The 114069-nt window shown below is 67.9% G+C and carries 104 protein-coding genes and 2 tRNA genes (2 of these 106 cut by a window edge); 54 read left to right on the forward strand and 52 right to left on the reverse strand.

What is annotated here, in order from left to right:
- From OXR60_RS00275 to recA, 4 genes are all read left to right on the forward strand, one after another.
- Positions 1-621: the 3' portion of an electron transfer flavoprotein-ubiquinone oxidoreductase gene (locus OXR60_RS00275; RefSeq protein WP_267392925.1), read on the forward strand. The gene continues 1032 nt to the left of window position 1, outside the view; 621 of the gene's 1653 nt are visible here — the last part of the coding sequence; its start codon lies beyond the left edge, outside the window; the stop codon is at positions 619-621.
- Positions 593-2236, forward strand: coding sequence for a tetratricopeptide repeat protein (locus OXR60_RS00280; RefSeq protein WP_267392926.1), 1644 nt, complete (start codon positions 593-595; stop codon positions 2234-2236). The genes OXR60_RS00275 and OXR60_RS00280 overlap by 29 nt, the downstream gene beginning before the upstream one ends.
- A complete protein-coding gene (locus tag OXR60_RS00285) occupies positions 2226-3050 on the forward strand; it encodes a 4-(cytidine 5'-diphospho)-2-C-methyl-D-erythritol kinase (protein ID WP_267392928.1) in 825 nt (274 codons plus the stop codon). Before OXR60_RS00280 ends, OXR60_RS00285 begins: the two co-directional genes overlap by 11 nt.
- 113 nt (positions 3051-3163) lie before the next feature.
- On the forward strand, positions 3164-4237 hold the full coding sequence (recA, locus tag OXR60_RS00290; RefSeq protein WP_276046377.1) for a recombinase RecA: 1074 nt from the start codon (positions 3164-3166) through the stop codon (positions 4235-4237).
- Between the two features lie 601 nt (positions 4238-4838).
- On the opposite strand, the gene OXR60_RS00295 is transcribed toward recA, so the two are convergent.
- Together OXR60_RS00295 and gntA are read right to left on the reverse strand one after the other, a co-directional pair.
- Complete coding sequence (locus OXR60_RS00295) at positions 4839-5435, reverse strand: urea carboxylase-associated family protein (protein WP_267392932.1); 597 nt, start codon at positions 5433-5435, stop codon at positions 4839-4841.
- A complete protein-coding gene (gene gntA / locus OXR60_RS00300; protein WP_267393570.1) occupies positions 5432-6115 on the reverse strand; it encodes a guanitoxin biosynthesis heme-dependent pre-guanitoxin N-hydroxylase GntA in 684 nt (227 codons plus the stop codon). Before gntA ends, OXR60_RS00295 begins: the two co-directional genes overlap by 4 nt.
- A gap of 161 nt (positions 6116-6276) precedes the next feature.
- On the opposite strand from gntA, the gene OXR60_RS00305 reads away from it, so the two are divergent.
- Entirely contained in the window at positions 6277-6900 is a 624-nt protein-coding gene (locus OXR60_RS00305) for a glutathione S-transferase (RefSeq protein WP_267392934.1), read from the forward strand.
- Between the two features lie 5 nt (positions 6901-6905).
- On the opposite strand, the gene OXR60_RS00310 is transcribed toward OXR60_RS00305, so the two are convergent.
- Positions 6906-8183 carry a dicarboxylate/amino acid:cation symporter gene (locus tag OXR60_RS00310; protein WP_267392937.1) on the reverse strand — a complete coding sequence of 426 codons (1278 nt, stop codon included), beginning with the start codon at positions 8181-8183 and terminating at the stop codon, positions 6906-6908.
- A gap of 72 nt (positions 8184-8255) precedes the next feature.
- On the opposite strand from OXR60_RS00310, the gene OXR60_RS00315 reads away from it, so the two are divergent.
- Together OXR60_RS00315 and alaS are read left to right on the forward strand one after the other, a co-directional pair.
- Positions 8256-9512, forward strand: coding sequence for a Xaa-Pro peptidase family protein (locus OXR60_RS00315; RefSeq protein ID WP_267392939.1), 1257 nt, complete (start codon positions 8256-8258; stop codon positions 9510-9512).
- Between the two features lie 188 nt (positions 9513-9700).
- Complete coding sequence (gene alaS, locus OXR60_RS00320; RefSeq protein ID WP_267392941.1) at positions 9701-12349, forward strand: alanine--tRNA ligase; 2649 nt, start codon at positions 9701-9703, stop codon at positions 12347-12349.
- Between the two features lie 198 nt (positions 12350-12547).
- On the opposite strand, the gene OXR60_RS00325 is transcribed toward alaS, so the two are convergent.
- The 5 genes from OXR60_RS00325 to yaaA form a co-directional block, all read right to left on the reverse strand.
- Positions 12548-13090, reverse strand: a complete 543-nt coding sequence (locus tag OXR60_RS00325) for a hypothetical protein (protein ID WP_267392943.1) — start codon at positions 13088-13090, stop codon at positions 12548-12550.
- Between the two features lie 99 nt (positions 13091-13189).
- The gene (locus tag OXR60_RS00330; protein WP_267392945.1) at positions 13190-13546 is read right to left on the reverse strand and encodes a DUF952 domain-containing protein; all 357 of its coding nucleotides are present in this window, start codon (positions 13544-13546) and stop codon (positions 13190-13192) included.
- Positions 13543-16302 carry a DNA gyrase subunit A gene (gene gyrA, locus OXR60_RS00335; RefSeq protein ID WP_267392947.1) on the reverse strand — a complete coding sequence of 920 codons (2760 nt, stop codon included), beginning with the start codon at positions 16300-16302 and terminating at the stop codon, positions 13543-13545. Before gyrA ends, OXR60_RS00330 begins: the two co-directional genes overlap by 4 nt.
- A 122-nt stretch (positions 16303-16424) precedes the next feature.
- Positions 16425-17120 carry an SDR family NAD(P)-dependent oxidoreductase gene (locus tag OXR60_RS00340; RefSeq protein ID WP_267392949.1) on the reverse strand — a complete coding sequence of 232 codons (696 nt, stop codon included), beginning with the start codon at positions 17118-17120 and terminating at the stop codon, positions 16425-16427.
- A complete protein-coding gene (gene yaaA / locus OXR60_RS00345; RefSeq protein WP_267392951.1) occupies positions 17117-17857 on the reverse strand; it encodes a peroxide stress protein YaaA in 741 nt (246 codons plus the stop codon). Before yaaA ends, OXR60_RS00340 begins: the two co-directional genes overlap by 4 nt.
- Before the next feature lie 171 nt (positions 17858-18028).
- On the opposite strand from yaaA, the gene OXR60_RS00350 reads away from it, so the two are divergent.
- Entirely contained in the window at positions 18029-19339 is a 1311-nt protein-coding gene (locus OXR60_RS00350) for a hypothetical protein (protein ID WP_267392953.1), read from the forward strand.
- A 132-nt stretch (positions 19340-19471) separates the two neighbouring features.
- Here the strand turns inward: OXR60_RS00350 and OXR60_RS00355 are convergent, their stop codons facing one another.
- On the reverse strand, positions 19472-19939 hold the full coding sequence (locus OXR60_RS00355) for an Lrp/AsnC family transcriptional regulator (RefSeq protein ID WP_267392955.1): 468 nt from the start codon (positions 19937-19939) through the stop codon (positions 19472-19474).
- A 185-nt stretch (positions 19940-20124) separates the two neighbouring features.
- Between OXR60_RS00355 and OXR60_RS00360 the strand changes: the two genes are divergently transcribed.
- The gene (locus OXR60_RS00360) at positions 20125-21900 is read left to right on the forward strand and encodes a histidine kinase dimerization/phospho-acceptor domain-containing protein (RefSeq protein ID WP_267392957.1); all 1776 of its coding nucleotides are present in this window, start codon (positions 20125-20127) and stop codon (positions 21898-21900) included.
- Positions 21901-21902: 2 nt separating this feature from the next.
- Complete coding sequence (locus OXR60_RS00365) at positions 21903-22907, forward strand: polysaccharide deacetylase family protein (RefSeq protein WP_346015412.1); 1005 nt, start codon at positions 21903-21905, stop codon at positions 22905-22907.
- Positions 22908-22928: 21 nt separating this feature from the next.
- Here OXR60_RS00365 and OXR60_RS00370 read toward each other — a convergent pair.
- Together OXR60_RS00370 and OXR60_RS00375 are read right to left on the reverse strand one after the other, a co-directional pair.
- Positions 22929-23005 (reverse strand) — tRNA-Pro (locus tag OXR60_RS00370).
- A gap of 423 nt (positions 23006-23428) precedes the next feature.
- Entirely contained in the window at positions 23429-23599 is a 171-nt protein-coding gene (locus tag OXR60_RS00375) for a Flp family type IVb pilin (protein WP_267392959.1), read from the reverse strand.
- Between the two features lie 226 nt (positions 23600-23825).
- On the opposite strand from OXR60_RS00375, the gene OXR60_RS00380 reads away from it, so the two are divergent.
- On the forward strand, positions 23826-24023 hold the full coding sequence (locus OXR60_RS00380; RefSeq protein WP_267392960.1) for a hypothetical protein: 198 nt from the start codon (positions 23826-23828) through the stop codon (positions 24021-24023).
- 30 nt (positions 24024-24053) lie between these two features.
- Here the strand turns inward: OXR60_RS00380 and OXR60_RS00385 are convergent.
- The 3 genes from OXR60_RS00385 to OXR60_RS00395 all read right to left on the reverse strand — a co-directional run bounded on the left by OXR60_RS00385 (position 24054) and on the right by OXR60_RS00395 (position 26073).
- Positions 24054-24129 (reverse strand) — tRNA-Ile (locus OXR60_RS00385).
- A gap of 151 nt (positions 24130-24280) precedes the next feature.
- Positions 24281-24544, reverse strand: coding sequence for a hypothetical protein (locus tag OXR60_RS00390; protein WP_267392961.1), 264 nt, complete (start codon positions 24542-24544; stop codon positions 24281-24283).
- 131 nt (positions 24545-24675) lie between these two features.
- Entirely contained in the window at positions 24676-26073 is a 1398-nt protein-coding gene (locus tag OXR60_RS00395) for a M20/M25/M40 family metallo-hydrolase (protein ID WP_267392962.1), read from the reverse strand.
- 156 nt (positions 26074-26229) lie between these two features.
- On the opposite strand from OXR60_RS00395, the gene ettA reads away from it, so the two are divergent.
- Entirely contained in the window at positions 26230-27909 is a 1680-nt protein-coding gene (ettA, locus tag OXR60_RS00400) for an energy-dependent translational throttle protein EttA (RefSeq protein WP_267392964.1), read from the forward strand.
- Between the two features lie 4 nt (positions 27910-27913).
- On the opposite strand, the gene OXR60_RS00405 is transcribed toward ettA, so the two are convergent.
- The 5 genes from OXR60_RS00405 to OXR60_RS00425 all read right to left on the reverse strand — a co-directional run bounded on the left by OXR60_RS00405 (position 27914) and on the right by OXR60_RS00425 (position 32430).
- Positions 27914-28615, reverse strand: a complete 702-nt coding sequence (locus tag OXR60_RS00405) for a DUF899 family protein (protein WP_267392966.1) — start codon at positions 28613-28615, stop codon at positions 27914-27916.
- 125 nt (positions 28616-28740) lie between these two features.
- Positions 28741-29553 carry an NYN domain-containing protein gene (locus OXR60_RS00410; RefSeq protein ID WP_267392968.1) on the reverse strand — a complete coding sequence of 271 codons (813 nt, stop codon included), beginning with the start codon at positions 29551-29553 and terminating at the stop codon, positions 28741-28743.
- Positions 29554-29591: 38 nt separating this feature from the next.
- Positions 29592-29840, reverse strand: a complete 249-nt coding sequence (locus OXR60_RS00415) for a hypothetical protein (RefSeq protein ID WP_267392969.1) — start codon at positions 29838-29840, stop codon at positions 29592-29594.
- A 49-nt stretch (positions 29841-29889) separates the two neighbouring features.
- Positions 29890-30372 (reverse strand): GreA/GreB family elongation factor, encoded by a 483-nt coding sequence (locus tag OXR60_RS00420; protein ID WP_267392970.1) that lies wholly within the window; start codon positions 30370-30372, stop codon positions 29890-29892.
- A gap of 63 nt (positions 30373-30435) precedes the next feature.
- Positions 30436-32430 (reverse strand): lytic transglycosylase domain-containing protein, encoded by a 1995-nt coding sequence (locus tag OXR60_RS00425; RefSeq protein WP_267392972.1) that lies wholly within the window; start codon positions 32428-32430, stop codon positions 30436-30438.
- Between the two features lie 79 nt (positions 32431-32509).
- Between OXR60_RS00425 and dapA the strand changes: the two genes are divergently transcribed.
- From dapA to OXR60_RS00480, 11 genes are all read left to right on the forward strand, one after another.
- On the forward strand, positions 32510-33394 hold the full coding sequence (dapA, locus tag OXR60_RS00430; protein WP_267392974.1) for a 4-hydroxy-tetrahydrodipicolinate synthase: 885 nt from the start codon (positions 32510-32512) through the stop codon (positions 33392-33394).
- Between the two features lie 81 nt (positions 33395-33475).
- The gene (gene smpB, locus OXR60_RS00435) at positions 33476-33958 is read left to right on the forward strand and encodes an SsrA-binding protein SmpB (protein WP_267392975.1); all 483 of its coding nucleotides are present in this window, start codon (positions 33476-33478) and stop codon (positions 33956-33958) included.
- On the forward strand, positions 33958-34533 hold the full coding sequence (locus OXR60_RS00440) for a DUF2062 domain-containing protein (protein WP_267392976.1): 576 nt from the start codon (positions 33958-33960) through the stop codon (positions 34531-34533). The genes smpB and OXR60_RS00440 overlap by 1 nt, the downstream gene beginning before the upstream one ends.
- Before the next feature lie 92 nt (positions 34534-34625).
- Positions 34626-36692, forward strand: a complete 2067-nt coding sequence (locus OXR60_RS00445) for a M13-type metalloendopeptidase (protein WP_267392977.1) — start codon at positions 34626-34628, stop codon at positions 36690-36692.
- Between the two features lie 63 nt (positions 36693-36755).
- Positions 36756-38765, forward strand: a complete 2010-nt coding sequence (locus OXR60_RS00450; protein WP_267392979.1) for a M13 family metallopeptidase — start codon at positions 36756-36758, stop codon at positions 38763-38765.
- Positions 38766-39165: 400 nt separating this feature from the next.
- Positions 39166-41547 carry a PAS domain-containing sensor histidine kinase gene (locus OXR60_RS00455; RefSeq protein ID WP_267392981.1) on the forward strand — a complete coding sequence of 794 codons (2382 nt, stop codon included), beginning with the start codon at positions 39166-39168 and terminating at the stop codon, positions 41545-41547.
- 81 nt (positions 41548-41628) lie between these two features.
- The gene (locus OXR60_RS00460) at positions 41629-41982 is read left to right on the forward strand and encodes a response regulator (protein ID WP_267392983.1); all 354 of its coding nucleotides are present in this window, start codon (positions 41629-41631) and stop codon (positions 41980-41982) included.
- Between the two features lie 176 nt (positions 41983-42158).
- Positions 42159-43877 (forward strand): dihydroxy-acid dehydratase, encoded by a 1719-nt coding sequence (ilvD, locus tag OXR60_RS00465; protein ID WP_267392985.1) that lies wholly within the window; start codon positions 42159-42161, stop codon positions 43875-43877.
- Positions 43878-43899: 22 nt separating this feature from the next.
- The gene (locus tag OXR60_RS00470; RefSeq protein ID WP_267392987.1) at positions 43900-44268 is read left to right on the forward strand and encodes a hypothetical protein; all 369 of its coding nucleotides are present in this window, start codon (positions 43900-43902) and stop codon (positions 44266-44268) included.
- Positions 44265-45632, forward strand: a complete 1368-nt coding sequence (locus OXR60_RS00475; protein ID WP_267392989.1) for an NAD(P)H-hydrate dehydratase — start codon at positions 44265-44267, stop codon at positions 45630-45632. The genes OXR60_RS00470 and OXR60_RS00475 overlap by 4 nt, the downstream gene beginning before the upstream one ends.
- Positions 45629-46807, forward strand: a complete 1179-nt coding sequence (locus tag OXR60_RS00480; protein WP_267392991.1) for a class I SAM-dependent RNA methyltransferase — start codon at positions 45629-45631, stop codon at positions 46805-46807. The genes OXR60_RS00475 and OXR60_RS00480 overlap by 4 nt, the downstream gene beginning before the upstream one ends.
- Before the next feature lie 30 nt (positions 46808-46837).
- Here OXR60_RS00480 and OXR60_RS00485 read toward each other — a convergent pair whose 3' ends face one another.
- Complete coding sequence (locus OXR60_RS00485; RefSeq protein WP_267392993.1) at positions 46838-47635, reverse strand: inositol monophosphatase family protein; 798 nt, start codon at positions 47633-47635, stop codon at positions 46838-46840.
- Positions 47635-48861 (reverse strand): bifunctional glutamate N-acetyltransferase/amino-acid acetyltransferase ArgJ, encoded by a 1227-nt coding sequence (gene argJ / locus OXR60_RS00490; protein ID WP_267392995.1) that lies wholly within the window; start codon positions 48859-48861, stop codon positions 47635-47637. Before argJ ends, OXR60_RS00485 begins: the two co-directional genes overlap by 1 nt.
- Positions 48862-48953: 92 nt before the next feature.
- Between argJ and OXR60_RS00495 the strand changes: the two genes are divergently transcribed.
- From OXR60_RS00495 to secA, 3 genes are all read left to right on the forward strand, one after another.
- Complete coding sequence (locus OXR60_RS00495) at positions 48954-49520, forward strand: energy transducer TonB (protein WP_267392997.1); 567 nt, start codon at positions 48954-48956, stop codon at positions 49518-49520.
- Positions 49521-49613: 93 nt separating this feature from the next.
- Positions 49614-49868 (forward strand): hypothetical protein, encoded by a 255-nt coding sequence (locus OXR60_RS00500; protein ID WP_267392998.1) that lies wholly within the window; start codon positions 49614-49616, stop codon positions 49866-49868.
- Positions 49869-49994: 126 nt separating this feature from the next.
- Positions 49995-52739, forward strand: a complete 2745-nt coding sequence (secA, locus tag OXR60_RS00505) for a preprotein translocase subunit SecA (protein WP_267393573.1) — start codon at positions 49995-49997, stop codon at positions 52737-52739.
- Positions 52740-52858: 119 nt separating this feature from the next.
- On the opposite strand, the gene OXR60_RS00510 is transcribed toward secA, so the two are convergent.
- From OXR60_RS00510 to OXR60_RS00540, 7 genes are all read right to left on the reverse strand, one after another.
- Positions 52859-53461, reverse strand: a complete 603-nt coding sequence (locus OXR60_RS00510) for a hypothetical protein (RefSeq protein ID WP_267392999.1) — start codon at positions 53459-53461, stop codon at positions 52859-52861.
- A 122-nt stretch (positions 53462-53583) separates the two neighbouring features.
- Positions 53584-55119 (reverse strand): MFS transporter, encoded by a 1536-nt coding sequence (locus tag OXR60_RS00515; RefSeq protein WP_267393000.1) that lies wholly within the window; start codon positions 55117-55119, stop codon positions 53584-53586.
- A gap of 168 nt (positions 55120-55287) precedes the next feature.
- Positions 55288-56589 carry an outer membrane protein transport protein gene (locus OXR60_RS00520; RefSeq protein ID WP_267393001.1) on the reverse strand — a complete coding sequence of 434 codons (1302 nt, stop codon included), beginning with the start codon at positions 56587-56589 and terminating at the stop codon, positions 55288-55290.
- 47 nt (positions 56590-56636) lie between these two features.
- Positions 56637-57056 (reverse strand): DUF2147 domain-containing protein, encoded by a 420-nt coding sequence (locus OXR60_RS00525; RefSeq protein ID WP_267393003.1) that lies wholly within the window; start codon positions 57054-57056, stop codon positions 56637-56639.
- A 205-nt stretch (positions 57057-57261) separates the two neighbouring features.
- Positions 57262-59070, reverse strand: coding sequence for an acyl-CoA dehydrogenase C-terminal domain-containing protein (locus OXR60_RS00530; protein WP_267393005.1), 1809 nt, complete (start codon positions 59068-59070; stop codon positions 57262-57264).
- A 118-nt stretch (positions 59071-59188) separates the two neighbouring features.
- Positions 59189-61546 (reverse strand): 3-hydroxyacyl-CoA dehydrogenase/enoyl-CoA hydratase family protein, encoded by a 2358-nt coding sequence (locus tag OXR60_RS00535; protein WP_267393007.1) that lies wholly within the window; start codon positions 61544-61546, stop codon positions 59189-59191.
- A 1-nt stretch (position 61547) separates the two neighbouring features.
- Positions 61548-62684 (reverse strand): thiolase family protein, encoded by a 1137-nt coding sequence (locus tag OXR60_RS00540; protein WP_267393009.1) that lies wholly within the window; start codon positions 62682-62684, stop codon positions 61548-61550.
- Between the two features lie 145 nt (positions 62685-62829).
- Here OXR60_RS00540 and OXR60_RS00545 point away from each other — a divergent pair, with 145 nt between their 5' ends.
- The 5 genes from OXR60_RS00545 to rmuC all read left to right on the forward strand — a co-directional run bounded on the left by OXR60_RS00545 (position 62830) and on the right by rmuC (position 67783).
- Positions 62830-64593, forward strand: coding sequence for a long-chain fatty acid--CoA ligase (locus OXR60_RS00545; RefSeq protein ID WP_267393011.1), 1764 nt, complete (start codon positions 62830-62832; stop codon positions 64591-64593).
- 23 nt (positions 64594-64616) lie between these two features.
- Entirely contained in the window at positions 64617-65030 is a 414-nt protein-coding gene (locus tag OXR60_RS00550; RefSeq protein ID WP_267393013.1) for a MerR family DNA-binding transcriptional regulator, read from the forward strand.
- Between the two features lie 164 nt (positions 65031-65194).
- Complete coding sequence (locus tag OXR60_RS00555; protein ID WP_267393015.1) at positions 65195-65368, forward strand: hypothetical protein; 174 nt, start codon at positions 65195-65197, stop codon at positions 65366-65368.
- Between the two features lie 165 nt (positions 65369-65533).
- The gene (gene def, locus OXR60_RS00560) at positions 65534-66058 is read left to right on the forward strand and encodes a peptide deformylase (RefSeq protein WP_267393017.1); all 525 of its coding nucleotides are present in this window, start codon (positions 65534-65536) and stop codon (positions 66056-66058) included.
- A gap of 282 nt (positions 66059-66340) precedes the next feature.
- Positions 66341-67783 (forward strand): DNA recombination protein RmuC, encoded by a 1443-nt coding sequence (gene rmuC / locus OXR60_RS00565; protein WP_267393019.1) that lies wholly within the window; start codon positions 66341-66343, stop codon positions 67781-67783.
- A 3-nt stretch (positions 67784-67786) separates the two neighbouring features.
- Here rmuC and OXR60_RS00570 read toward each other — a convergent pair whose 3' ends face one another.
- Genes OXR60_RS00570 through OXR60_RS00610 form a run of 9 tightly spaced genes read right to left on the reverse strand, consistent with a single transcriptional unit; the run spans position 67787 to position 74444 of the window.
- A complete protein-coding gene (locus tag OXR60_RS00570; RefSeq protein WP_267393021.1) occupies positions 67787-68590 on the reverse strand; it encodes an RNA methyltransferase in 804 nt (267 codons plus the stop codon).
- Between the two features lie 56 nt (positions 68591-68646).
- Positions 68647-68919 (reverse strand): HPr family phosphocarrier protein, encoded by a 273-nt coding sequence (locus OXR60_RS00575; RefSeq protein ID WP_267393022.1) that lies wholly within the window; start codon positions 68917-68919, stop codon positions 68647-68649.
- Entirely contained in the window at positions 68916-69323 is a 408-nt protein-coding gene (locus OXR60_RS00580; RefSeq protein ID WP_267393024.1) for a PTS sugar transporter subunit IIA, read from the reverse strand. The genes OXR60_RS00575 and OXR60_RS00580 overlap by 4 nt, the downstream gene beginning before the upstream one ends.
- A gap of 17 nt (positions 69324-69340) precedes the next feature.
- Positions 69341-70255 (reverse strand): RNase adapter RapZ, encoded by a 915-nt coding sequence (gene rapZ, locus OXR60_RS00585; RefSeq protein WP_267393026.1) that lies wholly within the window; start codon positions 70253-70255, stop codon positions 69341-69343.
- Positions 70252-70686, reverse strand: a complete 435-nt coding sequence (locus tag OXR60_RS00590; protein ID WP_267393027.1) for an HPr kinase/phosphatase C-terminal domain-containing protein — start codon at positions 70684-70686, stop codon at positions 70252-70254. Before OXR60_RS00590 ends, rapZ begins: the two co-directional genes overlap by 4 nt.
- Before the next feature lie 11 nt (positions 70687-70697).
- A complete protein-coding gene (locus tag OXR60_RS00595) occupies positions 70698-72278 on the reverse strand; it encodes a stimulus-sensing domain-containing protein (RefSeq protein WP_267393028.1) in 1581 nt (526 codons plus the stop codon).
- A complete protein-coding gene (locus OXR60_RS00600; RefSeq protein WP_267393029.1) occupies positions 72247-72951 on the reverse strand; it encodes a response regulator transcription factor in 705 nt (234 codons plus the stop codon). Before OXR60_RS00600 ends, OXR60_RS00595 begins: the two co-directional genes overlap by 32 nt.
- Positions 72952-73005: 54 nt before the next feature.
- Positions 73006-73476 (reverse strand): NfeD family protein, encoded by a 471-nt coding sequence (locus OXR60_RS00605; RefSeq protein ID WP_267393031.1) that lies wholly within the window; start codon positions 73474-73476, stop codon positions 73006-73008.
- Complete coding sequence (locus tag OXR60_RS00610; protein WP_267393033.1) at positions 73473-74444, reverse strand: SPFH domain-containing protein; 972 nt, start codon at positions 74442-74444, stop codon at positions 73473-73475. The genes OXR60_RS00605 and OXR60_RS00610 overlap by 4 nt, the downstream gene beginning before the upstream one ends.
- Before the next feature lie 158 nt (positions 74445-74602).
- Between OXR60_RS00610 and OXR60_RS00615 the strand changes: the two genes are divergently transcribed.
- The 4 genes from OXR60_RS00615 to OXR60_RS00630 all read left to right on the forward strand — a co-directional run bounded on the left by OXR60_RS00615 (position 74603) and on the right by OXR60_RS00630 (position 78673).
- Positions 74603-75367 (forward strand): hypothetical protein, encoded by a 765-nt coding sequence (locus tag OXR60_RS00615; RefSeq protein ID WP_267393035.1) that lies wholly within the window; start codon positions 74603-74605, stop codon positions 75365-75367.
- Between the two features lie 63 nt (positions 75368-75430).
- Positions 75431-76888 carry an IMP dehydrogenase gene (guaB, locus tag OXR60_RS00620; RefSeq protein ID WP_267393037.1) on the forward strand — a complete coding sequence of 486 codons (1458 nt, stop codon included), beginning with the start codon at positions 75431-75433 and terminating at the stop codon, positions 76886-76888.
- Positions 76889-76981: 93 nt separating this feature from the next.
- The gene (locus tag OXR60_RS00625) at positions 76982-78142 is read left to right on the forward strand and encodes an RsmB/NOP family class I SAM-dependent RNA methyltransferase (RefSeq protein WP_267393039.1); all 1161 of its coding nucleotides are present in this window, start codon (positions 76982-76984) and stop codon (positions 78140-78142) included.
- Between the two features lie 30 nt (positions 78143-78172).
- Positions 78173-78673, forward strand: a complete 501-nt coding sequence (locus tag OXR60_RS00630; protein WP_267393041.1) for a tetratricopeptide repeat protein — start codon at positions 78173-78175, stop codon at positions 78671-78673.
- Here OXR60_RS00630 and rsmA read toward each other — a convergent pair.
- From rsmA to lptD, 4 genes are all read right to left on the reverse strand, one after another.
- The gene (rsmA, locus tag OXR60_RS00635) at positions 78657-79508 is read right to left on the reverse strand and encodes a 16S rRNA (adenine(1518)-N(6)/adenine(1519)-N(6))-dimethyltransferase RsmA (RefSeq protein ID WP_267393043.1); all 852 of its coding nucleotides are present in this window, start codon (positions 79506-79508) and stop codon (positions 78657-78659) included. The genes OXR60_RS00630 and rsmA overlap by 17 nt on opposite strands.
- Positions 79505-80509, reverse strand: a complete 1005-nt coding sequence (gene pdxA, locus OXR60_RS00640) for a 4-hydroxythreonine-4-phosphate dehydrogenase PdxA (protein WP_267393045.1) — start codon at positions 80507-80509, stop codon at positions 79505-79507. The genes rsmA and pdxA overlap by 4 nt, the downstream gene beginning before the upstream one ends.
- 1 nt (position 80510) lies before the next feature.
- The gene (locus OXR60_RS00645) at positions 80511-81869 is read right to left on the reverse strand and encodes a peptidylprolyl isomerase (RefSeq protein ID WP_267393047.1); all 1359 of its coding nucleotides are present in this window, start codon (positions 81867-81869) and stop codon (positions 80511-80513) included.
- An 87-nt stretch (positions 81870-81956) separates the two neighbouring features.
- A complete protein-coding gene (lptD, locus tag OXR60_RS00650) occupies positions 81957-84236 on the reverse strand; it encodes an LPS assembly protein LptD (protein ID WP_267393574.1) in 2280 nt (759 codons plus the stop codon).
- Between the two features lie 230 nt (positions 84237-84466).
- Between lptD and OXR60_RS00655 the strand changes: the two genes are divergently transcribed.
- The 4 genes from OXR60_RS00655 to OXR60_RS00670 all read left to right on the forward strand — a co-directional run bounded on the left by OXR60_RS00655 (position 84467) and on the right by OXR60_RS00670 (position 87519).
- Entirely contained in the window at positions 84467-85936 is a 1470-nt protein-coding gene (locus tag OXR60_RS00655) for a leucyl aminopeptidase (RefSeq protein WP_267393049.1), read from the forward strand.
- Positions 85937-86004: 68 nt separating this feature from the next.
- A complete protein-coding gene (locus tag OXR60_RS00660) occupies positions 86005-86445 on the forward strand; it encodes a DNA polymerase III subunit chi (protein ID WP_267393051.1) in 441 nt (146 codons plus the stop codon).
- Positions 86446-86575: 130 nt separating this feature from the next.
- Positions 86576-86998 carry a nucleoside-diphosphate kinase gene (ndk, locus tag OXR60_RS00665; RefSeq protein ID WP_267393576.1) on the forward strand — a complete coding sequence of 141 codons (423 nt, stop codon included), beginning with the start codon at positions 86576-86578 and terminating at the stop codon, positions 86996-86998.
- Complete coding sequence (locus tag OXR60_RS00670) at positions 86998-87519, forward strand: GNAT family N-acetyltransferase (RefSeq protein ID WP_267393053.1); 522 nt, start codon at positions 86998-87000, stop codon at positions 87517-87519. Before ndk ends, OXR60_RS00670 begins: the two co-directional genes overlap by 1 nt.
- A 5-nt stretch (positions 87520-87524) precedes the next feature.
- On the opposite strand, the gene OXR60_RS00675 is transcribed toward OXR60_RS00670, so the two are convergent.
- From OXR60_RS00675 to purM, 4 genes are read right to left on the reverse strand one after another with little or no spacing between them, the layout of a single operon-like run.
- The gene (locus OXR60_RS00675) at positions 87525-88112 is read right to left on the reverse strand and encodes a hypothetical protein (protein WP_267393055.1); all 588 of its coding nucleotides are present in this window, start codon (positions 88110-88112) and stop codon (positions 87525-87527) included.
- A complete protein-coding gene (locus OXR60_RS00680) occupies positions 88109-88375 on the reverse strand; it encodes an MmcQ/YjbR family DNA-binding protein (RefSeq protein WP_267393057.1) in 267 nt (88 codons plus the stop codon). Before OXR60_RS00680 ends, OXR60_RS00675 begins: the two co-directional genes overlap by 4 nt.
- Positions 88372-88950 (reverse strand): phosphoribosylglycinamide formyltransferase, encoded by a 579-nt coding sequence (purN, locus tag OXR60_RS00685; RefSeq protein ID WP_267393059.1) that lies wholly within the window; start codon positions 88948-88950, stop codon positions 88372-88374. Before purN ends, OXR60_RS00680 begins: the two co-directional genes overlap by 4 nt.
- Positions 88943-90046 carry a phosphoribosylformylglycinamidine cyclo-ligase gene (gene purM / locus OXR60_RS00690; RefSeq protein WP_267393061.1) on the reverse strand — a complete coding sequence of 368 codons (1104 nt, stop codon included), beginning with the start codon at positions 90044-90046 and terminating at the stop codon, positions 88943-88945. Before purM ends, purN begins: the two co-directional genes overlap by 8 nt.
- A 63-nt stretch (positions 90047-90109) precedes the next feature.
- Between purM and OXR60_RS00695 the strand changes: the two genes are divergently transcribed.
- The 4 genes from OXR60_RS00695 to OXR60_RS00710 all read left to right on the forward strand — a co-directional run bounded on the left by OXR60_RS00695 (position 90110) and on the right by OXR60_RS00710 (position 95747).
- Entirely contained in the window at positions 90110-91357 is a 1248-nt protein-coding gene (locus OXR60_RS00695) for a heavy-metal-associated domain-containing protein (RefSeq protein ID WP_267393063.1), read from the forward strand.
- The gene (locus OXR60_RS00700; protein WP_267393065.1) at positions 91354-91989 is read left to right on the forward strand and encodes a chromosomal replication initiator DnaA; all 636 of its coding nucleotides are present in this window, start codon (positions 91354-91356) and stop codon (positions 91987-91989) included. Before OXR60_RS00695 ends, OXR60_RS00700 begins: the two co-directional genes overlap by 4 nt.
- Positions 91986-94151, forward strand: coding sequence for an RNA degradosome polyphosphate kinase (locus OXR60_RS00705; protein WP_267393067.1), 2166 nt, complete (start codon positions 91986-91988; stop codon positions 94149-94151). The genes OXR60_RS00700 and OXR60_RS00705 overlap by 4 nt, the downstream gene beginning before the upstream one ends.
- Positions 94152-94247: 96 nt before the next feature.
- The gene (locus OXR60_RS00710) at positions 94248-95747 is read left to right on the forward strand and encodes a Ppx/GppA family phosphatase (RefSeq protein WP_267393069.1); all 1500 of its coding nucleotides are present in this window, start codon (positions 94248-94250) and stop codon (positions 95745-95747) included.
- On the opposite strand, the gene OXR60_RS00715 is transcribed toward OXR60_RS00710, so the two are convergent.
- Positions 95734-96021, reverse strand: coding sequence for an I78 family peptidase inhibitor (locus OXR60_RS00715; protein WP_267393071.1), 288 nt, complete (start codon positions 96019-96021; stop codon positions 95734-95736). The genes OXR60_RS00710 and OXR60_RS00715 overlap by 14 nt on opposite strands.
- A complete protein-coding gene (gene rnd / locus OXR60_RS00720; RefSeq protein ID WP_267393578.1) occupies positions 96018-97193 on the reverse strand; it encodes a ribonuclease D in 1176 nt (391 codons plus the stop codon). The genes OXR60_RS00715 and rnd overlap by 4 nt, the downstream gene beginning before the upstream one ends.
- A 176-nt stretch (positions 97194-97369) precedes the next feature.
- On the opposite strand from rnd, the gene aspS reads away from it, so the two are divergent.
- Both aspS and OXR60_RS00730 read left to right on the forward strand, forming a co-directional pair.
- Positions 97370-99193: an aspartate--tRNA ligase gene (gene aspS / locus OXR60_RS00725; RefSeq protein WP_267393073.1), complete on the forward strand. Its 1824-nt coding sequence runs from the start codon at positions 97370-97372 to the stop codon at positions 99191-99193.
- Positions 99194-99360: 167 nt separating this feature from the next.
- Complete coding sequence (locus OXR60_RS00730; protein WP_267393075.1) at positions 99361-100137, forward strand: polyphosphate kinase; 777 nt, start codon at positions 99361-99363, stop codon at positions 100135-100137.
- A gap of 126 nt (positions 100138-100263) precedes the next feature.
- On the opposite strand, the gene OXR60_RS00735 is transcribed toward OXR60_RS00730, so the two are convergent.
- Positions 100264-100893, reverse strand: coding sequence for a carbonic anhydrase (locus OXR60_RS00735; RefSeq protein ID WP_267393077.1), 630 nt, complete (start codon positions 100891-100893; stop codon positions 100264-100266).
- 110 nt (positions 100894-101003) lie between these two features.
- Here OXR60_RS00735 and lipA point away from each other — a divergent pair, with 110 nt between their 5' ends.
- Together lipA and OXR60_RS00745 are read left to right on the forward strand one after the other, a co-directional pair.
- Positions 101004-101924: a lipoyl synthase gene (gene lipA, locus OXR60_RS00740; RefSeq protein WP_267393078.1), complete on the forward strand. Its 921-nt coding sequence runs from the start codon at positions 101004-101006 to the stop codon at positions 101922-101924.
- Positions 101917-102378 (forward strand): type II toxin-antitoxin system RatA family toxin, encoded by a 462-nt coding sequence (locus OXR60_RS00745; protein WP_267393080.1) that lies wholly within the window; start codon positions 101917-101919, stop codon positions 102376-102378. Before lipA ends, OXR60_RS00745 begins: the two co-directional genes overlap by 8 nt.
- Here the strand turns inward: OXR60_RS00745 and OXR60_RS00750 are convergent.
- The 3 genes from OXR60_RS00750 to OXR60_RS00760 are packed head-to-tail and all read right to left on the reverse strand — an operon-like array spanning position 102339 to position 104498.
- Positions 102339-102839 carry a CinA family protein gene (locus OXR60_RS00750; protein WP_267393082.1) on the reverse strand — a complete coding sequence of 167 codons (501 nt, stop codon included), beginning with the start codon at positions 102837-102839 and terminating at the stop codon, positions 102339-102341. The two genes, OXR60_RS00745 and OXR60_RS00750, sit on opposite strands and share 40 nt — an antisense overlap.
- Position 102840: 1 nt before the next feature.
- Positions 102841-103368 (reverse strand): hypothetical protein, encoded by a 528-nt coding sequence (locus OXR60_RS00755; protein WP_267393084.1) that lies wholly within the window; start codon positions 103366-103368, stop codon positions 102841-102843.
- Positions 103365-104498, reverse strand: coding sequence for a bifunctional 2-C-methyl-D-erythritol 4-phosphate cytidylyltransferase/2-C-methyl-D-erythritol 2,4-cyclodiphosphate synthase (locus OXR60_RS00760; RefSeq protein WP_267393086.1), 1134 nt, complete (start codon positions 104496-104498; stop codon positions 103365-103367). Before OXR60_RS00760 ends, OXR60_RS00755 begins: the two co-directional genes overlap by 4 nt.
- Before the next feature lie 108 nt (positions 104499-104606).
- Here OXR60_RS00760 and dusB point away from each other — a divergent pair, with 108 nt between their 5' ends.
- The 7 genes from dusB (at position 104607) to hflX (ending at position 113719) form a co-directional block, all read left to right on the forward strand.
- On the forward strand, positions 104607-105605 hold the full coding sequence (gene dusB / locus OXR60_RS00765) for a tRNA dihydrouridine synthase DusB (RefSeq protein WP_267393088.1): 999 nt from the start codon (positions 104607-104609) through the stop codon (positions 105603-105605).
- Between the two features lie 7 nt (positions 105606-105612).
- The gene (locus OXR60_RS00770; protein WP_267393090.1) at positions 105613-106689 is read left to right on the forward strand and encodes an ATP-binding protein; all 1077 of its coding nucleotides are present in this window, start codon (positions 105613-105615) and stop codon (positions 106687-106689) included.
- Entirely contained in the window at positions 106686-108128 is a 1443-nt protein-coding gene (gene ntrC / locus OXR60_RS00775; protein WP_267393092.1) for a nitrogen regulation protein NR(I), read from the forward strand. The genes OXR60_RS00770 and ntrC overlap by 4 nt, the downstream gene beginning before the upstream one ends.
- Positions 108129-108185: 57 nt before the next feature.
- Positions 108186-110411: an ATP-binding protein gene (locus tag OXR60_RS00780; protein ID WP_267393580.1), complete on the forward strand. Its 2226-nt coding sequence runs from the start codon at positions 108186-108188 to the stop codon at positions 110409-110411.
- A 4-nt stretch (positions 110412-110415) separates the two neighbouring features.
- Entirely contained in the window at positions 110416-111792 is a 1377-nt protein-coding gene (locus OXR60_RS00785; protein ID WP_267393094.1) for a sigma-54 dependent transcriptional regulator, read from the forward strand.
- A gap of 83 nt (positions 111793-111875) precedes the next feature.
- Positions 111876-112436: an RNA chaperone Hfq gene (gene hfq, locus OXR60_RS00790; RefSeq protein ID WP_267393096.1), complete on the forward strand. Its 561-nt coding sequence runs from the start codon at positions 111876-111878 to the stop codon at positions 112434-112436.
- A complete protein-coding gene (hflX, locus tag OXR60_RS00795) occupies positions 112433-113719 on the forward strand; it encodes a GTPase HflX (protein ID WP_267393098.1) in 1287 nt (428 codons plus the stop codon). The genes hfq and hflX overlap by 4 nt, the downstream gene beginning before the upstream one ends.
- A 196-nt stretch (positions 113720-113915) precedes the next feature.
- On the opposite strand, the gene OXR60_RS00800 is transcribed toward hflX, so the two are convergent.
- On the reverse strand, positions 113916-114069 hold the 3' end of the coding sequence (locus OXR60_RS00800; RefSeq protein ID WP_267393099.1) for an arylesterase. It continues 464 nt past the right edge of the window; the window shows 154 of its 618 coding nt (coding positions 465-618); its start codon lies beyond the right edge, outside the window; the stop codon is at positions 113916-113918.

Genomic DNA, 114069 nt, shown 5'->3' on the forward strand with positions numbered 1-114069 from the left:
AGCGGGATGCTGGCGGCCGAGGCGGCGGTGGAGGCGATCCTGTCGCAGCGGCAGAACGACGAGCTGGCGGCCTATCCCGCCGCGTTCGAGGCGAGCTGGGTGAAGCAGGAGCTGTCGATCGTCCGCAACGTCGTGCCGCTGGTCAAGAAGTTCGGTGACTTGGTCGGCTCAGGGCTCGCCGGCATCACCATGTGGCTCGAGCATTTCGGCCTCAAGATGCCGTTCACGATGAAGCATCACCCCGATCACGAGAGCCTGTGGCGCAAGGATCTCGCCACGCCGCCGGTCTATCCCAAGCCCGATGGCGTGCTCACCTTCGATCGCCTGTCGTCGGTGTTCCTGTCCAACACCAATCACGAGGAGGACCAGCCGGTCCATCTCACCCTCAAGGATCCGTCGATCCCGATCGCCTATGATCTGCCGATGTACGACGAGCCGGCGCAACGCTATTGCCCGGCCGGCGTTTACGAGGTGGTGGGGCAGGACACCGACGAGCCCCGGTTCGTGATCAACGCGCAGAACTGCGTCCACTGCAAGACGTGCGACATCAAGGATCCCACTCAGAACATCAACTGGGTGGTACCGGAGGGTGGTGGAGGCCCCAATTACCCCAACATGTAAGCTGGTCCTCCTCGCCACCGTGCTGAGCGTCGCGGCCACCCCGGTCGCCGCCGACCCGCCGGTTCCGGCGTCGGCAGGGCGCGACGGCGTTGTTGCCTATCTCAAGGCGCGCGCCGCCGAGGCCGATGGCGAGATCGACCGTGCCGCCGCCGGCTATGCGGTGGCGCTGGCCGCGGCGCCGGGCAATCTGCTGGTCGCCGACCGGGCCTATCGCCAAGGGATGGCGGCGGGGGATCTGCGGCTGGCGGCGCGGGCGGCCGGCACGCTGGCGGCGGGTGCCGAGGCGGCGCCGGACCTGCCGCTGCTCGGCCTTGCCGAAGCCGCCGCGCGCAACGACGTCGCCGGGGTGGACGCCGCCACCGCCGGGCTCGACAAGGGCGCGCTGCGGGTGCTGTCGCCATCGTTGCGCGGCTGGATCGCCTTGGTGCGCGGCGGCGATCCGCTGGCGCCGCTTGCTGCGGCAGGCAGGGACCCGATCGCCAGCCATGTCACCGCCGAGCAGCGCGGGCTGTTGCTGATCGCCCGCGGCGATATCACCGACGGCAGTGCCGCCGTGCTCGCGCAGGCCCGCGGTGCCGAGGGCTACGACCTGCGTGCCGCCGCGGCGCAGCTGCTGTTCGGGGTCGGCGATGCGGCCGAGGCACGCAGCCTGCTCACGGGCGACGACCCGGTGCTGGTGGCGATGCGCACGGGCAAGGGGGACGGCGCCAAGCCGACGCTTGGTTTCGCCGTGTCGCGCCTGTTCGCAGGCCTGGGCGCCGACCTGCTCGAACAGCGCGCCTCGTCGCTGGGGCTCGGCCTTGCCCGCGCGGCGCTGGTCGCCGACCCCGGCAATGATCGCGCGCGGCTGCTGCTCGGCCAGGCGCTCGCCCGCGACGGCGCCACGGCGGCGGCGCTGCGCGCACTGTCGGGGGTAGCTACGTCGAGCCCCTTTTATGCGCCGGCGGTGGCGGGGCGGATCATGATCCTGGTGAATGCGGGCCGCGATGCCGAGGCGCTCGATCTCGCCCGCACTCGCGCGACCGATCCCGGCGCCAGCGCCGACGATTGGCAGCGCTACGCCGATCGGCTGGTCGCGGCGCGCCGTTATGCCGAGGCGGCCCCCTGGTATCGTCGCGTCACCGACCAAGTCGAGCCGGGCGGACAATGGGCGGCATTCGTGCAATATGGCGGCGCGCTGGAACAGGCCGGCGACTGGCCCGGCGCCCGCGCCGCGCTCCGCCGCGCGGTGGTGCTCGGGCCGTCCCAGCCGCTCGCGCTCAATTACCTCGGTTATGCCTCGGCCACCCGCGGCGAGGACATGGCGGCGGCAACCGCGATGCTCGAGCGCGCCCATGCCCTGTTGCCGGACAATCTGGCGATCGTCGATTCGCTTGGCTGGGTCTACCATCTCGCCGGTGACGACGGCCGGGCGCTGCCGATGATCGAGCGGGCCGCGATCGGCGAACCGGCCGACCCCGAGATCGCCGAGCATCTCGGCGACCTTTATTGGACGCTGGGGCGCCGCTACGAGGCGCGCTATGCCTGGCGCGCCGCCGCGCTCACCGCCAATCCGGACGACCAACCCCGCCTCACCGCCAGAATAGAGACCGGCTTGCCATCCCATGATCGTTGAAGCTGCCCCCGCGAAGATCAACCTCGCGCTCCACGTACGCCGCCGCCGCGCCGACGGCTATCACGAGCTCGAGACCCTGTTCGCCTTCGTCCGCGACGGCGACGTGATCACGATCGAGGTGGCCGAGGCCGATGATTTCGCCATCACCGGCCCGTTTGCCGCGGCCCTCTCCGGGCCTGGCGACAATCTGGTGACGCGTGCCGCGACGCGCTTCGTTGACCGCTTCGGCGTCGCCCAGGCGCATCGCATCGTCCTCGACAAGCGCTTGCCGATCGCCTCGGGGATTGGCGGCGGATCCGCGGATGCCGCGGCGACGCTGCGCGCGCTCGCCCGGCTCCACGGCGTCGCGCTCGACGATCCCGGCCTGTTCGCGATCGCCGAGCAGCTCGGCGCCGATGTGCCCGCGTGCCTGCTCGGGCGGACGACGCTGGGGACCGGCAAGGGCGAGACGCTGCAGCCGCTCGACGGGCTGTCGGGCACGCCGCTGCTGCTGATCAACCCTGGCGTGGCGGTATCAACCGCGCCCGTGTTTGCCGGCTGGGACGGGATCGATCGTGGTGGCCTGTCCGACGGCGACCTGCTCGTCCGTGCCCGTGCCGGTCGCAACGATCTCGAGCCGCCGGCGCGGGCGCTGGCGCCGGTGATCGGCGACGTGCGTGACGTGCTCGATGCCGCGCCGGGGCTGCTGCTCGGGCGGATGTCAGGCTCCGGCGCAACCTGTTTCGGGCTGTTCGAGTCCGCTGAGGACGCCGCTGCTGCGGCGGCGCAGGCCGAGCGGCGCGGCTGGTGGACGCTGGCGACCGCGCTGGGCTGAGCCGCACGCGGATAATTACCTCGTTCCCCTCTTGTTCCTGGGGAACAAACCATATACATGGTAACCAACGCGTTGCCGTGGGCGCGCGCATGCTCTAGCAGGGGAGGCTCCCAATGGCCGCCAATCTGAAAGTGATCGATAACGGCATGGCAACAGCCAACGCAGACCGCCAGAAGGCGCTAGACGCCGCGCTCGCGCAGATCGACCGCGCCTTCGGCAAGGGCTCGGCGATGAAGCTCGGCGCCAAGGAAACCATGCAGGTCGAGGTGATCTCGTCCGGCTCGCTGGGGCTCGACATCGCGCTCGGGGTCGGCGGCCTGCCGCGCGGCCGCGTGATCGAGGTCTATGGCCCTGAATCGTCGGGCAAGACCACGCTCGCGCTGCATGTCATCGCCGAGGCGCAGAAGGGTGGTGGCACTGCCGCCTTCGTCGACGCCGAGCATGCGCTCGACCCGGTCTATGCCAAGAAGCTCGGGGTCAACATCGACGAGCTGATCGTCTCGCAGCCGGATACCGGCGAGCAGGCGCTCGAGATCGTCGACACGCTGGTCCGCTCCAACGCGATCGACGTGCTGGTGGTCGATTCGGTCGCGGCGCTGGTGCCGCGTGCCGAGATCGAGGGCGAGATGGGCGACAGCCATGTCGGCCTGCAGGCCCGACTGATGTCGCAATCGCTGCGCAAGCTCACCGGCTCGATCAGCCGGTCGCGCTGCATGGTGATCTTCATCAACCAGCTGCGCATGAAGATCGGCGTGATGTACGGTAATCCGGAGACGACCACCGGTGGCAACGCGCTGAAATTCTATGCCTCGGTCCGGCTCGACATCCGCCGCACCGGCGCGATCAAGGACCGTGAAGAGGTCACCGGCAACGCCACCCGCGTCAAGGTGGTCAAGAACAAGGTCGCGCCGCCGTTCAAGCAGGTCGAGTTCGACATCATGTATGGCGAGGGCATCTCCAAGATCGGCGAGATCCTCGATCTCGGGGTCAAGGCCGGGCTGGTCGAGAAATCGGGTGCCTGGTTCAGCTATGACAGCGTCCGCATCGGCCAGGGCCGCGAGAATTCGAAGAACTATCTGCGCGAGCATCCGGAGATGGCCGACAAGCTCGAGCGCGCCATCCGCCAGCGTACCGAGAAGGTCGCCGAGGAGATGATGGTCGGCCCGGACGCCGAGGACGATGTCTGATCGACGCCCATTCGGCGCTGATCCGGCGTGGATTGGTTGAATGGAGCAGGGGGCTCGCCAGCAATGGCGGGCCCTTTTTGCATGAGACGAGCAGCCGGGCGGAATACCGATGTCACGGGACGCAGAACGCGGGATAAATGATCGGGGCGGGAGAAAAGCTGGCCGCAAGCCGTTGGATGATCAGCGATCCTGCTTGCCGGAGATACCATGCCCCAGCTCTTCATGTTCGCGCTGATCGGATCGGCGATGTTCGCGACCGTCATGACCACCATCGCCGGCGTCGCCATGAGCCCGCGCCGCCGCGACGCTCAGCGCGGCTGAGCCGCCGCGGCGGTTTGAACGACGACAGCATCTGGTTGTGGGATACACACCGGCAGAACCATCGGACGGCCGGCTGATCATTGCTATTAACGAAGCGCCCTCATCACTGGGGGGCGACTCTCTCGGGCCAGACCTGGGCTGGTCAACCCAGCGGAAGCTGGAATCTCCTGCAACGGAGCATGCGCCAGGGTCTTTGGCGACATGAGCTGGCGTGGAACCCGGCATAGTCGCGTGCCGCTGGGGAGGGCGCGCTAAGCATCCAGCCGCCGATCCTGCCAATTCAGCCCTTCGGCTCGATCCGATAATGGATTGGCTTGAACGTGCCGCCATTCGAGTCGGGTGCCGAGCACGCCGTCAGCCCGATGATCAGGTCCATCTCGGCGCGCAGAGAAATGTGATCGCCGGCGCGGCTGATCGGCGGCAGCACCTTGAGCTTGCCGGTCTCGCCATCGATCGGCACGTTCATGAAGCAGTTGAACGCGGTAGGAATCTGATCCGGCGCGATCCCATAAGGCTCGAGCGCGGCAGCGAGATTGCCGAAGCAGCCGCGGTGCGGCGGCAGGGTCGGGTAGAAATGGTGAAAGGTGTCGAACGAGCAGGGGGTGAGCAGGAAATCATGCCGGCCGACCGTATCCTCGACGATTTCCAGCATCACCCGCGACCGGTTCGAATAGAGCTTGTGCCCGGTGGTGAGATACAGCGTCTCGGCATAGTCGAGCGTGCGCCCGGAGGAGATCACCTCGCCCTGATCGTCGGCGCTGAACGCGAGCAGATCGGCGACCTGCTCGCCACGCGGATCGATCACCACCAGCGTCTCGCCACGCGCCAGCCGGAACGCGGTGCCGCTGCGCTCGGGGATCTCGTGGACCGTGCTCATGCGTCGCCGCTGTAATGGAACGGGCACGCCCAGGCATCGCCGACCACCCGGCCGCTATATTGGCGTGCTTCGCTCATCTCGCCGTGGCGCGCGAGCATCGGGTTGCGCGACCCGGCGAGCGCCTCGTCGCGCACCATGATCTTCTCGCGCATCGTCTCATATTTGCCCTGCGCCCGCAGCTGGGTGAACTGATCGTGCAGGTTGAACACCATCACCGGTGCCTCGAAGCGGCGGGCCGGGCGGCTCGCCTTGCCGTGCAGCCCGACGACGAAAAATGCCTCGCCGCCGAACGACAGCGAGAAATGAGGGTTGTCCGGGTCGGCGCTGACGTCCTGATCATAGGCCTGCCCGCGCCATACGTCCTTGTCGGAAATCGACTGGACGCGCTGCCACAAGGCGCGCTCGAATGTTTCTTCGCTGAGATCGTCGGGCCCGTCGAAGATCACCGCCAGGCTGCGGAACAAGGCGCGATCCTGGCGATAGGCGGCAGTGAAATGCAGCAGCCGCTCGTGGATACGCAGATCGTCCCACGCGCTGTCGATGCTGCGGCAGTTGAGCACCTCTAGCGTGCCCTTCGCCATCGCGGCCTTGGCGCCGACGCAAGGAAAGCTTGCCGCGGCGATGCGGTCGAACAGGGCGGAGCGGAGGGGGCTGTCGGCGGTGCTGGACCAGTCGAACATCGGTTTTGCAGGCTTCATCTCCGGCCCAACGCCCATATTGATCTAAAGGTCCGGCACTTAGCGGATGCTCTTCATCCTGATCGCGGCGCCCGTTCCCGTATTCGGACGTTGTCGTTGCAACACGTTGGCCGCATCGACCACAGCACAACTGAGGAGAGCCCATGATCACCGTGCACCATCTGGAGAACAGCCGCTCGCAGCGCGTGCTCTGGCTTCTCGAAGAACTGGGGCTGCCCTATGTCGTCAAGCGCTACGCGCGTAATCGGCAAACGATGCTGGCGCCACGCGAGCTGAAGGCGGTGCATCCGCTCGGCAAATCGCCGGCGATCGACGACGACGGGTTGGTGATCGCCGAGACCGGCGCGATCGTCGAATATCTGATCGAGAAAGCCGATGGCCGGCTCGGGCCACCACCGCACCGCGCGGCGGCGCTGCTGTATCGTTTCTGGGTGCATTATGCCGAAGGCTCGCTGATGCCGCCGCTGTTCGCCAAGCTGGTGCTGAGCCGGGTACCGCTGTTCGGCAAGGCGGCACAGAAGAAGATCCAGCCGATGATCGACGTCCATCTCGACTATGTCGAGGCGGAGCTGGCGCAACGTGGCTGGTTTGCCGGCGACGCCATGTCGGCCGCCGACATCATGATGAGCTTTCCGCTCGAAGCGGCGCGCAGCCGGGCAGGGCTCGATGCCTCGCGCCCGGCGACGATCGCGTGGCTCGACAAGATCCACGCCCGCCCGGCCTATCTGGCCGCGCTCGCCAAGGGCGGGCCCTACGCCTACGCCTGATCGGGTCAGGCGACCTCGGCCAGCTCCGCCTCGGGCGGAATCGGCGCGCGCAGGCCGCCCTCCCATTTCGCCACCACCGAGGCGGCGACTGCATTACCGAGCACGTTGGTCGCCGATCGACCCATGTCGAGGAAGTGGTCGACCGCGAGGATCAGCAGCACGCCCGCTTCGGGAATGTTGAACTGCGCGAGCGTCGCGGTGATCACCACCAGGCTGGCGCGCGGCACCCCGGCGATGCCCTTTGACGTGACCATCAGCGTCAGCAGCATCGCGATCTCGGTGCCGAGCGAGAGGTGGATGCCATAGGCCTGCGCGATGAACAGCGACGCGAAGGTCATGTACATCATCGACCCGTCGAGGTTGAACGAATAGCCGAGCGGCAGCACGAAGCTGGCGATCCGCGGCGGCACGCCGAACTTCTCCAGCGCCTCCAGCGTCCGCGGGAAGGCGGCCTCGGACGAGGCGGTGGAGAAGGCGACGAGCGCCGGATCGCGGATGTAGCGGACCAGCTGGGCCATCCGCCCGCCGACCACCGCAAAGCCGAGCGCGATCAGCATCGCCCACAGCAGGCCGAGACCGATGTAGACGCTGAACATGAAATAGCCGAGCCGCAGGATCACGCCCGGGCCCTGCTCGGTCAGCGTCGCCGCCACCGCCGCGAACACCGCGAGCGGCGCGAAGCGCATCACGTAATCGGTGATCTTGAGCATCACCGCGACCAGCGCCTCGGCGGCGCGGACCAGCGGCTGCGCGCGCTCGCCGACCGCCGCCATGGCGACGCCGGCGAATACCGAAAACACCACGATCGGCAGGATCTCATTGGTCGCCAGCACCTCGAAGATCGATTGCGGCACCACGTGCGCGACCCATTTGGCCGGATCGAAGGCCGCGCGATCGATCCCGCTCGCCTCGGTGACCGGCGGCAGCGGCAGGTTGAGCCCCACTCCCGGCTGCAGCAGGTGGACCAGGATCAGCCCGAGGGTCAGCGACAGCAGGCTGGCGCCGATGAACCAGCCAAGCGATTTCAGCCCGACCCGCCCGAGCGCGCCGGTATCGCCCATGTGCGCGATGCCGACCACCAGCGTCGACAGGACCAGCGGCGCGATGATCATCTTGATCAGCCGCAGGAACACCGTGGTGACGATCGACAGCCAGCCGCCGATCGCGGTCAGCCGTTCGGCCGATGCCGCGCTGCCATCGTCGATCCCGGCGTTGATCGCCCAGCCGACCACCAGCCCCGCCACCAGCGCCGCCAGAATGTAATAGGTAAGGCGCTTGCCCATCCGTCGCTCCCGTTATCGCGTTCAGCGAAGGGGATTGCGAGCCGCGGGTCAAGCGCCGTATCGCTCGGCGCCATGCTCACCCAGTTCAGCCGCCGCTCGATCCTCGCCGCCGCCGCAGCGCTGCCGATCGCCTCCAGCGCCCTCCTCCGCGCCGCCGAACCGGACCTCGCCGGGCTCGCCGACCTCACGGTCGGCGTAATGCCGATCGACGCTGCCGAGCGTGCGCGGCGGTTGTCGCGCGCGCAGGCGCTGATGAAGGCGAACGGCATCGGCGCACTGGTGATCGAGCCCGGCGCGTCGATGATCTATTTCACCGGGGTGCGCTGGTGGCGCAGCGAACGGCTGACCGCGGCGATCATTCCGGTCGAGGGGCGGCCGTGCATCGTCACGCCTTTCTTCGAGGAGCCCTCGGTGCATGAGACGCTTGCCGTGCCCGCGGAGGTGCGGGTGTGGCAGGAGGATCAGGATCCGCTTGCCGTCGTCGCTGGTTTCCTGCGCGATGCCAAGCTGGGCCGCGGTGCGATCGGGATCGAGGAAACCGCGCGCTTCTTCGCCTTTGATGGGCTCGCCCATGCGCTGCCCGACGCCCGGCTGGTCTCGGCCAACCCGGCGGTGCGCGGTTGCCGGATGATCAAGACGCCCGCCGAAATCGCGCTGATGCAGAAGGCGACCGAGGTGACGCTCGCCGCCTATCGATTTGTCCACCCGCGCGTCGAGAGGGGCATGACCGGCGACCAGATCGGCGCGCTGATGAACGCCGCCACCCGCAAGCTCGGCGGCAGCCCCGAGTTTGCGCTCGCGCTGATCGGCCCTGCCGCGGCGCTGCCGCACGGCAGCCGCGACGTCCACCGCATCGCCGATGGCGAGCTGCTGCTGATGGATTGCGGTTGCACGGTGGAGGATTACCAGTCCGACATCTCGCGCACCTGGGTGCACGGCGCCGCGACGACGGCGCAGCGCACGGTGTGGGACCAGGTGGCGCGCGGCCAGCAGATCGCGTTCGCGGCCGCGCGGGTCGGCGCCGCCGCCGGCAGCGTCGACGATGCCGTCCGCCATTATTATGCCGGGCTCGGCTACGGCCCTGATTACGCGCTGCCCGGCCTGTCGCACCGCACTGGTCACGGCATCGGCATGGACGGCCACGAGCCGGTCAATCTGGTGCGCGGCGAGGCGACCCGCCTCGCCCCCGGCATGTGCTTCTCCGACGAGCCCGGGCTGTACCTGCCCGGCAAGTTCGGCGTGCGGCTGGAGGATTGCTTCCACATGACCGCCGAGGGCCCGCGCTGGTTCAGCCAGCCGCCGCGGAGCATCGATCAGCCGCTGGGATGAACGTCCAGTCGGGTCGTCACCCCAGCGCAGGCTTGGGTCTGCGGCGGCACCTGTCCTGCTCTAGTTCAACGAAATTTCGGCCTGCGCTGGGGTGACGGCTGTGGGATCGGGTTCACGGTCGATGCTTGAATAGCGTCCCCGCTCATCGCTCCCTTGAGCCCGCCCGCCGCCTCGCCTAAGTCGCGCGCATGACCTCGACCAACGACATCCGCCGCGGCTTCCTCGATTATTTCGGATCGGCCGGCCACCAGATCGTTCCTTCGGCGCCGCTGGTGCCGCAGAACGACCCGACGCTGATGTTCGTCAACGCCGGGATGGTGCCGTTCAAGAACGTCTTCACCGGGCTGGAATCGCGACCCTATTCCACCGCCACCTCGTCGCAGAAATGCGTCCGTGCCGGCGGCAAGCACAACGATCTCGACAATGTCGGCTATACCGCGCGGCACCACACCTTCTTCGAGATGCTCGGTAATTTCTCGTTTGGCGACTATTTCAAGGAACAGGCGATCCTCCACGCCTGGACGCTGCTCACCCGCGAGTGGGGGATCGACCCCAACCGGCTGACCGCCACCGTCTACCATACCGACGACGAGGCGTTCGCACTGTGGCAGAAGATCGCCGGTCTCCCCGATCATCGCATCATCCGCATTCCCACCAAGGACAATTTCTGGGCGATGGGCGACAGCGGCCCGTGCGGTCCCTGCTCGGAAATCTTCTTCGACCATGGCGATCACATCCCCGGTGGTCCCCCCGGCAGCCCCGATGAGGATGGCGACCGCTTCGTCGAGATCTGGAACCTCGTGTTCATGCAATATGAGCAGGAAGCCAATGAGATCACCGGCGAGCTGCCCAAGAAGTCGATCGATACCGGCATGGGGCTCGAGCGCATCGCGGCGGTGATGCAGGGCGTCCACGACAATTACGACACCGACACCTTCAAGGCACTGATCGCCGCCTCGACCGCGCTGACCCACACCCAGGCCGAGGGTGCGCAGAAGGCGAGCCACCGGGTGATCGCCGACCATCTGCGCTCGGCGGGCTTCCTGGTCGCGGACGGTGTGCTGCCCGCCAACGAGGGCCGCGGCTATGTCCTGCGCCGGATCATGCGGCGCGCGATGCGCCACGCGCACCTGCTCGGCGCCAAGGATCCGCTGATGCACCGCCTGGTACCGGCGCTGGTCGCCGAGATGGGCGCCGCCTATCCCGAGCTGGTCCGCGCCCAGCCGCTCATCGAGGCGACGCTGCGCCAGGAGGAGACCCGCTTCCGCCAGACACTCGACAAAGGCCTCAAGCTGCTCGACGAGGCGACCGCGGGGATGACACCGGGCTCGACGCTGGCCGGCGAGACCGCGTTCAAGCTCTACGACACCTTCGGCTTCCCCTACGATCTCACCGAGGACGCGCTGCGCGCACAGAACCTCCAGGTCGATCGCGAGGGGTTCGACGCGGCGATGGCGGAGCAGAAGCGCGCCGCGCGGGCCGCCTGGAAGGGATCGGGCGCCAAGGCTTCCGACGATCTGTGGTTCGACATCGCCGAGGAGAGCGGCTCGACCGAGTTCACCGGCTATGCCGCCGATACCGGCGAGGGCGAGGTGGTCGCGCTGATCAAGGACGGGGCGCGGGTCACCCAGGCACATACCGGCGCCACGGTGTCGATCATCGTCAACCAGACGCCTTTCTATGGCGAGAGCGGCGGCCAGGTCGGCGACACCGGCACCATCACCAACGATGCCGGGCTTCATGCCCAGGTGAGCGAAACCTCCAAGCAGCTCGGCCGGGTCTTTGTGCATCACGCGCTGGTCGAGACCGGCAGCGTCAAGGTGGGCGATCCCGTCCGCCTCCAGGTCGATGTCGCGCGTCGCGCGCAAATTCGCGCCAACCATTCGGCGACGCATCTGCTGCACGAGGCGCTGCGCCAGCGGCTCGGTACCCATGTGGCCCAGAAGGGCAGCCTGGTCGCGCCCGAGCGGCTGCGCTTCGACGTCTCGCACCCGGTGGCGATGACCGCGGCCGAGCTCGCCGACGCCGAGGCGGCGGTTAACGCGCAGATTCGCGGCAACGGTACCGTCGTCACCCGGCTGATGACCCCCGACGAGGCTATCGAGCAGGGCGCGATGGCGCTGTTCGGCGAGAAATACGGCGACGAGGTCCGCGTCGTCTCGATGGGCACCGAAGACGGCGGCGAGACTTATTCGATCGAGCTGTGCGGCGGCACCCATGTCGGCGCGCTCGGTGACATCGGCCTGTTCAAGGTGGTGGGTGAGGGCGCGGTGTCGAGTGGGGTGCGCCGGGTCGAGGCACTCACCGGCGAGGCGGCCCGCGCCTATCTCACCAGCCGCGACGACAAATTGCGCGAGGCGGCAGCGACGCTGAAGTCCTCGCCCGACGAGGTGCCCGCGCGCGTGCTCGCGCTGGTCGAGGATCGCCGCCGGCTCGAGCGCGAGCTGGCCGATGCCAAGAAGGCGCTGGCGCTGGGCGGCGGCGGCCAGGGTGCGCCCGCGGGGCCGGAGGAGGTGGGCGGCGTCGCCTTCATCGGCCAGGTGCTCGACGGCTTCGAAGCCAAGGGGCTGCGCGGCGCGGTCGACGACGCCAAGCAACGGATGGGCTCGGGCGTCGCGGTGATGGTCGCGGTTAACGATGGTCGCGCCTCGGTCGCGGTCGGGGTCACCGACGATCTCACCGGCAGCCGCAACGCCGTCGAGCTGCTGCGTACCGCGGTGGCGGTGCTCGGCGGGCAGGGTGGCGGTGGTCGCCCGGACATGGCGCAGGGCGGCGGGCCCGTGGGCGACAAGGCCGCCGAGGCCGTCGCCGCGGTGCGCGCGGCGCTGGCGGGGTAATCGGCTAGCTACATCGCGGACCTAGCTGGTTACCGTCACCCCAGCGCAAGCTGAAGTTTTCCGATTGGCGCGCGACCTTCTCTCCACAGGGAGATTCCAGCTTTCGCTGGGATGACGGTGGGGCAGTGCCACAACAGAAAAGGCCCACCGTCTCCCGGGAGACGGTGGGCCTTCAGATTCTTCACAAACCGCCGTCGCTTACTTCGTCGGCGCGGCACCCGTCTTGGGCATCGCCGCGTCGAGATCGGCGGCGGTGACGCTGGTGATCACTTGGCCGCTGGCATTGGCCGAGAAGGCGGCGATCGGGAGCTTCACGTCACCCTTGGCGGTGGTCAGCGTGACATATTGCGCGTCGGCGGCCTTGATCGTGCCGAGCGGCGCACCGGCGACCGTGCTCACGGCCGTGCCGGGGACCAGCTTGGCGTTGACAGCGGCCTTGGCTTGCGCCTGCGCGCCGGCGACGGCGGCATCGAGATCCGCCTTGGTCATCGCCATCGCGAAGCCCTTGTCGGTCTTGCCGATCGAGGTCGGCGGTACGGGAACCTTGGCGGTGCCGGTGTTAATCACGATCGCCTGCGGCGTCACGCTGTCCACCGTGCCGAGCGACACGCCCGCGGAATCGAGGATGGTCGCGCCGACGGTCGGGGTTGCGGCGGCGGTCGTCGGCGCGGCCTGCTGGGCCTGGGCTGCCGCAGGAACCAGCATCATCGCGCCGAACGTCAGTGCAAGGGCATGCTTCATGGATCTTTTCTCCCGTCGTTAAGCAAGAGTAACGACACGCGCCGCCAAGCGTTCCCCCCAGGCGTCCCGACGCTGCGGCAGGCCGGGCGACGCGCAGGATCAGCCGGTGACCGGCAACCGCACCCGCCCGTCGTCGAGCCGCTCGAGTGGCCCATAGGCGATCACCGTCTCCAGCAGCAGCGGACCGTAGAGATGCGGGAACAGCTGACCGCCGCGGCTCGGCTCCCATTTCAGCGACTGCCCAAACGAGCCGAGGTCCACCGCCGCGACATGCAGATCGAGTTGGCCTGCGAAATGCTTGTCCACCGTCTCAGTGAGCTGTTCCGCCGTGGAGAGATGGACGTAGCCATCCTCCAGGTCGATCGGCGCACCGGCGAAACTGCCGTCATGCTCCAGCGTCGCCATTTGCTCGGCGGTCAGCACCTTGTACGCCGTGGTCGGCATCTCGTCGCTCATTCGCCATCCTCCGGGCCTGCAGCCAGATCCTCGCCAATCGTCGCATCCGGGATTGCCGCGTCGGTGACGGGGGCTGTCTCGTCGATCAGCACCGCCTCGGCATCGCCCTCGGTCTCCTCGATCCGCGCCGCCGAAACGACATGCTCGTCCTTGGCGACGTCGAACAGCTTCACGCCGGCCGAGTTGCGGCTGATCACCCGCAGCGACGACAAGGTGGTGCGGATCAGCTTGGCCTGGTCGGTGACCAGCATCAGCTGATGGCCTTTGGCGGCCGGGAAACTCGCCACCACCGGGCCGTTGCGGGCGATGTTGTCGATGTTGGTGATGCCCTGGCCGCCGCGATTGGTGCGGCGATAGTCGTAAGCCGACGACAGCTTGCCATAGCCGTTGGCGCAGACCGTCAGGATGAACTGCTCGCGCGCCATCATGTCGTCGTACATGGCTTGGTCGAGCGTGCGCTCGCCCTCCTTCTCGCCCTTCCAGGGTGCGAAGCGGAGATATTGCTCGCGCTGTTCGGCATCGGCATCGACGCGGTGGAGCACGGAGACCGAAATCACCTCGTCGCCATCCTTGAGGGTGATGCCGCGCACGCCGGTGGAGTTGCGGCTCTGGAACTCGCGAACGTCGTCGGCGGCGAAGCGGATCGCCTTGCCGGTGCGGGTCGCGAGCAGCACGTCGTCATCCGCATCGAGCAGTGCGACGCCGATCAGCCGGTCGTCGGCATCCTCGCCATCGAATTTCATTGCGATCTTGCCGTTGCTCGGCACGTTGGTGAACGCATCCATCGAATTGCGCCGCACCGAACCCTTGGCGGTGCCAAACATGACGTGGAGCTTGCCCCATTCGGCCTCGTCCTCGGGCAGCGGCAGGACGGTAGAGATGGTCTCGCCCGGGCCGAGCGGCAGCAAATTGACCATCGGCCGGCCGCGCGTGGTCGGGCTGCCTTCCGGCAGGCGCCACACCTTCATCCGATAGACCTTGCCGAGGGTCGAGAAGAACAGCACCGGCGTGTGCGTCGAGGTGACGAACAGTTCGGTAACGACATCCTCGTCCTTGGTCGCCATGCCGCTGCGGCCCTTGCCGCCGCGCGCCTGGGCGCGAAAGGCATCGAGCGGGGTGCGCTTGATATAGCCCTGGTGCGTCACGGTGACGACCATGTCCTCGCGCTCGATCAAATCCTCGTCGTCGATCCCGGCGGCGAACGCCGCGATTTCGGTGCGGCGCGGCGTCGCGAAGATCGAACGAACGTCGATCAGCTCCTCGCGCATCACCGCGTAGAGCTTGGTGCGGCTGCCGAGGATCGCGAGCAGCTCGGCGATCGAATCGGCCAGCGTCTTGAGCTCGTCGCCGATCTCGTCGCGGCCCAGCAGCGTGAGGCGATGCAGCCGCAGATCGAGGATCGCACGGACCTGGGTCTCGGACAGCTGATAGGTGTCGCCGGTCTGCTCGGTCTCGACCGCTTCGACCAGCCGCAGGTAACCGGCGATCTCGGCGATCGGCCACTGCCGCGCGAGCAGCGCCGCGCGCGCCTCGGCGGGCGAACCCGACCCGCGGATGATCTTCACCACCTCGTCGAGGTTGGTGACCGCGATCACAAGGCCGAGCAAGATGTGCGCGCGATCCCGGGCCTTGGTCAGCTCGAACTTGGAGCGACGGGTGATCACCTGCTCGCGGAACTGGACAAAGGCCTGGATGATGTCGCGCAGGTTGAGCGTTTCCGGCCGGCCGCCGCGGATCGCGAGCATGTTGGCAGGGAACGAGCCCTGCGCCGGCGTGTGCCGCCACAGCTGGTTGAGCACCACTTCCGGCGTCGCATCGCGCTTGAGGTCGATCACCACCCGAACGCCCTCGCGGTTCGATTCGTCGCGAATGTCGCTGACGCCCTCGATCCGCTTGTCCTTGGCGGCTTCGGCGATCTTCTCGACCAGCGCGTTCTTGCCCTGCTGGTAGGGGATCTCGGTGAGCACGATCGAGCGACGATCGCCGCGGCCTTCCTCGATCTCGTAGCGCGAGCGGACGATGATCGAGCCGCGCCCGGTCTGATAGGCCGAGCGCGCGCCGGCCTTGCCGAGGATGATCGCGCCGGTCGGGAAGTCCGGCCCCGGCACGATCTCCATCAGCTCCTCGATCGTGATCGCGCCATTGTCGATATAGGCGAGGCAGGCATCGACGACTTCGCCGAGATTATGCGGCGGGATGTTGGTCGCCATGCCGACGGCGATGCCGCCGGCGCCGTTGACTAGCAGGTTCGGAAAGCGCGCCGGCAGCACCTGCGGCTCGCGTTCGGACCCGTCGTAATTGGGCTGGAAATCGACAGTGTCCTTGTCGAGATCCTCCATCAGGTAATTGGCCGAGCGGGCGAGGCGCGCCTCGGTGTAGCGCATCGCGGCGGCGGGATCGGGATCCATCGAGCCGAAGTTGCCCTGGCCGTCGATCAGCGGCAGCCGCATCGCCCAGTCCTGGGTCATGCGCGCCAAGGCCTCGTAGATCGAGCTGTCGCCGTGCGGGTGATATTTACCGATCACGTCGCCGACGATGCGCGCCGACTTGCGATAGGGCCGGTTGAAGAAGAAGCCGCTCTCCTGCGCCGAGAAGAGGATGCGCCGGTGCACCGGCTTCAGCCCGTCGCGCACGTCGGGCAGCGCCCGCGACACGATCACGCTCATCGCATAATCGAGATAGCTCGATTTCATCTCGTCGACGATGGAGATCGTCGAAATATCGGAGGGTTCGGCGAGGGTCGTCTCGTCGGCCAAGTGTCACGCTTTCGGGTTGTTACAGAAGTTGGTCAGCGGTCTAGGCGCCGCCGACGCGAAAGTCACGCGCGCGTACGCGTGTACGCGCATGCGGGCCAAGGGAGCCGGACGGCGGCAGGCGGCTAAGGGGCGACCTCCTTGCCCTCGAAGTCGATCACCTTGCCACTGTCGGTGACCTTGAGCTCGTCGATGACGTCGAGCAACTGCGAGGCGGCGCGGTCGGGGGTGAACAACGTGCCGGCACGCACATTGGCCTGGAACGGCTTGGACAGCGCGGTGTCGACCGTGCCGGGATGGAGCCCGATCACGATGCCACGGTCGTTGCGCCGCTTGTCCTCGATCGAGAGGGTGCGGATCAGCTGGTTGAGCGCTGCCTTGCCCATGCGATAGCCATACCAGCCGCCCAGCCGGTTGTCCGAGATGCTGCCGACCCGCGCCGACAGGATCGCCAGCACGCTGCGGCCGGTCTTGGGCATCAGCGGCAGAAAGTGCTTGGCGACGAGCGCCGGTCCGATCGCATTCACCGCCAGCGTGCGGGCCAGCCACACCGGATCGAGATCGCGATAGGTCTTCTCCGGTCCTGCCTCGCCGTCATGGAGCAGCCCGGTGGCGACGATCACCAGCGCAGGTGGCGGCCCCGCGGCTACGCGCGCCGCTGCGGCGACGATGCTCGCCTCTTGCTCGAGATCGAGATGATCCGCGCCGCTCGCCGACCGCGCGAAGCGATAGACGTGCTCGTAGCTGCCCTCGTCGGCGAGCGCCTCGGCCAGCGCCGCGCCGATCCCGCCGGACGCACCGATCATCACCGCGCTGGTCATCGTACGAACCGCCACTGGTCGGGCGTGCTCGCGGCGGCATCGAAGGCGTAGCCGTCGCTGTCGAAGCCCTTCATGCCCTCGGCATCGGCGATGCGATGCTCCACCAGCCAGCGCGCCATCATCCCTCGCGCCTTCTTGGCGTGGAAGCTGATGAACCGCTCGCCATCGCGAAAGTCGACCGCGATCACCCGTACGCCGGCAGGCAAGCGATCGGCCACCGCCGCCCAATATTCCTGGCTGGCGAGGTTGAGCACGGTGGCCGATCCCTCCGCCTCGAGGTCGGCGGCGAGCAGCGTGGCGATGCGGTCACCCCACCAGTCGGTCAGCTTCTTGTGCCGCGGCGCCCAGCGCGTGCCCATCTCGAGCCGATAGGGCCGCATCGCGTCGAGCGGGCGCAGCAGGCCGTACAGGCCCGACAGCAGCCGCAGATGGTCCTGCGCATAATGGACCGCAGCCTCGTCGAGCGTCGGTGCGTCCAGCCCGGTGTAGACGTCGCCGGCAAAGGCGAACAGCGCCGGGCGGGCCGCCGCATCGGCGAAGCCGCGGAACCGGTCGGCATTGAGCTTGGCCAGGGCAGGGGAGATGTGCATCAGGTCGGCCAGCCGCTTTTGGGTGAGGTGCGATGCCGCTGCCGCCAGCGTCGTCGCTTCGGCGGCAAAACGCGGGACGGTCGGTTCGAAGGGCGGCAGGGCGCTGTCATAGTCCAGCGTCTTGGCGGGGGAGAGCACGGCGATCATGGCGGCCCGGGTACCCGCCCGCCGCGCGCGGTTCAATCGTCGTTCAACCATCGTTCAGCGGGCGTTTACGATGTCTGCGAGCAGCTTGCATCGCTTGTACCCGGTCCCGTGGACCATTACAGCCACCCGAACGTTGGGGCAGCAATGCCGCTTGATGGAGACGATATTCGCATGAAGACCCTGTCGAAGCTTGCGCTGGCCGCCGTGCTCGCCACCGGCGCCAGCAGCCTGGCGCTGGTCGCCCCGGTCCAAGCCAAGGACAAGAAGGAGGAGGCTCAGGGCTCCTCGTTCAAGTTGAGCAAACCCGTTCAGGCGGCGGCGTTCAACGCCCAGACTGCGATCAAGGCGCACGATTTCGCCACCGCCGAGCCGCTGGTGGCGCAGATCGAGACCATCGGCACCACCGATGACGACAAATATATCGCCGCGGCGCTGCGATATGACCTTGAGAACAACAAGCTCGCGGCGCAGCAGCAGGCGAATCCCAATGCGCCGATCGACCAGACCGTGCTCGCCAAGCCGCTCGATGCGCTGATCGCGGCCAAGAACACGCCCGCCGCCGATCGCGGCAAATATCTGTTCGCGCGCGGCAAGCTCGCCGCCAACAGCGGCCAGTATCCGGTCGCCGTGCAATATTACACCCAGGCCAAGCAGGCCGGCTATTCGAGCCCCGACTTCGCGCTCGAGCTGGCGCAGCTCAAGGTTCGCGGCGGCGACATCCAGGGCGGCCTGACCGACCTCGATGCGGCGATGACCGCGCAGCAGCAGGGCGGCACCAAGCCGCCGGAAGAATATTATCGCTATGCGATCGCCACCGCCAACAAGGCCAATCAGGCGCCGATCACGCTCGCCTGGATGAAGAAGTATGTCGCCGCTTATCCCACCCAGAAGGTGTGGCGCGACGTCATCCTGCAATACGCTTTCGCGCAGAACAGCCCGATCAAGCCCGACAAGCTGCAGACGGTGGACCTGTTCCGCCTGATGCGCGCCAGCGGCTCGCTGTCCGATCAGGCGATCTACGAGGAATACGGCTACACCGTGAACAACCTTGGCAATCCCTATGAGGCGCAGGCGGTGCTCAAGGAAGGTCGCGCCTCGGGCAAGATCCCTGCGACCAGCAAGCTGACCACCGACACGCTTGGCCAAGCGGTCGTCGCGATCCGCAACGATTCGCTGCCCAAGTCGGAGGCTCAGGCCAAGGCCGCCAAGGACGGCAAGATCTCGGCGCAGACCGCCGATGCCTATCTTGGCCAGGGCAATTACGCCAAGGCGGTGGAGCTGTACCGCGCGGCGCTCAGCAAGGGTGGTGTCAATGCCGATGAGGTCAACACTCACCTCGGCATCGCGCTCGCCTACTCGGGCGACAAGGCCGGCGCGACCACCGCGTTCAACGCCGTGACCAGCCAGCCGCGCGCCGGCATCGCCAGCTTGTGGACGACCTGGCTGCAGTCAGGCCCGACCGCGGGTGCTGCTGCCGCCTGAGGCAGTTCGGCCGCTGATGAAAGGAAGGGGCGGTCTGGCAACGGAACGCCCCTTTTTTGTTGACCAGCAGGGTTGGCCTGAACCGTCACCCAGCGAGCAGGATCACCAGCGGCACCCTTCGGCGCCCGGAACTCAGTCCGCCGAAACTGGGATGCCCGACTGTGATTTGGCGGTGCGGATCGTCAGCGACGTCTTCACGCTGGCGACGTTGGGCGCCGGCGTCAGATGGGTGGTGAGGATCTCCTGGAAACTCTTGAGATCGCCCGCGACGATCTTCAGGATGAAATCGATCTCGCCATTGAGCATGTGGCATTCGCGGATCTCGGGGATCTCGGCGACATGCGCCTCGAACGCGGCGAGATCGTGCTCGGCCTGGCTGCGTAGCGACACCATCGCGAACACCGTGATCGGAAAGCCCAGGCTCGCGGGATCGAGATCGGCATGATAGCCGCGGATCACGCCGGCCTCCTCAAGCGCGCGGACGCGGCGCAGGCACGGTGGCGCGGTCAGCCCGACCCGTTCGGCCAGGTCGACATTGGTCATCCGCCCATCCTGTTGCAGGTGGGAAAGGATCTGCCGATCGATCCTGTCGAGAGCCATTGCGTGAAACACTCCAAAAGCGGGCCAAATGCCGCCGGTCGGCTCCTGTAGAACTAACAAAATTGCGGCGCAACGCAATTGTCCCACATTGCGACGGGGTGATTTGGCAGGTTTCCACAGCCCGCCGGCATCGGTAGGACATCGTCGAGACGCCCTGATCCGGTGGCGTTGCTGCGGGAATTGATGTGCGCTTCGACGATAGCCTCAAGACGGTTCTCTCGGCCGATATGGACAGCGGCTTCGGGGCTCAGAGTGCGTGGCGGCAGCTTGTCGATCTGATGGGCCGTGGCCGCGTGGCGATCGACGAGCCAGGCCTGGCCCGGCTGCGGCTGCTGCGCCAGACGGTGCCGATCGAGGTGCGCACCGCGAGCGCGCGGGCGCTGGCGTTTGCTTCGCCGCCCGCCGCGCTGGTGGCGTTCTTCGCCGAGGATGTACTGGCGGTGGCGGCGCCGGTGCTGCGCACCGCGATGCTGCCGGTCGCTGATTGGATCGCGCTGCTGCCGCGGCTGGACGTCCAGGGACGCGCGCTGCTTCGCCACCGCCGCGATCTGCCCGATGAGGTGATCCGCGGGCTGCAGAGCTTCGGTCCCGCCGATTTCGTGCTGCATTATGACGGCGACGACAGTCCCGTGCCGGTCGCCGAGCCGTCAGTCGCCAGTCCTGTAGAGACGCCGGCGCCCCCGCTGGCGGTTGTTGCGCCGGTCGACCCCGTCGCCGATCTCCCCGAGCCGCCGGCCGACACCCCGCGCAGCGACACCCCGTTCCAGTCGCTCGGCGACGTCGCCCGCGGCCTGCCGATGGTCGCCGAGGCGCTGCGCCATGCCGAGCCGCGCACCGCGCCGAACGGCGGCTTTCACATTGCCGACGTGGTCGCGCGCATTGACGCATTCCAACGCCAGCGCGAGGCGGAGCCCGCCGCGGCACCCAGTCTCGATCGCGCCACCGCCTTCCGCTACGAAACCGATGCCTCCGGCACCATCCGCTGGGTTGACGGCGTGTCGCGGGCGGCGCTGGTCGGCGCCTCGTTCGCGCATGCCGCGCGTCAGGGCGACGTGCGGTTGGACGCGGTGATTGCCGGGGCGCTCCGCCAGCGCGCGCGCTTCTCGGGCGCGCGGCTCGATGTCGGCGGCCGGTCAGATGCCGCCGGCGCCTGGCGGGTGTCCGGCAGCCCGATGTTCGACCATGCCAGCGGCCGGTTCACCGGCTTCTGCGGCACCGCCCGCCGCCCGCGGGCTGACGAAGATGCGATGCCTGCCGAGCGCAAGGCCGCGTCCGACTCGCTGCGCCAACTCGTCCATGAGCTGCGCACGCCGATAAACGCCATCGCCGGCTTTGCCGAACTGATCGAGGCGCAGCTGCTTGGTCCGGTCGCGCCGGTCTACCGCGACCACGCGGTCACCATCCGCGATCAGGCCGCGAGCCTGATCGCCGCGATCGAGGATCTCGACACCGCCGCGCGGATTGAGGGCAAGGCGCTCGACCTGCGCGCCTCCGTGGTGGTGCTCGGCCCGGTGCTCGCGCGGATCGCCGCCGATCTTGCGCCACTTGCGGCGCTGCGCCGGGCAAGGATCGTCATCCACGATCTGGGCGACACGAGTGTGGTCACCGACGATCGCGCGATCGAGCGGTTGCTGTCGCGACTGCTCGCGGCCCTGATCTCAGCCGCCGGTGCTGGTGAGCTCGTCAACGTCACCCCGGTGGTCGATGGCACGGGCCGGCTCGCGCTCACCTTCACCCGCCCGATCGCGCTCGGCGCCGGCGGTGAAGAAGCGCTGCTCAGCATCGACGCGGACGCCGATGTCGAAGGCGAGGGCGCACCGCTACTAGGCACCGGTTTCGCCCTCAGGCTCGCGCGCAACCTCGCCACAGAATTGGGTGGCGAATTGTCATTTGCGGCCGATGTGTTGACACTGCGGCTGCCCGCCGCGCAGGCTGAGGTCATGGGGCAGGCGATCAACTGACGGTGACGGGCGCCGCGGCTTCGCCCTATCGCATGACCGGGCCTGCGCCGGGCGATCACATCGTCTGGCCCGCGGCGTTCGGCACGCGTTTCCTGGTGTTCGCCGATGTCGAGGAGGAGTTCGACTGGCGCGCGCCGCTGAGCCGCGCCAATCGTGCGACCAGCGCGATGGCGGCTTTCCCTGAAGCGCACCGGCGTTTTGCCGATCACGGCGTCGGGCTGGTCTGCATGGCCGACCATCCGATCGCCACCGATCCCCGCGCCGTCGAGATCCTGCACCGCGTGATCGAGGATGGCCGCTCGGCGATCGGCACCCAGCTCCATGCCTGGGTGACGCCGCCTTATGCGGACCCGCAGCCCGGCGACACGTTTCCCGGCAACCTCCCGCGCGACCTCGAAGCCGCCAAGCTCGACACCATCACCGAGGCGCTCAGTGCTGCCTTCGGCACAAGCCCGCTGATCTATCGTGCTGGGCGCTACGGGATCGGGCCGCATACCGCTGAGCTGCTTGCGGCGCGTGGTTACCGGATCGATAGCTCGGTACGGGCAGGGTACGACTACGCCATCGAGGGCGGCCCGGACTTCTCGCGCCTCGACAATCGCGCCTATTGGCTGGGCGGGTTGATCGAGCTGCCGCTGAGCACGGTGTTTACAGGCGCGCTACGACGCGGCGGGGCAGGGCTGTACCGAACGTTGGCACGCGTCCCGCACGGCCGCGGTGCCTTCGCCCGCGCCGGGCTGCTCGAGCGGATCGCGCTCACCCCGGAAGACATGCCGATCGAGGCCGCGCTGCGGGCGGTCCGGGTCGCGGTGGCGGCGGGCGAGCGCATGCTCACTTTCTCGTTCCACTCGCCCTCGCTGGTGCCCGGGCAAACACCCTACGTCCGCAACGCCGACGATCTGGCGAGGTTCTGGCAATGGTGGGAGCGGATGTTCGCCGAACTCGACCGGCTCGGCATCCAGCCGACGACGCTAGTTGACATCTTGGCCGCATCGGATCGCCGCTAGGATCGATGATCGCCATCATGATGGTCGGGGAGACAGGATTCGAACCTGCGACCCCCTGGTCCCAAACCAGGTGCGCTACCAGCCTGCGCCACTCCCCGACAGGGACAGCGCCTTAGCGGTACCGCCCTCATCGATGCAAGCATCATTGTTCCCCGCAGCGCATGCGGCGGGCACGGCTTTGCCACTTCAGCCTTGTCCAAGGCCGCCAAGCCGATTGCCTGCGATCCGAGTGCGTGCCGCTGTAAGCAGGTGCGCAGCTCGCCCGGTGACCCAATCGATCAGCTTAGGGCGAGTTCAGCCTGGAATATGGTCAGTTGTAATCGGTCGGCGTTTAGCCAAGACCGCCAGCGTGATCGGGATAGCGATGAACGACAGCGCAAGGCAGCCCATCAGGATCTCGAGATAGATCATCCAGCACCTCTCCTCGGGGCTCTTGTCCCCGTTGTTATTGGCGGATGATGTCGGCGATTCGAATTGAGTGCAACTTTTTATTACAGCCGCTGGTCGGCTGGCGCGTGCGCTCAGCTGGCCTTCATGTTGGAGGACACGTTGTCGAACGTCGTCTTGAGCTTGTTGCCCAGGCCCTGCATCGCCGCGATCGCCGCGACCGCGATCAGCGCGGCGATCAGGCCATATTCGATCGCGGTGGCAGCCCGACGGCTGCGGAATAGCTGGTGAAGAACATGCTGCATGGCAATATCTTTGCGGGAGGCGAGTGAAGGCGCCGTTAACGCGTTCATCCTCGGCGCGCTTTCGTGCCGTGCTGATACACGGCAAGCGTCGATCAACGCCGCCCGGCCTTGCTCGAAACCCGCCTCACCGCATAGGCTTAGCCATGATCGCGCAAGATCCCGTCACCATCGTCGAACAGGCGCCCGGGGCCTCCATCCGCCTGTGACCGGCGACCAAACCATCGCCATGATTGTCGTCGGAGGATTGATCATCCTGCTGATCGCCGGCGTGATGCTGATGGAGCGTGCCGAGCGACGCCGCAGGGCAGCATGGGCGCGGCAATATTTCCGTGGCGGCGGGCTGGTCCGCGCGCTGATGGCACGCTGGCAGCATCAGCACAGGCTAACCGATCAGCGGCCGCACGACGACGAGGACGCTGCTTGATTGCGCCAGTTCCGGCGCGTGGCAAGCAGTTGGTGGGCCCGGCAGGACTCGAACCCGCAACCTAGCCGTTATGAGCGGCCAGCTCTAACCATTGAGCTACAGGCCCCACCGGGTGCCGCGATTAGCGCAACACGGGCTTAAAGCAAAACCGCCGCACGCAAAAAGCGGCGGCCATGAAAAAGGGCGCCCCCGAAAGGACGCCCTCATTCTCGATCATCATGATCAGCGCACCGGGCGAAGCGCCCGATGCAGGCTGATTACATGTTGTCGGCCTTCTCGTCAGCGGCGTCACGGACGTTGTCCGCGGCGGCGTTGGTGTTGTCGGCAGCGTTCTCGAGCACGGCGGCAGTCGACGCGTTCGAGGTGTTGTCGGCAAGCGCGTCGAGGTTGTCGGCCTGCAGCTCCATGTTGTCCGCCAGCTGATCGGCGTTGTTCTCAACAGCAGCAGCCTCAGGCGACTTCGAGCACGCAGCGACGGACATCAGGCCGGCGGCAGCGAGAACGAAAGCGATCTTCTTCATTCGATTGCTCCCAAGCAAAACAAATCATCGCGGCCGACCCGATTGCCGTCGCGAAGCAGCCCAAATAGCGCACGCTCCCCCTCGGTCAATCGGCAAATTCATCCCGCTGCCATGTTTATGGCGAAAGTGCCTTATTTGCGCGGGGTTACCGGACCCAGCTCCTCGGGGGCATTTGCCGCGATCGCAAGCATCGTCGTCCAGGCCGCGACATTCTGGCGCAGCTGCGCCGGATCGATCCGGTCGAGCGTGTCGTCGGGCGTGTGATGGGTGTCGAAGTAGCGGGTGCCGTCCTGGTTGAGGTCGATCGCGGGAACGCCGAGCGCCAGCGTCGGGCCGACATCGGTGCCGTCGCCGCCCACGCCGGTGCCGCGGGTGATGCCGAGCGGCGCCAGTGCCGAGGCCAGCCGGTCGCCGATCGCGGCGGCGGTGGCGGGCAGGTTGGTCTCGAACCGCCACACCCGGTCGGCGCCGAAATCGCTCTCCGCCGCCAGCGCGTGGCGTTCGCCGCCGTGAACGCGGGCATATTCCTTGCCGCCAAAGCCGCCGGGCTCCTCGGCGCCGAACCAGACGACGCGGATCGTCCGCCGCGGCTTGGGTCCGTCGAGCAGCCGTTTGGCGGCGGCGGCGGTGATGGCGACGCCCGAGGCATCGTCGATCGCGCCGGTGGCGAGATCCCAACTGTCGAGATGGCCACCGACCAGGACCACCCCGGCCTTGGCGTCGCTGCCCGGCACTTCGGCGATGACATTGCCCGATTCGCCGGTGCCCGCGAAGTGCGGCGTCAGCGTCAGCTTGAGCGTGATCGGCTTGCCGCGGGCCGCGATCCGCTCGATCAGCGCGGCATCGCTTACCGACAGCGCCGCCGCCGGGATCGGCGTGGTGCCCGCTGACCAGTCGGTGACCCCGGTGTGCGGGTTGCGATGATGATCGGTGCCGACCGAGCGGATCACGATCGCGAGCGCGCCCTTGCTCGCCGCAACCGCCGGGCCGACGAAGCGGGCGACGCCATAGCTGCCGTAGCTCGAGCCATCCTGGGTCGGCTCCATCGCGTTGCCGACATAGATGATCCGCCCGGCAAGGCTTCCGGCCGGCGCGGCCTCCAGCTCGCCATAGGTCTTGAACACGACCAGCGGCGCGGTGAGCCCCGCGGCCGGCGTGGCGCCCGAATTGCCGAGCGCGACCAGCTTGAGCTTCTGGGGGAAGGGGGCGACCACCTCCGCCATCTCTTCGCCGCGCAGCCACACCGGCATGCGGTAGGTCTCGATGTGCACATTCCTGAAGCCCAGCGCCTTGAGCTTGGCCACTGCCCAGCTGCGCGCGCGCGCCTCGGCCTCGGTAGCGGCGAGCCGCTGGCCGACCTCGGTGGTGAGCCCCTCGACGATGTCATAGGCAACGTCGTCGCTGAGCGCGGCATCGCGCATTTTCGCCACCGCGGGATCAACCGCCGCGCCCGCTGCAGGCCGGGCATGCTGCGCCAGCGCCGGGGTGGAGCCGGCAAGCGCCAGCAGGGCGAGAGTGGCATGCTTCATGATGTTGTCCCCCTTGTCGATCGGTCTTCTTCGATCGGTTCGCCGCCGGTGTGGAATATGTCCTTAGCCGGGGCAAGCAGCGCATTTGCGCATGGAGCGGGCGCCCGCTACATGCGATGCCAATACCGCTAGCGATCATTCAGGAGCCGTCGGCATATGGCCGTCCAGTATACCTACGTCATGAAGGGTCTGACCAAGACCTTCCCCGGCGCCAACAAGCCCGTCCTCAACAACATCCACCTGCAGTTCATCCCGTCGGCCAAGATCGCGATCATCGGCCCCAACGGCTCGGGCAAGTCGACGCTGATGAAGGTCATGGCAGGCATCGACCCCGATTTCACCGGCGAGGCCTGGGCCGCGGAAGGCGTCCGCGTCGGCTATCTCGCGCAGGAGCCGCAGCTCGATCCGAGCAAGGACGTGATGGGCAACGTCAAGGACGGCGTGCGCCCGATCGCCGACCTGGTCGACCGCTTCAACGCGATCTCGGCCGAAATGGGCGATCCGCAGGACGACACCGATTTCGACAAGCTGATGGAGGAGATGGGCGATCTCCAGGCCAAGATCGATGCGGTCGACGGCTGGGCGCTCGACAGCCAGCTCGAGCAGGCGATGGAAGCGCTGCGCTGTCCGCCGGGCGATGCCGATGTCACCACCCTGTCGGGTGGCGAGAAGCGCCGCGTCGCCTTGTGCAAGCTGCTGCTCGAGAAGCCGGACATCCTGCTGCTCGACGAGCCGACCAACCATCTCGACGCCGAGAGCGTCGCATGGCTCGAGAACTACCTCAAGGAATATGCCGGCAACGTCATCCTCGTCACCCACGACCGCTACTTCCTCGACAATGTGGTCAACTGGGTGCTCGAGCTCGATCGCGGCCGCTATTACACCTATGAAAGCAACTATTCGGGCTATCTCGAGAAGAAGGCCAAGCGGCTCGAGCAGGAGGAGCGCGACGAGGCCGGCAAGCAGCGTGCGATCGCCGACGAGCTCGCCTGGATGCGCCAGACACCCAAGGCCCGCCAGACCAAGTCCAAGGCGCGTATCCGCGCGTTCGACGAACTCATGGAAAAGCAGGAAAGCCGCGTCGCCGGCAAGGCCGCGATCCTCATCCAATTGCCCTCGCGGCTCGGTGGCAAGGTCATCGAGGCCAAGGGCCTGACCAAGTCCTATGGCGACAAGTTGCTGTTCGACGGGCTCGACTTCACCCTGCCGCCGGGCGGCATCGTCGGCGTGATCGGCCCCAACGGCGCCGGCAAGTCGACGCTGTTCAAGCTGATCACCGGCCAGGAACAGCCCGACGAGGGCACGATCGAGGTCGGCTCGACGGTCAAGCTTGGCTATGTCGACCAGTCACGCGACGATCTCGATCCCAACAAGAACGTCTGGCAGGAAATCTCCGACGAGCTCGAGATCTTCCGCTTCGGCAAGCAGGAGATGGGCACGCGCGCTTATGTGGGCGCGTTCAACTTCCGCGGCGCCGACCAGCAGAAGAAGGTCGGCCAGCTGTCGGGCGGCGAGCGCAACCGCGTCCACATGGCCAAGATGCTCAAGGAGGGCGGCAACGTCCTGCTGCTCGACGAGCCGACCAACGATCTCGACGTCGAGACGCTGCGCGCGCTCGAGGAGGCGCTGGAGACCTTCGCCGGCTGCGCGGTGGTGATCAGCCACGATCGCTTCTTCCTCGACCGTCTCTGCACCCACATCCTCGCGTTCGAGGGTGACAGCCATGTCGAATGGTTCGAGGGCAATTACGAAAGCTACGAGGAAGACAAGCGCCGCCGCATGGGCGATGCCGCCGATCGCCCGACCCGACTGGCGTATAAGAAGCTGACGCGCTGATCGGTCAATAAGCGAGTTTGGGATACCAGTCCTGATCCCGGCCTCGCGGGGTCAGGTCTAGGAGGTTCCACAAGGGGGCGAGGTCGGGCGCACCGCGCGGGTCCTGGCCGGGATCGGCGGTGACGCCCGACATCTCGCCCGCCCAGTGGAGCCAGATATCCGTGTCGTCGCGGATGAAGACCAGCAGCGCTGGCCATTCATCGCCGTCCGGCGCCAGCGCCCGGAAATCGCGCGGAAAGGCGTCGTCGGTTTCGTATAGCTTGAGGTGCCGCCAGCCGCGTTCGGCTTTGAAGGCGATCTGCCGCGCGATCGGCGATCGCCCGATCACCGCCAGCGCGACCTGCTGCTCGAGATCCGCGGCATTGCCATCGAGCGGTCCGAGAAGGTTGGTGCACATCGGGCACGGGCGCGCCCGTGCCGGGCCAAACATCCAACAATAGACGATCAGCGTGTCGTGATCGCCGAACAGATCGGGCAGCGTGCGTGATGCACCGGTTTCGTCGATAAAGGCGTAACTGGTGGTAATCGGCGGACCGGGCGGCAGCGCCCGCCGCAACGCTGCGACGCGTTCCAGGTGCCGCCGCAGCTCGATCTCCTCGGCGAGCAGGGCCTCGCGCGCGGCGCAGTAGGTTGCGGTTTCGCCAAGCCAGGCCTGGCGCGCTTGCGCAGCAAGATCGGCGGCAGGGGCGAGCGGATCAGCGGGCATGCAATCGTGCATCGGCGTTCTCCCAGGCTCGGGGACGGCCAGACGCATCCCCCAGGTGGATTACCTCTCGGCCTTCAGCCTATCGCAGATCACCCCCGCTGGATAGAGGACGCGCCGGCCGCTGGCTAGCGCACCCGCTTGACAAACAGTCGGCCGCCCTCGCGCCGCTCGACCTGGAAATTGGGCACCGCCTCGATCAGGTCGGACAAGCGGCTGTAGCCGTAATTGCGGGCATCGAAGCTTGAGCGGTTGCCCGCGAGCTGGCCCATCGCGGTGAGGCTGACGAAGCCGCGTTCGTCGCGTTTCACCGAATCATAGGCGTCGATCAGCAGCTTGAGCAACTCGTTGTCCACCGCGAGCTTGGGCCGTGGCTTCAGGCCCCCCGAGATCGCCGGCGGCAGCGCCTGCTCTAGCGGGACGTCCTCGTTGACCACCACCGGTGGCGGCGCAATCGGGGGCGGCGGGGCGGCGGCTGCCGGCGCCGCCGGCGACCGCTCGCGGAGCATCACATCGACATCGATAAACCGTGTGCACGCGCGCTTGAACGCCTCGGGCGTCTTGGCGCCCCCAAAGCCGTACACCGGATGCCCATCCTGGCGCAGCCGCATCGCCAGCGGCATGAAATCGCTATCCGACGACATGATCCCGAAGCCGTCGACCCGGCCGCGGAACAGCAGATCCATCGCGTCGATCGTCATCTTCATGTCGGTGGCGTTCTTGCCCTTGGTAAGGTCGAACTGCTGCTGCGGCTCGATGCCGTGCTTCACCGTCATGTCGCGCCAGCCCTTGAGGCCCGGCTTGGTCCAATTGCCATAGACCCGGCGGACGTTGACGCTGCCGAGTTCGGCGAGCACCGTTAGCACCGGGTCGATCGCATGCCAGGAGGCGTTGTCGGCGTCGATCAGCAGGGCGACGTTGCGGGTGGGTTCATCGGTCATCCCGCAACCGTCGCCGCCGGCTGCCGCCCGGTCAACCGCTATTGGCGGTTGGGGCCGCGATCGCTCGCCCGGGCCTGGTTGTTGGCGATGTCGTCGCTCTTCGTGGCGCGGGTGTGTACCTCGGGATCGTCAACCGCGCGCGCGAGGTCGTCCTGGGTCGCGATGTCCTGGGCGAGGCTGCCGCCGGCGGTGCCGACCGTCCCGCCCGAGCCTTCGGCGACCGCGGCATCGATGATCGCGCTGTCGTCATGATCGCGCGCGGCGGTGGTGCGGGAGTTCTCGGCCATGGTCATTCTCCTTGTCGGCGATCAACGGATCGGCCGCCGCGGCCGTTCCTCATCCCGTCGGATAAGCGATGGCGATCACCTCATACTCCCGCTCGCCCGCCGGCAGCGTCACCCGCCTGAGATCGCCCACCGCCGCGCCGCGCAGCGCGCGGGCGAGGGGGGCGTTCCAGCCAATCCTGCCGGCGCCGGCGTCGGCCTCGTCGTCGCCGACCAGCGTCAGCACGCGCTCCTGATCGTTCTCGTCGGCGATCGTGACGATGGCGCCGAACCAGGCGCGGCTGCGATCCTCCTGCTGCGTGGGATCGACAACCTTCGCCGCCTTCATCCGTCGCGAAAGCCAGCCGAGCCGACGATCGATCTCGCGCAGCCGCTTGCGGCCGTAGATATAGTCGCCATTCTCCGAGCGATCGCCGTTACCCGCGGCCCAGGCAATGGTCTCGACCAGCGCCGGCCGCTCGGTGCCGAACAATTGCTCATACTCGGCGCGCAGCACGCCATAGCCGGCGGGGGTGATGTAGTTCGGGCGGTCCATCGCCGCGTGTCTAGGCGAGGATCGATACGCCGTCATCCCGGGGCTCTCGGGCAAGGCCCGGTGTCACCCCGGCCGGTTCTTGCCGAGATACCAGCTGAGGTTGGCCGGCCCGCGGCTCTTCGCCCGCGCCGGGTTGATCAGGTCATAGACAACCGCATTTTCGGTGACGCGCTGCACATAGTTGCGCGTCTCCGACAGCGGGATCGCCTCGATCCAGTCGACCATGTCGACGGCGCCGGTGCGCGGATCGCCATTGGCGGTGAGCCATTTGTTCACATTGCCGGGGCCGGCATTGTAGGCGGCGATCGCCAGCGGATAGCTGCCGTAGAGGCCGAAGATGCGCTTGAAGTAGCTCGAGCCGAGCATCATCGACAGCCCGGGATCGGTGGTCAGCGCCGCCTGGTCGTAGGCAAGGCCGATCTTGCTCGATTGCTCGCGCGCGGTGCCCGGCATCAGCTGCATCAGCCCGCGCGCGCCGGCATGGCTGACCGCGGTCTTGTCGAACTGGCTTTCCTGGCGAGCGATGGCATGGATGATCGTCCAGCTATCCTCATAACCCGCCGGCACCGTCACCGTCGGGAAACCCGCGGCGGAATAGTCGCTGAGCCCGTTCTGCATCGCGCTTCGCCCGACCATCACGCCGAGGTCCGGGCGGTTGATCGTGCGCGACAGCTCGGCGGCGAGCAGATGGTCTGTCGATGTCTCGGCGTCGGCGGCGATCTGGCGAACAAAGGCGGTCTGGTCCTGCCAGTCGGCGATCTGCCCGAGGAACTTCGCCGCGCGCACCGTCTCGCGATTGTCGAACGCCTGGCGAACGGCGGGCGCGATCGCCGGCATACCGATCGCCGGCGGCGCCACCAGCGGCTTGCCGGTGCGCTCGAGCGCAAGCTGGCCGTAATATTGATCGCGAAAGCCGCCGGCCTGCGCGTAGAAGGCGGCCGCCTCGATGCTCTTGCCCGCGGCCTCGGCGGCGCGGCCGGCCCAGTAGAAACCTTTGGCGCGGGTCTGCGGCGCCATGCTGCCGCGCCCGTAGCGATCGTACATCACCATCGCGTCGGCGGGCCGGCCGAGCTGCTTCATCGCCACCTGGCCGGCAAGCCACACCAGGCTGGTGTAATCGTCGCGCTCGCCATAGGGCTTCTTCGAGACGTCGGTGCCGACCGGATAGGCGTCGTCCACCTGCCGGGCGATGTCATAGGCGAGTTGATACTGATGATCGGCGTTGGCGCCGCGGGCGTTGGTGAGCAGCACCTCATACCATTCCTCGACATTGCCGGGGCGACCCGCGAGCGTGCGTGGACGGGCGAGCCAGCTGCGCGCGCTGGGGCTCGCGCCCGAGTTGCGCAGCCAGATCGCGCGATCGGCGATATAGCCCGGATCGGTGGCGAACTGATCCTGGGTGGTCATTGCCAGGTCCGCGGCATTGGCGGCATTGCTGCGGAACGCTAGCCGTGCCGCGAACATCGGCCGTCGTGCTGCGCTGGTGAAGCCGATCTGGCGCGCCGCGACTCCCGTGGAGCCCTGCCACAGCAACGCATCCATCCGCGCGTCGTGATCGTCGGGGGTCAGCGCACCGGCGAAACCGCCGAGGATGGTGCTCTCGTCGGTCGCGGCGAGCCCGCCCTTGCGCCAGGCCGCGCGTGCCGCGGCGGCGGCATCGCCCGACCGGCCGGTCGCGGCGAGTGCCCGCGCCTGCGCCACCAGCCCGCTCGCCGATTGCGGTGGGAAGCGGGCGAAGAAGGCGAGCACGCTCGACGGGTTGGCGACGCCGGCCTGGCGCTCGGCGGCGCGGCGATTGGCGGCTTCGCCGGGCCAGCCCGGATGCGCCATGAGGAAACCGGCATAGCTCTCGAACGGCATCGCGTCGGTCTGCTGGATGGCCTTCCACTGCGCGATCGTCGCCGCGATCGCGCCGTCCTGCGGGGTCTGCGGCGATTGCGGCCCCATGTTGGCCATTTGCGTGCGCAGCTGGTCAAGCTGGTCCTGGCCCGAGGCGGCCAGCGCCACCCCGGCAAGGGCGGCGACGAGGATCCCGGTGCGGAGCGTGGATGCGTGCATGTGGACAGGATACGGCTTGCGACCTTACATGTCCTGAACAAAACACTGTCACCGGCGCAGCAGGAGCGCATCTCACCCCATGTTTTCCGGATCCATCCCGGCGCTCGTCACGCCCTTCGCCGCCGATGGCGCCTTCGATGAAGCCGCCTATCGCGATCTGATCGAATGGCAGATAGCCGAAGGCTCGTCGGCGCTGGTGCCGTGCGGCACCACCGGCGAGGCGGCGACGCTGAATGTCGACGAACATTTCGGCATCGTCGCGGTCTGCGTCGATCAGGCGCGCGGCCGCGTGCCGGTGATCGCCGGCGCCGGCTCCAACGATACCCAGGTCGCCGCCGCCAATATCGCGCGCGCCAAACAGGCCGGTGCCGATGCCGCGCTGATGGTGCCGCCTTATTACAACCGGCCGAGCCAGGAGGGCATCTACCGGCACTTCGCCGCGCTCGCCGCCACGGCCGACCTGCCGATCGTGCTCTACAACGTGCCGGCCCGCACCGTCACCGACATCCAGCCGGCCACGCTGGTGCGGATCGTCACCGAATTTCCCGCGGTGTTCGTCGCGGTCAAGGACGCCAGCGGTGCGATCGCCCGCGTCTCGCAGCATCGCGCCGGCTGCGGCGACCGCTTCGCGCAGCTGTCGGGCAATGACGATATGGCGCTGGCGTTCAACGCCATGGGCGGCAGGGGCTGTATCTCGGTGTCCGCCAACGTCGCGCCGCGGCTCTGCGCCGACTTCCAGGCGGCGTGCCAGGCCGGCGACTATGCCGCGGCGCTGGCGCTGCAGGACCGGCTCTATCCGCTCCACGACGCCTTGTTCACCGATGCCTCGCCCGGCCCGGTCAAATACGCGATGACCCGGGTGCGGCCCGGCTTCCCCGCCGGCATCCGCCTGCCGATGACCTGGCCATCCGAGGCGTCGCGGATGGCGGTCGACGCGGCACTGGTTCACGCCGGGCTGGTCTGACGGCATCGACGGGGGAAGCGGCGAAGATCGAGACCACGCCCGCTTCCCCTCGGCCACCCAAGTCCCTACATCGCGAGGCTTATGCCACGCCCCAAGCCCCCTACCTTCGAGAAAACGAAGATCGTCGCCGAGAACCGCAAGGCCCGGTTCGAATACAGCATCGACACGGTCTATGAGGCGGGGATCGCGCTCGTCGGCACCGAGGTGAAGAGCCTGCGCTTCGGCGAGGGCTCGATCGCGGAAAGCTATGCCGAGGTTCGCGACGGCAAGGTGTGGCTGGTCAATTCCAACGTACCCGAATTCAGCCATGGCAACCGCTTCAACCATGAGGCCAAGCGCCCGCGTCAACTGCTCCTTCACGAGCGCGAGATAAACAAGCTCCATGGCGCGGTGGCGCGCGAGGGCATGACCCTGGTGCCGCTCAGCGTTTATTTCAATTCGCGCGGGCGCGCCAAGGTGGAGCTGGCATTGGCCAAGGGCAGGAAGACCCACGACAAGCGCGAGGCGATCAAGGAGCGCGACTGGAAGCGTGACGCTGCCCGCATCATGCGCGATCGCGGCTGATGGCGCCCCCTCCCGGCGCCGGTCCGGCACCGGGCGTCTGGCAGCGGCTCGCCGCCTGGAGCCGTCGCAACCTGCCGACTCGCGAATCGATGGAGCGTAGCCGGCTGCTGCGCCCCGTGGCGCACCGCGTGCTCGCACCCGAACTGTGGCGTTTCACCCGCCGCTCGGTGCCGCGCGGCGTCGCCCTCGGCATGGTCACCGGCATCCTGTTCCCGGTCGCGCAGATTGCCGTGTCGGCGCTGCTCGCGCTGCCCTTTCGCGCCAACGTGCCCACCGCGGCACTGACCACCTTCATCACCAATCCCTTCACGACGCCGTTCATCTGGGCATTCGCTTATTGGATCGGCAAACTGACACTCAGGCTCGATCATGTCGTGCCGGGCGATCCGGTGCGCGATGCCGCGCAGTCGGGCTGGCTGCAGTGGCTGATGTCGGACGCGGCGCCGGCGGTGGCGGTCGGGCTGCTGATCGTCTCGGCGGTGATGGCCGTCGTCGGCTATGCCGCGAGCGCGCTCGGCTGGCGGCTGTGGATCGCGCGCAAATGGCGTAACCGTCGGAATACCCACGACATCTGATCGAGATTTCCGGTCATCGAACTCAATTGACGAGGCGTATCAGTTGAGTACAACACGCCCATAAGGTTCAACGATCAATTGGGGGTACTTCCATGCGTCATCACATCCTGGTCGGGCTGTTGCTCGCCACGGCCGCAAGCGGCGCGCTTTACGCCCAGACGTCCGCCCCGACGCCGGCGACCGCCGCGTCCGTTGCCGGCAAGCCGCAGCTCGGCGACTTCGGCGTCGATCTTAGCGCGATGGATCGCAAGATCGCGCCGGGCGACGATTTCTACAATTACGTCAACGGCGCCTGGATGGCACGGACGCAGATCCCGGCGGACCGGTCGAGCTGGGGCGGCTTCGCGGTGCTCGCCGAGCTGTCGAGCGCGCGCACGCGCGAGGTGATCGAGACGGCGGCGGCGAGCGGCGGTACGCCGGGCAGCGTCGCCGACAAGATCGGCACGGCTTATTCCTCGTTCATGGATGCCCCCGCGATCGAGGCGAGGGGCGCTGCCCCGCTCAAGCCCTATCTCGACAAGATCGCCGCGATCCGCACCCAGACCGATCTCGCCCGCGCCTTTGCCGATGCCAGCATCCATGGCGAAGACATGCCGATCGGCGCCGGGGTGCAGCAGGACCTCAAGAACAACACCGTCTATGCGGTGTATCTGGGGCAGGGCGGGCTCGGCCTGCCGGATCGCGATTATTACCTCAAGGACGATCCCAAGTTCGCCGAAGCGCGGACGAAATACGTCACCTACATCGCGGACATGATGAAGCTCGCCGGCCAGCCTGATCCGCAAGGGTCGGCGCAGCGGATCTACGATCTCGAGAAGCAGATCGCCCAGGTCCATTGGGAGCGCGCCGAGCTGCGCCAGGTGGAGAAGGGCTACAACCCCGTGATGGTCGCCGATCTGGCCACCACGATGCCGGGCTTCGACTGGAAGACCATGCTCGATGCGCAGGGGGTCGGCAGCCAGACCCGGGTAATCGTCGGCCAGCCGTCGGCGCTTACCGGGACCGCGAAGATCGTCGGTGCCACCCCGATCGCGACTTGGAAGGAATATCTCGCCTTCCACAAGATCAGCGATGCCGCGCCGATGCTGTCGAGCGCGTTCGTCAATCGCCAATTCGCCTTCTACGGCACCACGCTCAACGGCACGCCCCAGCTGCGCGAGCGCTGGAAGCGCGGTGTCGGCTTCGTCAACGGCAGCCTCGGCGAGGCGGTTGGCCAGCTCTACGTCGCCAAATACTTTCCGCCCGAAGCCAAGGCCAAGGCCGACGAGCTGGTCCACAACCTGATCTCGGCGATGGACGCACGGCTGTCGAACCTCACCTGGATGGCGCCTGAGACCAAGGTCAAGGCGCGCGCCAAGCTAGCCGCCTTTACGCCCAAGATCGGCTATCCGAGCAAGTGGCGGGACTATTCGACGCTGCAGATCGTCAAGGGCGACGTGCTCGGCAACGCGGATCGGGCCGCCGAGTTCGAGTACAAGCGCCAGCTCGACAAGATCGGCAAGCCGGTCGACCGCAGCGAATGGTTCATGACCCCGCAGACGGTGAACGCCTACGCCAATCCGCTGATGAACGAGGTGGTGTTCCCGGCGGCAATCCTGCAGCCGCCGTTCTTCGATCCCAATGCCGATCCGGCGGTGAATTATGGCGCGATCGGCGCCGTGATCGGGCATGAGCTCAGCCATCACTTCGACGATCAAGGCCGCAAGTTCGATCCGCAGGGCAATTTCGCCGACTGGTGGACGCCCGAGGACGTCAAGCGCTTCACCGCGCTCACCGACAAGGTCGTCGCGCAATATGGCGCCTACGAGCCGATCCCCGGCGGCCATGTCAACGGCAAGCTGACGCTCGGCGAGAACATGGCCGATCTCGCCGGCATCAACGTTGCTTATGACGCCTATAAGATCTCGCTCAAGGGCAAGCCGGCGCCCAAGATCGAGGGCTTCACCGGCGATCAGCGCTTCTTCCTCGGCTTCGGGCAGGTGTGGCAGACCAAGGCGCGCGAGGAATCGATCCGCAACCAGATCACCACCGATCCGCACACGCCGGGCCAGTGGCGCGCCTATGTGGTGCGCAACCTCGATGCCTGGTATGCCGCCGACAACGTCAAGCCGGGCCAGAAATACTATCTGGCACCCGCCGACCGCATCAAGATCTGGTAATCGCTTTGGCCGCCCGCGGATCGCTCCGCCGGGCGGCCTTCTTTTTCCCTCGGGAGTATCCGCATGAAGAAGTTCATCCTCGCCGGGCTGCTCGGCGCGTCGGCGACTGCCGGCATCGTTCACGCCCAGACTGCGACTAGGCCCGAATATGGCACCTTCGGCTTCGATGAGGCCGGCATGGACAAGACGGTCGCACCGGGCGACGATTTCTACGGCTTCGCCAACGGCCAATGGGCCAAGAGCACGCCGATCCCCGCCGACAAGTCTAATTATGGCTCGTTCAACATCCTCGACGATCGCGCCCGCGAACAGACCCGCGGCATCCTCGAACAGGCCAAGACCGACCCTGCGTCGAAGATCGGCCGCGCCTATGCGACCTATCTCGATACCGCGACGATCGACGCCAAGGGCCTCGCCCCGATCAAGCCGTGGCTCGCCGAAATCAAGGCATCCACCAAGGCCAGTTACGCGACCCTGCTCGGCAAGGCGCAGCGCAATGGCGTCGGCGGGCCGTTTGGCCTCGGCGTCGGCCAGGACGACAAGCAGCCCGAAGTGTATGCGCTGAGCCTCTACCAGAGCGGCCTCGGCCTGCCCGATCGCGATTACTATCTCAGCGCCGACGCCAAGCTCGCCCAGGCCAAGACCGCTTATCAGGCGCACATCGCCAAGATGTTCACCCTCGCTGGCGAGCCGAATGCGGACGCCCGGGCCAAGGCGATCGTCGATTTCGAAACCCAGATCGCCCAGGCGAGCTGGACCCGCACCGAGAGCCGCGACGCCGACAAGACCTACAACAAGATGAGCGTCGCCGATCTCGCCCGCACCGCGCCGGGGTTCGACTTTGCCGCGCTGTTCAAGGCCAATGGTACCGCGGTCGGCAGCCTGATCGTCGCCCAACCGAGCGCCGTCGCCGGCATCGCCAAGGTGGTAGCCGCGGCACCGATCGGGGTTCTCCAGGACCAGCTGCTGCTGCGCTCGCTGGACGGCTTCGCCGACGTGCTGCACCACGCCTTCGACGAGGAGAGCTTCGCCTTCAACGGCACCATCCTCTCGGGCACGCCCGAGCAGGAAGTGCGCTGGAAGCGCGCGGTGGATTACACCGTCAACAGCATCGATGACGAAGTCAGCAAGCTCTACGTCGCCAAATACTTCCCGCCGGAGACGAAGGCGGCCGCCGATGCGCTGGTCAAGAACATCATCGCCGCGATGGGTGAGCGGATCGATCATCTCGACTGGATGAGCGCGGAGACCAAGGTCAAGGCCCACGCCAAGCTGGCCGCCTTCACCCCCAAGATCGGCTATCCCAGCCAGTGGAAGGATTATTCCAACCTCACCGTCACCGCGGGCGACGCGTTCGGCAACAACCTGCGCGCCAACCAATGGGGCCACGATTACAACGTCGGCCATCTCGGCAAGCCGCTGCAGCGCTGGGAATGGGGCATGACCCCGATGACGATCAACGCTTACGCCAACCCCGGCATGGTCGAGATCGTGTTCCCGGCGGCGATCCTGCAGCCGCCGTTCTTCGATCCCAAGGCGGATCCGGCGATCAACTATGGCGGTATCGGCGCGGTGATCGGTCACGAGCTGTCGCACCATTTCGACGATCAGGGCCGCAAATATGACGCGAGCGGCAAGCTCACCGACTGGTGGACCCCCGCCGACGTCGCCGCCTTCACCAAGCGCACCGACCAGCTCGTGGCGGAGTATAACGCCTATCAGCCGCTCCCCGGCATGCACGTCAACGGCGGCCTCACGCTTGGCGAGAACACCGCCGATCTGGCCGGGCTGACGGTCGCGTATGATGCCTATCACAAGGCGCTCGGCGGCAAGGCCGCGCCGGTGATCGACGGCTTTACGGGCGACCAGCGCTTCTACCTCGGCTGGGCGCAGGTATGGCGGCGCAGCTACCGCGAGGCGAATTTGCGCCAGCGCCTGCTGACCGATCCGCACTCGCCCTCCGAACAGCGCGCCTGGGTCGTGCGCAACCTCGACCCCTGGTATGCCGCCTACAAGCCCAAGCCCGGCGGCAAGATTGTGCTCGCGCCCGATCAGCGCGTACGGATCTGGTGATGGCGGTGCCCCTTCCGCCGCGTGGCAGGAGGGGCAGCGTTGCTTGGGACAGGTTGGGCTCAGTCGACCCATCGTCCGGTGCCGCCTGAGCTCACAAGGCCCGAGCGCCGCTCCTCAATCCGTCATCCCAGCGCAAGCTGGGATTTTATGGAAGAGCGCCGGGCAGGAGCCGCAACAGATCCCAGCCGTCGCTGGGATGACGATGAAGCGACGAGCGGGCAGATTGCCACAGGCAGTGAACTTCCGGAAGCGAACCGTTCGCTTCCCCCTGCGTCCGCTTTGAACGTTTGCGAGAGGGCTAGGCCACGGCGCTCTCCTCACCCCTGATCACCCCGACGCCAACACCCCTCCACGCACAATAGCTTGACGCCACCGCCTCGCTGATCCGAAGACGATTGGCATGGCTTCGCTCCCGGTGTCCCGCGCTTTAGCGCCCCGGCCCGCCGCCGCGCTGGTCGCGGCCGGCGCGACGCTGGCGGCTGCGTTGCTCGTGTTCCTGCTCGCCGGCAGCGCCGCGCTTGCCGCGGGTTTCCTCGCGACTGGGATGATCGTCATCGGCGCGGCGATCGTATGGCGCATGCTCGCGCCGGCTGCGGTCAACCAGCCCGGCGGCGTCGACTGGGATTTCACCCGGGCGATCGTCCAGGCGAGCGGCGACGCCGTGGCGATCACCGATCGCGCCGGCCGGCTGGTCTGCGCCAACGATGCCTATGAGATCCTGTTCGGCAGTTTCGCCACCCCGCCTGGCCTGCCGCTCGACGGCGAGGGGCCCGCCTCGCTCGCGATCGCCGGCCGCACCGCGTGGCGCGACGGCAAGGCGCAGTTGCGCCAGCTTTCCACCAACGGCGTCAAGCTGTCGGTCCATATCGTCCGCGCCGGCGATGAGGCCGACATGCTGGTGTGGCGTTTCACTGTGCTGCACGAGGAGGATCTTGCCGCCAGCACCGAGCAATTGATCGTCGGCCCCGCCGGCGATCGGCTCGGCGGTGCCGGGGTGATGGCCGCGCTGATCGGCGCCGACGGCCGGATCCGCGCCGCCAACCGCGTGCTGGCGATGCGCGCGCATGGCGGCCAAGGCGGCATCGAGGGTCGCGATTTTGCCCGATTGCTGATCACCGACAGCCGCGCGCTGGTCCGTTTCGAGCGCGAGGGGCTCGACGGCACGCCGTTGCGCGTGCTGCAGATCCCGTTCATCGATGGCGACGACGCGCCCGTGCTCGTTATCCTGCTCGACGATGAGGATACCGCGCCGGCGATCGGCGCTAGCGCCTCGGCGCACGTCCGCAGCCTCGTCAGCCTGATGCCGTTCGGCATGGCGCTGGTCGATCGCGAGGGCCGCTTCCTGCAGATGAACGATTCGTTCGTCCGCGCCGCCGGGGTCGATGCCCATAGCACGCCGCTCTACCCGGGTGATCTGGTGGTGCGCGAGGACAAGGGCGCGGTCGCCGACGCGATCCGCCGCTTCGCCGGTGGCGCGACCCATTCCAGCGACATGGCCGTCCGCCTCAAGGGCCATCCCGAGGAGCCTGTGGTGCTGACCATCGCCGGTGCCCGCGGCCTCGGCGATGCCTCGGTGCTGCTCAGCCTCAAGGATAATTCGGAGGAATCGCGGTTGAAGCGCGAGGTGGCGCAGGCCACCAAGATGCAGGCGGTCGGCCAACTCGCCGGCGGCGTCGCGCACGATTTCAACAACATCCTCACCGCAATCATCGGCCATTGCGACCTGATGATGATGCGCCACTCGCCGGGTGACAGCGACTATGACGACATCCAGCAGATCCGCACCAACTCGAACCGCGCCGCGAGCCTCACCCGACAATTGCTCGCCTTTTCGCGCCAGCAGACGCTTCACCCGCAGATTCTCCAGTTGCCCGATGTCGTCGCCGAGGTATCGAGCCTGCTGCGCCGGCTGATGGGCGAGACGGTGCGGCTCGACGTCCATCACGGTCGCGGTCTTGGCGCGGTGCGCGCCGACCCGGGGCAGCTCGAGCAGGTGGTGGTCAACCTCGCGGTCAACGCCCGCGACGCGATGATTGCACACAACCCGCAGGGTGGCGGCACCCTGACCATCCAGACCAAGGGGGTCACCGCCGCCGAGGTCCGCGCCATGGCTTCCGACATCCTGCCAGTCGCCGATTACACCGCGCTGATCGTGTCGGACACTGGCGGCGGCATCCCGCCCGAGATCCTGCCCAAGATCTTCGAGCCCTTCTTCACCACCAAGGAGGTCGGCAAGGGAACAGGCCTCGGGCTCTCGACCGTCTACGGCATCGTCAAGCAGTCGGGCGGCTGGATCTTCGCCGATTCCGAGCCCGGGCAGGGGGCGACCTTCAGCATGTACCTACCGGTCCACGCCGCCGGCATGGCGCCGCGGGTGGCGCCGCCGCGGGTTGCGGCCAAGCCGGTGGAGATGTGGGGCACCGGCACCATCCTACTCGTCGAGGACGAGGACATGGTCCGCGCCGTCGCCGAACGCGCGCTCACCCGCCAGGGCTATACCGTGCTCACCGCCGAGAATGGTGACGCTGCGCTCGCCTGCCTCGACGCCCATGGCAGGCCGGACCTGCTGATCAGCGACGTGGTGATGCCGATCATGGACGGGCCGACCATGGTCCGCGCCGCCCGCGAGCGCTATCCTGACCTGCCGATCATCTTCATGTCGGGCTATGCCGAAGAGCAGTTGCGCAAGTCTATCGACCTCGACAATGTCGCCTTCCTGCCCAAGCCGTTCTCGGTCCAGCAGCTCGCCGAAGCCGCTCGCGATGTGCTGATCGGCCGCTGAGCGCCACCGTGAACAAAAGGTAACCGCAAGTTAACCAACAAGGTGTTGGCACTTGGCATATTTCGTGGATAAGGGCCCGCTATGCCCTTACCCACCCGGATCCTCATCGTCGAAGACGAACCCCTAATCGCGATGATGCTTGAGGATTTCCTCGAGGTGCTGGACAAGCAGGCGGTCGGCACCGTCGACACGGTCGCAGCCGCGCTCGAGCGGATCGAGCAGGGCGGGATTGACGCAGCGATACTGGACGTCAATCTGCGCGGCGGCGAGAAGAGCACGCCGATCGCCGAGGCACTGGCGTCGCGCGACATTCCCTTCGTGTTCGCGACCGGCGGCAGCGACGACAGCGTTGACGCCCAGTTCCGTGGCCGCCCGGTACTCCAGAAGCCGTTCACCATGGACGGCGTCGCCAAGGCGCTCGACAGCTTGCTGTGATCCGTCATCCCGGCGAAAGCTGGGGTCTCCCGCGGCTCCATCACAGGGCTCATCGCCAAAGATCCCGGCGTTTGCTGGGATGACGGTGCACGGTCGCTAGTGGTGTACAAGCTGGGCCACAAATTCGCCGCAACAGACTTGCGTCGATGATCGCTGCGACGCAATAGCCTGTCGCCATGACCCAGTTTGACAAGTCCCGCCTGCCGAGCCGCCATGTCTCGGTGGGGCCAGAGCGCGCCCCGCACCGTTCCTATTATTATGCCATGGGCATTGCCGAGGAGGACATTCAGAAGCCCTTCGTCGCGCTCGCCTCGGCCGGCAACAATTCGGCGCCGTGCAACACCACGCTCGATGCCCAGGCCGATGCCGCCCAGGCCGGCGTGATTGCGGGCGGCGGCCTGCCGCGCCGGTTCAACACCATCACGGTGACCGACGGCATCGCCATGGGCCATCAGGGCATGAAGGCGTCGCTGGTCAGCCGCGAGGTGATCGCCGATTCGGTCGAGCTCTCGGTCCGCGGCCATTGCTATGACGCGCTGGTCGGCTTCGCCGGTTGCGACAAGTCGCTGCCCGGCATGATGATGGCGATGCTCCGCCTCAACGTGCCCTCGATCTTCGTCTATGGTGGCTCGATCCTGCCCGGCCGCTTCCAGAACCGCGACGTCACCGTCGTCGACGTGTTCGAGGTGGTCGGCAAGTACGCCGCTGGCGCCTGCCCATTGTCTGAGGTCCATGAGCTCGAGAAGGTCGCCTGTCCCGGTCACGGCGCCTGCGGTGGCCAGTTCACCGCCAACACCATGGCCTGCGTCGGCGAGGCGATCGGCTTGTCGCTGCCCAACAGCAATATGGTGCCCGCACCCTATACCACCCGCGAGCAGATCGCAGTCGCCGCCGGCGCGCAGGTGATGGACGTTATCGCCCGCAATTTGCGCCCGCGCGACATCTGCACCCGCGCCGCCTTCATCAACGCCGCCCGCGTCGTCGCCGCCACCGGCGGCTCCACCAACGCCGCGCTGCACCTGCCGGCGATGGCAAACGAGGCGGGGATCGACTTCGACCTGTTCGACGTCGCCGAGGCGTTCAAGTCGACGCCCTATATCGCCGATCTCAAGCCCGGCGGCCGCTATGTCGCCAAGGACATGTATGAGGCCGGCGGGGTCTACATGATGATGAAGACCATGCTCGCAGGCGGGTTGCTCGACGGCGACTGCCTGACCGTGACCGGCAAGACGCTCGGCGAGAACATCGACCAGGTCACCTGGAATCCCAACCAGAAGGTGATCTACGACGTCGCCACCCCATTGTCGCCGACCGGCGGCGTCGTTGGCCTGCGCGGCAGCCTCGCCCCCGATGGCGCGATCGTGAAGGTCGCCGGCATGCACCGCCTGCAGTTCGAAGGGCCGGCGCGATGCTTCGATTGCGAGGAAGACGCCTTTGCCGCCGTTGAGGCGCGCTCGATCCGTGAGGGCGAGGTGCTGGTGATCCGCTACGAAGGCCCCAAGGGCGGCCCGGGCATGCGCGAGATGCTCTCCACCACCGCCGCGCTTTATGGCCTCGGCATGGGCGAGAGCGTCGCGCTGATCACCGATGGTCGCTTCTCGGGCGGCACCCGCGGTTTCTGCATCGGCCATGTCGGCCCCGAGGCCGCCGAGGGCGGTCCGATCGCGCTGATCGAGGATGGCGACACCATCCGCATCGATGCCGAAGCGGGGACGATCGATCTCGTCGTCGCCGACGATGTGGTCGCCGCACGCAAGGCGGCGTGGACGGCGCGGGTGAACGATTATGGCTCGGGCGCCTTGTGGCGCTATGCCCAGAATGTCGGCCCCGCTTATAAGGGTGCCGTCACTCACCCGGGAGCGCGCGCCGAAACCCATGTCTACGCGGATATCTGACCGGCGCGTTGTCGCCCTCCTGATGCCGGGGCTGGTGCTCGCCGCCTGCTCCGGCGCGCCGCAGCAGAGCGGCAATAGCCAAGCACTGGCGCAGGGCACGACGGACCAGCGCCACCCCGTCGAGGATCACGCCCGCATCCTCTGCGCCCGTGGCGCGGCGCCGCTCGCGCGCCGCTGCACGATCGACCAGGCGCAGACCAGCCGCGGTCTGATCCTTACCCTGCGCGCCGAGGATGGCGGCTTCCATCGCCTGCTCGTCACCCGTGACGGCCGCGGCGTCGTCGCCGCCGATGGCGCCGAGCCAGCTACGGTCACCATCCGCGGTGCCGACGGCATCGACGTCGCGATCGGCGCCGATCGCTACCAGCTACCGGCGACGGTGAAGCGATGATCCTGCTTGCCGGACAGCCGATCCTCACCGCGGCCGAGATGCGCGCCGCCGAGGCTGCGAGCGGCATCGCCGTCGACGCGCTGATGGCCCGCGCCGGCGCGGCGATCGCCGACGCCGTTCGCCGCCTAGCCGCCGGCGCCGAGGTGCTGATGCTGTGCGGCCCGGGCAACAACGGTGGCGACGGCTATGTTGCCGCAACCCGCTTGGCCGCAGCCGGCCTCGCCGTGCGCGTCGCCGCAGCGGCGCCGCCGCGCAGCGCTGCGGCAGAGCAGGCGCGCGCCGGCTGGACCGGTCCGGTCGAGGCCATCGCCGACGCCGCACCCGCTCCGGTGCTGGTCGACGCGCTGTTCGGCACCGGCCTTACCCGCCCGCTCGATGACGCGCTCGCCGCCGACCTCCGCCGCCTCGCCACCGCCGCGCGACTGGTGATCGCGGTCGATCTGCCGAGCGGCGTGGTGACCGACGATGGCGCGCTGCTCGGCGAGCCCCCGCGCTGCCACGTTACCTTGGCGCTCGGCGCCGCCAAGCCCGCCCATCTGCTCCAGCCCGCCGCGCGGTATGCCGGCGCGATCCGCCTGCTCGACATCGGCGTCTCGGCGAAAGCGGCAGCCAAGGTCATCGCGCCGCCATCGCTGAAACGGCCGGGGCCGGACTCGCACAAATACAGCCGCGGCATGGTCGCGGTGGTGCCGGGCAGCATGGCCGGCGCCGGCGAGATGGCGGCGATCGCGGCGCTGCGCGCCGGCGCAGGCTATGCGCTGCTGCTCACCGACACGCCCGGCGCGCCGCATGCGATCGTGCGCAAGGCGTTCAACGCCGACGCGCTCGCCAACGACAAGATCGGCGCCGTCGTGATCGGCCCCGGTCTCGGCCGCGACGACGAGGCTGCCCACCGCGTCGGTGCCGCCTTCGCCGGCGGCAGGCCGCTGGTGATCGACGGCGACGCGCTGCACATCGTGGACATCGCGCGGATGAGCGGCCACAGCGCCGCGATGATCCTTACCCCCCATGGTGGCGAGTTCGCCGCATTGTTCGGCACGCCGACTACCGACAAGATCACCGCCACCCGCGCCGCCGCCAAGGCCGCCAACGCCGTCGTCATCCACAAGGGCGCCGACACCGTGATCGCCGCACCCGACGGCCGCGTCACCGTTGCCGGCGACGCCAATGACTGGCTCTCCACCGCCGGCAGCGGCGACGTCCTCGCCGGCACCACCGGGGCGATGCTCGCAGCCGGCGGCGACCCCTTTGCCGCGGCCGAAGCGGCGGTCTGGCTCCATGCCGAGGCCGCGCGACGCAGCGGCGCCGCGTTCATCGCCGACGATCTCGCCGAGGCGCTGACGCCCGCGCGCGCGTCGCTGTGAGCACGATCATCCGCGTCGCCGCGCGGGGCGACGGCATCACTGCCGATGGCCGCCACGCTGCGCTGTCGGCACCCGGCGACACGCTGGAGGCGGACGGCACCGTCATCCCGGGCCCGCACCATCAGCTGCCGCCATGCCGTCATTTCCCCACCTGTGGCGGCTGCCAGCTCCAGCATCTCGACGACGAGAGCTACGCCGCCTTCGTCACCGATCGCATCGCGTCCGCGCTCGACGCGCAGGGGCTGGCCGCGCCGCTGCGTCCGCCGCTGGTGTCGCCGCCGCGCACCCGCCGCCGCGCGACGCTGCACGCCGAAGCCAAGGGCGGCCGCATCCTGCTCGGCTTCTCCGAGGCGCAGAGCCACGCCATCGTCGACATCGTCGAATGCCATATCCTCAGCCCCGAGCTATTCGCGCTGGTCGCGCCGCTGCGCGCCTTGCTCCAGCGGCTCGGTTTCCGCCGTCGCGCCGATATCCACCTGACCCTCGCCGATCAGGGCGCGGACGTGCTCGTCAACGGCCTCAAGGCAGACGGGCTCGAAGCCGCCGAGGCGATCACCGCCTTTTGCGAGCGCCACGGTGTCGCCCGGTTTGCGATCGACGATGGCCTCGGCCCCGAGACTCGCTGGGAGCCGCAGGGCGCGACCATCACGCTGGGCGGCGTGCCCGTCGCGCTGCCGCATGCGGCCTTCCTCCAGGCGACCGCGGAAGGCGAGGCGGCACTGGTGGCGGCGATGCGCGAGGCGACTGCGGGCGCGCCGACCGTTGCCGATCTGTTCGCCGGCCTCGGCACCTTCGCGCTGGCGCTGCCGACCCGCGTCTATGCCGCCGAGGGTGCGCGCGATGCGATCCTGTCGCTGAAAGCCGCTGCCGCGCTCGCCCAGAAGCCGGTGTTCACCGAGCATCGCGACCTCTATCGCCGGCCGCTCACGGTCGGCGAACTCGACCGGTTCGGCGCGGTGGTGATCGATCCACCCCGCGCGGGCGCCCGCGACCAGGTCGAGGCGCTCGCCAAGACTCAGTCGCCGATCATCGGCTATGTCTCGTGCAATCCCAGCAGCTTCGCGCGCGATGCCAAGATATTGGTCGACGGCGGTTGGCGGCTCGACTGGGTCCAGCCGGTCGGCCAGTTCCGCTGGTCGACCCATGTCGAGCTGGCGGCGCGGTTCAGCCGCTGAGCGATGCCGGGGTGGCGGGACGAGCCCACCTCACCCGAACAGAATGTTGACCGCTTCGTCCCACAAGGCTGGCGATGCCGCCGCGATCATGCCCCGCCGCAGGTCGCCGACCACATAAGGCTCGCCGTCGGGCCGCTTGACCACGCCGCCCGCCTCGTGGACGAACAAGGCGCCGGCGGCATGATCCCAGGGCAGGGTGCGCTGGAACAGCACGATGTCATTCTGCCCGAGCACCACGCGCGGATATTGTTCGGCGGCGCAGCGCGGGTTGGGCGCGCAGGTCAGCCGCCCTTCGCACCGCAGCATCATCGCCGCGATCGCGTCGTCGCTCATGAAATAGGTCGCCAGCGCCGCGATCGGCAGCGGTGCGCCGCTCGGCCGCGCGGTCACCCGTTCACCGTCGATGAACGCACCGTCGCCGAGCGTCGCATGGCACAGCCGGCCGGTCACCGGGTCGAGGATCCACCCGGCCTGGGTGACGCCATCCTCGACCAGCGCGATCATGATCCCGAACGGGGTGCGGCCATGTGCGTAATTGTTGGTGCCGTCGATCGGATCGACGATCCACACTCGTCCGCGGGTGATCCCGTCGAGCAGCTTGGGATCGGCCGCGGTTGCTTCCTCCCCGATCACGCGCGCCGCAGGATCGATCGCGATCAGCCCCGCGGTCAGCCGTCGCTCGCTCTCGCGATCCGCGACGGTGACCAAATCGTCCGGCGCCTTCTCCTCGATGTCGCTGTCTGCCAGGTTGCGGAACGACGGCAGCACCACCTCGTCCGCCACCTGGCGCATCAGCGTCACAACCGCCGCGTGATCGCGATGCGTCATCAGCTGCGGTAATCCGCGTTGATCGAGATGTAGCCATGGGTGAGATCGCAGGTCCACACCGTCGCGCGTCCGTCGCCAAGCCCGAGGTCGACGCCGATCTCCACCTCGTGTCCCTTGAGATGCGCGGTCACCGGCGCCTCGTCATAACCCTCGACCACCAATCCGTCGCGCGCGACCTCGGTGATCCCGAACCGGATCGAGAGCTGGTCGCGCTCGGCAGGCTCACCGGCCTTGCCCACGGCCATCACCACGCGACCCCAATTGGCATCCTCGCCGGCGATCGCGGTCTTCACCAGCGGCGAGTTGGCGATGCTCATCGCGATCCGATAGGCGCTGCGGTCGCTCTCCGCGCCGGTCACCGCGATCTCGATCAGCTTGGTCGCACCCTCGCCGTCGCGCACGACCAATAGCGCCAGCTGGTGGCAGAGATCGGCAAGCGCCGCAGCAAAGGCATCGGCGCCCGGGCTGTCTCTGCCGGCGATCGGTGCGTTACCGGCAGCGCCAGTCGCAAAGGCCAGCACCGTGTCGCTGGTCGAGGTATCGCCATCGACCGTGATGCAGGAGAAGGTCGTCGCATTGGCCGCGGTCAGCGCGCCCTGCAGGAAGCCGGGCTCGACCGCGGCGTCGGTAAAGACATAGCCGAGCATCGTCGCCATGTCGGGTGCGATCATCCCCGATCCCTTGATGATGCCGACCAGCGTCACGGTCTGGCCGTCGACCACCGCGGTCGTCATCGCGCCCTTGGCGTAGGTATCGGTGGTGCCAATCGTCTCGGCCGCCGCCTGCCAGCTGCACGGCGCCGTCGCAAAGGCGTCATCGAGCCCGGCCTCGGCCTTGTCGATCGGCAGCGGCACGCCGATCACGCCGGTCGAGGAGACGAACACGTCGGAAGGCTGGCAACCGAGCTGCTGCGCCGTCCGCGCCGCGATCGCCTCCACCGCCGTGCGCCCCCGCGCGCCGGTAAAGGCGTTGGCGTTACCCGCGTTCACCACCAGCGCGCGCGCGGTGCCCAGCGTCAACGCCTTGCGGCACCATTCCACCTCGGGCGAGGGGCATTTGCTCTGCGTCAGCACGCCCGCGACGGTGGTGCCGGCGGCAAGCTCGACAAAGGTCAGGTCGCAGCGATCCCACGTCTTGTAATACGCGCGGGCGACATGCGGCGTCACCCCCGCAATCGAGGGCAGGTCGGGGAAGCGCGCCGGCGCGAGCGGGGAGGGGGTGGACATGGGAATGCGCTATAGAGGCTGCCGCGGCGTCATCAAACGTGTTCGGTTGACCGACAGTCGTGGCCGGGGCAGCCTGGCGATGAGGGGAGCGCATGGATCAGCACGCACATCATGGCGGCACGGCGCCGGTGGGGCGGTCGCGCTTTGTCGGCAACGGCGCCGGGCTGAGAGCCGCGGTGCTGTCGGCGGTCGCGGTGGTTGCGGCAGCGCTGGTCGTGCTCCTCGCCATTGCCGCCGATCACGTCGCCATCTCGCGCCGGCTGGCCCTACAGGCGGAACAACGCACGGCGCGGGACGCGGCACAAGCTGTGGCGGTGTTCCACGGCCGCCCGATGACGGGCGCGGCGGGATGGCAGACGCCGTTTCACCCGCCCGTTCCGCGCGGCAATCCCGGCGCCTGGTTCGGCGCGGATGACTATCCGCCGGATGCGCGTCGCGCCGGAGCCGAGGGGCGGACGGTGGTCGAGCTGCTGATCCAGGCAGACGGGCGGGCCAGCGATTGCCGGGTGGTGTCGGGCAGCGGCAATGCCTCGCTTGATCGCGCCACCTGCCTGCTTGCCCTGCAGCGCGGCCGCTTCGCGCCGGGACGGGATCGCGAGGAGCGGGCCGTGGTCTCAGTGATGCGGATGCCGGGAATCCGTTGGCAGCTCGAGAATTGAGCCGCGCCGACGGCTGCGCGTAATGCTGGATTTATCCTGCCGGGGCCCCTATCGAGCGGCAGGATGGCCTGAAAAGCCGATCGGGGACCTTGCTTGAACCTGCTGTTGCTCCTGTCTGCCTTGCTGTCCGCCCTGACCGGGGCGGGGTCGGTGGTCCGCGGGCCGGCAGCGGCGCATGCGGTCAGCGCCACGGCGGTTTGTGTTCAGGCGGCCAAGGCGGTCCAGGTCGCCAGCCGGCCGGTACAGGCGCTGGCGGCGGTTAGCGCCGTAGCGCGATCGGCCGCAAGCGCCCGGCCATGGGTGCTGCTGGCGGTTCACCCGCTCTATGCAGGTCGTCGGCGCGTCTAGCCGCCCGCGTTTCTTCTGCCGGATCAAGGTCCGGATTGCGTCGGCGCTCACCGACCCCATCTTCAGATCACTTGCAGCAGCGCGCCCTACGAGGGTGCGCGCGCGCCTTATTCCAGGAACATGCCCATGCTCGGCGGCTTTGCCAAATCGCTGTTCGGTTCGTCCAACGACCGGTACGTCAAATCCCTCAACCCGATCCTCGCCAAGATTCAGGGCTTCGAGCCGGCGCTGCAGGCGATGAGTGACGAGCAGCTCGCCAACCAGACCGCGGTGTTCCGCGAGCGCCTCGCCAACGGCACCAAGATCGACGATCTCCTGCCCGAGGCGTTCGCCACGGTGCGCGAGGCCGGCGTGCGCGTGCTCGGCATGCGCCATTTCGACGTGCAGATGATCGGCGGCATCGTCCTCCATCGCGGCGAGATCGCCGAGATGCGCACCGGCGAGGGCAAGACGCTGGTGGCGACGCTCGCCACCTATCTCAACGCGCTGCCGGGCGACGGCGTCCACGTCATTACCGTCAACGATTATCTCGCCGCGCGCGACGCCGAGTGGATGGGCCAGATCTACCGCTTCCTCGGCCTTACCGTCGGCGTGATCATCCCCAATCTCACCGACGAGCAGCGCCGCCAGGCCTATGCCGCGGACATCACCTACGGCACCAACAACGAGTTCGGCTTCGACTATCTGCGCGACAACATGAAGTATGAGCGCGCTTCGATGGTTCAACGCGCCTTCGCCATGGCGATCGTCGACGAGGTCGATTCGGTACTGATCGACGAGGCGCGCACGCCGCTGATCATCTCGGGCCCGACCGACGACAAGTCGGACCTCTACCTCGGCGTCGACGCGATCGTGAAGCAGCTCGCCGACGAGGATTACGAGAAGGACGAGAAGCAGAAGTCGATCATCCTCACCGAGGACGGCACCGAGCGCGCCGAGCGGCTGCTCGAGGCGGCCGGGCTGCTGCAGGGTGCCAATCTCTACGATTTCGAGAACACCCAGGTGGTCCACCACCTCAACCAGGCGCTGCGCGCCAACATGATGTTCAAGCGCAATACCGATTACATCGTCAAGGACGGCAAGGTCGTCATCATCGACGAGTTCACCGGCCGGATGATGGACGGGCGCCGCTGGTCGGACGGCCTGCACCAGGCGGTCGAGGCCAAGGAGGGGGTGACGATCGAGCCCGAGAACCAGACCATGGCCTCGATCACCTTCCAGAACTATTTCCGCATGTACCCCAAGCTGTCGGGGATGACCGGCACCGCCGCCACCGAGGCTGCGGAATTCTTCGACATCTACAAGATGAACGTTGTCACCATTCCGACCAACGTCACCGTCAAGCGGGTCGACGAGGAGGACGAGTTCTACAAGGACACGCAGGACAAGTTCCGCGCCATCGCCAAGCGCATCCGCACCCATGCCGAGCAGGGCCAGCCGGTGCTGGTCGGCACCGTGTCGATCGAAAAGTCGGAGCTGCTCTCGGAGTTCCTCCAGCAGGAGGGCGTCGACCACAAGGTGCTCAACGCCAAGTTCCACGAGATGGAGGCGCATATCGTCGCCCAGGCCGGCCGCAAGTCGGCGGTGACGATCGCGACCAACATGGCCGGCCGCGGCACCGACATCAAGCTCGGCGGCAACCTCGAGTTCCGCATGCTCGACGAGCATCCCGAGCTGGTCGAGGGCACCCCGGACTATGAGGAAAAGGCCGCGCTGATCCGCGACGAGATCGAGGTCGAGAAGCAGGAAGTGCTCGCCGCCGGCGGCCTGTTCGTGCTCGGCACCGAGCGCCACGAGAGCCGCCGCATCGACAACCAGCTGCGCGGCCGCTCGGGCCGCCAGGGCGATCCCGGCCTGTCGCGCTTCTATCTCAGCCTCGACGACGATCTGCTGCGCATTTTCGGGCCGGACACGCTGTTCGCCAAGATGATGCGCAACAACATCGAGGATGGTGAGGCGATCGGTTCCAAGTGGCTCAGCAAGGCGATCGAGACCGCGCAGCGCAAGGTGGAGGCCCGCAACTACGACATCCGCAAGCAGGTCGTCGAATATGATGACGTGATGAACGATCAGCGCAAGGTGATCTACGAGCAGCGCGCCGACATCATGGATGCCGATGCGGTCGGCGACGTGGTCAGCGACATGCGCGCCGAGACGGTCAACGTCATCGTTGGCGAGGCCTGCCCCCCTAACTCCTACCCGGAGCAGTGGGATGTCGCGGGAATGAAGGAGCAGCTGGCCGAGGTGCTCGGCCTCGAGCTGCCGGTCGACGACTGGCTCACCGAGGAGTCGATCGATCCCGAGGTGGTCGAGGAGCGCGTTCGCGAGCAGGCCGACGCGCTGATCGCCACCAAGTCCGCCGAACTCGAGCCCGAGACCTGGACGCAGGTGGAGAAATCAATCCTGCTCCAGAACCTCGATCATCACTGGAAGGAGCATCTCGCCACGCTCGATGCGCTGCGCCAGGTCGTCCACCTGCGTGCCTATGCGCAGAAGACGCCGATCAACGAGTATAAGCAGGAGGCGTTCTCGCTGTTCCAGCGCATGCTCGATTCGATCCGGATCGACGTCACCAAGACCATCGCCCACGCGCAATTCTCGATGCAGGCGGCGCCCGAGCTACCAGAGCTGCCGGACTTCATCACCACCCACTTCGACCCGTTCACCGGCGACGACAATTCGGCGGACATCGATGCCGGCACCATGGGCCGCATCACCACGCAGCTGCCGCCGATGCAGATCATCCGCCCCGAGGAGCCCGATCTCGGCGACAATCCCGAGCATTGGGAAGGCCGGGTCAATCGCAACGCGCCATGCCCGTGCGGCTCGGGGCGCAAGTACAAGCATTGCCATGGCGCGGTGACGGCATAGGCGCAGACGGCAAAAAGGGACCGGATCGCGGGTTGCGATCCGGCCCCTTTTTCGTGTGTCACCCCAGCGAACGCTGGCGTCTTGGGCGGCGGCGCTACGCCTCCGCCCCGAGGGTCGTGTTACTTCGGCAGCACCACGCTCGGCCCGATGCTGTCGACCACCGCGCGGGCATTGAACGCGCGCAGATTGTCCTTGGGAATCGGGCCCTTGCGCATCACGATCTCCGCGCTCGCCTCATAGCGGTCGATGGTGCGGATATCGAAATCGTCGCCCCACGGACCAAAGCCGCCGCCGAAGCCACCACCATAACCCGGGCCCCAGCTGCGCCAGCCGAAGCCGCGGCCGTAATAGCGCCACGACGGGCCCCAATAGCCGCCGAAGCCCCCATAGCCCCACGGACCGCCGAGACCCGGCGTGCTGTAGGTGCGCGACTGCAGATCGGTGTCGCGATTGGCCATCAGGAAGTAATCGTTGCCGCTCTGCAGCGTCAGCTCGGCCGAGCGGAACAGCAGATAGCGCTCCACCGTGTCACGCGAGGTGACGCTGTTGCCGGCGAAGGTGACCAGGTAACGACCCGGCTCCACCTGGCGCTCGCTATAGCCGGTGCGGTTGAAGCCCTGCCCGGTGGCGGGGCGGTACGTCGTCTCGGTCGCGCAACCAGCGACCATCAGGGTGCTCGCGGCCAGCGCCGCAACCACAGCCTTTCGGCCTAGATCCATCATCTGTCCTGTCTCCATTCGCGGCGAATGCGGCGAACTGAGCCGCTTGTACCGTTGAACAGTGGAACGAGCGATGAACAACTTGGCTCCGTGACCAACTTGTCACGAACGCCGTGCTCCCGCCGTCAGCGGCGCCCGCTCATCTCCGCCCCCGCCTGTGCGTCGAACCGTATGTTGACCAGCACCGCCAGCAGCGAGATCGCGGTCACCGCCCAGAATGCCGCCGAGAAGTCGGCAAAGACCGGCACGGTTCGGCCCGCCCAGCTCATCGATGCATGCAATGCCGTAGCGCCGATGCAGATGCCGAGCGACAGCATCAGCTGCTGGAAGGTCGAATAGAAACTGGTCGCGACGCTCATCCGCTCCTTGCCGATCTCGTCATAGGCGATGGTGTTGTAGGCGGTGAACTGGAACGACATCAAAAACCCCGAGATCACCATCACCGCGAACACCGCGGGCAGCGGCCAGCCGGGGCGGAACAGCCCGCAGCAGGCATAGGCGGCGGTGCCGAGCAGTCCCATCACCACCAGGCTGTTGCGGAAGCCGAACCGGCGCAGGATCCGCCGCGCGACACCCTTCATCCCGAACGAGCCGATCGCGGTGCCGACCGTCATCAACCCGCTGTGCGCGGCGCTGAGGCCGAAGCCCAATTGCATCATCAGCGGCAGCAGGAAAGGCTGCGCGCCCTGGGTGATGCGGGTCAGCGATCCGCCGATCACCGACAGGCTGAACGAGGGCACCCGCATCAGCGATACGTCGAGGATCGGATGCGCCGAGCGCTTGGCGTGACGCAGGTAGAGCGCGCCCACCAGCGCCCCGCCGCCGATCAGCGCCGCCGCCAGGCCGCCCTCGCCGGAACGGCTCGCCATCTCGAAGCCGGACAGCAGGCCGCCGAGCGCCACGCCCGACAGCAGGAACCCCGGCAGGTCGAACGGATGCACCACATCCTCGCGGATGTCGGCGATGAACCGGCCGACCAGCACGATGCCGGCGAGCCCGATCGGCAGGTTGAGCCAGAAGATCCAGCGCCAGTCGAGATAGGTGACGATGAACCCGCCGATCGGCGGGCCGACGATGGGCCCGATCAATGCCGGCATGATCAGCCACGACATGGCCGAGACCATGTCGCGCTTGGCGACCGAGCGCAGCAGCACCAGCCGCCCGACCGGCATCATCATCGCGCCGCCGATGCCCTGGACGAAGCGTGCGAGCACCATCAGCGGCAGCGTCGGTGCGAGGCCACAGGCGAGCGAGCCGAGCATGAACAAAGCGATCGCGGCGCGGAACACCGGGCGCGCGCCGAACCGGTCGGCCATCGTGCCCGAGGCAGGGATGAAGATCGCGAGCGCGAGCAGATAGGAGGTGAGGGCAATGCTCATCTCGGGCGCGCGCACGCCGAAATCGCGCGCCATCGTCGGCAGCGCGGTGGCGAGCACGGTGGCGTCGAGATTTTCCATGAACATCGCACAGGCGATGATCAGCGCGACCGTGCGATAATTGGCGCCGGGCGCCGGCTCGTCAGGATGATCGGTGGTCTGCGCGATGTCGTTGCCGGCCGGCACGATGCCGTCGCGCACCTCGGCGTTGACCGAGGCGATCCCCCGCCGCCTCGGCCGCAGCAGAATGCGGGGATCGAGGGCGGCGGGAAGATGGAATTGCATGGGGGCGTGTTCGACTTTCGTGGCGGGTCTCAGACCCCTCCCGTGCCGCATCCCGTCTGCCGCAGGCGTCCGACGCCCGCTATATAGGTGTGATTGGCTGACATTTCGACCCTTGCTCCGCCACGTCGGCGCGATGGCCGCGTGGCGGAGGAAGCGTCGACCCGTCGATCAGAAGCGCATGTGCGCGCCGGCCGAGAAGACGAACGCATGCGCGTCCTCGAGCGTGCCGTTGGTGCGCACCACCGTCTGCGCCGCGGTGCCGACATAAGCGGCGCTCAGGCGATCGATCGAGGCATTGTCGAAGTCGATGTAATTGGCGGCAAGATCGATGCCGATGTGGCTGGTGATGTCGAAGGTGCCGCCGACCGCGTAGTTCCAGCGATTGGCATCCGGCACGCGCGCATCGCGCAGGCCATTCTGCGTCGGGGTGGTGGCATGCTGCACGCCGGTGCGCAGCGTCACCCGCGGCGTCACGGCATAGTCGAGACCACCGGCGAGGCTCCAGCTGTCGCGGTAATTCTCGGGCAGCGCGGTGTTGAGCGGCGCGCCGAGCTGGATCGCGTCGAACTTGCTCCAATTGTAGCGCACCGCCTGGGCGTTGAGCGTCAGCGCGTCGGTCGCCTTGATGCGGCCGGCGACGATGGTCTGCGCGGGCGTGTAGAAGCTTGCCTCGATGTCGGACAGGGTGGCGTTCTGCCCCGCCAGCGGGCCGACCAGCCCGGCAATGGTGAGATCGCCCTTCAGCGTGTGCTCGATGCGCGACTTGTAGCTGACGCCGACCGTCGCCCAGCTGTTGTGCATCTGCATGCCCGCGGTCCAGCCGAGATCCCAGCCGTCGCCTTCCAGCTTCTGGCTGCCGTCGGGCAGCAGCGGGCTGAGGTTGGGCAGGGCGTTGCCGAGGCTGGCATAGACATGCTCGACATTGGCGCCGCCGCCGACGCGCAGCCAGTCGGTCACCGCAACGGCGATCGAGGGCTGGATGTCGATGGTCTGCAGCTTGGTGCGATCGGCGCTGTAGCGCGCCCAGCTGTTCGCCTCGTAATCGGTGGTGAAGCTGTATGGCGAGGTCACCGCCAGGCCAACCGCGATGCGGTCGCCGAACGGCACTGCGATCGCCCCCGAGGGCAGCACGCCGTTGTTGATCGGGTTCTTCGACACGGCGTTGCCGCCGACCGCGCCTGCGGCCTGACCCGGACGCGCGATTACCGTGCCATTGTCCACCACCTTGCCGCGCGGCAGGATCGCCGATGCGTTGATCGCCGCCTCGGCGTGATCCATGCCGGCGATCGCGGCGGGGTTCCACCACAGCGACTGCGGGCCAGTATCGGCCCCTTCACCCGAGAAGGCCCGGCCGGCGCCGCGCGCCGACTGCTCCTGGAGGTAGAACGCCTGGGCATGAGCGACGCCGGCAAAGGCGAACGAGCCGATGAGGGCGGAAGCGAGCAGCGGGGCCTTGGTGCGGAAAGACATGAAGGATCGTCCTGACGATTGAAGGAATGGAAAAGGGCGCGCGCGTCTCAGCGCACGCGGGTCCAGGTCTGGGTCTTGCAGAGCGGGAAGAACACGCAGCCGCGGATCTTGAGATGATCGCTGTCGATCGGCGTCACCTTGGCGGTGTAGGTCTTGCCGTCATCGGCATTGTAGATCTTGCCGCCGGTCCACTCGCCGTCGCCCGCGGAGAAGCCGCTGATGATCATCAATCCCTTGAGCGGCCGGTTGCGCAGGCTGGGCTCGGCGTTCTTGACGTCCTTGAGCCCCGGATTGGTGCGCAGCAGCTCGGAGGTGACGAGGCGGCCGCAGATCGAGGGGCCGCAGCGCTGGATCTCGACCACGCCGTTGCGGGTCTCGGTCTTCCAGGTGCCGATCGCGGTGTCGTTCGACAGGGCCGGGGCGGGGGCAAGGCCCGCCAGCAGGGCGCCCAGCAGCAACAGGGACATATACGCTCCTCTCCACAAGGCCCGCCGTCAATGACGGGCGAGTTGGTTATCGTGGCGCCGCATTCGTGCGGTCACCGTTATCGTTGTTACGTCAGCCTGGCGCCGTAAGGGCGAACCACTTGCCGTATACGTAAGTAGTTCGCCCCTACTTGGCCGGGCGGCAGTGTCAACCCCTTCGTCATCCCGGGGTCAGGCTGGTCGACGATCAGAACGCCTCGATCGGCAGCGCCATGGTGGAGCGCTTGCCGGCCTTGATCGCGAGGAACGCCGCCGTCGCCTGCGGCAATACTCGATCGAAGAAGAAGCCCGCGGTAGCGAGCTTGGCCCGGTAGAAATCCGCTTCGGCGTCGCCCCCGGCGAGCTTCGTCGTCGCGATCCGCGCCGCCTTGAGGAAGCAATAGCCCATCCCGACCAGCCCCATCAGGCGCAGATAGTCGGTCGCCGCGGCACCGGCCTCCTCGGGATCCTTCATGCCCTTCTGCGCGATCATGCCGGTGGACAGCTGCAGCGCGCCGAACGCCTGCTGCAGCCCGCCCGTGAAGGCGCCGAGCGCCTTGTCCTGCATCACATGCGGATCGCCGGTCATCTCCTCGATCAGGTTGGACACCGCATGGAAGAACGGCCGCAGCTGCCGGCCCATGTGCGCGGGCATCTTGCGGCCGACCAGGTCGAGCGCCTGGATGCCATTGGTGCCCTCGTAGATCTGGGTGATGCGTGCATCGCGCACGAACTGCTCCACCCCGGACTCGCGGATATAGCCGTGGCCGCCGTGAATCTGGACGCCGTGGTTCGCTGCCTCGAAGGCAAGGTCGGTGAACAGCGCCTTCACCACCGGCGTGATCAGCGCCACGAAGTCGGTGGCGCGCGCCTTGATCTCGGGGTCGTCGGCATGCTTCTCGGCATCGAGCGCCAGCGCCGCCCATTGGCCGAGCGCGCGGCAGCCTTCGGCATAGACGCGCATCGTCATCAGGCTGCGCCGCACGTCGGGATGGACGATGATCGGGTCGGCGGCGAGCTCGGGCCGAGCGGCCCCGCCGAGCGCACGGCCCTGGAGTCGGTCCTTGGCGTAGGCGACCGCCGATTGATAGGCGATCTCGTTGATGCCGAGGCCCTGGATGCCCACCGACACCCGCTCGGTATTCATCATCGTGAACATCGCGGCGAGGCCCTTGCCGGCCTCGCCGACCAGCCAGCCGCGCGAGCCCTCGAACACCATCTGGCAGGTCGCCGAGCCCTTCAGCCCCATCTTGTGCTCGAGCCCGGCGACCGAGACGCCGTTCGACGCGCCGACCGAGCCATCGTCGTTGGGCAAATATTTCGGCACCACGAACAGGCTGATCCCGCGCACGCCCTTGGCCGCGTCGGGCAGCCGCGCGAGCACCAAGTGGATGACATTGTCGGTGAGATCATGATCACCCGACGAGATGAAGATCTTGGCGCCGTCGACCAGATAGCTGCCGTCGTCCTGCGGCACCGCCTTGGTGCGCAGCAGGCCGAGATCGGTGCCGCAATGCGATTCGGTGAGGCACATCGTCCCCGCCCATTCGCCGCTGACCATCTTGGGCAGATAGGCCTGCTTGATGTCCTCGCTGGCATGGCCCTCGATCGCGGTGGTCGCGCCATGGGTAAGGCCGGGATAGAGGCTGAACGACAGATTGGTCGCGCAGATCATCTCCTCGACCAGCTTGTTGATAGTCTCGGGCAACCCTTGCCCGCCCCATTCCGGTGGCGAGGCGAGCGCCGCCCAGCCGCCTTCGCGGAACTGGTCATAGGCGGCCTTGAAGCCGGTCGGCGTGCGCACCACGCCATTTTCGAGGGTGCAGCCCTCGAGATCGCCGCTGGCGTTGAGCGGTAGCAGGATGTCCTGCGCCATCCGCCCGGCTTCCTCGAGCACCGCGTCGAGCAGGTCGGGGGTGAACTCGGCATGCGCGGGCAGGCCGGCGAACTGATCGTCCGCGAACAGCTCGTGGAGCACGAAGCGCATGTCGCGCAGGGGAGCGGTATAGACTTGCATCTCAGTCAGTCCTTGTTCGATCCGACACCAACCCCGTTCGTGCTGAGCCTGTCGAAGCACATGAAACTCACGCCCTTCGACAGGCTCAGGGCGAACGGGGGAGGGGTGGATCGGGTCATCAGTTCCGAAGCGGCTTGCCGGTCTCGAGCATGTGCTCGACCCGCGCCTGGGTGCGGCTGTCCTTGACCGACGCCATAAACGCTTGCCGTTCGAGCTTGAGCAGCTGGTCCTCGGTGACGGTGTCGACCAGATCGGCCTCGCCCCCGGTCAGCACCTGTGCCAGCCGCTCGGCGACGACCTCGTCATAAGCGGTGGCGATGCCCTTCTTGCGGAAGTCGCGCACCACGCCGGCGATGCCGACGCGGCCGCTCTCGCCCGGCAGGCGGAAGGTCGGCTTTTCAGGTGCGGCATAGCCGTCGATCAGGCTGAGCGCCTTGGCCTTGGCGTCCGCCAGCAGCCGGTCGCGGTTCATGGTGATGCCGTCGGCGGGGCGCAGGAAGCCCATCTCCTTGGCCTCGGCGGCCGACTTGCTGACCTGCGCGGTCGAGATAAGCTCGAACGCCTTGGCCACCGCCGGCATCGGCCCCTTGGGCATCAGCGGCGATTTGACGAAGCGGTCGATCATCTCGCCGTGCCCGCCCCAGCCGGGCACCAGCCCGACGCCGGCCTCGACCAGCCCGATATAGCTTTCGGCATGCGCCTGGATCGCATCGGCATGCAGCAGGATCTCGCAGCCGCCGCCAAGCGCCATCCCGGCCGGCGCCGCGACGACCGGGAAGGGCGCATATTTCAGCGCCTTATAGGCCGCCTGACCGCCGGCGATGAGCTTGTCGACCTCGCCCCAGGCGGCGATGTTGACCGCGAACATGGCGAGGCCGAGATTGGCGCCCGCCGAAAAGTTCGATCCCTCGTTATAGACCACCAGCGCCTTATATTGCGCCTTCACCAAAGGAATGGCCTTCTGGATCAGCTGGATGACCTGCTCGTCGAGCGCGTTCATCTTGGCGGTGAACTCGAGCGCGACGACGCCATCGCCGACATCCCACAGTGCCGCCGAGCCGTTCCTGATCAGCGGCTCCGCACCGCGCTTGATGTCCTCGAGCAGCACGACCCCGGCGCTGCGCACCACGTCGCGATAGCTGCCGTCGAGCCCGAGGAACTGGCGCTTGCCGCTCTCGATCCGGTAGAACGGCCGCTCGCCGGCGGTCGCGAGGATCGCCGGCACCTCGCGCCCCTCGGCCGCCAGCCGCGCGGCCAGCGTGCCCGGCCCCAGCTGGTCGATCAGCTCGAACGGCCCGAACTTCCAGTTATAGCCGAGCTTCATCGCGTCATCGATCGCGACAACGTCGTCCGCCGCCTCGCCGACCAGCATCGCCGCATAGCTGAGCACCTTGCCGAGGATCTCCCAGGCATAGGCGCCGGTCTTGCCCGGCGCGGCGACCAGCGCGGCGAGGTTCTTCTCGGCGGCCGACGCCAGCCGCTCGGGCTTCGTCTCGGGGCGATACTCGCCGGTGGCGAGGTCGAGCGACAGCTTGGTCTTGCTGCCATCGGCGCCGCGGTCGAGCCGGTAGAAGCCGCCCTTGCCCTTGCGGCCGGTGAAGCCCTCGGCGATCATCTTGTCGACCAGCGGCAGCGGCCGCACCGTCTCGAAATAGGGATCGCCCTCAGGCAGGGTGGAGGACAGGCTCTTGGCGAGCAGCGGCATCAGGTCGACGCCGACCAGGTCGATCAGCCCGAAGATCCCGGTCTTGGGCACGCCCATCGGCCGGCCGCCGATCTGGTCGGCCTCCTCGATCGTCAGCCCCTGGTCGATCGCCGCGTTGATCGCGACCGCCAGCCAATAGGTGCCGATCCGGTTGGCGATGAACCCCGGCGTGTCCTTGGCACGCACGATGCGCTTGCCCATGAACCGGTCGACGAAATCCTCGACGCGCTCGGCCACCGCGGCATCGGTGTGCGCGCCACGGACGATCTCGATCAGCCGCATATACCGCGGCGGATTGAAGAAATGGGTGATCAGGAAATCGGCCTTGAACTGGTCCGAGCGGCCCTCGACCAGATGCCCCAAGGGGATCGTCGACGTGTTCGACGACACCGCGGTGCCCGGCCGCTTGAGCGCCTCGAGCTTGGCGTAGAGCGACTGCTTGATATCGAGCCGCTCGACGATCGCCTCGACGATCCAGTCGCATTCGGCGACCCGCGCCAGATGGTCGTCGATATTGCCGGTCTCGACCAGTTTCGCCGCGCTCTTGGACATGAACGGCGCCGGCTGGGTCTTGAGCATCTTCGCGACCGCACCCTTGGCCACCGCGTCGCGATCGTCACCGTCCCTGGCAACGATGTCGAGCAGCAGCACCGGGATGCCGGCATTGGCGACCTGTGCGGCGATGCCGGCGCCCATCACGCCGGCCCCGATCACGCACACTTTCTTGATGGACTCGGGCTTGGCGCCCGCCGGCTTGATGGAATCGCTCATGTTATGCGCGCTCCAGCACCGTGGCGATGCCCTGGCCGCCACCGATGCACTGGGTGGCGAGCGCATAACGGCCGCCCTCGCGCTCGAGCAGCGCCGCCGCCTTGCCGACGATCCGCGCGCCGGTGGCGCCGAGCGGGTGGCCGATCGCGATCGCGCCGCCGTCGATGTTGATCGTCTCGTCCTTGAGGCCGAGGTCGCGGATGCAGGCGATCGCCTGGCTCGCGAACGCCTCGTTGATCTCGACCACGTCGAGATCGGCCACCGTCAACCCGGCGCGCTCGAGCGCCTTCTTCGACGCGCTGATCGGGCCGAGGCCCATCGTCTCGGGCTCGATCCCCGAAATGCCGATCGACTTGATCCGGGCAAGGATGGTGAGGCCATGCTTCACCGCGAACTCCTCGGAGGTCACCAGCACCGCCGACGCACCGTCGGTGAGCGGCGACGAAGTGCCCGCGGTCACCGATCCGTCGAGGCTGAACGCCGGCTTCAACGCGCCGAGCGCTTCGACATTGGTGTCGGGGCGGATCGTGCCATCCTGGCTGACCGTCCCGGTCTTGGTGGTGATCGGCACGATCTCGTCGGTCAGCCGGCCCGACTCGCGCGCGGCGGCGGCCTTCTGCTGGCTCTTCACCGCAAACGCATCCTGTTCGCCGCGGGTGATCTGATATTTGGTCGCGACATTCTCGGCGGTGTCGCCCATGCCCATGTATGCCCCGGCGTTCTTCTTCGCGAGCACCGGGCTGGGCAGGGGATTATAGCCGCCCATCGGCACCCGGCTCATCGATTCGAGGCCGGCGCAGATGAACGCCTCGCCGGCGCCGAGCTGGATCTGGCCCATCGCGATGTGGATCGCGCTCATCGACGAGCCGCAGAAGCGGTTCACCGTCATGCCGCCCACCGACAGCGGCAGGTCGGCGAGCAGGCCGATCATCCGCGCGACGTTGAGGCCCTGTTCGCCCTCAGGGAAGGCGCAGCCGAGGATGATGTCCTCGATCGCCGCCGGATCCACCTTGGTCTTGTCGAGCAGGCCGCGAATCACCTGCGCGGCGAGATCGTCGGGGCGGACCCGGGCGAGTTCGCCCTTGCCGGCAAGATGGAAGGGCGAGCGGGCATAGCCGGCGATGACGACGTTGGTCATGAAATCCTCTCTCAACTGACCGCCCGTGACCACTAGGCCTTGCGGGCTACCGTATAGGTGCGATAGTTTCCCAATACGTCAAGGCCGGGCCGCCGACAATATGCCCGGTGATAATGGAGAGGATCGAGCATGATCGGCAACCGTCATGGGTGACCAGCGTCCGGCAATGGATGACGCCGCACCGGCCGGCACCAGCCCCACCTCCACGGGGGAAAACCTCACGAATCTCAGCGTCGAGCGCGCCGCGGACGCTACGGCACCGCTGGCGATCAAGGTCGGCGTGCCCTTGCCATCGCGGCCGCGGTTGCTCGGCGATCTGCTCGCCGACTCGGTGAGCAGGTTCGCCGATCGCCCCGCGATCGATTTCATGGGCAGCATCACCAGCTATGGCCAATTGGGCGAGGCGGTCCACCATGCCACCCGCGGGCTGCAGGATCTCGGGGTTAAGCCGGGCACCCGCGTCGCATTGTGCCTGCCCAACACGCCTTATTATCCGATCGCTTATTTCGCGACGCTCGCGGCGGGCGGCATCGTTGTCAACGTCAACCCGCTCTATGTCGAGCGCGAGCTCAACCATCTGCTCGCCGACTCGGGCGCCGAGATCATTCTCACCTGCGACATCGCCGAGATCCACGCCCGCGTGGTCAAGGCCGCGGCAGCCAACGGCCTGCGCCATGTCGTCACCTGCCCGATCGCCGATGTATTGCCGCCGCTCAAGCGCTTCGCCTATCGCATCGTCAAGCGGCGCGAGATCGCGCATCCGGTGCGCGACGCGGTGCATCTGCCTTTCACCGCCTTGCTCGCCAATGACGGCAAGCCCGCGCCGGTCACGGTCGCGCCCGACGATGTCGCCGTGCTCCAATATACCGGCGGCACCACCGGGCTGCCCAAGGCGGCGATGCTCAGCCACGCCAATCTCGTCGCCAACACCGATGCGATGGTGATCCACGTCGGCGGCGAGAGCGACGAGCAGGATCGCGTGCTCGGCGTGCTGCCGCTGTTCCACGTCTTCGCGCTCACCAACGTGCTCAACTTCGCGATGCGCACCGGCGCCGAGATGATCCTGCTGCCGCGCTTCGATCTCAAGCAGGTACTGGCGGCGCTGAAGCGCACCCGGCCGACCTATTTTCCTGCGGTGCCGACCATCTACAATGCGCTGAACGGCGTCGCCGAGAAGCAGACGCTCGATCTCTCCTCGATCAAGGTCTGCATCTCGGGCGGCGCGCCGCTGCCGCAGGAGGTCCGCCAGGCGTTTGAGACCTTTACCGGCGCCAAGCTGGTCGAGGGCTATGGCCTGTCCGAGGCCTCGCCGATCATCACCTGCAACCCCTTTGAAGGTATCAACAAGAAGGGCTCAGCCGGCCTGCCGTTCCCCGGCACCACCATCGAGATCCGCGACCGCGAGGATCCCACCCGGATCATGCCCGCGGGCGAAAAGGGCGAGATCTGCGCGCGCGGCCCCCAGGTGATGCAGGGCTATTGGCTGAAGCCCGACGAGACCGCCGACGTGTTCGTCGATGGCGCGCTGCGCACCGGCGACGTCGGCTATCTCGATGCCGACGGCTATCTGTTCCTGGTCGACCGGATCAAGGACATGATCCTGTGCGGCGGCTACAACGTCTATCCGCGGATCATCGAGGAAGCGCTGTACGAGCATCCCGCGGTGGTCGAGGTGGTGGTGATCGGCGTGCCCGACAAATATCGCGGGCAAAGCCCCAAGGCGTTCGTCACCCTCTCGTCGCCCGATGCGGCGACGCCCGAGAGCCTGCGCGACTTCCTCCGCGACAAGATCAGCAAGATCGAGCTGCCCCGCGAGATCGAGATCCGCGACAGCCTGCCCAAGACGTTGATCGGCAAGCTGTCCAAGAAGGAACTGGTCGAGGAAGAACTCGCCAAGGCGGCGTCATAAGCGGCGTGGCAGAGGGGCAGGGCATGGATGAAGGCGCCGATCTGAAGGGCATCCAGGAGGTCGCCGAGTTCCTCGGCGTCACGCCGCGGACGCTGCGCTTCTACGAGGACAAGGGGCTGATCGAGCCGTGCCGGATCGGCACCACGCGGGTCTATCGGCGCCGCGAGGTCGCGCGCATGCAGCTCATCCTACGCGGCAAGCGGCTCGGCTTTTCGCTCAAGGAAATCGAGGAGTTCCTCGACCTCTACGATGCCGATCCGCAGCATCTCGAACAGATGCGCGCACTCGCCGCGCGCTGCCGCGAGCGGATCGAGGAGTTCGAGCAACACCGCATCGCGCTCGACCAGACCATCGCCGAGCTCGCCAAGATCGAAGCCGAGGCGCTGGAGCGCGTCCGGGCCGATGGCCAAGCGACGAGGAAGGCGGCGAGCGGCTGACCGGTCCGCCGCCACACTCGTCATCCTGAACTTGTTTCAGGATCCATGGCCAGCACTGCCCGCGGGCGTGCAGGTCCGGTGGGTCATGGATGCTGAAACAAGTTCAGCATGACGGGCGGAGAGGCTAGGCTTCCGCGATTGACCACGTTGGCGAAAGCTTCACGATGCGTACGCGCCTCAGCATCTGCGCCCGCAAACAGCGTTATGCGAGCGCGGCCGATGCGCTGGTCGTCGCCCACGCGGCCGCTTACCCGCTGCGCCCCTACCGATGTGACCGCTGTCAGCGCTTCCATCTCACCAGCCGCACGAAGGGCAAGCGCCCGCCGCAGCCGACCTAGCCGGCCAGGTCCGTCGCTTGCCCTTCCGTTCGGCTCGAGCGACGTCGAGAAACAGGGCCGGTGTCGGACGAGGTCTATCGATGGTGCCTGAACGACTGGACAGGCGAGCGTTCACCAATCCCCGCTCGCTTGACGACCTCCGGCCCACATCCTAGCTGGACCGCCATGGCCGTTCTCCCCATCGTCGAAGTCCCCGACGCGCGTCTTCGTGTCGTCTCCAAGCCCGTCGAGGCCGTCACCGACGCCACGCGTGCGATCGTCGCCGACATGATCGACACCATGTACGACGCCCATGGCATCGGCCTTGCCGCGATCCAGGTCGGCATCGACCAGCGCATCCTCGTGATCGATCTCCAAGAAGAGCAGGGCGAGGACGAAAAGCCGGTCCGCGACCCCCACGCTTATATCAATCCCGAGATCCTCGAGCTCAGCGACGAGACCTCCACCTACAACGAAGGCTGCCTGTCGATCCCCGAGCAATATGCCGAGGTGTCACGGCCCGCCCGCTGCCGGGTGAAGTGGCTGGACGAGCAGGGCGAGGCGCACGAGCGCGAACTCGACGGCCTGCTCGCAACCTGCATGCAGCACGAGATCGACCATCTCAACGGTGTCCTGTTCATTGATCATGTCAGCCGGTTGAAGCGCGACATGCTGCTGAAGAAGCTGGCGAAAACCCGCAAGGCCGGTTGATCGGGGGCGGCCAAGTCGCCCCACCTACTTCCGTCACCCCAGCGAAAGCTGGGGTCTCCTCGAGGCCACGCCAACTCCACCCCAGGGGAGATGCCAGCTTCCGCTGGCATGACGATGAGGGGCGACCTCCACCGCAAAAGCCGGAATCCCGCCTCAAATTTCCCCTGTCCTACACGCTGCGTTCGATCTATGTTCCCCGCCGCCGGCGGCAGCACGCCGCTCCCGGCCGGCGCCGCGCTCCATGGGCGATATGCGCGAAGTTAGACAAGTTTGGGGATTGAAGTGGGCCAGTTGATCATCGTCGCCATCCTCGCCGCGGTCGCCGGCCTGCTGATCGGCTGGCTGCTCGCCAGCCGCCGCAACGGCACGCTCGCCGCCGATCTCGCGGTTGCCCAGACCCGCGCCGCCGACGCCGATCTCGCCCGCCAGGCCCGCGACGCGGTGGAGCGCGAGCGCAACGAGGCGATGCGCGAGGTTGCGAGCCTGCGCGCCCAGAATGCCGAGCGCGCCCTGGTCGCCGATCGCCTGCGCGTCGATCTCGACTCCACCCGCGCCGATCGCGACGCCTCGCGCACCGACTATGCGACGCTCAAGGCACAGGGCGAGGCGTTCGAGGCGCGGCTGATCGAGCTGCGCGAGGCCAAGGAGGTGATGGCCGCGCAGTTCGGCGACGTCGCCAACAAGCTGCTCAGCGACGCACAGAAGGCGTTCCTCGAGCGCGCCGATGCCCGCTTCAAACAGTCGGAGGAGCTTGCTGGGCAAAACCTCAAGTCGATGCTTCAGCCGGTCAACGATCGCCTGCTCCGCTACGAAGAGGGCGTCGCCAAGGTCGAGGCCGAGCGGCGCGACGCGTTCGGCGATCTCAAGGGCCAGATCGAGCAGATGCGGCTCGGCCAGGAGCGGGTGTCCGGCGAGGCCGCCAAGCTGGTCAACGCGCTGCGCAACGCCCCCAAGGCACGCGGCCGCTGGGGCGAGCAGCAGCTGCGCAACGTGCTCGAGACCTGCGGTCTCGCCGAGCACACCGATTTCGCGATGGAGGTCAGCGTCTCGGACGGCGAGGGCGGTCGCCTCCGCCCTGACGCGATCGTCCGCGTGCCCGGCGGCAAGTCGCTGATCATCGATGCCAAGGTCTCGCTCAACGCCTATCAGGACGCGTTCGGTGCGGTCGACGACAGCGAGCGGCTCGCTGGCCTCGTCGCCCATGCGGCGTCGATGCGCGCCCACGTCAACGGCCTCGGCAACAAGAGCTATTGGCAGCAGTTCGAGGATTCGCCCGAATATGTCGTGATGTTCGTCCCCGGCGAGCATTTCCTCTCCGCCGCGCTCGAGCATGATCCGACATTGTGGGACTTCGCGTTCGACAAGCGCGTGCTGCTCGCGACGCCGACCAACCTCATCGCCATAGCCCGCACCGTCTCGGCAGTATGGCGTCAGGAGAAGCTCGCCAAGGAGGCGCGTGAGATCGGCACGCTCGGCAAGGAGCTATACCAGCGGCTGGTGGTGATGGGCGGCCATGTCGCGCGGCTCGGCAAAAACCTCGATACCGCGATGGGCGCCTACAACTCGTTCGTCGGCAGCCTCGAAAGCCAGGTGCTCACCAGCGCCAAGCGGTTCGAGGCGCTCAACATCGATACCGGCGGCAAGTCGATCGAGCCGCTGCCGCTCGGCGAACAGGCGGTCCGCCCGCTCACCAAGCTCGAGGTGCTGCCCGACGCCGCGGCGTGACGGTCAGCCGCGCTGCTGCTGGGCGAGCACCTCATAGGCCATCACCGCGGTCGCCACCGCCGCGTTGAGGCTATCGGCCTTGCCGAGCATCGGGATCTTGACCAGCAGGTCGCAGGCCTCGGCGTAGTCGGCGGGCATGCCCTGCGCCTCGTTGCCGGTGAGCAGGAAGGTCGGCGCGGCGTAGCGGGCGGTGCGATAGTCGTCGCTGGTGTCGAGGCTCAGCCCCACCAGCTGTCCCGGCCCCTCGCGTAGCCAGCTCAGGAACTCGTCCCAGCCTGCGCGCACCACCGGCACGGTGAACAGCGCCCCCATGCTCGCGCGCACCGCCTCGACCGAGAAATGATCGACCGATTCGCCGATCAGGATCAGCCCGCCCGCGCCAACCGCATCGCCGGTGCGCAGGATGGTGCCGAGATTGCCCGGATCGCGCAGCCGCTCGGCGACCAGCCAGATCCCGGCGCTGTGCCGGTCGAGGTCGGCGAGGGTGACCTCGAACTCGTCGAACACGCCGACCACCGCCTGCGGATTGTCCTTGCCCGACAGCTTGGAAAGGATGTCCGGCGTGGTCTGGATCGACTGGCCGCCGTTGGCCTCGACATCGATCGACAGCGCGTGGACCAGCGGATGGTCGGCGCTCGCCGCGGCGTAGAACAGGGTGCGGGGCAGGCGGCCGGTCTCGCGCGCCTCGGTCAGGATCCGCAAGCCCTCGGCAAGGAACTGCCGCGCCTCGCGACGGTGGCGCTTGTCGCGCAGGTCGCGGACGTGCTTGACGAGCGGATTGGAAAAGGCGGTGATCTCACGGGGCATCGCTCGCCCCTAGCCAAGTGGCGCCGCGAGCGGAAGGCGGGGCGGCAGACGCCGGATCAATCCTCGCCGAACTTAGCCTCAACCAGTTCGCACAGCGCATCCACCGCCGCCTCGGCGCCATCGCCCGCCGCACTGATCGTGATCTCGTCGCCCATCGCCGCGCCGAGCATCATCAGCCCCATGATCGAGGTGCCGGTAACGGCGCCATCGTCCTTGCTGACCCTGACCTCGACCGGCTGGGTCGACGCCAGCGTGACGAACTTGGCGCTCGCCCGCGCGTGCAGCCCGCGCTTGTTGGTGATCAGCACCCGCCGCGTGACGTCGCTCACGCCGCCGCCTCGCCGAGCACTTCCGACGCGACCGAAATATACTTGCGGCCAGCCTCGCGCGCGGCGGCGACCGCGTCGACCACCTTCATGGATTTGCGCGCCGAGCCGAGCCGGATCAGCATCGGCAGGTTCATCCCCGCGATCACCTCCACCTGGCCGCGCTGCATCAGCGAGATGGCGAGGTTCGACGGGGTGCCGCCGAACAGATCGGTGAGCACGATCACCCCGCGTCCCGAATCGACCGCGGCGATCGCCGCTGCAATGTCCGCGCGGCGCTCCTCCATGTCATCGTCGGGGCCGATCGAAATCGTCGCGACCCGCTCCTGCGGACCGACGACATGGATCATCGCGGTGACGAACTCTTCGGCGAGCCGCCCGTGCGTCACCAGAACAAGACCAATCATGTCAGACGCTGTTTCACTCATTTGCTGGCCGGCGACCCCTCGAGCGAGTCTTGCGGTGCGGCCCCCAGGTCGCGGTGGCTGATCGTGGGCGAAAATCCCGCGGCGCGCAACCGGCTGGCGAGATGCTCGGCGACATGGACCGAGCGGTGTCTCCCTCCGGTACAGCCGATCGCGACGGTAACGTACGACTTTCCCTCGGCGCGGTAGCGCGGGAGCAGCAACTCGAGCAGCCCCTCGATCTGCTGCATCGCCGCCTCATAGGCGGGGTCGGCCTGCACATAAGCGGCGACATCAGCGTCGAGCCCGGTGCCGGGGCGCAGCGCCGGATCCCAGTGCGGATTGCGCAGGAAGCGCATGTCGAACACCAGATCGGCGTTGCGCGGCAGACCGCGCGAAAAGCCGAACGACGTCACTGACAGCACCGGGCCCTCTTCGGCATCGCTGGCAAAGGTCGATCGGATCTGCTGCGCGAGCGAATTGGCGGTAAGATCGGTGGTGTCGATCAGCCGGTTAGACCAATCGCGTAGCGGACGCAGCAGGTCGCGCTCGCGGGCGATGCCGTCGCTCGCCGGGCGGTCGGGCGCGAGCGGATGGCGCCGACGCGTCTCGGAGTAGCGTCGTTCGAGCTCACTGCCGGCGCAGTCGAGGAACAGCATGCCGATGTCGAGGCCGTGGCCGTCACGTAGCGCGCGGATCCGCTCGACGATCTTGGCCGGATCGAAATCGCGGGTGCGCGCGCCGATCCCCAGCGCCAGCGGTTGCGATGCATCGCCGCCGCCCTCGCTCGGCGGTGCATCGAGCAGCCGGTTGAGCAGCATCAGCGGCAGATTGTCGACGACCTCCCAGCCGAGATCCTCGAGCGTCTTGAGCACCGTCGACTTGCCGGCGCCGGACATGCCGGTGACGAGCAGGATGTCCTTGTTGCGGGTCATGCCGGCGTGGCTTCGGGCTGGCGCAATGCCCATTCGATCTTGATCGGGGTGGAGGCCTCGAACGGCGGGAAGCCGATCTCGCGCATCGCGATGCCGGCGATCCGCCGGCTGCGCCGCTCGGGCATGCGGATGATCTCGCCGCCGAGGCGAACGAGCAGCGCGACCGGCACGTCTTCGACAAACGGCATGGTGACGATGCCGATCCCGCGCACCTCGATCTGCCCACGGATAGTCCCCGGAGCGCGAGCGATCAGGCCGTCGCCGCTGCGCACCAGCAGGGTATAATCGTCACTGATCAGCACCGCACCGCGGTCGATCAGCCGCAACCCAAGATCGGACTTGCCGATGCCGGATGGACCTTCCAGCAACACCGCCAGGCCGTCGATCGCGACGCTGGTGGCATGCAGCGTTTCGGAGGAGATGATCGCCATAAGTCTCCGGTTCAGTAGCCTGGCGCGAGCGGCAGGCGAATGACGAACCGGGCCCCCGCCAATCGGTCCTCGCGCGATTCGACGGCGATGGCGCCCTGATGCGCCTCGACGATGGTTCGTGCAATGGCCAGGCCAAGCCCGGAATGCTGGCCAAACGCTTCGCTCGACGGTCGCACCGACTGGAAGCGCTGGAAGATCGTCTCGCGCGCGTCCTCGGGCACCCCGGGGCCCTCGTCCTCCACCCGCACCACCATCTCGCCCTGCGTGCAACTGGCGCCGATCGCGATCAGCCCGCCGTTCGGCGAGAAGGAGAGGGCGTTGTCGATCAGATTGTCGAATACCCGCTCCAGCCGCGCGCCCTCGCCCTGGACGATGAACGGGCCCTCGCCATGGTCGAAGCGCAGCCGCACCTCGCGCTCGACGCCGCGTTGCACGCGCTGCTTGACGAGCCCGGCGATCAGCTGGACGACATCGACCGGTTCGAACTTGGCGCGGCTGAGCTGAGCGTCGAGCCGTGAGGCCTCGGAAATGTCGGTGATCAGCCGGTCGAGCCGATGGACATCGTCGCGCACCACCTCGAGCAATTGTGCCTGCAACCCTGGGTCCTTGACCCGCCCAAGTCCCTCGACGGCGGAGCGCAAGGAGGCGAGCGGGTTCTTCATCTCATGGGTGACATCGGCGGCAAACGCCTCGGTGGCATCAATCCGCGCGCGCAGCGCAAGGCTCATGTCGGACAGCGCCCGCGCCAGCGAGCCGATCTCGTCGCGCCGCGACGGCAGCCGCGGCACCACCACCTCGCGTGCGCGGCCAAGCCGCACCCGCACCGCAGCGCGCGCCAGCCGCCGCAGTGGCCGAACGATGGTGCGCGCCAGGAACAGCGACAGCAGCACCGAGACGACTGTCACCAGCAGCAGCACCAGGCTGAGCCGGAACCGCTCGATCCGCACCGTCTGGGTGATATCGCGCGCGTTGGTGGTGGTCATCACCACGGCATCGCCCGGCAGCGGCGCCGCGGCGGTGATCACCGGCGTCCGGTCCGGCGCGCGCCACACGCTGGTGACGACGACATGGCGGTCGCGCGCGGTCTCGACATCGGGCCAGTGCCGGCCGTCGCGGCGCTCGCGGTAGAGCGGCGCGCGGGCGGCGCCGACGATGGTGTCGATCCCGGCATCGAGGAAACGCGCGGCGCTCTGATCCCACCCCTGCTTGTCGGGATCGCGCAGCTGGAAGTTGCGCACGCCGAGGCTGCGGCTGTCGACCAGCGCACGACCGCCGGCATCGAAGATGCGAATCCGCGCGCCGGTATCGTCGGCCAGCCGCAGGATCAGCGCCGGGCGCTGGCGAGGCCCGACCATCGCCAGCGCTTCGCCAATCAGCCGCGCCTCGCGCGATGCCTGGGTAATCCGCCCGTCGACGATCCGGCTGCGGTAGGAATCGAGGTAGAAGAAGCCGCCGGCCAGCAGCAGCAACGCAAAGATGTTGACCGCAAGGATTCGCCGGGTGAGCGAGATCTGCCCCGACCAGCGCAGCGCGAGATCGCGGCCATCGCCCTCGCGGGGCTCATTCCTCGGAAAAGCGATATCCGGCGCCATACAATGTCTCGATCGCGTCGAATTCGGGATCAACCTGGCGGAACTTGCGCCTCAATCGCTTGATGTGGCTGTCGATCGTCCGGTCGTCGACATAGATGTCGTCCTGATAGGCCGCATCCATCAGCTGGTTGCGGGTCTTCACGATCCCGGGGCGTTGCGCCAGCGTCTCGAGAATCAGGAATTCGGTGACGGTGAGCGTCACCGGCTCGCCCGCCCAGGCGCTGCGATGGCGGGCCGGGTCCATCGTCAGCCGGCCGCGGGTGAGGGGGCCGGCGCTCTCGGTCTCGGCGTCGCCGGTGGCATGAACCAGCTCGGTACGGCGGAGGATCGCCTTGATCCGCGCGATCAGCAGTCGCTGGCTGAACGGCTTGGCGATGTAATCGTCCGCGCCCATTGCCAGCCCGAGCGCCTCGTCGAGCTCGTCGTCCTTGCTGGTGAGGAAGATCACCGGGATCTGGCTCTTCTCGCGCAGCCGGCGCAGCAACTCGAGCCCATCCATCCGCGGCATCTTGATGTCGAAGATGGCGAGATCGGGCGGGTTGTCGGTCAGCGCCTTCAGCGCGGTCTCGCCATCCGAATAGACGCGCGTCGCAAATCCTTCGGTCTGGAGCGCGATCGAGACCGAGGTGAGGATATTGCGGTCATCGTCGACCAGCGCAATCGTCGCCGTCATGCAGGAAAAAGCCTGGCCACCATGATCCGTCGGTAGGGCAAAGCAGCGTCGGGCTCAACTGTCGGGGGCGTCGTATGGCGGGACCGGTTCGACCAGCAGCACGCCACCCTCGACCGCGGCAATGCGCACACGCTCGCCGACCACGGCATCGCGGCCGCGCGCCGGCCAGCTGCCATCGCCCACGCGCACCCGGCCGCTGCCACCCTCGATACCGGTTTCGACCACCACGACATCGCCGATCAGCCGCGCCGCGCGATCGTTGAGCCGGGCGTCGCTGCTCGGCACCGGATAGTCGAGGTACCAGCGCCGCCCGATCAGCACCGTCACCACGCTCCATACCGCGAAACTCGCGAGCTGCGCGGCTGGCGGCAGTGCGGGAAGGGCGAGCAGCGCCACGCCGGTGATTGCCGCGGCGATCGCGAGGAAGATCGCGAACACGCCGGGAATGAGCAGCTCGGCGATGCCGAGCAGCAGCGCGGCGATCAGCCACGCCCCCGCCAGGCCGCCGATCGTGTCGAGCGTCACGGCTGCGGCAGCTCGAACGGCCCCCGTTTCGCCTCGGGCTTGGCGGGCGCGGGCGTGTCGCTCTTGCCGAGCACTTCCTTGGCGAGCTCGCCGATTCCGCCGAGCGTCCCGATCAGCTGCGTCGCCTCGACCGGGAACAGGATGGTCTTGGCATTGGGGCTGGTCGCGAACTTGCCGACCGCCTCGACATATTTCTGAGCGATGAAATAGTTGATCGCCTGGGTGCCGCCATTGGCGATTGCGTCGGAGACGACGCGGGTCGCCTTCGCCTCGGCCTCCGCGGCGCGCTCGCGGGCTTCCGAATCGCGATAGGCCGATTCGCGACGTCCTTCCGCCTCGAGGATCCGCGCCTGCTTCTGCCCCTCGGCGCGCAGGATCTCGCCGGCGCGCGCGCCCTCGGCGTCAAGGATGTTGGCGCGCTTCTCGCGCTCGGCCTTCATCTGCCGGCCCATCGCGTTGACGATGTCGGCAGGCGGGCGGATGTCCTTGATCTCGACCCGGGTGATCTTGACGCCCCAGGGCGTGGTCGCGTGATCCACCACCGAGAGCAGCCGCGCGTTGATCTCGTCGCGCTTGGACAGCGTTTCGTCGAGGTCCATCGACCCCATCACCGTGCGCAAATTGGTGGTGGTGAGCTGGAGCAGCGCCACATAGAGATCCGACACCTCATAGGCGGCCTTGGGCGCGTCGAGCACCTGGAAGAACACCACGCCGTCGGTGGAGATCATCGCATTGTCCTTGGTGATGATCTCCTGGCCGGGAATATCGATCACCTGCTCCATCATGTTCACCTTGCGGCCTACCCGGTAGAAGAACGCCGGGTAGAAGTTGAACCCCGGTGCCGCGGTGGCGGTGTAGCGGCCGAAATGCTCGATCGTATATTGATAGCCCTGGCGAACGATCTTGATGCTGGTCATCAGATAGAAGAGCACCAGCGCAAGCGCGATGGCGGCAATGGTGATACCCATGATTCCTCCCCAGCCGCCCGAGTCCCCGGGGCGGCCCTGCGGCGGAGCATAGAAGCAGTTTGGCACGGCTGAAATGGTCGATCACGGCGCGGCGCATCCCGTAACGCGCGACGGCGTAAACGCTGGCAAGCCGGCCCGCGCCGGGGCATGCCGGGGCCATGGCCATTCCCCGCATCCTGTTCGGCAACCATCCCACCCAGATGCCGGCGATCGCCCGCTATCTCGATCACGAGCGGTTCGAAGCGAGCTTCGCGCCGCTCGATGCGGTCGACCTTGCCCGGTTCGACCTCGTCGTGCCGCTGCGCGTCGCCCAGATCGAGTCCGCTCGCCCCGCCGCGGCAGTCGGCCGGGCCGTGCTGCCGACGCCGGCGCTGGTCGCGCTGTGCGACGACAAGCTCGCGCTCAACCACTGGCTGATCGAGCGGGGCTTCGACAGCCTCGTCCCCGAGCTGCTAGGCCCGGCGCCAGACGTCTTTCCCTACATCCGCAAGACCCGGCAGGGTGATTTCGGCTTCGGCTGCCGGATGATCCGCGGCCCGGGCGAGGACGACGGCGCCAACGATCCCGACGTGTTCCGCCAGCGCGCGGTGGAGGGCCCGCTCGAATATGTCCTCCACCTGCTCCGCGTGAACGGCCGCATCCGCTTCTACGTCGCTTACTGCTACGACATGGCCCAGCCGCTCGCCGTCCGCGGCCATGCCGATGCCGCGGCGACGATTACCCCCGCGGACCCGGGCGCCGCCTATGACGCCTGCGTCGCGGTGCTCGATGCGATGGGCTTCGAGGGTACCTGCTGCTTCAACTACAAATTGGAAGACGGCGCGGTCCGGCTGCTCGAGATCAACCCGCGGTTCGGCGGGTCGCTGGTGGGTGAGGTGACGGCCTATGTTGCAGCGCACCTAGAGGCGCTCGGCACCCCCTAGCTAATTGGGCCCTACGCGTTTACATGGCCCGCCACTTCTTCCCTTCCCGCAAGGATTGGCATCTTGGATATCCGGCTCGGCCTCACCTTCGACGACGTCCTGCTCGTGCCGGGTGAATCCGACATCGTGCCGAGCATGGCCGACACCCGCACCCGCGTGACCAAGGGCATTGCGCTCAACATCCCGGTGCTGTCGTCGGCGATGGACACCGTGACCGAGTCGCAGATGGCAATCGTCATGGCCCAGCTCGGCGGCATCGGCGTGCTCCACCGCAACCTCACCATCGAGGAACAGGTCGCCGCGGTCCGCCAGGTCAAGCGGTTCGAATCGGGGATGGTCGTCAATCCGATCACGATTGCGCCATCGGCGACGCTTGCCGAAGCGCAGGCGCTGATGGCGGCCAATCGGATCAGCGGCATCCCGGTGGTCGAGGCCGACGGCAAGCTGGTCGGCATCCTCACCAACCGCGACGTCCGCTTTGCCGGCAACCCGCGCCAGCCGGTCGCCGAGCTGATGACCCGCGACAATCTCGCCACCGTCTCCACCGACGTCGGTCAGGAAGAGGCGCGCCGCCTGCTCCACCAGCGCCGGATCGAGAAGCTGCTGGTGGTCGACGATGCCTATCGCTGCGTCGGCTTGATCACCGTCAAGGATATCGAGAAGGCCGTGATGTACCCCGAGGCGACCAAGGATGCCGCCGGCCGCCTGCGCGTCGCCGCCGCGACCACGGTGGGCGACAAGGGTTTCGAGCGTACCGAGGCGCTGGTCGACGCCGAATGCGATTTGATCGTGATCGACACCGCCCATGGCCACAACCGCGACGTCGCCCGCGCCGTCGAGCGGGTCAAGAAGCTCAGCAATTCGGTACAGGTGGTCGCGGGCAACGTCGCCACCGGTGAAGCCACCAAGGCACTGATCGGCGCCGGCGCGGACGGCATCAAGGTCGGCATCGGTCCCGGCTCGATCTGCACCACCCGCGTCGTCGCCGGCGTCGGCGTGCCGCAGCTCACCGCGGTGATGGATTGCGCGGAGGAAGGCCACAAGGCCGGCGTGCCGGTGATCGCCGATGGCGGTCTGCGCACCTCGGGCGATCTCGCCAAGGCGCTCGCCGCCGGCGCGTCCACCTGCATGATCGGCTCGTTGCTCGCCGGCACCGAAGAGGCGCCGGGCGACACCTTCCTCTACCAGGGCCGTGCCTACAAATCGTACCGCGGCATGGGTTCGGTCGGCGCGATGGGGCGCGGCTCGGCCGATCGCTACTTCCAGGGCGACATCAAGGATCAGCTCAAGTTGGTGCCCGAAGGCATCGAGGGCCAGGTCGCGTTCAAGGGCCCGGCCAAGGACGTCATCCACCAGCTGGTCGGCGGCATCAAGGCGGCGATGGGCTATACCGGCGCCGGCACCATCGATGACCTCCGCCATCGCGCCCGCTTCGTCCAGATCACCGGCGCGGGGCTGAAGGAAAGCCACGTCCATGACGTGACGATCACCCGCGAAGCGCCCAACTACCCCACCCGCTGACCATCTTTTCCCCTCCCCGCCGGGGAGGGACCGGGGGAGAGGGGCAGTCGCTGAACCCCGTCTCCTCTCACCAGAGCGACGGAGAATTCGCCCATGACCCCCGCCGCCCGTACCGAAGCCGCCGTCGAACTGCTCGACCAGATCATCGTCGCCGCGCGCGACGGTGGTGCAGCCGCCGACACGCTGGTCAGCCGCTACTTCGGCACCCGGCGCTACGCCGGCTCCAAGGACCGCCGCGCCGTGCGCGACCTGGTCTATGCCGCGATCCGGATCGCCGGCGACATTCCGGCCAGCGGCCGGGCCGCGATGCTGTCGCTCGCCGACCGTGATCCTGCGATTGCCGCAACCTTCGACGGCTCCGCGCACGGCCCTGCTCCGATTGAGGACGGCGAGCCCCGCGCCACCAGCGGCGTCGCCCCCGCCTGGCTCGAACAGGCTCTAATCGCGTCGGGCGTGCCGAGCGCGGATCACGCGGCGCTGATCGACCGCGCGCCGCTCGATGTGCGGCTCAACCGGCTTAAGGGCGTAGCCTCGCCGATCGAAGGCGAACCGATCGCCGGGCTGCCCGATGCGCTGCGGCTGCCATCCGGCACCAATGTCGAGCCGTTCGCCGGCACCCTGGAGGTGCAGGATGCCGGCAGCCAGATCGTCGCCATGGCCGCGGCAGCGCGGCCCGGCGCGCTGGTCGTCGACCTGTGCGCCGGCGCCGGCGGCAAGACGCTGGCGCTCGCCGCGGCGATGGCCAATCAGGGCCGCATCATCGCTGCCGATATCGATCGGGCCCGCCTCCAGCGCCTCGCGCCGCGCGCAGAGAAGGCCGGGGTGACGATCGTCGAGACCCGCCTGCTCGACGCCAAGCGCGAGGGCGAGATGCTGAGCGACCTTGATGGCAGCGCCGACACGGTGCTGATCGATGCGCCCTGCTCGGGCACCGGCACCTGGCGCCGCAACCCCGAGGCGCGCTGGCGACTCACCCCCGACCGGCTAGAGCGGCTCGTCGCCAGCCAGCGCAACGTCCTTGCAATCGGCGCACCGCTGGTGCGGCCGGGCGGTACCCTGGTCTATATCGTCTGCTCGCTGCTCGATGCCGAGGGCGCCGACCAGGTCGACACCTTCCTCGCCGATCATCCCGGCTGGACCGCGGAGATCCCCGCCTTGCCGGCCGGACGGGAGCGCCGCGCCGGGATCCGGCTCGACCCCGCGCATGACGGCACCGACGGCTTTTTTGTCGCGCGACTCCGGGCGCCCTGCTAATCGCCGATGGTGCCGCCGTCGGAGACCTTCATGCGCGTTACGTCCGTTGCCCTTGCTGCCGCGCTGACCCTGGTTTGCGTCTCAACTTCGCTCAACGCGCAGCGCGCCGACGACCAGATCGACGCGCGCTCGCTGCAGTTGCTGGCGCAAGGCCGCGCGGCGCAGGCAGCGGGCAATCTGGATGGCGCCACCGATCTGCTCGAGACCTCGGTCGCGGTCGATCCGCGCAACCGTCAGGCTTACGTCGTGCTCGCCGAAGTGGCGGAAACCCGCGGGCTGCCCGGCAAGGCCATCCGCCTCTATCGTGAGGCGCTGGCGCTCGAACCCAATGATATCGCCGCGCTGCAGGGGCAGGGCGAGGCGCTGGTCGCCAAGGGCGCGGTGATCCTCGCCAAGGGCAATCTCGCCAAGATCCGCACCCTGTGCAAGACCAACTGCTCGGCCGCGACCCAGCTCGCCGCGGCGATCGCCAAGGGCCCGCCGATCACTACCGCGCAGGCCGATAGCAAGACGGCTAAGACGCCGGAATAGCCCGGGCGACGCCGACGAATTCGGCAACGCTCAGCGTCTCGGCGCGGCGGCTCGAATCGATGCCGAGCGTGTCGAGTGCCGCCAGCGCGCCGGGCACCGATTTGAGGCTCTGGCGCAGCATCTTGCGTCGCTGGCCGAAGGCGGCGGCGGTGACCCGCTCGAGCAGCGCGACCGCGACGCCCTCGGGCGCCTCGGCTGGCTCGATGTGTACCACCGCCGACATTACCTTGGGCGGCGGGGTGAAGGCCGAGCGGTGCACCGGCATCGCGATCCGTGCCGTTGACCGCCACTGGGCGAGCACCGCCAGCCGGCCATAAGCATCGCCATTGGCGCTGGCGACGATCCGCTCGGCGACTTCCTTCTGGAACATCAGCGTCAGCGACTGCCACCACGGTTGCCAGCCACCGGTCAACCAGCCGACCAGCAGCGCGGTGCCGACATTATAGGGCAGGTTGGAAACGATATGCGGCCGGCCGGCGAACAGGGCAGGAGCATCCACCTCGAGCGCGTCGCCCTCGATCAGCGTTAGCTTGCCGGGATAGTGCGCGCCGAGCTCCTCGAGCGCCGGAACGCAGCGCCGGTCGCGCTCGATCGCGGTGACCTTCGCGCCCGCCGCGAGCAGCGCCCGCGTCAACCCGCCGGGGCCGGGGCCGACTTCCAGCACCTCGGCGTCGTGGAGGTCGCCCGGCACCGCCGCGATCCGCGCCAGCAACTGGCCGTCGAACAGGAAGTTCTGTCCCAACGCCTTGCTCGCTGACAGCCCATAGCGGGCGATGACCTCGCGCAGCGGCGGGAGCGGGCCTGGCGATGCGCCCTGCGGCGCCGTGTCGGTCACGATCCGGCCTTGGCCCGCCGCTCGGCAGCCTGGCCGGCCATCGCGATCGCCGCAATCATCGCGCCGGGGTGCGCCTGGTCGGTACCGGCGATGCCGAAGGCGGTGCCGTGATCGGGCGAGGTGCGCACGATCGGCAGGCCGAGCGTGATGTTGACGCCTTCGTCGAAGTGCAGCGTCTTGAGCGGGACCAGCGCCTGATCGTGATAGCAGCACAGCACCGCATCATATTGCTTGCGCGCGCGGGCATGGAACAGCGTGTCGGCAGCAAGGGGCCCGATCGCGTCGATCCCCTCGGCGCGCAGCAACGCGATCGCCGGCTCGAGAATGTCGATCTCCTCGCGCCCGATTGCGCCGCCCTCGCCGGCATGCGGGTTGAGCCCGGCGAAAGCGAGCCGCGGTGCCTCGATCCCGAAGTTGCGGGTAAGGCCACGCGCGGTCGCCCGGCCCTTGGCGACAACGAGGTCGACCGACAGCAACGAGGAGACCAGCCCGAGCGGCACATGGGTGGTGATCGGCACCACCCTAAGCGATGGGCCGGCGAGCATCATCACCGCATTGGTGCCCGCGATCCCGCAGCGCTCGGCGACGAATTCGGTCTGGCCCGGGTGAGTGAAGCCGATCGCATAAAGCTGCGCCTTGGATACCGGCCCGGTGACCAGCGCTCGCGCCGCGCCCGATTTCACCAGCCCGACCGCCAGTTCGAGCGAATGAAGTGCACAGCGTGCCCCCTCGGCATCGGGGCTGCCGGGAACGATCTCGCCGGCATCCTCGACGGTGAGCACCGGCAGTGCGCTGTCGAACACGCGCACCGCCTCGTCGAGCCCGCTCACCGGCTGCACTGGGCCCGACCACACCCGCAGGATCGCCCGGTGATCCCCCACCGCGACGAACGGCGGCAGCGAATGCAGTCCGCGCACGCCCCAGGCCTTGGCAATGATCTCGGGGCCGATGCCCGCAGGATCGCCCATCGATACCGCAAGCGGGGCGGTCGTCCCCGTCATCTCAGCGATACTCGATCACCGCATCGCGACGCAGATCGCGCAGCTTGCTCTGCGCGCGCAGGTTGACGCGCTGCTGCTCGAGTTGACCCTGGATCTGGTCGGCACGTGGCAGCGCGCTCGCCTGCGGATCGTCGCGGCCGCACAGCACCAGCGCGCGGATGCCCTCCTGCGGCGAGCCGAACGGCGGCGTCGACTGGCCGATCTGCAGCTTGAGCATGATCTCCTGGAGGGGTGCCGGCAGATCGCGGATCCGCACCGAATCATTGTCCACCACCTCGGCGTTGATCGTCGAGGCGACCTTCTCGACGGTGCCGCAGCCCTGGATCGCCGAGGCGGTCTTGGCGAATTCGGCGGCGCGCGCCTGTGCCTGCGCCTGGGTGGTGCCCGCCGGGAAGCGAACGGTGATCTGCTTCAGGCTGAGCCGCGCGTCGCGCGGATCGGCGCTGCCGACGGTGCGCTTGTCGGTGAGATAGAGGATCGAATAGCCGCCGGGCGTCTCGATCGGGCCGGCAACCTGGCCGACCTGCATCTGCGTCGCCGCGTCCGAGAGCTGCTGCGGCAGCGTTGCCAGCCTGATCCAGCCGAGATCGCCGCCGACCCCGCGGGTGGACGCCTCGGAGAAGCTGCGCGCGAAATATTCGAACGGCTGCGCGCCCTTCTGGATCTCGCCGATGATCTGCTTGGCGTTGGCGAGCACCTGCGCCCGGTTGGCGTCGTTGGCGCCGAGATAGATTTCCTTGAGGTTATACTCGTCGGTGCCCTTAGCCGCCTGAAGGCGATCAATGATCGACTTCACTTCCTCGTCGCCGACGTTGACGAACGGCTCCACCCGCTTGCGCAGGTAGCGCTGCCAGGCGAGCTCACCCTCGATCTGGCGCTTGAGCGAGCGCTCTGACGAGCCGCTGGCGCGCAGAAACTTGCTCATGTCGGGGAGCGAGCGGTTGAAGTTCTTGGCGATCCGCGCGTAGCTCTGGTTGATCTCGTCGGGCGTGATCGTGATCTCGGCCGATTTGGCTTCCTGGATCTGCAGCGTCTCGTCGATCAGCTGGCGCAGCACCTGCATCTTCAGCCGGTCGCGCTCCTCGTTGGTCAGCGTCGCATTATTGGCGGCCGCGATCAGCGCCACGCGCTGGTCAACATCGGTGCCGGTGATCACGGTGTCGTTGACCACCGCGGTTGGCTTGCGGATGTTGGGGTCGAGCTTGCCAAAGATCTGCAGGTTGGCAGGAATGTCGAGGTTGGTGTCGGGAACGCTCTGGTCCGGCACGGTCTGCGCCACGGCGCCGCCGCCCAGCGCCGCCAGCGCTACCCACCCCATCACGCGGCCCAGCCGGGCTGCCGGTCGAATACGATGCGTCACGTTTTTCCGTTACCCCAAATCGCGCCAGCGCGCAGGCCGGCCGGATTGCCCCAGATTAGCTGAACCACAGCTGAGTTACGCTAGCGCTTAGCGGCCGAGATTGGTCAAGGCCAGCGTCAACAGGAAGCTGTTGCCTGCCTTGGCGTCGCCGGTGTTGCGATAGTCGCGACGCCAGGTGAGCCCCAGCCGCAGGCAATCGTCCTCATATTGGACGCCGAGGCGGTGACGCACCGGATCGAAGCCGTCGGCGAGCGACAGCGGGTCCTCGGCCTTGTCGGTGAGATCGATCACCGTCGAGCCGAACACCGACCAGAAGCGCGCGAACTGGGCGCGCCCGGCGAGCCGCACTTCCTCGCTGTCCTGAAGATCCTCTACCTGCGGCAGGATGTTGCGGTTGAGCCGCAGATAGCCGACCAGCGCATAGGTGCTGCGCGATCCCAGGGTGAGATCCACCTCGTTGCGGCGCACCGCCAGGCTGTCTTTGTCGAGCCGGAAGCGGCCGGTGAACGAGACGAAGTCGCGGAAGCGGATATCCGCGCGGCCGACGATGTCGGAGAAGCGGTCGCTGAGCCCGGTGCCGTCGGGCAGGATGGTGGGCCGGGTGGACACGCGATAGCTCTGGCCGACCACCGTATCGACGCTGATCCCCGGCAGGTTCGCCGCCCATTCGGCGCCATAAGTGACGCGCGAGCTGTCCTCGAACCGATCGTAGCCGGCGAAGCGATTGAGCGCGAACAGGTTGGAATCGTCGAGATCCACCGCGCGGGAATCCTCGTTCGGCACGTCGAGGTTGGCGATCTTGGGCGAGGCGACGAATTGCACCCGCGGGGTGAAGCGCTGGGTGCCGCCGAGGAACTCGCCGACGAACGGCCATTTGACGTCCATCGACAGCGCGCCGATCGCGCGCTGTTCAAAGCCTTCGTTGCCGCGGTAGCTCACCACGTCGGTCGCGAGCGTGTCATGCGTGTTGTAGAGATCGCCGCGCGCATAAGCGGTGAAGGTCACCTCCTGGCCCCATTTGGTCAGGCGGCGCAGGTCCCATTCGAATTCGGCGAAGGCGCGCTGGGTGTCCTGGCCGTCGATGCGGGTGAGCGCCAGCGTGTTGAGCTGGATCTGCGCGACGCCGCCGAGCCAGGGATCGGTGAACCGTCGCCGATAATCCATCTCCGGGATGGCGATCGGCTGCGCCTTCTGGCTGTCGTTGACCCGAAGCGTCTGCACATACCAGCCGGTCAGCGAGAAATAGCTGTCGGTGTCGATATGCTCGAGGCTGGCGGTGCTGCGCAGCCGGTCGTCGCGCGAGATGTCGTAGCGGCGCAGGAAGGTGCGGTCGGTGGCAATCCGCAGCGAGCCGCTGATGCTCCACCCCGGCGTCAGCTGATAGCGGACGATGCCGTCAATATAGCCGCGGAACGCGCGCTCGGTATCGGTGTCGGTGCTGTTGAGATCGTCGCTGCGCCGGCTGTCGGTGGCGTAAGCGGTGATGCGGAAGGCGCCGGTGTCGTCGAGCTGCTCATATTGCGCCTGCATCAGCGGCAGCACCGCGCTGAACAGGTGCGGGGTGAGCGTCAGGCCTTTGTTCGGCGCCAGCCGGATGTAATAGGGCGTTACCAGTTCGAGCCCGTTGACCCGGTCGTAGCGGATGTTGGGGCTGAGCAGGCCGCTCTCGGCGCTGCCGCCCACCGGGTGCGAGAAGCTCGGCAGCGGCAGCGTCGGCAGGCCGAACAGGTGGAACCGCCCGCCGCCATAATACATCCGCTGCTTGTCGGGCCGGTAGGTGATCCGCACCGCGGTGATCTTCCACGACGGTTCCTTGGGGCAGCCGGTCGAGCCCTGCACCGCGCACGGCGTATAGGCCGCGTCGGTCAGCTCCAGCGTGCCGTCGGTCTCGCGCGTGCCCTTCTCGGCCGCGAGCCGGCCGCCCTGTTCGAGCACCACCAGCATGTTCTCGACCACGCCGTCCTTGAGCGAATCGGTGAGATTGATGGTGTCGCCATAAGCGACGTCGCCGGCCGGATTGGTCACCGCGATGTTGCCGGTCGCGACGACCTTCCCGGTCTTGCGGTTCCACACCACCTTGTCGGCCCGCAGCCGGTCGCCCTGGCGGAACATCCGCACCTCGCCGGTCGCGGTGACGATGTCGGCGTCGGTGTCATAATCCAGGCTGTCGGCGCTGAAGCGGATCTGCTCACTGTTCTCGGGCGCGACCGCCGCATCGGGCGTGGCCGCGGCGGCCAGCGCGGGATCGGACACGGGCGGGGGCGGGGTGGCGCGATCCTGCAGGTCCTGCGCGGCCGCCGGCGCGGCGATCAACGCGAGGGGCAGGGCGAGCGGCAGGGCGCAGCCGGCCAGAAGGTCGAAACGCAGCACGATTGTCAGAACCACCTTTAAGCGCATGACCCCGGCACCGCCCTGAACGGCACCCCATTGTCCGCCTATCGCACCACCCGCGCGCGGCTGCAATCACCGCGCGGTGCGATGCGACGTTTCCGGCTGCGCATCGTTATGGCTGCACTGCGTTTTTTCTCTGTCCTTTGCACGTTCCCGCCGCTGCCGTAGAGCGGCGCGTTCGTGCCCGCTCGCAAGGTTGCTGATCCATGGAAATCCGTTTCGTCTCCGCCGTCGCTCCCGAAGCCCCGATCGTCGCGCTTGCGGTGGAAAAGGACGCCGGTCGCACGAGCTGGGCCGGGCTGGAGGAAGGCGCTCAGGCGCTCGCCACCGCCGCTGCCAAGGCCCAGCGCTTCGAGGGCGAGGCAGGATCGCTCGTCGAGCTGTTCGTCCAAACTGGCGGCACCACCCGCCAGTTGCTGCTGCTGGGCGTCGGCGCCGGCAGCGAGGTCGATTGGGAAAAGGCGGGCGGCGCGTTGACCGCCAAGCTGCTCACCTCGGGCGCGACCGAGGTCGTTGCAGACATCGCCGCCGCCAAGCCGTCGGCTAAGGCCGCCGCGCGCTTTGCCGGTGCCGCCGCGCAGCGCGCGTGGCGCTACGACATCTATCGCACCAAGCTGCCCGAGAAGCAGAAGCCGACGCTCGGCGTGATCTCGATCGCCGGCGCGCCGGAGGGCAGCGATGCCGCATGGGTAGCGCAGGATGCGATCACCCGTGGTCTGGCGCTGACCCGCACGCTGGTCGCGGCGCCGCCGAACATCCTTTACCCTGAGAGCTTCGTCGAATGGGTCCGCCGCGATGTCGAGGGGCTCGGGCTTGAGATCACCGTGCTCGACGAGGCGGCGATGCGCGAGCTCGGCATGGGGTCGCTGCTCGGCGTCAGCCAGGGCAGCCCACGCGAGGCGCGCGTCCTTGCGCTGCGCTGGAACGGGGCGGGGGCGGGTGATCCCGCGGTCGCCTTTGTCGGCAAGGGCGTCACCTTCGATACCGGCGGCATCTCGCTGAAGCCCGGGCCCGGCATGGAAGACATGAAGTGGGACATGGGCGGCGCCGGCGCCGTCGCAGGCGCGATGAAGGCGCTCGCCGCGCGCAAGGCCAAGGTCAATGTCGTCGGCGTCTGCGGGCTGGTCGAGAACATGCCCGACGGCAACGCCCAGCGCCCGGGCGACGTCGTCACCTCCATGTCCGGCCAGACGATCGAGATCCTCAACACCGATGCAGAGGGCCGGCTGGTGCTCGCCGACGCGATCACCTGGACGCAGCGGACCTTCAAGCCGCAGGTGGTGGTCGATCTCGCCACGCTCACCGGCGCGATGATCGTCAGCCTCGGCCATGAATATGGCGGCGTCTTCGCCAATGATGATGGCCTCGCCGACAAGCTGCTCGCCGCCGGGCTGGCGACGGGGGACAAATTGTGGCGCTTCCCGCTGTCCGACGCCTACAACAAGATGATCGATTCGCCGATCGCCGACATGAAGAACATCGGCCCGCGCGGCGCCGGCTCCATCACCGCGGCGCAGTTCATCCAGCGCTTCGTCGACGAGGGCGTCAAATGGGCGCACCTCGACATCGCCGGCATGGTCTGGTCCGACAAGGCCGGCGCCACCCACGACAAGGGCGCGACCGGCTACGGCGTGCGCCTGCTCGATCGCTTCATCGCCGACAATTTCGAGGGCTGAGTCCCCAGCCGTCATCCCGGCTTGCGCCGGGATGACGAACATGGGCGAGGGACGATAAGAGGCAGGCGATGCAGGTCGACTTTTACCATCTCACCGTCACCCCGCTGGAGCGCGCGCTGCCGCAGATCGCCGCCAAGGTGGTGGAGACCGGCAACCGCCTGCTGATCGTCAGCACGCGCGACGATCAACGCGCCGCACTTGATCGGCTGCTCTGGACCTACCAGGCGGACAGCTTCCTGCCCCATGCACAGCAGGGCGCCAGCGACGATGCCGCGCAGCCGATCCTGTTGTCGCCCGACATCGGTTCCGCCAACGCCGCCCGCCACGTCGCGCTGGTCGACGGCGCCTGGCGCGACGAGGCGCTCGGCTTCGAGCGCGCCTTCCATTTCTTCGAGGACGAGCACATCGAGCAGGCGCGCCACGCCTGGCGCGCGCTCGGCGGGCACGACGGCGTCGAGCGCCGCTACTGGAAACAGGGCGACGACGGTCGCTGGGAAAAGGCCGCCTGATCGGCGATCATTGGCCGCCACCATGGCGTCGTCCCTCGCGGCCGGGAGCCGCGATGTTGCATTGCCCGCCCCCCGCGACTAGGGCGGCGCCACTTCACTACAGCCCATAAAACAGGAGCCCGTGACCATCATGGCCGCGAACCGTACCTTCTCGATCATCAAGCCCGATGCCACCCGCCGCAACCTCACCGGTGCGGTCACCAAGATGCTCGAAGACGCCGGCCTCCGCGTCGTCGCGTCCAAGCGCATCCAGATGACCCGCGAGCAGGCCGAAGGCTTCTACGCCGTCCATCGCGAGCGTCCGTTCTTCAACGATCTGGTCTCGTTCATGATCTCTGGCCCGGTCGTGGTCCAGGTGCTCGAGGGCGAGAATGCGATGCAGCGCAATCGCGACATCATGGGCGCCACCAACCCCGCCAATGCCGACGCCGGCACGATCCGCAAGGAAATCGCCGAGTCGATCGAGGCCAATTCGGTCCATGGCTCGGACTCGGACGAGAATGCCGCGATCGAGATCGCCTATTTCTTCAAGCCCGAAGAGATCGTCGGCTGATGATCGAGTGGCGGCTGCGGCGTGCGTCCCCCGAGGATGCACCCGCGGTCGCGCTGGTCGCGGGGGCAAGCTTCCTCGAGGCCTTTGCCGGCGTTCTCGCCGGCGCCGATATCATCGCCCACCTCGCGCGCAACAGCTCGATCGGGTGTTTTGCCGCCTGGGCGCACGATCCGCTAAGCGTTGTCACCCTTGCCGAGCATTCCGACGGCGCCGCCCCGGTCGGCTATACCGTGCTCACCGCGCCAGACCTGCCGATCGCCGCTGCGCCCGGCGACATCGAGCTGCGCCGCATCTACACGCTCCAACTTGCCCATGGCACCGGTCTCGGCCCGGCACTGATGGCCCGCGCGGTCGCCGATGCCGGCGCCGCGGGTCACCGCCGCCTGCTGCTCGGCGTTTATGCCGGCAACGCGCGGGCCCGCGCCTTCTACGAACGCCAGGGCTTTGCGGTCGCCGGCACCCGCCAATATCGCGTCGGCGAGACGCTGCACGACGATCTGATCTACGCGCGGCCGCTGTAGCGCGATCAGCTTGTCGGCTTTTCCTTCGCCCAGGCCGCTTCGAGCGCCGCCGGCGTCCCGCCACGCTGACGCAGCCGCAGCCCTTCGAGCTTGAACGAACGCCCGAGTAGGCGCCGGCCCTCGGTCTTCCACACCACGTCCTGGATCGAGGTCGCGGTCCGCGCGCTGTCGCCGACCCAATAGCGCACCGTCACCAGCACCGGCAGCCGGCCGGTGCGATCGTCGGCGCCACCGTCGGTGAGCTTGAGCATCGCCGACTTGAACCAGCTTGAGTCGATTGCCGCATCCGCCGGGCTCTGCTGCGATACGCCGAGCGCCTGGGGAAAGGCGACGGTGACGTCGGAGAGGTCGTGGCGGGCGTCATGCAGCGTGATCCGCTCGCCGCCGGCCTCGACGGTGCCGGTAAGATCCACCCGCGCCTTGTCGCGCGCCTCGCTCGTCGCGGTGGCGACGCGCTCGGCCTGATCGGCGCGGCGGTCCGCCCAGTTGGAATAGAGCGTCAGCGCAGCAATCACCACGCCCGCCACCGCGACCACCTCGGCGAGCGTCACCCACCGCCGGCGGGTGCGCGCCTGATCCGCGGTCTCGGTCATCGCCCGCCCGCCTCGAGCAGCGCCTCGGGCGCCGCCAGTTCCCAGCCGCGCGCGATCCGGTCCTCGATCAGCGTCCAGTCGGCGTCGTCGCCGAGCTCGATCGCCTGGTCGCCATCGTCGCCGAGCACCAGCAGCTGCGCGTCCGCGAGCTGCGCGAAGCGGGTGCCCGCCACGAAGAAGCCGGGGCCGTCGGCTGATGCGCGCTCCTCGGTGTCGGGAAGCAGCAGCGCGATGGCGCGGACGCGGGACAGCGGATCGGTCATCGGCGGACGAACTCCTTGAGCACGCGAGGGTAGAGCAGATGTTCCTGGTCGAGCACCCGCGCGGCGAGCGCGTCGGGCGTGTCGCCGGGCAGGATCGGCACCTCGGCCTGGCCGAGCACCGCGCCGCCGTCGAGCTCCTCGGTGACGACATGGACCGAGCAGCCGGCACTCGCATCGCCGGCCGCGATCGCCCGGGCGTGGGTATCGAGCCCCTTGTACTTGGGCAGCAGCGAGGGGTGGATGTTGACGATCCGGTCGCGCCAGCGGGCGACGAATTCGTCGGACAGCAGGCGCATGTAGCCCGCCAGCGCGATCACCTCGACGCCGGCCTCGCGCAACGCGGTGTCGATCGCTTCCTCATACACCGGCTTGCCGATCCCCTTGGGCGAGAGCGCGAAGGTGGCAAGGCCGTGCGCGCGAGCCCAGGCCAGTCCGGGTGCGTCGGGCTTGTCGGAGGCGACCAGCGCGATGGGAATGCCGGCCTCGGCCAGCGCCATCATGTTCGAGCCGCGGCCCGAGATCAGCACCCCGACCCGCTTGGGGGCCTCGGTAGCCGTGGCGGCGGTCTCAGCCATGATGGGTCGCGGTCCAGTCGGCGCGCGCGCTCCAGGTCTCGGTCGAGCCGCTGACGGTGCAGCCCCGCGCGCCGGCCTCGATCCGCCCGATCGCGAACACCGTCTCGCCCGCCGCGGTCAGGGCGTCGGTGACCGCTTCCGCCTGGTCGGCCGCGACCACCACCGCCATGCCGATCCCGCAGTTGAAGGTCCGCGCCATCTCCTCGGGCTCGATCCCGCCCTGCGCCTGGAGGAACGCCATCAGCCGCGGCTGCTCCCAGGCGTCGGCATCCACCACCGCATGCGTGTCGTCAGGGAGCACGCGGGGGATGTTCTCGAGCAACCCGCCGCCGGTGATGTGCGCCAGCCCCTTGATCGCGCGCTCGCGCAGCAACGGCAGCAGGCTGGCGACATAGATCCGCGTCGGCGCCATCAGGATGTCGATCAGCAGCCGATCCGAATCGAACAGGGCGGGGCGGTCGAGCTTCCAGGCCTTGTCCGCGGCAAGCCGGCGTACCAGCGAAAAACCGTTCGAATGGACGCCGGACGAGGCCAAACCGAGGATGACGTCGCCGGCGGCGATCGTCTGCCCGGTCAGCACCTTGTCGCGCTCCACCGCACCGACGCAGAAGCCGGCCAGGTCATAGTCGCCGTCGGCATACATGCCGGGCATCTCCGCGGTTTCGCCGCCGATCAGCGCGCAGCCGGCCTGCTTGCAGCCTTCCGCGATCGAGGCGACGACCCGCTCGGCGATCCCGCTCTCGAGCTTGCCGGTCGCGTAATAATCCAGGAAGAACAACGGCTCGGCACCCTGGACGATCAGGTCGTTGGCGCACATCGCAACAAGGTCGACGCCGACACCCTCGTGCCGGTCCCAGTCGATCGCGAGCTTCAGCTTGGTGCCGACGCCGTCATTCGCCGCCACCAGCAGCGGATCGACAAAGCCCGCTGCCTTGAGATCGAAGAAGCCGCCGAAGCCGCCGAGATCGGCATCCGCCCCGGCACGGCGGGTCGCCTTGGCGAGCGGTCCGATGGCACGGACGAGGGCATTGCCGGCGGCGATGGACACCCCTGCATCGGCATAGGTGTAGGGCGCGTTGCGACGATCGTTGGTCATGGTCGAGCCTGCTAGACATATCGCGCTTGGATTTCCACGCCTGCTTCGCCAAAAGGCCTGACGATGCGTCTCCGTACCCTGTCCACCTCGCTCGCGCTCGCCGCGCTGCTGCTCGGCGCCGGCGCGATCGCCCAGATGGAGGGCGGCCGTGGCGTCGCGCCCGTCGACAGCGGTAGCAGCTACGAAGTCACCGGAGTCACCGTCGATGTCGCCGGCAAGACCGCCGAGGCCGCGCGGCTCGGAGGCTGGCGGGTCGCCCAGCGCAAGGCGTGGGTCCAGCTCTCCAATCGTCTTGGCGGCGGGGGTGGCCTGGTATCCGATGGTACGCTCGACCAGCTCGTCTCCGGCATCGTCGTCGAGAATGAGCAGATCGGTCCCAATCGCTACATCGCCCGGCTCGGGGTGCTGTTCAATCGCGCCCGCGCCGCCTCGCTGCTCGGCATCAGCGCCTATTCGGATCGCTCGCGGCCGATGCTGCTGGTGCCGCTCCAGGTGTCGGCCGGGGTCGAGACGGTGTTCGAGCAGCGCAGCGAGTGGCAGGAGGCCTGGGCACGCTACCGCACCGGCAACAGCAGCGTCGACTATGTCCGTCCGTCCGGCAACGGTGCCGATTCGCTGCTGCTCAACGCCGGCCAGATCGCGCGGCCGGGGCGCGGCTGGTGGCGCACGATCATCGATCAATATGGCGCCGCGGACATCCTGATCCCGGTGGTGCGGCTCTATCGCACCTATCCCGGCGGTCCGGTCATCGGCGTGTTCCAGGCGCGCCACGGGCCTGACAATGAACTGGTCGGCAGCTTCACCCTGCGCGTCAACAATGCCGCCGGTCTGCCCAAGCTGCTCGACACCGGGGTCGCCCGGATGGACAACCTGTTCGAGCAGGCGCTGCGCAGCGGCGTGCTCGGGGTCGATCCCACGCTGTCGCCGCCGCCGCCGCCCGAGCCGGTGGTCGACGACAGCGCGCCCGATCTGGGTAACGACAGCCTCACCGACATCGTCGGCGATCTGTCCGGCGCTGCCGTCGGCATCCCGATTACGGTCCAGTTCGACACGCCGAGCGCCGCGACCGTCGCCAATACCGAAGGTCTGGTGCGCGGCATCCTCGGCGTCCGCACCGCCTCCACCACCAGCCTCGCCCTCGGCGGCGTCTCGCTCATGCGGGTCACCTTCGATGGCGATCCCGCGGTGCTCAAGGCGGCGCTGGAGTCGCGCGGCTATCAGGTGCTCGGCAGCGGGCAGACGCTGCGCATCCGCCGTGCACCGCAGCTGCTGCCGCCCAACATCCCGGCCGACGCCCAGCCCGCCGGATGAGCCAGCTCGCGCTCCCGCTCGGCTGGCCGGCGGACCCTCGCGACGAGGCCTTCCTGATCACCCCGTCCAACGCCCGCGCCGCGCATACGCTGGAGCATTGGGCGACGTGGCCGGTGATGGCCGCCGTGCTCACCGGCCCACGCAAGTCGGGGCGCAGCCTGCTCGCGCGCATCTTCGCCGCCAAGAGTGGCGGCACCATCATCGACGATGCCGAGCGCGTACCCGAGCAGCAGCTGTTCCATGCCTGGAACCAGGCGCAGGCCGAGCATCGGCCGCTGGTGATCGTCGCGGATGCGTTGCCGCCCGCCTGGGGCGTCAAGCTCCCGGACTTACGCTCGCGGTTGGCCGCCAGCCCGCACGCCGCGATCACCGCGCCCGACGACGAGTTGATGCACGCGCTGTTCGGCCAGCTCTTCCTGCGCCGCGGGCTCGATGCCCGGCCGGACCTGGTCGACTGGCTGACCCTGCGGGTCGAGCGGAGCCACATCGCCATCCAGCGGGTGGTCGACGCGCTCGATCAGGCGGTGCTGGAGAGCCGCAAACGCCTGTCGATACCGCTCGCGCGGACCGTGCTGGCGGACGCAGGGATCGTCATGCAATCGCAATCGTTGTTTCCTACGACCGATTTATGACACGCCCAGCTCACCTCGCCCATCTGCCCGACGCTGATGACGATCCCTTCGTTCCCGAGGTGAACGATCGCTACTTCAATCGCGAACTGTCATGGCTGGCGTTCAACCGCCGGGTGCTCGAGGAGGCCTGCAACAAGGCGCACCCGCTGCTCGAGCGGCTCCGTTTCCTGTCGATCTCGGGCTCCAACCTCGACGAATTCTTCATGGTCCGGGTGGCGGGGCTGAAGGGCCAGCAGCTCAAGGACGTCGACCGCCGCTCCGCCGACGGGCTCACCGCCACCCAGCAGCTCGGCGCGATCATCACCGAGGCCGATGCGCTGATGGCCAGCCAGCAGCATGTCTGGGGCGACCTGCGCACCCTGCTCGACGAGGCCGACCTGCGCGTGCTCCGACGCGACGAGGTCGATGCCGAGGCGGCGGCGTGGCTGGAAGACCATTTCCGCGAGCAGATCTTCCCGATCCTCACCCCGCAGGCGCTGGATCCGGCCCACCCGTTCCCGTTCATCCCCAACAAGGGGCTGTCGGTGATCTTCGATCTGGTCCGCGACAATGATCGCGAGCCGGTGCTCGAGCTGGTCATGCTGCCGACCAGCGCGCCCCGTTTCATCCGCCTGCCCGGGGAGCCGGCGCGGTACGTCTCGATCGAGGCGGTGGTGAAGCGCTTCGCCCCGGTGCTGTTCCCGGGCTATACCATGAATGGCGCCGCCGCCTTCCGGGTGCTGCGCGACAGCGACATCGAGATCGACGAAGAGGCCGAGGATCTCGTCCGCTACTTCGCCAATGCCATCAAGCGCCGCCGCCGCGGCCGGGTGATCCGGCTCGAGCTCGAGACGGGCATGCCCGACAATCTCGCCGAGGTGCTGCGCGAGGCGCTCGGCGGCAGCGAGGCGATCATCACCGAGAGCGGCAATCTGCTCGGCATCGGCGATCTCGAGGCGATCGTCGACGAGGACCGGCCCGATCTCAAATTCCCGCCGTTCACGCCGCGCTTCCCCGAGCGTATCCGCGAATTTGCGGGCGACTGCTTCGCGGCGATCCGCGCGAAGGACATCGTCGTCCATCATCCCTACGAAACGTTCGACGTCGTGCTCGCCTTCCTCAAGCAGGCCGCCGCCGACCCGGACGTGATCGCGATCAAGCAGACGCTGTACCGCGCCGGCAAGCAGCCCGCGGTGATCAACGCGCTGATCGCCGCTGCCGAATCCGGCAAATCGGTCACCGCGGTGGTCGAGCTGCGCGCGCGGTTCGACGAGGAACAGAATATCATGTGGGCGAGCGCGCTCGAGCGCGCCGGCGTCCAGGTGGTCTATGGCTTCCTCGAGTGGAAAACCCACGCCAAGGTGTCGATGGTGGTGCGCCGCGAGGGCGGCCAGTTCCGCACCTACTGCCATTTCGGCACCGGCAATTATCATCCCGTCACGGCGCGGATCTACACCGATCTGTCCTTCTTCACCGCCGATGCCCGCATCGGTCGCGATGCCGCGCAGATGTTCAACTACGTCACCGGCTATGTCGAGCCGACCGATATCGCCAAGGTCAGCCTGTCGCCGCGCGACCTGCGCCAGCGCCTGCTCGAGATGATCGATGCCGAGATCGGCCATGCCCAGGCGGGGCGTGCCGGCGCGGTCTGGGCCAAGATGAACTCGCTGGTCGATCCCGAGATCATCGACAAGCTCTACGAGGCGAGCGACGCAGGGGTGGAGATCGAGCTGATCATCCGCGGCATCTGCTGCCTGCGCCCCGGCGTTCCCGGCCTGTCGGACAACATCCGCGTCAAGTCGGTGATCGGCCGCTTCCTCGAGCACAGCCGCATCTTCTGCTTCGGCAACGGCGCGGCGCTGCCCAACGATGGCGCCCGCGTGTTCATTTCCTCGGCCGACTGGATGCCACGCAACTTCGATCGGCGGGTCGAATATATGGTGCCGCTGGAAAATCCGACGGTCCACGATCAGGTGCTCGATCAGGTGATGGTTGCCAATCTGATCGACAACGAACAGAGCTGGGAGCTGGAGGCGGACGGCCGCTACGTGCGCGAGGAGCCGGGCGAGAAGCCGTTCAATCTCCACCGCTACTTCATGATCAACCCCTCGCTGTCGGGCCGCGGCGCGTCGCTCGGCGCGAGCACCGCGGTGCCGACCTTGTCGCTGAGGCGGCGGCGATAGCCGGGGGTAACCGGCGGGTCGGCGCTTGTTCTGCCCGCCCGCGTGCCGCAGGGAGGCGGCCTGTCGACCCCTCGTGCCCCGGTGATTGCTGAAACGATGGCCACGCTCTTCCGCAAACGACCACCGCAGGCCGCCGCGCAGCCCCGCACCGGGATCATCGACATCGGCTCCAATTCGGTGCGGCTGGTGGTCTATGAAGGCCATCCGCGGCTGCCGGCGATGCTGCTCAACGAGAAGGTCATGGCCGGGCTCGGTCGCGGGCTGGCGACGACGGGCGCGATGACCCCTGCATCGATGCGCCTCGCCCAGGGGGCGCTGGCCCGGTTTGCCGCGATCGGCCGCGAGATGGACGCCAGCCTGCGCACCGTCGCCACTGCCGCGGTGCGCGATGCCTCCAATGGCCCGGCGTTCATCGCGGCCGCCACCGCGCTCGGCCTCACCGTCGAGGTGCTCAGCGGCGAGCAGGAGGCGACCGCGTCGGGCCTCGGCGTGCTCTCCGCCATCCCCGACGCCGATGGCATCGTCGGCGATCTCGGGGGCGGCAGCCTCGAGCTGGTGCGCGTCGTCGCCGGCACCGTCACCGATCGCATCTCCTTCCCGCTCGGCGTGCTGCGCATCGCCGCGCTGCGCGCCAACCGCGGTCCCGGCTTCGAGCGGCTGATCGTCCGGCTGCTCGGCGAGGCGGGCTGGGCCGGGCGGGGCAAAGGGCTGCCGCTGTACATGGTCGGCGGTTCGTGGCGCGCGCTGGCGCGGCTCGACATGAGCCTCACCGGCTATCCGCTACCGATCATCCACGGTTATGCCTTGAGCCCGGCGACCGTCGCCCGGCTCGGCCGCAGCATATCGCACCTTTCCAAGCCACGGTTGCGCGCGGTGCCCGGCATGTCCGCCGCGCGCGCCGCCGCGATCGGCGACGCCACCGCGCTGCTCGGCGTGGTGATGCGCGAGCTCGGCAGCAGCACTGCGATCGCCTCCACTTACGGCCTGCGCGAGGGCCTGCTCTACGGCACGCTCGATGCCGAGACCCGCGCGCTCGATCCGCTCATCGTCGGCGTTCGCGAGGAGGGGCGGGTGCTCAGCCGCTTTCCCGATCTCGGCGACATGCTCGATGGCTGGATCGCGCCGCTGTTCGCCGACCCGGACGAGACCGCGCGGCTGCGCCTCGCCGCCTGCCTGCTCGCCGACGCCGGCTGGCGCGCCAACCCCGAGTTCCGCGACGAGCAGGCGGTGGAAGCGGCACTGCACGGCAATTGGGTGGCGATCGACGGCGCCGGCCGGGCGATGGTGGCGCAGGCGCTGCACACCAGCCTCACCGGCACCACCGCCGCCCATCCGCTGCTGCCGACCCTGCTCGCCGAGCCGCAGCTCCAGGCGGCGAGCATCTGGGGCCTGGCGATGCGTTTCGGCCAGCGCTTCAGCGCCGGGCTTACCGGCCCGCTGCAGCGCTCGTCATTGGTGCTGTCGGACCGCAACCTGACGCTGCGCCTGCCCGACGAGGACCGCGGCCTTTATGCCGAGGCGGTCGAGCGGCGCCACGCCGCGCTCGCCGCGGCGCTCAAGCGCCGCCCGGCGGTGGAAACGATCAGCCGCAGCTGACCCGCGTCACCCGGTGGTCGGCGCCGGTCACGATGTTGAGCCGGTCGGTGCGATAATCCATCGTCATCACGCTGTCGGGACCAAGCCGGCGCAGGCTGCGGGCGCCGCTGCGCTTGAGCGCTGTCGCGAACAACGCCTCATCCGCGGTCTGCCCGACCAACTCCTGGAGCCCGGCAGCATCGCACGGCGCGACGGCCGCCGGCGGCGCCACCACCGCGGCGGGCTGCGGCGCGCAGCCGACCAGCGCCACCAGCGGCAGCAGCCGCCAGCTCATGCGCCGTCCTCGGTGCGCGTCATCTTGAGCTTGCCGCCCTGGACGGCGAAGCCGAGCCGCCCCTCGACGAGGTCGAGCGCATCGCGACCGAACTGGTCGAACCGCCAGCCCTCGAGCATCGGCAGCCCGGTGCGGACCCCGGCGGCGAGCGCCTCCAGTTCGTCGGCGCGGGCGAGCAGCTTGGAGGCGACATCGATGTCGCGGCTGCGGATCTTGAGCAGCAGCTTGAGCAGGTCGGCGACCAGCGAGCCATCCTTGCCGAGCCCCGGCTTGCGATCGTCGCGTGGCGGCAGCTCGTCGCCCTCGAGCGGCGGTGCATTCTCCAGCGCCGCCATCAGCCGCCCGCCGATGTCGTTGCTCGCCCAGGTCGCCGAGAGGCCGCGGACCTTGGCGAGATCGGCCTGCTTGCGCGGCGGGTGGCCGGCGAGATCGCCCAGCGTCTCGTCCTTGACGATGCGGCCGCGCGGCAGGTCCTTGGCCTGCGCCTCCAGCTCGCGCCAGCGGGCGAGCGCCTTTAGCCGGCCGAGCACGTCGGGCTTGCGCCCGGAGATGCGCACCCGCTTCCAGGCGAGATCGGGATCGTTGGCGTAATTGGCCTTGTCGCCGAGCCGCTCCATTTCCTGGTTGAGCCACGCGCCGCGCCCCGTCTTGCGCAGCCGCTCGAGCATCTTGGGAAAGATCACCGCGAGATGGGTGACGTCGCCGATCGCATATTCGATCTGGCGCTCGTCGAGCGGGCGGCGCGCCCAGTCGGTAAAGCGCGCGCCCTTGTCGACCGCGATGCCGAGCCAGCTGTCGACCAGGTTGGAATAGCCGATCTGCTCGCCCTGGCCGAGCGCCATCGCCGCCACCTGGGTGTCGAACAGCGGGTGAGGGGTCTTGCCGGTGAGATTGTAGATGATCTCGATGTCCTGCCCGCCGGCGTGGAACACCTTGAGCACGTCCTCATTGTCGGTGAGCAGATCGAGCAGCGGCTGCATGTCGAGCCCCGGCGCCATCGGATCGATCGCCGCCGCCTCGTTCACGTCCGCGATCTGGATCAGGCACAGTTCGGGGTAATAGGTGCTCTCGCGCATGAACTCGGTGTCGACCGTGATGAAGTCGGCCTGGGCCAGGCGGGTACACAGATTGGCGAGCGAAGCGCTGTCGGTAATCAACGGGTGGATATGCATCCGATCGCCCATAGCGCGCTCGCGCGGGTTGACAAAGCGGGGATGGAACAGGGTAGGGCGCACCTCATCCTTTTAGCCGTTCCCCGGCGAAGGCCGGAGCCCAGGGTCACAGAGCCAGCCGCTTGAGATCCCGGGCCCCGGCCTCCGCCGGGGAACGCGTATGCGAGACAAACCACATGCACGCCTATCGCACCCACACTTGCGCCGCGCTCGACGCCTCGGCGGTCGGTGACACCGTCCGCCTGTCAGGCTGGGTACATCGCAAGCGCGATCACGGCGGCGTGCTCTTCATCGATCTGCGCGATCATTATGGCATCACCCAGATCGTCGCCGACAGCGACTCGGCCGCGCTGCCGGTGCTCGAGGCGATCCGCGCCGAATCGGTGATCACCATCGACGGCGTGGTGAAGGCGCGTGGCGAGGGCACCACCAACCCCAATCTCGCCACCGGCGAGATCGAGGTGTTCGCGCAGAGCGTCACCATCCAGTCCGCCGCCAACGAGCTGCCGATGCCGGTCGCCGGCGACAATGAATATCCCGAGGACATCCGCCTGCGCTATCGCTTCGTCGACCTGCGCCGCGAGCGGATCCACGCCAACATCATGCTGCGCAGCAACGTCATCGCCTCGCTGCGCCAGCGGATGAACGCGCAAGGGTTCACCGAATTCCAGACGCCGATCCTTACCGCGTCGAGCCCCGAGGGCGCGCGCGACTATCTCGTTCCCAGCCGCGTTCATCCGGGCAAGTTCTATGCGCTCCCCCAGGCGCCGCAGATGTTCAAGCAGCTGCTGATGGTCGCCGGCTTCGATCGCTACTTCCAGATCGCGCCCTGCTTCCGCGACGAGGACGCCCGCGCCGACCGCTCGCCCGGTGAATTCTACCAGCTCGACTTCGAGATGAGCTTCGTCACCCAGGAAGACGTGTTCCAGGCGATCGAGCCGGTGCTCCACGGCCTGTTCGAACAGTTCGCCGATTGGCAGGGCAAGGGCCGCCAGGTCTCGGCGCTGCCGTTCCGCCGCATCCCCTATCGGGAATCGATGCTGAAGTACGGCAACGACAAGCCGGACCTGCGCAACCCGATCCTGATCAGCGACGTCTCCGATCACTTCACCGGCTCGGGTTTCGGCCGCTTTGCCGCGATCGTCGAGGCCGGCGATGTCGTCCGCGCCATCCCCGCGCCCAACACCGCCGACAAGAGCCGCAAGTTCTTCGACGACATGAACGGCTGGGCACAGTCGGAGGGCTTTGCCGGGCTCGGCTATGCCACCCGCAAGGGCGGTGAATGGGGTGGCCCGATCGCCAAGAACCATGGCGAGGACGGTATGGCCAGGCTCGCCGAGACGCTCGGCCTCGGCCCGGACGACGGCATCTTCTTCGCCGCCGGCAAGGAAGGCCAGGCCACCAAGCTCGCCGGCCTCGCCCGCACCCGCGTCGGCGAGAGCCTCGGGCTGATCGATCCCAAGCGCTTCGAATTCTGCTGGATCGTCGATTTCCCGATGTTTGAATATGACGAGGACGCCAAGAAGGTCGACTTCAGCCACAATCCCTTCTCGATGCCGCAAGGCGAGATGGAGGCGCTCGAGACCAAGGATCCGCTCGACATCCTCGCCTATCAGTATGACATCGTCTGCAACGGCATCGAGCTGAGCTCGGGCGCGATCCGGAACCACAAGCCCGAGATCATGTACAAGGCGTTCGAGATCGCCGGCTATAGCCAGGCCGATGTCGACCAGAATTTCTCGGGGATGATCAACGCCTTCAAGTGCGGCGCCCCGCCGCACGGCGGCTCGGCACCGGGCATCGACCGGATGGTCATGCTGCTCGCCGACGAGCCCAACATCCGCGAGGTCATCACCTTCCCGATGACCCAGAAGGCCGAGGATCTGATGATGGGCGCGCCCAATTTCGCGACGCCCAAGCAGCTCAAGGAACTCAACCTGCGCTCGACCGCCGAGTTAAAGAAGGACGTCGACAAGGCAGTGGCCCCCAGCGCCGGCTGACCTCTTATACCCCCCGTCATCCTGAACTCGTTCCAGGATCCATGGCCGACCCTCCGCCCCGGGGCGGAGCCGGCTAGGGATGCTGACACGTTCAGGATGACGGGCGGCAGGAGAGAACCCGATCCCTCCTCACGCGTTGGCCTGATGTCCATCCGTCAGGAGCCCCGATGATCGACCTCAGCGAGTATGAAGCCGGCAAGCCCTACAAGGGCCGCTACAAGCACGATCTCGCGCATCTCCAGGCGCATCTCGAGCAGATCCTGGTCGCGCACATCATCCACGGCCGACGCGCCGTCGTGATGTTCGAGGGGTGGGACGCCGCCGGCAAGGGCGGCGTCATCCAGCGCCTCACCGCCGAATGGGATCCGCGCCACTATGAGGTCTATCCGATCTCAGCGCCGTCGGCGGAGGAAAAGGCCCATGATTTCCTTTGGCGCTTCCGCAACCGGCTGCCGGCCGCCGGCAACGTCACCGTGTTCGATCGCAGCTGGTACGGGCGGGTGCTGGTCGAGCGGGTCGAGGGCTATGCCAGCGAGGCCGATTGGCGCCGCGGCTATGACGAGATCAACGCCTTTGAGGCGGGGCTGGTCGAAGACGGCATCACCCTCGTCAAGGTGTTCGTCCACATCGGCCAGGCCGAGCAGGACAAGCGCCTGCTGTCGCGGCTGCACGACCCGTGGAAGCGCTGGAAGACCGGTGCCGACGATTACCGCAACCGCGCCCGCCGCGCCGAATATCTCGCCGCGATGCACGACATGTTCGCCCGCACCGATACCGGCGGCACGCCCTGGATCGTGATCGACGGCAACGACAAGAAAGCCGCACGCATCGCGGCGCTGAAGGCGATCAGCCGGCAGCTCGAGGCCAGTGTCGACATGACCCCGCCGCCGCTCGACCCCGAACTCGCGAGGATCGCGCACGAGGCACTGGGCGTAGAGGTCTAGCCGCGCCGCCCCACCGAACCCGTCACCCCAGCGGAAGCTGGGGTCTCCCGCGGCTCCTTCCGCCCGCCACCACGAGATCCCAGCTTCCGCTGGGATGACGGACCATTTCAGCGGCGCCGGCAATGCTCAGGCCGGCGCAAACGCGCCATCGTCGCCCATCACGTGCAGCACCCCGTCGGCGATCGCGAAATAGGCGCCATGGATCCGCAGCGACCCCGCCGCCGCCCGTTCCGCCACGAACGGGAAGGTCAGCAGGTTGGCGATCGACACCCGTACCGTCTCCAGTTCGAGCGCACGGATCGCCGCGGGGCCCTCGCCATGCTTGGCGACGATCCGTGCCCGAGCCTCGTCGAGCAGGTCGATCCAGTGCGCGATGAACCCGCCGGCGCCGGGCGCCGCGCCGTCGAACCGCTGGGTCAGCGAGGCGTGTACGCCGCCGCACGAGCCATGGCCGAGCACCACGATCTCGGGCACCTCCAATTGCGTCACCGCAAACTCCACCGCCGCCGAAACGCCGTGGCGGCCGCCGCCGGTCTCGTAAGGCGGCACCAGGTTGGCGACGTTGCGCACCGCGAAGATCTCGCCGGGGGAGGTGTCGAATACCTGCGCCGGGTCCACCCGGCTGTCCGAGCACGCGATGATCAGCACCTTGGGGCTCTGGCCCTCCTTCAATTCGGCCCAGCGATCGCGCTGCGTCGCCCAGCCGGTGGTGCGAAAGCGGCGATAGCCGTCGATGAGGTTGGAGAAATCAGCCACGTTCAAGCTCCTGGTTGTCGGTCGCCCGTCCCGGGTAGAAGAAACATTAGGGTGCCGACAAGGCCGGCAGCAGGTTGTGGGGGAGGGCGCGGCTCGCTATCTCGCGGGGCATGAACGAGATGACTCCGCTACGGGTCCGCAAGCCCGACTGGATCCGCGTCAAGGCGCCGACCTCCGCCGGCTTCGCCGCGACCCGCGAACTGATGCGCTCGAAAAGCCTCACCACGGTGTGCGAGGAGGCGGCGTGCCCCAATATCGGCGAATGCTGGTCGAAGAAGCACGCCACGGTGATGATCCTCGGCGACACCTGCACGCGAGCCTGCGCCTTCTGCAATGTCAAAACCGGCATGCCGCGCGCGGTCGACCCGATGGAGCCCAACAACGTCGCCGAGGCGGCGGCGCAGATGGGGCTGGAGCATATCGTCGTCACCTCGGTCGATCGTGACGATCTGCCGGACGGCGGCGCCAAGCAGTTCGTCAAGGTGATCGAGGCGATCCGCCGCGCCAACCCGCGCACCACCATCGAGATCCTCACACCCGATTTCCGCAACAAGCATGAGGCCGCGGTCGAGGCGATCGTCGCCGCGCGGCCGGACGTCTACAACCACAATCTCGAGACGGTGCCGCGGCTCTACCCGACGATCCGCCCGGGTGCGCGTTACTATGCCTCGCTGAGGCTGCTCGAGAGCGTCAAGAAGCTTGATCCATCGATCTTCACCAAGTCGGGCGTGATGCTGGGCCTCGGCGAGGAGCGGCTCGAGATTCATCAGGTGATGGACGACATGCGCTCGGCTGACATCGATTTCCTCACTATGGGGCAGTATCTCCAGCCCACCCCGCGCCACGCCAAGGTCGCCGAGTTCGTGACGCCAAAGGCGTTCGACGCCTATGCCAGCATCGCCCGCGCCAAGGGCTTCCTGCTTGTCGCGTCGTCGCCGCTGACCCGGTCGAGCTACCATGCCGGCGACGATTTCGCGAAGATGCGCGCCGCGCGTGACGCCAAGCTCGCGCCGAGGCTGGTCGGTGCCTAAGCACAGCGAGACGCGCCATCTGCCCTACACGCCGGAGCAGATGTTCGATCTGGTCGCCGATGTCTCGCGCTACGCCGAATTCCTGCCCTGGGTCTCGGCGATGCGGGTGCGGCGCGATTCGGCGACGGCGACGACCGCTGACATGATCGTCGGCTTCAAGGGGCTGCGCGAGACCTTCACCTCCGAGGTGAGGAAGGAGCGCCCCGGCCACATTCACGTCGAATATATCGACGGGCCGCTCAAATATCTCCACAACGACTGGCACTTCCGCGCCGAGGGCGATGGCGGCTGCGCGGTCGACTTCGCGGTCGATTTCGCGTTCAAGAACCGGGTGTTCGAGATGCTCGCCGGCCAGGTGTTCGGCGCCGCGCTGCGCAAGATGATCGGCGCGTTCGAAACCCGCGCCGCCGAGCTTTACGGCAGCAGCAGCTCGAGCGCGACCAGCGCCGCCTGAAGCCTGATCCCGCCGCGGCCGAGATCGCCGAAGTCGCGGCGATCGGCATGAACGTCGGATGGGTCGCCGCCCTTTGTGGCGCAGGCGAACACCACCGTGCCGACCGGCTTCTTCGCCGTGCCGCCGCCCGGCCCGGCGACGCCGGTGATCGCCACCGCGACATCGGCATGGCTGTTGGCGAGCGCGCCCTGCGCCATGCTCCACGCGGTTGCGATCGATACCGCGCCAAACGTCTCGAGCACGTCGGTGCTGACCTTGAGCAGGTCGGTCTTGGCGCGGTTTGAATAGGTCACGAACGACGCGCCGAACACGTCGGACGATCCGGGGATCTCGGTCAGCGCCGCGGCGACCAGCCCGCCGGTGCAGCTCTCGGCGACGCTGATGGTGCGCCCGGCGGCACGATTGGCTTCGATCACGTGGCGCGCGGCGGCGACCAGTTCCTCGGGCAGCAGGGTATCCATGTCAGCGCGGCTCCTCGGCACACAGCGGCAGGTCGGGCACCGCGACGTTCTTGCCCTTGGCCTTCTCGGTCTTAAGATAGTGCAACGTCGTCACGATCACGCCCGCCATATTCTGCGGCGGCAGCGGCGCGAGCAGGGTGAGCAGGTGATCGATCGTGCCGCAATCCTTGGGCGCGATCCGCCCGACGAGCAGCGGCGCCAGCGCCGCGGTGAGCAACGGCCGCGCGTAATCGGAGCCGAGCAGCAGGTCGATCGCGGGATCCGAGAGCTTGACGATCGCCGCGCGCGCGCCGGGCCAGGCGCGGTCCGCCGCGGTCTGATATTTGTCGAGGAACGGCCCGCCGGTCTGCCGCACCAGGCTCGCCGCCGGCAGTCGGGCGGCGCAGACGATCCCGGCGCCGCGGACGATGTCGGGCATCGCCACCAGCGCGATCGACTCGGCGTCGGTCTCGGTCAAGCAGCGGGTCTGCGCCATCGCCGGCGCGCTGGTCAGCGCCGCCGCCAGCGCGACCGCAACCAGCGCCTTCATCGCGGCGCCCGCGGCACACTGACGGTCGCCGCCGCCTGGGTGGCGATGCCCTCTTCGCGCCCGGTGAAGCCGAGCTTCTCGGTGGTGGTCGCCTTGATGCTGACCCGATCGAGGCTGAGCCCGAGCAGCTCGCCGATCCGCGCCTGCATCGCGGCGCGATGCGGCCCGATCTTGGGCGCCTCGCACATGATCGTCACGTCGACGAAGTCGATACGCCCTCCCTTGGCGGCGATCAGCGACGCCGCATGCTGGAGGAACTGGCCCGATTCGGCGCCGCGCCACTGCGGGTCGCTCGGCGGGAAATGCGTGCCGATATCGCCGGCCGCGATCGTGCCGAGCAGCGCATCGGTCAGCGCATGCAGCACCACATCCGCGTCGCTATGGCCGGACAGGCCCTTGTCGTGCGGGATCAGCACCCCGCCGAGCCACAATTCCTCGCCGGCCTCGAGCCGGTGGACGTCGAACCCGGTCGCCATCCGCGGCTCGAGCGCAAGGCGCGCCTCGGCGGTGGCGAAATCGTCTGGATGGGTGATCTTGTCGAGCATCGGATCGCCCTGCACCAGGATGACGCTGCCGCCAAGCCGGCGCACCATCTGCGCGTCATCGGTCGCCTCGTCGCCGGCGGGCCAGGCGTCATGCGCCGCGCGCAGCGCCTGGATGCGGAAGCCCTGCGGGGTCTGCACCCGCGCGAGGCCGTCGCGCGACACCACCGCGCCCTCGCGCACCAGCGTGTCGGCGACCGGCAGCACCGGATAGGCGCCGTCGGCATCGTCGAGCGCCTTCAGCACCCGGTCGATCACCACCGCCGGCAGCAACGGTCGCGCCGCATCGTGGATCAGCACGCGCGCGGCGTCGATCGCGGCGAGCCCGTTCGCCACCGACTCGCGCCGGCTGGCGCCGCCGGCAACCGTGCGCACCGGCCCCAGCGCCGCCGCCGCCTCGGCCTCGGCGCCGGGCGCGATCACCACCACCACCTCGTCGATCCCGGGATGCGCCGCAAACGCCCCATAGGCGTGGGCGACCATCGCCCGGCCGCCGAGCAGCGCATATTGCTTGGCCACCGGCCCCCCTGCGCGGGTGCCGGATCCGGCCGCGACGATCAGCGCGACGGTACGGGGTCTGTCAGTCATCCGCGCCGCCTAGCGCTGCGGCGGGCGCTTATCCAGCCTGCACAAACCCCTAACCTTGCCTCCACCCCCGCAACCCGGTAAGGCTCTGCCCAATTTTCAGGCAGATCGATGCGCACCCTCGCTCCCATTCACGTCGGCCCCGTGCGGATCGACAGCCCCGTCGTGCTGGCGCCGATGACCGGCGTCACCGACATGCCGTTCCGCACCCTGGTGCGCCGCTATGGCTCGGGCCTCAACGTCACCGAGATGATCGCCAGCCAGGCGGCGATCCGCGAGACCCGCCAGTCGATCCAGAAGGCGGCGTGGCACCCCTCCGAAGAGCCGGTGTCGATGCAGCTCGTCGGCTGCACGCCCTATGAGATGGCCGAGGCCGCCAGGCTGGCGGAAGACCGCGGCGCCGCGATCATCGACATCAACATGGGCTGCCCGGTCCGCAAGGTCACCAACGGCGACGCCGGCTCGGCGCTGATGCGCGACCTCGGCCTCGCCGCCGAGCTGGTCACTGCGATCGTCAAGGCGGTCAAGGCCCCGGTCACGCTGAAGATGCGGATGGGCTGGTGCCATGACAGCCTCAACGCGCCCGAGCTCGCGCGCATCGCCGAGGATCTCGGGGTCAAGCTGATCACCGTCCACGGCCGCACCCGCAACCAGATGTACAAGGGCTCGGCCGACTGGGCGTTCATCCGCCGGGTCAAGGAAGCGGTGACGATCCCGGTGATCGCCAATGGCGACATCTGCTCGATCGAGGATGCCGAGGCCGCGCTCGACCAGTCGGGCGCCGACGGCATCATGATCGGTCGCGGCGCCTATGGCCGGCCGTGGCTGCTCGGCCAGCTGATGGAATGGTTTGCCACCGGCACCCGTCGGCCAGATCCGTCGCTAGACGAGCAATATCAGGTCATCGCCGCACATTATGAGGCGATGCTCGAGCATTACGGCCCGGTCACCGGGGTCAATATGGCGCGCAAGCACATCGGCTGGTACACCAAGGGGCTGAACGGCTCGGCCGAGTTCCGCAACACGGTGAACCAGGAGCCCGACGCGACCCGCGTCAAGGCGATGCTCGCCGAATTCTACGCGCCCCACCGCCAGCTCCAGGCAGCCTGAGCCGCGCATGGCCGGCCGCCCCGGCTTTGCCGAGCTGTTCGCCGCTCTGCCGGTCGCGGTGCTGGTGGTCGATCCGGACGAGCGCATCGCCCATGCCAATGCGCTCGCCGAGCAGCTGCTCAACCTCTCCGAACGGGTGATGACCGGCCAGCCGCTCGCCGCCATCCTGCCGCCGCCGGAGGAGGGAGACGATCGCCGTGGTGGCCAGGGCGTCGCCGTCTACGATACCGAGATCGCCACCCCGCGCGGCAAGATCCGCGTCGACTTCGTCGAGGCGATCATCGCCGATCATCCCGGCTGGCGGCTGATCACGCTCCACACCTCGGCGAGCACCCGCGGCCTCGGCCATTCCGCCGATCGAACCGCCAGCGCGCGGGCCGCCACCGGTGCTGCGGCGATGCTCGCGCATGAGGTCAAGAACCCGCTGTCGGGGATCCGCGGCGCCGCGCAGTTGATCGGCGCCGGCGAGCTTACCACCTTGATCGTCACCGAGGTCGATCGCATCGCCGCGCTGATCGATCGGATGCAGGATTTCAGCGACACCCGGCCGCTGCCGCTCGCACCCGAAAACATCTATCCGCTGCTTGGCCACGCCCGCAGCCTCGCGCTCGCCGGTTTCGCCCGCGGCATCACCATCGAGGAGCGGTTCGATCCCTCGCTGCCGCCGGCGCTGATCAACCGCGACGCCTTGCTCCAGATCGTCATCAACCTGCTCAAGAACGCCCGCGAGGCGATCGGCGACGAGCGCCAGCCGCGCATCCACATCACCACCGCCTATCGCCACGGCATGGCGGTGAGCGCCGCGCCCGGCCGCCCGCGGGTGCCGCTGCCGATCGAGATCTGCGTCGCCGACAATGGCCCGGGCGCGCCGCCGGACATTGCCGAGCATCTGTTCGAACCGTTCGTCTCCGGCCGCCGCGAGGGGCAGGGGTTCGGCCTCGCGCTGGTCGACAAATTGATGCGCGACATGGGCGGCATCGTCCAATACGCCCGCGAAGGAACGCCGGAAATGACCATTCTCCGCCTGCTGCTGCCCCGCGCCACCACCGCGCCGGTCACCACTGTACGGGGCATTGCCGCATGAGCCGGGTGCTGGTGGTCGATGACGACGCCGCGATCCGCACCGTCGTCGCGCAGGCGCTGCGCCGCGCCGGTCACGACGTCAGCACCGCCGAGACGCTGGCGCAGCTCGATCGCGCGCTCGCCACCCGCGTGCCGGACGTGCTGATCACTGATGTCGTCCTGCCCGATGGCGATGGCATCGATCGCATCGCCGAGGTCGGCACCCGGCTGCCGCAGCTGCCGATCATCATCCTCTCGGCGCAGAACACGCTGACCACCGCGGTGCGCGCCACCGAGGTCGGCGCGTACGAATATCTGCCCAAGCCGTTCGATCTCGACGATCTCACCCGCGCCGTCGCCGGCGCGCTGGCGCGCGGCGCGGTGATGCCGCAGCCGGAGGCGGGGGAGGACCCTACCTTGCCGCTGATCGGGCGCTCGCCGGCGATGCAGGATGTCTATCGCGTGATCGCGCGGGTGATCTCCAACGATCTCACCGTGCTGATCTCCGGCGAATCGGGCACCGGCAAGGAACTGGTGGCGCGCGCCATCCACGATCTCGGGCCGCGCCGCGATGCGCCGTTCATCGCGCTCAACATGGCCGCGATCCCGCGCGAGCTGATCGAGGCCGAGCTGTTCGGCCATGAGCGCGGCGCCTTCACCGGCGCGCAGACGCGCAACGCCGGCCGGTTCGAGCAGGCGGCGGGCGGCACCCTGTTCCTCGACGAAATCGGCGACATGCCGATGGAGGCGCAGACGCGATTGCTGCGCGTGCTCCAGTCGGGCGAATTCACCAGCGTCGGTGGCGCTCGCGCGATGCGCGCCGACGTCCGCATCGTCGCCGCCACCAACCGCGATCTCGCCGCGCAGGTCGCCGGCGGCCAGTTTCGCGAGGATCTGTTCTACCGGCTCAACGTCGTGCCGATCGCGCTGCCGTCGCTGCGCGATCGCCGCCAGGACATTCCACTGCTCGCGCGCCATTTCCTCGATCAGGCCGGTGCGCAGGGACTGCCGAGCCGGCGGCTGTCCGATGACGCCATGGCGGCGCTGTCGGCGCATGACTGGCCAGGCAACGTCCGCGAGCTCGAAAACCTGATGCGCCGCCTTGCGGTGCTTGCCCGCGACACCTGGGTGGAGGCACCGGTGATTCGCACCCTGCTTGGCGCGCCGACGGCGACGGCGGAGTCGAGCGATCCCGGGATCGCCGACGCCGTCCGCCATCTCATCGAGCGCATCGCCCGCGAGCGGCCCGACGCGCTCGACGACGGCTCGCTCTATGACCGGGTGATCGGCGAGGTCGAGCGCCCGCTGATCGAGGCGATGCTCGCCCGCCACGGCAACAACCAGCTGCGCGCGGCGCGGGCGATGGGGATCAACCGCAACACGCTGCGCAAGCGCCTCGATACGCTCGGCATCCCGGTGCGCGGCGACGATGCGGGTGAGGAGATGCCCGATCTGGGATGATTACCGCGCATTATGTGGTTTCCGTGCAACAACCATTGTTGTATTGTAGGCACGATGATGGCGTTGGCGAGGCCCGCTCTGAACCCTGAACCACCGGTCAGCCGGTTCCGCATCACGCCTGCGGTGGAAGCCGGCGTGCTCGCGCTGGTGGTGGTGGTCGCCATCGCCACCTACCTCGTCATCGACGGCAGCAGCACGCCGCAATTGCCCTTGTCGCCGCCCGTCATCGCGCTGTTGCTGCTGGCCAATCTGGTGCCTGCCATTGCGCTGCTGATGCTGATCGGACGGCGGATCGCCAAGCGGCGGGCGGCGCGCTCGCTGGTCGGCGGTGATGGCGAGCTGCACGTCCGGCTAGTCACGATCTTCTCGATCAGCGCGGCGGTGCCGGCCTTGCTGGTCGCGATCTTCGCCTCGCTGTTCTTCCAGCTGGGCCTGTCCTTCTGGTCGTCGGATCGTGCCACCGGGCTGCTCGAGAACGCCCGGACCCTGGTGCAGGAGAATTACCAGCGCGAGGTCGACAACGTCGTCGGCGAGGTCCGTACGATGAGTGGCGACCTTGCTGCCGAGCTGCGCACCCACGCAATCGACAGCGAATATTTCAAGCAGGCCTTGCTCGTTCAGACCTATCGCCGCGAGTTGTCGGAAGCGCTGCTGATCCGGCGCGGCGAGCGCGATCCGCCGATCCTGCTCAATCCCTATGAGCGGCCGTTGGAGAACCTCGTGACTCCGGCGGTCGAGGATGCGCTCGATCGTGGCGCGCCGTTCGTGCTGACCCATCAAAGCGACCGCATCGGCGTGGTCGTCGCGGTAAAGCTCGGCGACCGTCAGGCCTATGTCTATGGTGGCCGCATCTTCGAAGGGCAGCTCTCCAGCCAGATCCGGCGCGGTGACGCCATTATCAACGACTATCAGGCGCTCAAGAAGCGGTCGCGCTCGTTGCAGCTGCGCTTCAACGCGGCGCTGCTGCTCATCTCGCTGCTGATCGTCGGGATCGCGGTGTGGATCGCGCTTACCGTCGCCGATCGGCTGGTACGGCCGGTGGGCGAACTGGTCGAAGCCGCGCGCCGGATCGCTGCCGGTGATCTCACCGCGCGCGTCTCGGATTCGCGCACGCGTGACGAGATCGGCACGCTCGCGAGCGCCTTCAACCAGATGACCGACCGGCTGGAGCAGCAGAACAACGAGCTGCTCACCGCCAACAACCAGCTCGACAACCGTCGCGCGCTGATCGAGGCGGTGATGGCCGGGGTCTCGGCCGGGGTGATCTCGCTCGACGATCTCGGCACGGTGCGGATCGCCAATCGCTCGGCCAACGAGTTGATCGGCAGCGGCGAGGAAAGCCTGGTCGGCCGCACGCTCGCCTCCGTCGCGCCCGAGCTCAGCGATCTGGTCGCCAGCCGCGAACGCGAGGCGATCATCCAGGTCGCGCATGGGGCGGACATGCGCACCCTCGCGGTGCGGATCGCGCATACCGACGCCGGCCCGATCCTCACCTTCGACGACATCACTCAGCAGGTGCTCGATCAGCGCCGCGCCGCCTGGTCAGATGTTGCGCGACGGATCGCGCACGAGATCAAGAACCCGCTCACCCCGATTCAGCTCGCCGCCGAGCGCCTCCAGCGCCGCTACGGCAGCAAGATCGATTCCGACGACGTCACCTTCGGCCGCCTCACCGAGACGATCATCCGCCAGGTCGGCGATCTGCGCCGGATGGTTGACGAATTCTCCTCCTTCGCGCGCATGCCCAAGCCGGTGTTCCGCGAGGAATCGCTGGTGGACATCGCCCGCCAGACGCTGTTCCTCCACGAGGTCGCCCACCCCGGGATCAGCTTCACGCTCGATCATGAGCCGGCGCAGGTCGCCATGGTGTGCGATCGCCGCCAGCTTGGCCAGGCCTTCACCAACATTGTGAAGAACGCGGTGGAAGCCATTGAAACCAAGGGCGAAGCCAATGGTTCGGTGGTGATGCGTTTGCGCGAAGTTAGCGAAGTTATCAGCGTCGAGGTGGCGGATACCGGGATCGGCCTGCCGCCCGAGCGCGACCGCATCGTCGAGCCCTATATGACCACCCGAGCCCGCGGCACCGGGCTCGGCCTCGCGATCGTCACCAAGATCATCGAGGAGCATCACGGCACCATCGCCTTTGCCGACCGCGACGGCGGCGGCACGGTGGTGCGGATGAGCTTCGATGCCGCCGCGCTCGCCGCCAGCGATGCCGGCGGCAATGCCCCCGACGCCGCGGCCGACAGCCCCCTTGCCGCCCTCACACGCAATCGGAATTGAACAGATGGCGCTCGACATCCTCGTCGTCGACGACGAACAAGACATTCGCGAGCTGGTCGCCGGGGTCCTCGAGGACGAGGGCTATGAGAGCCGGTCCGCAGGTGACAGCGATGCCGCGCTCGAGGCGATCGCCACCCGCCGGCCCAGCCTGGTGCTGCTCGACGTGTGGCTGCAGGGCTCGCGGCTCGACGGGCTCGATCTGCTCGACGAGATCAAGCGCCGCGATCCCTCGCTGCCGGTGCTGGTCATCTCCGGCCATGGCAATCTCGACACCGCGGTTGCCGCGATCCGCCGCGGTGCCGCCGACTTCATCGAGAAGCCGTTCGAGGCCGAGCGATTGCTGCTGCTCGTCGCCCGCGCCACCGAGACCGACCGGCTCCGCCAGGAGCTTGCTTCGCTGCGTGTCTCGGCGGGACGCGAAAGCGACCTCACCGGCAGCTCCGCCGCGATCAACGGCGTCCGCGCGACCTTGAAGCGCGTCGCCGCCACCGGCAGCCGGGTGCTGATCATGGGCGCCGCCGGCGTCGGCAAGGAAGTCGCCGCGCGCCTGCTCCACGGCTGGAGCAACCGCAGCCAGGCGCCGTTCGTGATCGTCAGCGCCGCGCGGATGACCCCCGAGCGGGTCGAGGAGGAACTGTTCGGGGTAGAGGAGGGCGGCGATCTCGTCCGCCCCGGGCTGCTCGAACAGGCGCATGGCGGCACGCTGTTTCTCGACGAGATCGCCGACATGCCGGTCGCCACCCAGGCGCGCATCCTGCGCGTCCTGACCGATCAGAGCTTCACCCGCATCGGTGGCACCCGCGTGGTCAAGGTCGACGTCCGCGTCGTCTCCGCCACCTCGCGCGACCTCACCTTGGAAATAGCCGAAGGCCGCTTCCGCGAAGACCTCTACTACCGGCTCAACGTCGTCCCCGTGCCGATCCCGCCGCTGTCCGATCGCCGCGAGGACATCCCGCCGCTGGTCGAGCATTTCATGGCGCATTATGCCAACGAGCGCCGCGTGCCGACCCCGGAGATCGCCGCCGACGCAATGGTCGCGCTGCAATCCTACGACTGGCCCGGCAACGTCCGCCAGCTCCGCAACGTCGTCGAGCGCACCATCATCCTCGCGCCGGGCGACCGGATCGGGCGGATCGATCTCGATCTGCTTCCAGCCGAGGTGCTCGGCGACCAGGGCGATCTCGGCGGCGCTGGCAGCGGCACGATCATGGGCTCGCCGCTGCGCGAGGCGCGCGAGACGTTCGAGCGCGAGTATCTGCGTGTCCAGATCCGCCGCTTCTCCGGCAACATCAGCCGCACCGCGAGCTTCATCGGCATGGAGCGCTCGGCGTTGCACCGGAAGCTGAAATTACTCGGCATCACGGACATGCGAGAGGATTGATCCGGCCTGATTCGCGTCAGACCGGCGCTGCCCAACCTTGCCGGATGGGCGGCGACTCCATAGATTAACGAGCCGCTGCCCGCGTGGGCGGCATCCGACGCTGGGAAACGGCGCATCAGCGGGCCCAAGGTCCCGCCAAGAACCGAAAGACACATATCATGGCCGACAAGCCCGGCTCGCTGCAGGACCTGTTCCTCAACGCCCTCCGCCGCTCCAAGACTCCGGTGACCATGTTCCTGGTCAAGGGCGTCAAACTCCAGGGCATCGTCACCTGGTTTGACAATTTCTCCGTGCTGCTGCGCCGCGACGGCCAGTCGCAGCTGATCTACAAGCACGCCATCTCGACGATCATGCCGTCCGGCCCGATCGACGTCACCAGCATCATCGACGGCGTCAACGATGCCCAGCGCAAGCAGCCGCTGCTCCAGGAGATCTTCCTCAACGCGGTGCGCAAGTCCGAAGACCCGGTCACGATGTTCCTGATCAACGGCGTCATGCTCCAGGGCCAGATCGCCGGTTTCGACCTGTTCTGCATGCTGCTCCAGCGCGAGGGCATGGCGCAGCTCGTCTACAAGCATGCGGTATCGACGATCCAGCCGTCGCGGCCGCTCAACCTCGCCGATGAAGGTGAAGACGACGCGTGACCACCGGCTTTAACCGTGATCGTGACGAATTCGCCCGGGGAGGGCGCGCGCTGGTCGTGCTCCCCGACCAGGGCGATGCCCATCGCGATGCTGACGCGCGGCTGGCAGAGACCGCCGGCCTCGCCGCGGCGATCGGGTTGGTGGTTGCCGACAAGCTCGCCTTCCGCGTCCGCGCGCCGAAGCCCGCGACGCTGATCGGCAGCGGCCAGGTGGAACAGCTCGCCGTCCACGTCCGTCAGGAAGACGCCGGGCTGGTGGTGTTCGACGCCAGCCTCACCCCCGTCCAGCAGCGCAACCTGGAGACCGCGCTCGAGGCCAAGGTGATCGATCGCACCGGGCTGATCCTCGAGATTTTCGGCGAGCGCGCCGCGACCGCCGAGGGCCGGCTTCAGGTCGAGCTCGCCCATCTCGATTACCAGGCGGGCCGGCTGGTGCGCAGCTGGACCCACCTCGAGCGCCAGCGCGGCGGCTTCGGCTTCCTTGGTGGCCCGGGCGAAACCCAGATCGAGGCTGATCGCCGCCTGATCCGCGATCGCATGGCCCGCCTCCGCCGCGAGCTCGAACAGGTCAGCCGCACCCGCGGCCTTCATCGCGAGCGGCGCCAGCGCGCGCCCTGGCCGGTGATCGCGCTGGTCGGCTACACCAATGCCGGCAAGTCGACGCTGTTCAACCGCCTTACCGGCGCGCACGTGATGGCGGAAAACCTGCTGTTCGCGACGCTCGACCCGACCCTGCGGCAGATCAGCCTGCCGGGGATCGACAAGGCGATCCTGTCCGACACCGTCGGCTTCGTCTCCGATCTGCCCACCCAACTGGTCGCGGCGTTCAAGGCGACGCTCGAGGAGGTGGTCTCGGCCGATCTCCTGATCCACGTTCGCGATATCGCTCATCCCGATACCGAGGCGCAGCGCAGCGACGTCGAGGCGGTGCTGACCGAGATCGGCGTCTCGAGCACCACGCCGCGGTTCGAGGCGTGGAACAAGCTCGACCTGCTCGACGGCGAGCGCCACGAGGATGCCACCGTCGACGCCGGGCGGCGCGACGATGTCGTCGCCATCTCGGCGCTGACCGGCGAGGGCGTCGATGCGCTGATCGAGCAGGTCGCGGCCAAGCTCACCGCGGCGCATCGCCGCTACTGGATCACGCTCGATGCCGGCGACGGCGCCGGCGCGGCGTGGCTCCACGCGCATGGCGAGGTGCTCGGCCACAGCGATGACGGCCTCGAAAGCCAATATGAAGTGCGCCTCGCCGAGCGCGACTATGAGCGCTTCCTCCAGCGCTGACTCGCCAACTTGCGCTGCTAACCGCCTGTGATATCCTCGCCTTCTGCCCTCGTCAGAAGGGCGAAGGAGAGGTGTCATGGACCGGATCGATGCGAACCTGTGTCGCTGTAACGTCGGCATCCTGTGTTGCGCCAGCAGCGCCGCGATCGGCATTTGCACGCTAAGCCTGCTGCTGCTGGGCTAGCCAGCGCGACGCTCAGCTGCCGACCAGTTCCTGGCGGCCGACTTGCTCTGCCAGCACCGCCTCGACCCGCGGCAGGATGCGTTCCGCGACATGGGCGATACCCGCGGCATTGGGGTGGAAGCCATCCGCCAGCACAAAGCCTCGTCGTCCGGCGACGCCGTCGAGG

Source organism: Sphingomonas sp. GC_Shp_5 (assembly GCF_026540855.1).
In the GTDB taxonomy this organism is placed as follows: domain Bacteria; phylum Pseudomonadota; class Alphaproteobacteria; order Sphingomonadales; family Sphingomonadaceae; genus Sphingomonas.

Coding starts and splice junctions, on each gene's coding strand:
- ilvD (WP_267392985.1), top strand. CDS start 42,159: ATGACCCAGTTTGACAAGTCCCGCCTGCCGAGCCGCCATGTCTCGGTG.
- OXR60_RS00570 (WP_267393021.1), bottom strand. CDS start 68,590: ATGCCCCGTGAGATCACCGCCTTTTCCAATCCGCTCGTCAAGCACGTC.
- OXR60_RS00330 (WP_267392945.1), bottom strand. CDS start 13,546: ATGAGCGACGAGATGCCGACCACGGCGTACAAGGTGCTGACCGCCGAG.
- rnd (WP_267393578.1), bottom strand. CDS start 97,193: ATGCATATCCACCCGTTGATTACCGACAGCGCTTCGCTCGCCAATCTG.
- OXR60_RS00750 (WP_267393082.1), bottom strand. CDS start 102,839: ATGGATACCCTGCTGCCCGAGGAACTGGTCGCCGCCGCGCGCCACGTG.
- OXR60_RS00695 (WP_267393063.1), top strand. CDS start 90,110: ATGCGTCTCCGTACCCTGTCCACCTCGCTCGCGCTCGCCGCGCTGCTG.
- OXR60_RS00705 (WP_267393067.1), top strand. CDS start 91,986: ATGACACGCCCAGCTCACCTCGCCCATCTGCCCGACGCTGATGACGAT.
- pdxA (WP_267393045.1), bottom strand. CDS start 80,509: ATGACGGGGACGACCGCCCCGCTTGCGGTATCGATGGGCGATCCTGCG.
- alaS (WP_267392941.1), top strand. CDS start 9,701: ATGACCTCGACCAACGACATCCGCCGCGGCTTCCTCGATTATTTCGGA.
- OXR60_RS00395 (WP_267392962.1), bottom strand. CDS start 26,073: ATGAAGCATGCCACTCTCGCCCTGCTGGCGCTTGCCGGCTCCACCCCG.
- OXR60_RS00390 (WP_267392961.1), bottom strand. CDS start 24,544: ATGAAGAAGATCGCTTTCGTTCTCGCTGCCGCCGGCCTGATGTCCGTC.
- OXR60_RS00580 (WP_267393024.1), bottom strand. CDS start 69,323: ATGATTGGTCTTGTTCTGGTGACGCACGGGCGGCTCGCCGAAGAGTTC.
- OXR60_RS00630 (WP_267393041.1), top strand. CDS start 78,173: ATGCGCGTTACGTCCGTTGCCCTTGCTGCCGCGCTGACCCTGGTTTGC.
- argJ (WP_267392995.1), bottom strand. CDS start 48,861: ATGTCCACCCCCTCCCCGCTCGCGCCGGCGCGCTTCCCCGACCTGCCC.
- OXR60_RS00615 (WP_267393035.1), top strand. CDS start 74,603: ATGGCCATTCCCCGCATCCTGTTCGGCAACCATCCCACCCAGATGCCG.
- OXR60_RS00625 (WP_267393039.1), top strand. CDS start 76,982: ATGACCCCCGCCGCCCGTACCGAAGCCGCCGTCGAACTGCTCGACCAG.
- OXR60_RS00590 (WP_267393027.1), bottom strand. CDS start 70,686: ATGGCGATCATCTCCTCCGAAACGCTGCATGCCACCAGCGTCGCGATC.
- OXR60_RS00455 (WP_267392981.1), top strand. CDS start 39,166: ATGGCTTCGCTCCCGGTGTCCCGCGCTTTAGCGCCCCGGCCCGCCGCC.
- def (WP_267393017.1), top strand. CDS start 65,534: ATGGCCGTTCTCCCCATCGTCGAAGTCCCCGACGCGCGTCTTCGTGTC.
- OXR60_RS00785 (WP_267393094.1), top strand. CDS start 110,416: ATGGCGCTCGACATCCTCGTCGTCGACGACGAACAAGACATTCGCGAG.
- OXR60_RS00495 (WP_267392997.1), top strand. CDS start 48,954: ATGGATCAGCACGCACATCATGGCGGCACGGCGCCGGTGGGGCGGTCG.
- OXR60_RS00285 (WP_267392928.1), top strand. CDS start 2,226: ATGATCGTTGAAGCTGCCCCCGCGAAGATCAACCTCGCGCTCCACGTA.
- OXR60_RS00315 (WP_267392939.1), top strand. CDS start 8,256: ATGCTCACCCAGTTCAGCCGCCGCTCGATCCTCGCCGCCGCCGCAGCG.
- yaaA (WP_267392951.1), bottom strand. CDS start 17,857: ATGATCGCCGTGCTCTCCCCCGCCAAGACGCTGGACTATGACAGCGCC.
- OXR60_RS00760 (WP_267393086.1), bottom strand. CDS start 104,498: ATGACTGACAGACCCCGTACCGTCGCGCTGATCGTCGCGGCCGGATCC.
- lipA (WP_267393078.1), top strand. CDS start 101,004: ATGAACGAGATGACTCCGCTACGGGTCCGCAAGCCCGACTGGATCCGC.
- OXR60_RS00420 (WP_267392970.1), bottom strand. CDS start 30,372: ATGGACCGCCCGAACTACATCACCCCCGCCGGCTATGGCGTGCTGCGC.
- gntA (WP_267393570.1), bottom strand. CDS start 6,115: ATGTTCGACTGGTCCAGCACCGCCGACAGCCCCCTCCGCTCCGCCCTG.
- OXR60_RS00595 (WP_267393028.1), bottom strand. CDS start 72,278: ATGGCGCCGGATATCGCTTTTCCGAGGAATGAGCCCCGCGAGGGCGAT.
- OXR60_RS00340 (WP_267392949.1), bottom strand. CDS start 17,120: ATGACCAGCGCGGTGATGATCGGTGCGTCCGGCGGGATCGGCGCGGCG.
- aspS (WP_267393073.1), top strand. CDS start 97,370: ATGCACGCCTATCGCACCCACACTTGCGCCGCGCTCGACGCCTCGGCG.
- OXR60_RS00380 (WP_267392960.1), top strand. CDS start 23,826: ATGATTGTCGTCGGAGGATTGATCATCCTGCTGATCGCCGGCGTGATG.
- OXR60_RS00700 (WP_267393065.1), top strand. CDS start 91,354: ATGAGCCAGCTCGCGCTCCCGCTCGGCTGGCCGGCGGACCCTCGCGAC.
- ndk (WP_267393576.1), top strand. CDS start 86,576: ATGGCCGCGAACCGTACCTTCTCGATCATCAAGCCCGATGCCACCCGC.
- dapA (WP_267392974.1), top strand. CDS start 32,510: ATGTTTTCCGGATCCATCCCGGCGCTCGTCACGCCCTTCGCCGCCGAT.
- OXR60_RS00550 (WP_267393013.1), top strand. CDS start 64,617: ATGGATGAAGGCGCCGATCTGAAGGGCATCCAGGAGGTCGCCGAGTTC.
- OXR60_RS00375 (WP_267392959.1), bottom strand. CDS start 23,599: ATGCAGCATGTTCTTCACCAGCTATTCCGCAGCCGTCGGGCTGCCACC.
- OXR60_RS00675 (WP_267393055.1), bottom strand. CDS start 88,112: ATGACCGAGACCGCGGATCAGGCGCGCACCCGCCGGCGGTGGGTGACG.
- ntrC (WP_267393092.1), top strand. CDS start 106,686: ATGAGCCGGGTGCTGGTGGTCGATGACGACGCCGCGATCCGCACCGTC.
- OXR60_RS00415 (WP_267392969.1), bottom strand. CDS start 29,840: ATGGCCGAGAACTCCCGCACCACCGCCGCGCGCGATCATGACGACAGC.
- OXR60_RS00540 (WP_267393009.1), bottom strand. CDS start 62,684: ATGACCAACGTCGTCATCGCCGGCTATGCCCGCTCGCCCTTCCATCTT.
- OXR60_RS00755 (WP_267393084.1), bottom strand. CDS start 103,368: ATGAAGGCGCTGGTTGCGGTCGCGCTGGCGGCGGCGCTGACCAGCGCG.
- OXR60_RS00520 (WP_267393001.1), bottom strand. CDS start 56,589: ATGTCTTTCCGCACCAAGGCCCCGCTGCTCGCTTCCGCCCTCATCGGC.
- OXR60_RS00545 (WP_267393011.1), top strand. CDS start 62,830: ATGGGTGACCAGCGTCCGGCAATGGATGACGCCGCACCGGCCGGCACC.
- rapZ (WP_267393026.1), bottom strand. CDS start 70,255: ATGACCCGCAACAAGGACATCCTGCTCGTCACCGGCATGTCCGGCGCC.
- OXR60_RS00410 (WP_267392968.1), bottom strand. CDS start 29,553: ATGACCGATGAACCCACCCGCAACGTCGCCCTGCTGATCGACGCCGAC.
- OXR60_RS00610 (WP_267393033.1), bottom strand. CDS start 74,444: ATGGGTATCACCATTGCCGCCATCGCGCTTGCGCTGGTGCTCTTCTAT.
- OXR60_RS00680 (WP_267393057.1), bottom strand. CDS start 88,375: ATGACCGATCCGCTGTCCCGCGTCCGCGCCATCGCGCTGCTGCTTCCC.
- ettA (WP_267392964.1), top strand. CDS start 26,230: ATGGCCGTCCAGTATACCTACGTCATGAAGGGTCTGACCAAGACCTTC.
- OXR60_RS00670 (WP_267393053.1), top strand. CDS start 86,998: ATGATCGAGTGGCGGCTGCGGCGTGCGTCCCCCGAGGATGCACCCGCG.
- OXR60_RS00485 (WP_267392993.1), bottom strand. CDS start 47,635: ATGACGCATCGCGATCACGCGGCGGTTGTGACGCTGATGCGCCAGGTG.
- OXR60_RS00515 (WP_267393000.1), bottom strand. CDS start 55,119: ATGCAATTCCATCTTCCCGCCGCCCTCGATCCCCGCATTCTGCTGCGG.
- OXR60_RS00470 (WP_267392987.1), top strand. CDS start 43,900: ATGCCGGGGCTGGTGCTCGCCGCCTGCTCCGGCGCGCCGCAGCAGAGC.
- secA (WP_267393573.1), top strand. CDS start 49,995: ATGCTCGGCGGCTTTGCCAAATCGCTGTTCGGTTCGTCCAACGACCGG.
- OXR60_RS00510 (WP_267392999.1), bottom strand. CDS start 53,461: ATGATGGATCTAGGCCGAAAGGCTGTGGTTGCGGCGCTGGCCGCGAGC.
- OXR60_RS00460 (WP_267392983.1), top strand. CDS start 41,629: ATGCCCTTACCCACCCGGATCCTCATCGTCGAAGACGAACCCCTAATC.
- OXR60_RS00780 (WP_267393580.1), top strand. CDS start 108,186: ATGGCGTTGGCGAGGCCCGCTCTGAACCCTGAACCACCGGTCAGCCGG.
- recA (WP_276046377.1), top strand. CDS start 3,164: ATGGCCGCCAATCTGAAAGTGATCGATAACGGCATGGCAACAGCCAAC.
- OXR60_RS00405 (WP_267392966.1), bottom strand. CDS start 28,615: ATGCCCGCTGATCCGCTCGCCCCTGCCGCCGATCTTGCTGCGCAAGCG.
- OXR60_RS00770 (WP_267393090.1), top strand. CDS start 105,613: ATGGCCGGCCGCCCCGGCTTTGCCGAGCTGTTCGCCGCTCTGCCGGTC.
- OXR60_RS00425 (WP_267392972.1), bottom strand. CDS start 32,430: ATGCACGCATCCACGCTCCGCACCGGGATCCTCGTCGCCGCCCTTGCC.
- OXR60_RS00710 (WP_267393069.1), top strand. CDS start 94,248: ATGGCCACGCTCTTCCGCAAACGACCACCGCAGGCCGCCGCGCAGCCC.
- OXR60_RS00730 (WP_267393075.1), top strand. CDS start 99,361: ATGATCGACCTCAGCGAGTATGAAGCCGGCAAGCCCTACAAGGGCCGC.
- OXR60_RS00555 (WP_267393015.1), top strand. CDS start 65,195: ATGCGTACGCGCCTCAGCATCTGCGCCCGCAAACAGCGTTATGCGAGC.
- OXR60_RS00440 (WP_267392976.1), top strand. CDS start 33,958: ATGGCGCCCCCTCCCGGCGCCGGTCCGGCACCGGGCGTCTGGCAGCGG.
- OXR60_RS00530 (WP_267393005.1), bottom strand. CDS start 59,070: ATGCAAGTCTATACCGCTCCCCTGCGCGACATGCGCTTCGTGCTCCAC.
- dusB (WP_267393088.1), top strand. CDS start 104,607: ATGCGCACCCTCGCTCCCATTCACGTCGGCCCCGTGCGGATCGACAGC.
- OXR60_RS00350 (WP_267392953.1), top strand. CDS start 18,029: ATGAAGACCCTGTCGAAGCTTGCGCTGGCCGCCGTGCTCGCCACCGGC.
- OXR60_RS00355 (WP_267392955.1), bottom strand. CDS start 19,939: ATGGCTCTCGACAGGATCGATCGGCAGATCCTTTCCCACCTGCAACAG.
- OXR60_RS00325 (WP_267392943.1), bottom strand. CDS start 13,090: ATGAAGCATGCCCTTGCACTGACGTTCGGCGCGATGATGCTGGTTCCT.
- OXR60_RS00295 (WP_267392932.1), bottom strand. CDS start 5,435: ATGAGCACGGTCCACGAGATCCCCGAGCGCAGCGGCACCGCGTTCCGG.
- OXR60_RS00600 (WP_267393029.1), bottom strand. CDS start 72,951: ATGACGGCGACGATTGCGCTGGTCGACGATGACCGCAATATCCTCACC.
- OXR60_RS00475 (WP_267392989.1), top strand. CDS start 44,265: ATGATCCTGCTTGCCGGACAGCCGATCCTCACCGCGGCCGAGATGCGC.
- OXR60_RS00535 (WP_267393007.1), bottom strand. CDS start 61,546: ATGAGCGATTCCATCAAGCCGGCGGGCGCCAAGCCCGAGTCCATCAAG.
- purM (WP_267393061.1), bottom strand. CDS start 90,046: ATGACCAACGATCGTCGCAACGCGCCCTACACCTATGCCGATGCAGGG.
- OXR60_RS00305 (WP_267392934.1), top strand. CDS start 6,277: ATGATCACCGTGCACCATCTGGAGAACAGCCGCTCGCAGCGCGTGCTC.
- smpB (WP_267392975.1), top strand. CDS start 33,476: ATGCCACGCCCCAAGCCCCCTACCTTCGAGAAAACGAAGATCGTCGCC.
- OXR60_RS00310 (WP_267392937.1), bottom strand. CDS start 8,183: ATGGGCAAGCGCCTTACCTATTACATTCTGGCGGCGCTGGTGGCGGGG.
- OXR60_RS00660 (WP_267393051.1), top strand. CDS start 86,005: ATGCAGGTCGACTTTTACCATCTCACCGTCACCCCGCTGGAGCGCGCG.
- OXR60_RS00445 (WP_267392977.1), top strand. CDS start 34,626: ATGCGTCATCACATCCTGGTCGGGCTGTTGCTCGCCACGGCCGCAAGC.
- OXR60_RS00525 (WP_267393003.1), bottom strand. CDS start 57,056: ATGTCCCTGTTGCTGCTGGGCGCCCTGCTGGCGGGCCTTGCCCCCGCC.
- OXR60_RS00450 (WP_267392979.1), top strand. CDS start 36,756: ATGAAGAAGTTCATCCTCGCCGGGCTGCTCGGCGCGTCGGCGACTGCC.
- OXR60_RS00655 (WP_267393049.1), top strand. CDS start 84,467: ATGGAAATCCGTTTCGTCTCCGCCGTCGCTCCCGAAGCCCCGATCGTC.
- OXR60_RS00715 (WP_267393071.1), bottom strand. CDS start 96,021: ATGAGCTGGCGGCTGCTGCCGCTGGTGGCGCTGGTCGGCTGCGCGCCG.
- purN (WP_267393059.1), bottom strand. CDS start 88,950: ATGGCTGAGACCGCCGCCACGGCTACCGAGGCCCCCAAGCGGGTCGGG.